At 32.9% G+C, this 115,343-nt stretch carries 105 protein-coding genes and 1 riboswitch (2 of these 106 only partly in view); of the genes, 62 read left to right on the top strand and 43 right to left on the bottom strand.

All coding sequences use genetic code 11. The features are described 5' to 3' along the window. The 5 genes from cls to KA833_RS01620 form a co-directional block, all read left to right on the top strand. Positions 1 to 253 carry the final stretch of a cardiolipin synthase gene (gene cls / locus KA833_RS01640; RefSeq protein ID WP_070037132.1) on the top strand. The gene continues 1,232 nt to the left of window position 1, outside the view, so the window shows 253 of its 1,485 coding nt (coding positions 1,233–1,485); its start codon lies off the left edge, out of view; it ends in the stop codon at positions 251 to 253. 242 nt (positions 254 to 495) lie between these two features. After that, entirely contained in the window at positions 496 to 1,818 is a 1,323-nt protein-coding gene (gene gabR, locus KA833_RS01635) for a MocR-like transcriptional regulator GabR (protein WP_245336251.1), read from the top strand. A gap of 170 nt (positions 1,819 to 1,988) precedes the next feature. Continuing rightward, positions 1,989 to 3,311 carry a 4-aminobutyrate--2-oxoglutarate transaminase gene (gene gabT / locus KA833_RS01630; protein ID WP_210128306.1) on the top strand — a complete coding sequence of 441 codons (1,323 nt, stop codon included), beginning with the start codon at positions 1,989 to 1,991 and terminating at the stop codon, positions 3,309 to 3,311. Positions 3,312 to 3,385: 74 nt separating this feature from the next. Beyond that, on the top strand, positions 3,386 to 4,765 hold the full coding sequence (locus KA833_RS01625) for an NAD-dependent succinate-semialdehyde dehydrogenase (RefSeq protein ID WP_070658041.1): 1,380 nt from the start codon (positions 3,386 to 3,388) through the stop codon (positions 4,763 to 4,765). Between the two features lie 143 nt (positions 4,766 to 4,908). After that, positions 4,909 to 6,294, top strand: coding sequence for an APC family permease (locus tag KA833_RS01620; protein WP_210128307.1), 1,386 nt, complete (start codon positions 4,909 to 4,911; stop codon positions 6,292 to 6,294). A 105-nt stretch (positions 6,295 to 6,399) separates the two neighbouring features. Here the strand turns inward: KA833_RS01620 and KA833_RS01615 are convergent, their stop codons facing one another. From KA833_RS01615 to KA833_RS01600, 4 genes are all read right to left on the bottom strand, one after another. Next, positions 6,400 to 7,407, bottom strand: a complete 1,008-nt coding sequence (locus tag KA833_RS01615) for a PTS sugar transporter subunit IIC (protein WP_210128308.1) — start codon at positions 7,405 to 7,407, stop codon at positions 6,400 to 6,402. Positions 7,408 to 7,791: 384 nt separating this feature from the next. Beyond that, a complete protein-coding gene (locus tag KA833_RS01610; RefSeq protein ID WP_046206621.1) occupies positions 7,792 to 8,682 on the bottom strand; it encodes a fructose bisphosphate aldolase in 891 nt (296 codons plus the stop codon). Positions 8,683 to 8,818: 136 nt separating this feature from the next. Further along, positions 8,819 to 9,535: a class I SAM-dependent methyltransferase gene (locus KA833_RS01605; RefSeq protein ID WP_210128309.1), complete on the bottom strand. Its 717-nt coding sequence runs from the start codon at positions 9,533 to 9,535 to the stop codon at positions 8,819 to 8,821. A 155-nt stretch (positions 9,536 to 9,690) separates the two neighbouring features. Continuing rightward, on the bottom strand, positions 9,691 to 10,146 hold the full coding sequence (locus KA833_RS01600) for a DUF805 domain-containing protein (protein WP_064209166.1): 456 nt from the start codon (positions 10,144 to 10,146) through the stop codon (positions 9,691 to 9,693). 425 nt (positions 10,147 to 10,571) lie between these two features. Between KA833_RS01600 and KA833_RS01595 the strand changes: the two genes are divergently transcribed. Then, the gene (locus tag KA833_RS01595; RefSeq protein ID WP_103161376.1) at positions 10,572 to 12,194 is read left to right on the top strand and encodes a BCCT family transporter; all 1,623 of its coding nucleotides are present in this window, start codon (positions 10,572 to 10,574) and stop codon (positions 12,192 to 12,194) included. Between the two features lie 201 nt (positions 12,195 to 12,395). Here KA833_RS01595 and cudC read toward each other — a convergent pair whose 3' ends face one another. Beyond that, positions 12,396 to 12,950, bottom strand: a complete 555-nt coding sequence (gene cudC / locus KA833_RS01590; RefSeq protein ID WP_046206624.1) for a choline uptake/conversion transcriptional regulator CudC — start codon at positions 12,948 to 12,950, stop codon at positions 12,396 to 12,398. A gap of 204 nt (positions 12,951 to 13,154) precedes the next feature. Between cudC and betB the strand changes: the two genes are divergently transcribed. After that, on the top strand, positions 13,155 to 14,648 hold the full coding sequence (gene betB, locus KA833_RS01585; RefSeq protein WP_210128310.1) for a betaine-aldehyde dehydrogenase: 1,494 nt from the start codon (positions 13,155 to 13,157) through the stop codon (positions 14,646 to 14,648). Between the two features lie 60 nt (positions 14,649 to 14,708). Next, a complete protein-coding gene (gene betA, locus KA833_RS01580) occupies positions 14,709 to 16,391 on the top strand; it encodes a choline dehydrogenase (RefSeq protein ID WP_046206626.1) in 1,683 nt (560 codons plus the stop codon). Positions 16,392 to 16,761: 370 nt separating this feature from the next. On the opposite strand, the gene KA833_RS01575 is transcribed toward betA, so the two are convergent. Then, a complete protein-coding gene (locus tag KA833_RS01575; RefSeq protein ID WP_210128311.1) occupies positions 16,762 to 18,918 on the bottom strand; it encodes a bifunctional glycosyltransferase family 2 protein/CDP-glycerol:glycerophosphate glycerophosphotransferase in 2,157 nt (718 codons plus the stop codon). Positions 18,919 to 19,307: 389 nt separating this feature from the next. Between KA833_RS01575 and KA833_RS01570 the strand changes: the two genes are divergently transcribed. Both KA833_RS01570 and KA833_RS01565 read left to right on the top strand, forming a co-directional pair. After that, positions 19,308 to 19,934 (top strand): nitroreductase family protein, encoded by a 627-nt coding sequence (locus tag KA833_RS01570; RefSeq protein WP_064209169.1) that lies wholly within the window; start codon positions 19,308 to 19,310, stop codon positions 19,932 to 19,934. A 384-nt stretch (positions 19,935 to 20,318) separates the two neighbouring features. Beyond that, positions 20,319 to 21,461, top strand: a complete 1,143-nt coding sequence (locus tag KA833_RS01565; protein ID WP_210128312.1) for a CapA family protein — start codon at positions 20,319 to 20,321, stop codon at positions 21,459 to 21,461. Between the two features lie 105 nt (positions 21,462 to 21,566). Here the strand turns inward: KA833_RS01565 and KA833_RS01560 are convergent, their stop codons facing one another. Continuing rightward, positions 21,567 to 22,505 carry a nucleoside hydrolase gene (locus tag KA833_RS01560; protein WP_046206629.1) on the bottom strand — a complete coding sequence of 313 codons (939 nt, stop codon included), beginning with the start codon at positions 22,503 to 22,505 and terminating at the stop codon, positions 21,567 to 21,569. 211 nt (positions 22,506 to 22,716) lie between these two features. Here KA833_RS01560 and KA833_RS01555 point away from each other — a divergent pair, with 211 nt between their 5' ends. From KA833_RS01555 to KA833_RS01530, 6 genes are all read left to right on the top strand, one after another. Continuing rightward, a complete protein-coding gene (locus KA833_RS01555; protein WP_046206630.1) occupies positions 22,717 to 24,129 on the top strand; it encodes an MFS transporter in 1,413 nt (470 codons plus the stop codon). Between the two features lie 345 nt (positions 24,130 to 24,474). Next, on the top strand, positions 24,475 to 25,971 hold the full coding sequence (locus KA833_RS01550) for a DUF6583 family protein (RefSeq protein WP_210128313.1): 1,497 nt from the start codon (positions 24,475 to 24,477) through the stop codon (positions 25,969 to 25,971). 19 nt (positions 25,972 to 25,990) lie between these two features. Continuing rightward, positions 25,991 to 27,157 carry an ABC transporter permease gene (locus KA833_RS01545; RefSeq protein ID WP_064209172.1) on the top strand — a complete coding sequence of 389 codons (1,167 nt, stop codon included), beginning with the start codon at positions 25,991 to 25,993 and terminating at the stop codon, positions 27,155 to 27,157. Continuing rightward, positions 27,154 to 28,077 (top strand): ABC transporter permease, encoded by a 924-nt coding sequence (locus tag KA833_RS01540; protein WP_070037162.1) that lies wholly within the window; start codon positions 27,154 to 27,156, stop codon positions 28,075 to 28,077. The genes KA833_RS01545 and KA833_RS01540 overlap by 4 nt, the downstream gene beginning before the upstream one ends. 10 nt (positions 28,078 to 28,087) lie before the next feature. Next, the gene (locus KA833_RS01535; RefSeq protein WP_210128314.1) at positions 28,088 to 28,753 is read left to right on the top strand and encodes an ABC transporter ATP-binding protein; all 666 of its coding nucleotides are present in this window, start codon (positions 28,088 to 28,090) and stop codon (positions 28,751 to 28,753) included. 205 nt (positions 28,754 to 28,958) lie between these two features. Then, complete coding sequence (locus KA833_RS01530) at positions 28,959 to 30,296, top strand: gluconate:H+ symporter (protein WP_046206635.1); 1,338 nt, start codon at positions 28,959 to 28,961, stop codon at positions 30,294 to 30,296. 181 nt (positions 30,297 to 30,477) lie between these two features. On the opposite strand, the gene KA833_RS01525 is transcribed toward KA833_RS01530, so the two are convergent. Further along, positions 30,478 to 31,227, bottom strand: coding sequence for a DeoR/GlpR family DNA-binding transcription regulator (locus KA833_RS01525; RefSeq protein WP_046206636.1), 750 nt, complete (start codon positions 31,225 to 31,227; stop codon positions 30,478 to 30,480). Positions 31,228 to 31,370: 143 nt separating this feature from the next. Between KA833_RS01525 and KA833_RS01520 the strand changes: the two genes are divergently transcribed. The 9 genes from KA833_RS01520 (at position 31,371) to argB (ending at position 41,186) form a co-directional block, all read left to right on the top strand. Then, a complete protein-coding gene (locus KA833_RS01520) occupies positions 31,371 to 32,126 on the top strand; it encodes an ABC transporter ATP-binding protein (RefSeq protein WP_046206637.1) in 756 nt (251 codons plus the stop codon). After that, entirely contained in the window at positions 32,116 to 33,735 is a 1,620-nt protein-coding gene (locus KA833_RS01515) for an ABC transporter permease subunit (protein ID WP_107360194.1), read from the top strand. The genes KA833_RS01520 and KA833_RS01515 overlap by 11 nt, the downstream gene beginning before the upstream one ends. Before the next feature lie 4 nt (positions 33,736 to 33,739). After that, the gene (locus KA833_RS01510; protein WP_210128127.1) at positions 33,740 to 34,756 is read left to right on the top strand and encodes an extracellular solute-binding protein; all 1,017 of its coding nucleotides are present in this window, start codon (positions 33,740 to 33,742) and stop codon (positions 34,754 to 34,756) included. A gap of 4 nt (positions 34,757 to 34,760) precedes the next feature. Then, positions 34,761 to 35,858: a 2-aminoethylphosphonate--pyruvate transaminase gene (phnW, locus tag KA833_RS01505; protein ID WP_046206639.1), complete on the top strand. Its 1,098-nt coding sequence runs from the start codon at positions 34,761 to 34,763 to the stop codon at positions 35,856 to 35,858. Further along, positions 35,859 to 36,641 (top strand): phosphonoacetaldehyde hydrolase, encoded by a 783-nt coding sequence (gene phnX, locus KA833_RS01500; RefSeq protein ID WP_046206640.1) that lies wholly within the window; start codon positions 35,859 to 35,861, stop codon positions 36,639 to 36,641. A gap of 245 nt (positions 36,642 to 36,886) precedes the next feature. Beyond that, a complete protein-coding gene (rocD, locus tag KA833_RS01495) occupies positions 36,887 to 38,086 on the top strand; it encodes an ornithine--oxo-acid transaminase (protein ID WP_204179930.1) in 1,200 nt (399 codons plus the stop codon). A 32-nt stretch (positions 38,087 to 38,118) separates the two neighbouring features. Then, positions 38,119 to 39,150, top strand: a complete 1,032-nt coding sequence (argC, locus tag KA833_RS01490; RefSeq protein WP_046206642.1) for an N-acetyl-gamma-glutamyl-phosphate reductase — start codon at positions 38,119 to 38,121, stop codon at positions 39,148 to 39,150. A 23-nt stretch (positions 39,151 to 39,173) separates the two neighbouring features. Beyond that, positions 39,174 to 40,412, top strand: coding sequence for a bifunctional glutamate N-acetyltransferase/amino-acid acetyltransferase ArgJ (gene argJ / locus KA833_RS01485; protein WP_046206643.1), 1,239 nt, complete (start codon positions 39,174 to 39,176; stop codon positions 40,410 to 40,412). A gap of 12 nt (positions 40,413 to 40,424) precedes the next feature. Then, entirely contained in the window at positions 40,425 to 41,186 is a 762-nt protein-coding gene (gene argB / locus KA833_RS01480; protein ID WP_046206644.1) for an acetylglutamate kinase, read from the top strand. 175 nt (positions 41,187 to 41,361) lie between these two features. On the opposite strand, the gene KA833_RS01475 is transcribed toward argB, so the two are convergent. Further along, the gene (locus KA833_RS01475) at positions 41,362 to 42,594 is read right to left on the bottom strand and encodes an ArgE/DapE family deacylase (RefSeq protein WP_070037182.1); all 1,233 of its coding nucleotides are present in this window, start codon (positions 42,592 to 42,594) and stop codon (positions 41,362 to 41,364) included. Positions 42,595 to 43,144: 550 nt separating this feature from the next. Between KA833_RS01475 and ssuE the strand changes: the two genes are divergently transcribed. Next, positions 43,145 to 43,684, top strand: coding sequence for an NADPH-dependent FMN reductase (gene ssuE / locus KA833_RS01470; protein ID WP_046206646.1), 540 nt, complete (start codon positions 43,145 to 43,147; stop codon positions 43,682 to 43,684). A 135-nt stretch (positions 43,685 to 43,819) separates the two neighbouring features. Here the strand turns inward: ssuE and KA833_RS01465 are convergent, their stop codons facing one another. Continuing rightward, positions 43,820 to 44,479, bottom strand: a complete 660-nt coding sequence (locus KA833_RS01465; protein ID WP_046206647.1) for a glyoxalase/bleomycin resistance/dioxygenase family protein — start codon at positions 44,477 to 44,479, stop codon at positions 43,820 to 43,822. Between the two features lie 320 nt (positions 44,480 to 44,799). Next, positions 44,800 to 46,389 carry an L-lactate permease gene (locus KA833_RS01460; protein ID WP_046206648.1) on the bottom strand — a complete coding sequence of 530 codons (1,590 nt, stop codon included), beginning with the start codon at positions 46,387 to 46,389 and terminating at the stop codon, positions 44,800 to 44,802. Between the two features lie 356 nt (positions 46,390 to 46,745). Here KA833_RS01460 and KA833_RS01455 point away from each other — a divergent pair, with 356 nt between their 5' ends. The 5 genes from KA833_RS01455 to KA833_RS01435 all read left to right on the top strand — a co-directional run bounded on the left by KA833_RS01455 (position 46,746) and on the right by KA833_RS01435 (position 52,707). Continuing rightward, positions 46,746 to 48,011, top strand: coding sequence for an MFS transporter (locus KA833_RS01455; RefSeq protein ID WP_046206649.1), 1,266 nt, complete (start codon positions 46,746 to 46,748; stop codon positions 48,009 to 48,011). A 581-nt stretch (positions 48,012 to 48,592) separates the two neighbouring features. Then, entirely contained in the window at positions 48,593 to 49,624 is a 1,032-nt protein-coding gene (gene argF, locus KA833_RS01450) for an ornithine carbamoyltransferase (RefSeq protein ID WP_164987244.1), read from the top strand. Between the two features lie 175 nt (positions 49,625 to 49,799). Next, the gene (locus KA833_RS01445; RefSeq protein ID WP_070037191.1) at positions 49,800 to 51,338 is read left to right on the top strand and encodes a PTS transporter subunit EIIC; all 1,539 of its coding nucleotides are present in this window, start codon (positions 49,800 to 49,802) and stop codon (positions 51,336 to 51,338) included. 69 nt (positions 51,339 to 51,407) lie between these two features. Then, positions 51,408 to 52,175 (top strand): glucosamine-6-phosphate deaminase, encoded by a 768-nt coding sequence (gene nagB, locus KA833_RS01440; RefSeq protein WP_210128129.1) that lies wholly within the window; start codon positions 51,408 to 51,410, stop codon positions 52,173 to 52,175. 400 nt (positions 52,176 to 52,575) lie between these two features. Next, complete coding sequence (locus KA833_RS01435; protein ID WP_019469020.1) at positions 52,576 to 52,707, top strand: beta-class phenol-soluble modulin; 132 nt, start codon at positions 52,576 to 52,578, stop codon at positions 52,705 to 52,707. A gap of 118 nt (positions 52,708 to 52,825) precedes the next feature. Here KA833_RS01435 and KA833_RS01430 read toward each other — a convergent pair whose 3' ends face one another. The 6 genes from KA833_RS01430 to KA833_RS01405 form a co-directional block, all read right to left on the bottom strand. After that, positions 52,826 to 54,040: a NupC/NupG family nucleoside CNT transporter gene (locus KA833_RS01430; protein WP_046206653.1), complete on the bottom strand. Its 1,215-nt coding sequence runs from the start codon at positions 54,038 to 54,040 to the stop codon at positions 52,826 to 52,828. Positions 54,041 to 54,049: 9 nt separating this feature from the next. After that, positions 54,050 to 54,961, bottom strand: coding sequence for a pseudouridine-5'-phosphate glycosidase (locus KA833_RS01425; RefSeq protein ID WP_046206654.1), 912 nt, complete (start codon positions 54,959 to 54,961; stop codon positions 54,050 to 54,052). Continuing rightward, entirely contained in the window at positions 54,945 to 56,054 is a 1,110-nt protein-coding gene (locus KA833_RS01420) for a carbohydrate kinase (RefSeq protein WP_046206655.1), read from the bottom strand. Before KA833_RS01420 ends, KA833_RS01425 begins: the two co-directional genes overlap by 17 nt. A gap of 539 nt (positions 56,055 to 56,593) precedes the next feature. Continuing rightward, positions 56,594 to 57,412 carry a hypothetical protein gene (locus tag KA833_RS01415; protein ID WP_192946017.1) on the bottom strand — a complete coding sequence of 273 codons (819 nt, stop codon included), beginning with the start codon at positions 57,410 to 57,412 and terminating at the stop codon, positions 56,594 to 56,596. A gap of 321 nt (positions 57,413 to 57,733) precedes the next feature. After that, positions 57,734 to 59,029 (bottom strand): TcaA second domain-containing protein, encoded by a 1,296-nt coding sequence (locus tag KA833_RS01410; protein WP_046206657.1) that lies wholly within the window; start codon positions 59,027 to 59,029, stop codon positions 57,734 to 57,736. Positions 59,030 to 59,043: 14 nt separating this feature from the next. Next, a complete protein-coding gene (locus KA833_RS01405) occupies positions 59,044 to 59,868 on the bottom strand; it encodes a zinc ribbon domain-containing protein (protein WP_046206658.1) in 825 nt (274 codons plus the stop codon). A gap of 283 nt (positions 59,869 to 60,151) precedes the next feature. Here KA833_RS01405 and KA833_RS01400 point away from each other — a divergent pair, with 283 nt between their 5' ends. The 5 genes from KA833_RS01400 to KA833_RS01380 all read left to right on the top strand — a co-directional run bounded on the left by KA833_RS01400 (position 60,152) and on the right by KA833_RS01380 (position 65,403). Next, positions 60,152 to 61,048, top strand: coding sequence for a DUF7916 family protein (locus KA833_RS01400; protein WP_046206659.1), 897 nt, complete (start codon positions 60,152 to 60,154; stop codon positions 61,046 to 61,048). 292 nt (positions 61,049 to 61,340) lie between these two features. Continuing rightward, on the top strand, positions 61,341 to 63,281 hold the full coding sequence (locus KA833_RS01395) for a BglG family transcription antiterminator (protein ID WP_046206660.1): 1,941 nt from the start codon (positions 61,341 to 61,343) through the stop codon (positions 63,279 to 63,281). A gap of 10 nt (positions 63,282 to 63,291) precedes the next feature. Continuing rightward, the gene (locus tag KA833_RS01390) at positions 63,292 to 63,732 is read left to right on the top strand and encodes a PTS sugar transporter subunit IIA (RefSeq protein ID WP_046206661.1); all 441 of its coding nucleotides are present in this window, start codon (positions 63,292 to 63,294) and stop codon (positions 63,730 to 63,732) included. A 5-nt stretch (positions 63,733 to 63,737) separates the two neighbouring features. Continuing rightward, entirely contained in the window at positions 63,738 to 64,022 is a 285-nt protein-coding gene (locus KA833_RS01385; RefSeq protein WP_046206662.1) for a PTS sugar transporter subunit IIB, read from the top strand. 22 nt (positions 64,023 to 64,044) lie between these two features. After that, positions 64,045 to 65,403, top strand: a complete 1,359-nt coding sequence (locus tag KA833_RS01380) for a PTS ascorbate transporter subunit IIC (RefSeq protein ID WP_046206663.1) — start codon at positions 64,045 to 64,047, stop codon at positions 65,401 to 65,403. Positions 65,404 to 65,455: 52 nt separating this feature from the next. Here KA833_RS01380 and KA833_RS01375 read toward each other — a convergent pair whose 3' ends face one another. Together KA833_RS01375 and panE are read right to left on the bottom strand one after the other, a co-directional pair. Then, on the bottom strand, positions 65,456 to 66,274 hold the full coding sequence (locus KA833_RS01375; protein WP_046206664.1) for an acyl-CoA thioesterase: 819 nt from the start codon (positions 66,272 to 66,274) through the stop codon (positions 65,456 to 65,458). Positions 66,275 to 66,317: 43 nt separating this feature from the next. Next, positions 66,318 to 67,235 (bottom strand): 2-dehydropantoate 2-reductase, encoded by a 918-nt coding sequence (gene panE / locus KA833_RS01370; RefSeq protein WP_046206665.1) that lies wholly within the window; start codon positions 67,233 to 67,235, stop codon positions 66,318 to 66,320. A 527-nt stretch (positions 67,236 to 67,762) separates the two neighbouring features. Here panE and KA833_RS01365 point away from each other — a divergent pair. Then, on the top strand, positions 67,763 to 68,614 hold the full coding sequence (locus KA833_RS01365; RefSeq protein ID WP_046206666.1) for an NAD-dependent epimerase/dehydratase family protein: 852 nt from the start codon (positions 67,763 to 67,765) through the stop codon (positions 68,612 to 68,614). Between the two features lie 378 nt (positions 68,615 to 68,992). On the opposite strand, the gene KA833_RS01360 is transcribed toward KA833_RS01365, so the two are convergent. From KA833_RS01360 to KA833_RS01350, 3 genes are all read right to left on the bottom strand, one after another. Beyond that, on the bottom strand, positions 68,993 to 70,006 hold the full coding sequence (locus KA833_RS01360; RefSeq protein WP_046206667.1) for a zinc-dependent alcohol dehydrogenase family protein: 1,014 nt from the start codon (positions 70,004 to 70,006) through the stop codon (positions 68,993 to 68,995). An 85-nt stretch (positions 70,007 to 70,091) separates the two neighbouring features. Further along, positions 70,092 to 70,394, bottom strand: a complete 303-nt coding sequence (locus KA833_RS01355; protein ID WP_046206668.1) for an ArsR/SmtB family transcription factor — start codon at positions 70,392 to 70,394, stop codon at positions 70,092 to 70,094. A 468-nt stretch (positions 70,395 to 70,862) separates the two neighbouring features. After that, complete coding sequence (locus tag KA833_RS01350; RefSeq protein WP_046206669.1) at positions 70,863 to 71,720, bottom strand: ABC transporter substrate-binding protein; 858 nt, start codon at positions 71,718 to 71,720, stop codon at positions 70,863 to 70,865. Between the two features lie 383 nt (positions 71,721 to 72,103). After that, positions 72,104 to 72,213: riboswitch (SAM riboswitch) on the top strand. A 93-nt stretch (positions 72,214 to 72,306) separates the two neighbouring features. On the opposite strand from KA833_RS01350, the gene KA833_RS01345 reads away from it, so the two are divergent. The 6 genes from KA833_RS01345 to KA833_RS01320 all read left to right on the top strand — a co-directional run bounded on the left by KA833_RS01345 (position 72,307) and on the right by KA833_RS01320 (position 80,190). Then, complete coding sequence (locus KA833_RS01345) at positions 72,307 to 73,122, top strand: MetQ/NlpA family ABC transporter substrate-binding protein (RefSeq protein ID WP_064209198.1); 816 nt, start codon at positions 72,307 to 72,309, stop codon at positions 73,120 to 73,122. 52 nt (positions 73,123 to 73,174) lie between these two features. Next, entirely contained in the window at positions 73,175 to 74,107 is a 933-nt protein-coding gene (locus KA833_RS01340) for a lactate/malate family dehydrogenase (protein ID WP_210128131.1), read from the top strand. A 237-nt stretch (positions 74,108 to 74,344) separates the two neighbouring features. Continuing rightward, positions 74,345 to 76,207, top strand: a complete 1,863-nt coding sequence (locus KA833_RS01335) for a BglG family transcription antiterminator (protein WP_210128133.1) — start codon at positions 74,345 to 74,347, stop codon at positions 76,205 to 76,207. Between the two features lie 78 nt (positions 76,208 to 76,285). Further along, a complete protein-coding gene (locus KA833_RS01330; protein WP_064209201.1) occupies positions 76,286 to 78,235 on the top strand; it encodes a PTS fructose transporter subunit IIABC in 1,950 nt (649 codons plus the stop codon). Positions 78,236 to 78,251: 16 nt separating this feature from the next. Beyond that, positions 78,252 to 79,187, top strand: coding sequence for a mannose-6-phosphate isomerase, class I (gene manA, locus KA833_RS01325; RefSeq protein WP_046206674.1), 936 nt, complete (start codon positions 78,252 to 78,254; stop codon positions 79,185 to 79,187). A gap of 106 nt (positions 79,188 to 79,293) precedes the next feature. Then, positions 79,294 to 80,190, top strand: coding sequence for an ROK family protein (locus tag KA833_RS01320; protein ID WP_064209203.1), 897 nt, complete (start codon positions 79,294 to 79,296; stop codon positions 80,188 to 80,190). Between the two features lie 100 nt (positions 80,191 to 80,290). Here the strand turns inward: KA833_RS01320 and KA833_RS01315 are convergent, their stop codons facing one another. The 5 genes from KA833_RS01315 to KA833_RS01295 form a co-directional block, all read right to left on the bottom strand. Then, a complete protein-coding gene (locus tag KA833_RS01315; protein WP_046206676.1) occupies positions 80,291 to 80,749 on the bottom strand; it encodes a threonine/serine exporter family protein in 459 nt (152 codons plus the stop codon). Positions 80,750 to 80,760: 11 nt separating this feature from the next. Then, positions 80,761 to 81,513: a threonine/serine exporter family protein gene (locus KA833_RS01310; protein ID WP_064209204.1), complete on the bottom strand. Its 753-nt coding sequence runs from the start codon at positions 81,511 to 81,513 to the stop codon at positions 80,761 to 80,763. Positions 81,514 to 81,994: 481 nt separating this feature from the next. Continuing rightward, the gene (locus tag KA833_RS01305) at positions 81,995 to 83,275 is read right to left on the bottom strand and encodes a homocysteine synthase (RefSeq protein ID WP_073344394.1); all 1,281 of its coding nucleotides are present in this window, start codon (positions 83,273 to 83,275) and stop codon (positions 81,995 to 81,997) included. A gap of 221 nt (positions 83,276 to 83,496) precedes the next feature. Next, entirely contained in the window at positions 83,497 to 84,741 is a 1,245-nt protein-coding gene (locus KA833_RS01300; RefSeq protein ID WP_046206679.1) for an MFS transporter, read from the bottom strand. Positions 84,742 to 84,841: 100 nt separating this feature from the next. Beyond that, positions 84,842 to 85,399 (bottom strand): TetR/AcrR family transcriptional regulator, encoded by a 558-nt coding sequence (locus KA833_RS01295; RefSeq protein ID WP_019468982.1) that lies wholly within the window; start codon positions 85,397 to 85,399, stop codon positions 84,842 to 84,844. Positions 85,400 to 85,570: 171 nt separating this feature from the next. On the opposite strand from KA833_RS01295, the gene KA833_RS01290 reads away from it, so the two are divergent. The 3 genes from KA833_RS01290 to KA833_RS01280 are packed head-to-tail and all read left to right on the top strand — an operon-like array spanning position 85,571 to position 88,089. After that, positions 85,571 to 86,275, top strand: coding sequence for an ABC transporter ATP-binding protein (locus KA833_RS01290; protein WP_210128135.1), 705 nt, complete (start codon positions 85,571 to 85,573; stop codon positions 86,273 to 86,275). A 2-nt stretch (positions 86,276 to 86,277) separates the two neighbouring features. Next, positions 86,278 to 87,423: an ABC transporter permease gene (locus KA833_RS01285; protein WP_210128144.1), complete on the top strand. Its 1,146-nt coding sequence runs from the start codon at positions 86,278 to 86,280 to the stop codon at positions 87,421 to 87,423. 18 nt (positions 87,424 to 87,441) lie between these two features. Continuing rightward, positions 87,442 to 88,089, top strand: a complete 648-nt coding sequence (locus KA833_RS01280) for a TetR/AcrR family transcriptional regulator (protein WP_046206683.1) — start codon at positions 87,442 to 87,444, stop codon at positions 88,087 to 88,089. A gap of 77 nt (positions 88,090 to 88,166) precedes the next feature. On the opposite strand, the gene KA833_RS01275 is transcribed toward KA833_RS01280, so the two are convergent. Continuing rightward, positions 88,167 to 88,637: a thioesterase family protein gene (locus KA833_RS01275; RefSeq protein ID WP_046206684.1), complete on the bottom strand. Its 471-nt coding sequence runs from the start codon at positions 88,635 to 88,637 to the stop codon at positions 88,167 to 88,169. 441 nt (positions 88,638 to 89,078) lie between these two features. Between KA833_RS01275 and KA833_RS01270 the strand changes: the two genes are divergently transcribed. Both KA833_RS01270 and KA833_RS01265 read left to right on the top strand, forming a co-directional pair. Then, positions 89,079 to 90,170, top strand: coding sequence for a YkvI family membrane protein (locus KA833_RS01270; RefSeq protein WP_046206685.1), 1,092 nt, complete (start codon positions 89,079 to 89,081; stop codon positions 90,168 to 90,170). A gap of 104 nt (positions 90,171 to 90,274) precedes the next feature. After that, the gene (locus tag KA833_RS01265; RefSeq protein WP_046206686.1) at positions 90,275 to 90,481 is read left to right on the top strand and encodes a hypothetical protein; all 207 of its coding nucleotides are present in this window, start codon (positions 90,275 to 90,277) and stop codon (positions 90,479 to 90,481) included. A 324-nt stretch (positions 90,482 to 90,805) separates the two neighbouring features. Here KA833_RS01265 and KA833_RS01260 read toward each other — a convergent pair whose 3' ends face one another. The 7 genes from KA833_RS01260 to KA833_RS01230 are packed head-to-tail and all read right to left on the bottom strand — an operon-like array spanning position 90,806 to position 95,863. After that, entirely contained in the window at positions 90,806 to 91,648 is an 843-nt protein-coding gene (locus KA833_RS01260; RefSeq protein ID WP_046206687.1) for an urease accessory protein UreD, read from the bottom strand. After that, positions 91,648 to 92,262 (bottom strand): urease accessory protein UreG, encoded by a 615-nt coding sequence (gene ureG / locus KA833_RS01255; RefSeq protein ID WP_046206688.1) that lies wholly within the window; start codon positions 92,260 to 92,262, stop codon positions 91,648 to 91,650. Before ureG ends, KA833_RS01260 begins: the two co-directional genes overlap by 1 nt. A 13-nt stretch (positions 92,263 to 92,275) precedes the next feature. Beyond that, on the bottom strand, positions 92,276 to 92,965 hold the full coding sequence (locus KA833_RS01250) for an urease accessory protein UreF (RefSeq protein ID WP_046206689.1): 690 nt from the start codon (positions 92,963 to 92,965) through the stop codon (positions 92,276 to 92,278). Beyond that, the gene (gene ureE / locus KA833_RS01245; RefSeq protein ID WP_046206690.1) at positions 92,958 to 93,410 is read right to left on the bottom strand and encodes an urease accessory protein UreE; all 453 of its coding nucleotides are present in this window, start codon (positions 93,408 to 93,410) and stop codon (positions 92,958 to 92,960) included. The genes KA833_RS01250 and ureE overlap by 8 nt, the downstream gene beginning before the upstream one ends. A gap of 11 nt (positions 93,411 to 93,421) precedes the next feature. Continuing rightward, positions 93,422 to 95,137: an urease subunit alpha gene (gene ureC / locus KA833_RS01240; protein WP_064209210.1), complete on the bottom strand. Its 1,716-nt coding sequence runs from the start codon at positions 95,135 to 95,137 to the stop codon at positions 93,422 to 93,424. After that, positions 95,134 to 95,547: an urease subunit beta gene (locus KA833_RS01235; protein WP_070658020.1), complete on the bottom strand. Its 414-nt coding sequence runs from the start codon at positions 95,545 to 95,547 to the stop codon at positions 95,134 to 95,136. The genes ureC and KA833_RS01235 overlap by 4 nt, the downstream gene beginning before the upstream one ends. A gap of 13 nt (positions 95,548 to 95,560) precedes the next feature. After that, positions 95,561 to 95,863: an urease subunit gamma gene (locus KA833_RS01230; protein ID WP_046206693.1), complete on the bottom strand. Its 303-nt coding sequence runs from the start codon at positions 95,861 to 95,863 to the stop codon at positions 95,561 to 95,563. A 211-nt stretch (positions 95,864 to 96,074) separates the two neighbouring features. On the opposite strand from KA833_RS01230, the gene yut reads away from it, so the two are divergent. From yut to KA833_RS01180, 10 genes are all read left to right on the top strand, one after another. Beyond that, positions 96,075 to 96,974 (top strand): urea transporter, encoded by a 900-nt coding sequence (yut, locus tag KA833_RS01225; RefSeq protein WP_070812633.1) that lies wholly within the window; start codon positions 96,075 to 96,077, stop codon positions 96,972 to 96,974. Between the two features lie 114 nt (positions 96,975 to 97,088). Beyond that, complete coding sequence (gene nikA / locus KA833_RS01220; RefSeq protein WP_070037249.1) at positions 97,089 to 98,567, top strand: nickel ABC transporter substrate-binding protein; 1,479 nt, start codon at positions 97,089 to 97,091, stop codon at positions 98,565 to 98,567. Beyond that, complete coding sequence (gene nikB / locus KA833_RS01215) at positions 98,564 to 99,544, top strand: nickel ABC transporter permease (protein ID WP_210128146.1); 981 nt, start codon at positions 98,564 to 98,566, stop codon at positions 99,542 to 99,544. The genes nikA and nikB overlap by 4 nt, the downstream gene beginning before the upstream one ends. Further along, entirely contained in the window at positions 99,541 to 100,362 is an 822-nt protein-coding gene (gene nikC / locus KA833_RS01210) for a nickel transporter permease (protein WP_046206697.1), read from the top strand. Before nikB ends, nikC begins: the two co-directional genes overlap by 4 nt. Further along, complete coding sequence (locus KA833_RS01205) at positions 100,355 to 101,140, top strand: ATP-binding cassette domain-containing protein (protein WP_210128148.1); 786 nt, start codon at positions 100,355 to 100,357, stop codon at positions 101,138 to 101,140. Before nikC ends, KA833_RS01205 begins: the two co-directional genes overlap by 8 nt. Further along, complete coding sequence (locus KA833_RS01200) at positions 101,133 to 101,825, top strand: ABC transporter ATP-binding protein (RefSeq protein WP_210128151.1); 693 nt, start codon at positions 101,133 to 101,135, stop codon at positions 101,823 to 101,825. The genes KA833_RS01205 and KA833_RS01200 overlap by 8 nt, the downstream gene beginning before the upstream one ends. A 119-nt stretch (positions 101,826 to 101,944) precedes the next feature. Further along, on the top strand, positions 101,945 to 102,859 hold the full coding sequence (locus KA833_RS01195) for an ABC transporter substrate-binding protein (protein WP_210128153.1): 915 nt from the start codon (positions 101,945 to 101,947) through the stop codon (positions 102,857 to 102,859). Positions 102,860 to 103,354: 495 nt separating this feature from the next. Then, positions 103,355 to 103,768, top strand: a complete 414-nt coding sequence (locus KA833_RS01190) for a MarR family winged helix-turn-helix transcriptional regulator (RefSeq protein ID WP_064209217.1) — start codon at positions 103,355 to 103,357, stop codon at positions 103,766 to 103,768. 139 nt (positions 103,769 to 103,907) lie between these two features. Then, positions 103,908 to 104,288: a VOC family protein gene (locus tag KA833_RS01185; RefSeq protein ID WP_064209218.1), complete on the top strand. Its 381-nt coding sequence runs from the start codon at positions 103,908 to 103,910 to the stop codon at positions 104,286 to 104,288. Between the two features lie 58 nt (positions 104,289 to 104,346). Next, positions 104,347 to 105,168: a Cof-type HAD-IIB family hydrolase gene (locus KA833_RS01180; RefSeq protein ID WP_210128155.1), complete on the top strand. Its 822-nt coding sequence runs from the start codon at positions 104,347 to 104,349 to the stop codon at positions 105,166 to 105,168. 89 nt (positions 105,169 to 105,257) lie between these two features. Here the strand turns inward: KA833_RS01180 and KA833_RS01175 are convergent, their stop codons facing one another. Continuing rightward, positions 105,258 to 105,680: a universal stress protein gene (locus KA833_RS01175; RefSeq protein WP_070037261.1), complete on the bottom strand. Its 423-nt coding sequence runs from the start codon at positions 105,678 to 105,680 to the stop codon at positions 105,258 to 105,260. A 106-nt stretch (positions 105,681 to 105,786) separates the two neighbouring features. Then, a complete protein-coding gene (locus KA833_RS01170; protein ID WP_210128157.1) occupies positions 105,787 to 106,851 on the bottom strand; it encodes a quinone-dependent dihydroorotate dehydrogenase in 1,065 nt (354 codons plus the stop codon). Between the two features lie 205 nt (positions 106,852 to 107,056). Here KA833_RS01170 and KA833_RS01165 point away from each other — a divergent pair, with 205 nt between their 5' ends. After that, positions 107,057 to 107,914 (top strand): fructosamine kinase family protein, encoded by an 858-nt coding sequence (locus tag KA833_RS01165; RefSeq protein ID WP_070658013.1) that lies wholly within the window; start codon positions 107,057 to 107,059, stop codon positions 107,912 to 107,914. A gap of 211 nt (positions 107,915 to 108,125) precedes the next feature. On the opposite strand, the gene KA833_RS01160 is transcribed toward KA833_RS01165, so the two are convergent. Together KA833_RS01160 and KA833_RS01155 are read right to left on the bottom strand one after the other, a co-directional pair. Continuing rightward, the gene (locus tag KA833_RS01160) at positions 108,126 to 108,359 is read right to left on the bottom strand and encodes a DUF896 domain-containing protein (RefSeq protein ID WP_046206707.1); all 234 of its coding nucleotides are present in this window, start codon (positions 108,357 to 108,359) and stop codon (positions 108,126 to 108,128) included. Beyond that, positions 108,343 to 109,314, bottom strand: coding sequence for an LLM class oxidoreductase (locus KA833_RS01155; protein WP_046206708.1), 972 nt, complete (start codon positions 109,312 to 109,314; stop codon positions 108,343 to 108,345). Before KA833_RS01155 ends, KA833_RS01160 begins: the two co-directional genes overlap by 17 nt. Positions 109,315 to 109,617: 303 nt before the next feature. Between KA833_RS01155 and KA833_RS01150 the strand changes: the two genes are divergently transcribed. Next, entirely contained in the window at positions 109,618 to 110,385 is a 768-nt protein-coding gene (locus KA833_RS01150; protein WP_080937841.1) for a trypsin-like serine peptidase, read from the top strand. A 124-nt stretch (positions 110,386 to 110,509) separates the two neighbouring features. Here the strand turns inward: KA833_RS01150 and KA833_RS01145 are convergent, their stop codons facing one another. Then, positions 110,510 to 111,079 carry a TetR/AcrR family transcriptional regulator gene (locus KA833_RS01145; RefSeq protein WP_103161494.1) on the bottom strand — a complete coding sequence of 190 codons (570 nt, stop codon included), beginning with the start codon at positions 111,077 to 111,079 and terminating at the stop codon, positions 110,510 to 110,512. 99 nt (positions 111,080 to 111,178) lie between these two features. Continuing rightward, a complete protein-coding gene (locus KA833_RS01140; RefSeq protein WP_210128159.1) occupies positions 111,179 to 112,135 on the bottom strand; it encodes a DMT family transporter in 957 nt (318 codons plus the stop codon). 306 nt (positions 112,136 to 112,441) lie between these two features. Between KA833_RS01140 and KA833_RS01135 the strand changes: the two genes are divergently transcribed. Then, positions 112,442 to 113,380, top strand: coding sequence for a nucleoside hydrolase (locus tag KA833_RS01135; RefSeq protein WP_064209225.1), 939 nt, complete (start codon positions 112,442 to 112,444; stop codon positions 113,378 to 113,380). A 391-nt stretch (positions 113,381 to 113,771) separates the two neighbouring features. Then, positions 113,772 to 114,329 (top strand): M23 family metallopeptidase, encoded by a 558-nt coding sequence (locus KA833_RS01130; protein ID WP_245336254.1) that lies wholly within the window; start codon positions 113,772 to 113,774, stop codon positions 114,327 to 114,329. Positions 114,330 to 114,463: 134 nt separating this feature from the next. Here KA833_RS01130 and KA833_RS01125 read toward each other — a convergent pair whose 3' ends face one another. Further along, positions 114,464 to 115,129, bottom strand: a complete 666-nt coding sequence (locus tag KA833_RS01125) for a DNA-3-methyladenine glycosylase family protein (protein WP_210128163.1) — start codon at positions 115,127 to 115,129, stop codon at positions 114,464 to 114,466. A 12-nt stretch (positions 115,130 to 115,141) separates the two neighbouring features. Continuing rightward, positions 115,142 to 115,343, bottom strand: the 3' portion of a protein-coding gene (locus KA833_RS01120) for a DUF488 domain-containing protein (protein ID WP_046206713.1). The gene runs 152 nt beyond the window's last position; the window shows 202 of its 354 coding nt (coding positions 153–354); its start codon lies beyond the right edge, outside the window; the stop codon is at positions 115,142 to 115,144.

The raw sequence follows: 115,343 nt of genomic DNA, 5'->3' as shown, positions 1-115,343 counted from the left end.
TCATTCAAAAATGATGATTATTGATGATGAAGTAGCAAGTGTAGGCTCATCAAATATGGACATACGTAGTTTTGAATTAAATTTTGAAATTAATGCATTTATGTATGATGCAAACATTGTCAAAGAACTTAAAGCAGCATTTATAGAAGATATGAAAGTATCTAAGGAATTAACAGAAGAACGCTATGAACAGCGATCAAATTGGATTAAGTTCAAACAATCGATCGCTAAATTAGCGTCACCAATTCTATAAAATATAAAGCATATTGAAGTGGCAAGTTCTAAGACTGTATGTATTTATCAATGCAACTATCGATCGTGGTGCCACTGGAGTTCCAATAACATATTATAATTTTCCAACCATAAGATTGGTCTGATGAGGACGGTGACATGGAATCAAATTTACGTTTTGATTTCTATACCGTCCTCATTTTCATTATAATGAGTGATATGAGAAAACTGGAGAACAGATGATGTGAAAAAAGGGGGGATTGAATGCAACGGGAAAGCGGTCAATTCATTTATCGTCAATTATATAGCCAATTAAAAGAAGATATTCTCGCATTCAAATATGAAAGTCATGAAAAGTTACCTTCCAAAAGAGATATGTCACAACATTTAAATATTAGTGTGAATAGTGTAAAAGCAGCATATGAACAGCTACTGGCTGAGGGATATATTTATACTGAAGAGCGGAAGGGTTATTTTATTGAGCCATTAGAAAAATTGATCATTGATCCAAATGCACAAATATCTTTGAATGTTCAAGAACAGCAAATTGAAGATGCATACGATTATTCATTTTCTCATATGAGTACCGATATATCAGCGTTTCCAGTAGAGGTATGGACTAAACTCGTTAAACGTGTATTTGAAAATTATGATCATGAATTATCTTCAATACCTCAAATTAAAGGACCAATAGAATTAAGACAATCGATTGCCAAATTAGTGTCTTATCAAAGAGGTATCCAATGTCATCCGGAACAAATTGTCATTGGATCAGGCACTAATATACTGTTAACCAAATTGATTCAATTATTACCAGATGAAATTAAGATTGCAGTGGAAAATCCAGGGTACTCAAGGTTTAGAACACTAATCCGTCAAACAACTGCACAGTTAAAACCGATTGCTTTAGACCATAAGGGGATATCTATTGAAGCAATTAAACAAGCTCAACCTGATGCTACGATAGTGACACCATCGCATCAATTTCCAATGGGAATCATCATGCCTGTGTCGCGTCGTATTGATCTTTTGAACTGGGCAAGTCAAACACAAAGTTACATCATAGAAGATGACTATGATAGTGAGTTTAAATATGAAACAGATAATATCCCCTCACTGTTTAGTTTTGATAAAAATGAACGCGTGATATACTTAGGTACATTTTCAAAAACGCTAATGCCAGGATTGCGCATGAGTTATATGATTTTGCCAATTAATTTAGTAAAACAATTTGATCACTATAATTTAAATATGATTCCTGACTTTTCAACGATTCACGCACTTACATTAAATTTAATGATCAAAGAAGGCTACTATGAAAAATATGTAAAAAAGATGCATCAAATATATGGAAAGAAACGAGAAACACTCATCACACATCTATCCAATACCTTTACAAATAATATTCGAATCAAAGATACGCGAGCAGGTTTACATTTTATTGTAGAAGTTAACACCCCCTTTTCCTACCAAGAAATTGAATCACGAGCTAAAGAAATGAAACTTGAACTTTATACACTAAATCGATTTTCTGTGAAAGCGCTTGAAAAAAATAGTTCATATAAAACACTGATTATAGGATTTTAAAAAATCAAGCAAGAGCAGATTCCTCAGGCAGTACAGAGATTAAAAGAAGTCATTTGGGAATAATCTGGTTCCATTAAATTGTCATAACTGGTACTTTACACTGTACCAATAATCCCTTAAATTTTAGAAAACTACAGGTCTTATGTAGAAGCAAAGAGGAGGGGTTATTGATGACAAATCAATTTGAAAGCTATAAGAGACAACGTGATAAGTATGTAGCACGTGGTGTTGGGAATGGTAATCTGCATGTTGCAGATCATGCACAAGGTGCTACGATCACAGATGTAGAAGGTGAACGTTTCATAGATTTTGCGGGAGCAATTGGTACATTAAACGTTGGACACACACACCCTAAGATAACCAAACATTTAAAAGAACAACTAGACAACTTTATACATCCTGGCTTCAATGTCATTATGTATAAAAGCTATCTCAACTTAGCTCAAAAATTAACAGAGATTACACCTGGTGATTTTGATAAAAAAGTGATTTTACTTAATTCAGGTGCAGAAGCTGTAGAGAATGCAGTGAAAATTGCTAGGAAACACACTGGAAGGCAATCAGTTGTTTCCTTTGTAAGAGGTTTTCATGGACGTACAAATTTAACAATGTCTATGACAAGTAAAGTAAGGCCTTATAAACTTGGATTTGGCCCATTTGCACCAGAGGTTTACCAAGCGCCATACCCTAATATTTCAGAAAAATCCGAATACTTATCTGAAGCAGCCTATATTGATCAAATGATTGATAAGTTACATGATTTTTTCATAGAGACTGTAGATCCTAGTGAAGTAGCTTGTATCGTGATGGAACCAGTCCAAGGAGAAGGCGGATTTATTATTCCGGATAAAAAATTCGTGAAAGCAGTTAAAAAAATATGTGAAGCGCATGACATTATTTTTGTAGCAGATGAAATTCAAACAGGTTTTGCACGAACAGGTAAAACATTTGCGATTGAACATTTTGATATAGAACCCGATTTAATAACTGTGTCTAAATCATTGGCTGCAGGATTTCCATTAAGCGGTGTAGTTGGAAAAGCGGAAATTATAGACAGTGCATCTCCTGGAGAACTAGGTGGCACATATGCTGGAAATCCCTTAGCTTGTGAAGCTGCTTTAAAAGTCATTGAAATCATTGAAGAAGAAGACTTAAACAAAAAAGCAGAACAAATTGGAAAACAACTTGAAAGTTTTTTATATCGCAGTGCAGAACAATATTCATTTATCACAAACATTCGTAGACTTGGTGCTATGGTTGCCTGTGAAATCATCGATGATCAAACCGGTCAGCCCAATAAAGCATTGACTGGAAAAATTATTCAAACAGCGAATGCAAATGGTTTGTTATTATTATCTGCTGGTATTAAAGGTAATGTTTTACGATTCTTAACACCGCTTGTTATTACAGACGATGAATTACAACAAGGATTAGAAATATTGTCTGAAACATTTGAAAAAGTGAGTATAGGGGAAGCACATCTGGACGCTTAAAATTTTATTTTTAAATAACGGGTATAGTTAAGTCATACCTCATAACAAAAATAAATGTAAAGGAGAGAACAATAATGAGTCAATTAGAAGTTTATAATCCTTCTACCAATGAAATTATAGAACGTTTAAACTACACAAGTCATGATGAAATCCATTCACAAATTGAACGTGCACGTACAGCATTTGAAGAATGGAAATTAGTTGATGCACACGAACGTTCAGCAAAGTTATATCAATGGGGGAAACTCATTGATGAACATCAGGATGAACTGGCGAAGCTTATTACACTTGAAGGTGGAAAACCTTTAGCAGAAGCTAAAGGGGAAGTCATATATGCGAATGCTTATGTAAAATGGTATGCGGAAGAGGCTAAGAGAGTATATGGACGTACGATACCTGCCAATACGTCATCTAAGAAAATAGTGATTGATAAATTTCCGGTAGGTGTAGTAGGGGCGATAACACCTTGGAATTTCCCGGCAGCGATGATAACGCGTAAAATGGCGCCTGCATTAGCTGCTGGATGCACAATCATTTGTAAACCTGCTGTCAAAACACCTTTAACAACCATTAAACTAGTTGCACTAGCACATGAAGCCGGCATACCCAAAGATGCGATATCCTATATTATTGCGTCTGGTAAAGATGCAGGTGATATCTTCACCACACATAAACTGATTAATAAAGTGACATTTACTGGATCGACTGCTGTTGGAAAATCACTGATTGAACAGTCAGCGCAAAGTGTGAAAAATGTAACGATGGAGCTAGGTGGTTTAGCCCCTTTAATTGTGCATAAAGATGCTGATATTGAAGCAGCTGTAGAAGGTACGATTGCTTCTAAGTTTAGAAATGCAGGGCAAACATGTATCTGCGCGAATCGTATTTTTGTACATCGAGATATTGCTGATCAATACACAAACCGTTTGATTGAGAAAGTCAACGAACTTTCTGTTGGTGATGGTCTGCAAAAGGATGTAAACATAGGACCACTTATTGATAAAGCTGCAGTTGAAAAAGTGATGACACATATTACAGATGCACAAGCTAAAGGTGGGAAATTATCACGGTCAGTAGATGAAATACAAGCGTTAAAAGGAAATTTCCTAAAACCAGTGGTTATCTCTAATGTGAATTTAGATATGAAAGTAATGCATGAAGAAACTTTCGGTCCAGTTGCACCGGTTATGGTTTATGAAGATTTAGATGAAGCAATAAAAATGGCAAACGATACAGAATTTGGCTTAGCTTCTTACTTCTTCACAAATGATTATCGTACAGGATTAAAACTTTATAATGAGTTAGAATATGGTGTTGTTGGGTGGAATGATGGTGGTCCTTCAGCTGCTCATGCACCATTTGGTGGTTTGAAAGAAAGTGGTTATGGCAGAGAAGGTGGCACTGAAGGTATAGAGCCATACTTAGAAACAAAATATTTATCCATAGGTATTTAAAGTGCCAGTTAGAAAGCACTGGTTGTAAATAAAGCAAAACGTATGAATCTAAACGAACAAGAAAGTGATGATTAGATTGAAACTAATATAGAAAATTTAAGCTCATTCACTTTTAATTCAATGAATGTTATGGGGTATGTAAAATGAAATCTCAATTTAATAAGACGATGAATATTGTTGATGTCTTATTTCTGGCAATCGGCGCAATGCTTGGATGGGGCTGGGTCGTATTATCAGGAGAATGGGTATCAACAGCTGGTTTTGTAGGAAGTGTTGTGGCATTTTTACTCGGTGGATTTTTAGTCATTGTCATCGGACTTACATATGCAGAATTAGCTGCAGCAATTCCAGAAACTGGCGGCGGTTTTGTATTTGTTAAAAAAGCTTTTTCACCAGGCGTTGCCTTTATATCAGGTTGGTCCGTATTATTTGGCTATGTTTCAGTTATTACATTTGAAGCGGTCGCATTGCCCACAGTGATCGACTATGTTATTCCATTTCAACATCAAGGATTGATGTGGAATATCGCGGGGTGGGATGTATACTTCACATGGGTTATCATTGGCTCAATTGGAAGTGTCATTTTAACTTCACTTAATTATTTTGGTGTAAAGCCTGCAGCAATCATGCAAACAGTTTTCACAATTTTTATTGTAGGCGTTGGCTTATTACTTGTATTTGGTGCAGGATTTAATGGTAATTTCAACAATTTACAGCCATTTGAAAATGGTATTGGTGGAACGATGTCTGTATTAATGATGATTCCATTTCTGTTTGTGGGCTTTGATGTCATCCCACAAATTGCAGAAGAAGTTAAAGCACCTGCGAAAAAAATTGGCGGTATTTTAATATTATCAATTATCGCTTCTGTGATTTTTTATCTGCTCATTGTATTTGGTGTAGCAACAGGTTTATCACCTAAAGCTCTAAGCAACAGTAATTTGGCGACAGCAGATGCAATGGCTAACTTATTTGGTCATAGTGGATTTGGCGTCTTGCTCGTATTAGGTGGCGTAGCTGGTATTATTACAAGTTGGAATGCTTTTATTATTGGTGGTAGTAGAATTCTGTATGCTATGGCGAAAAATCACATGATTCCTAAATGGTTTGCATTTATTCATCCTAAATATAAGACACCTACACATGGTATTTTGTTTCTTGGTATCTTAGCGTTTGTTGCACCACTTTTAGGTAGAGCAGCACTTGTATGGATTGTTAATGCTGGTGGTATTGGTGTGGTATTAGGGTATTTACTTGTAGCGATTTCTTTTATGAAGTTACGCAAAGTGCAACCTGATTTAGCTAGACCCTATCGTATAAAGAATGGAAAACTCGTTGGTAGTATTGCTATTGTTTTAAGCGTTTTGTTTATAGTCATTTATTTACCAGGTATGCCATCATCGTTAGCATGGCCTTCCGAATGGCTTATCGTATTGACTTGGTATGCAATCGCAGCAATTTTATATGTAACACAAACAAGAAAAGCTACTGCAAATGTCCCTGTAAACGCACGTGTGGATAAAGAGTAGAGTGAGATTGAAAATATATTTATCATTACATTGATTTAGAGGAACATAAATAAATCCTGGGACGTGTAAATTGTCTCAGGATTTGTTTTATATTGTATGTCGTTGCTATTTTGCAATGTGAATCAGTTGGTCACCAGGACGTATCCATTGTTTTTTAAAACAAATTCTATAAAGAAAGAAACTGATAATGGCTGGCAATAAAATGTGGAAAGTAAGAATTAAGGACCAAGTCTGTATAGAGCCACCCATTGTATTGATAGTCATAATTTGACCGATGAAGCCGCTTGTGCCCATACCAGCACCTGCAGCATTATTTGTCATAGGGAAGCATGTTGTCATAATAGGTGCAACAATAGCGCTTGTAAGAGTAGGTGGTAGTAAAATCATTGGATGTTTAATGATATTTGGGACTTGCAACATACTTGTACCAATACCTACAGAAAGCACACCACCCCAACCATTATCTTTATAGCCAGTAACTGCAAAACCAACCATTTGTGATGCACAACCAATTGTTGCTGCGCCTGCAGCGAGGCCATTCAAATCTAACATCAACGCTAAAGCTGCACTTGAGATCGGTGCAGTTAAAGCTAAACCAAAGATAACAGAGACTAAGATACCCATGATGAATGGTTGTTGATCCGTGGATGCAATGATAATTTTGCCTAAGCCTGTCATAAATTGATTTAATGCTGGTCCAAAAGCCTTTGCAATAAAACCACCAATTAATATCGTTAGTAGTGGAGATAAAATGATGTCGATTTTTGTTTTGCCAGCATATAATCTACTCAGTTCAACAACGGTGACTGTAGCGATATAAGCGCCCACTGGACCACCATCAAAAGTTGTATAACCTAATGTACCTACGATAACACTAGAAAATGTAACGAGTGGTTTTGCGCCTAAACCGTAAGCTATCGCCACACCAATAGCGGCACCAGTCATGGACATTGCTACTTGACCGATTGCTGATAAAAATGTCAGATTTAATTGTGGTAATAATGTTTGTTCTCCAAGCGTTTCTAAAATCAATCCGATAATCAAAGAGCCAAATAACCCTAAAGCCATATAACTTAGCGCTTCAATGATCCATCTATGTAGATAATTTTTCATACTTCCTCCCCTTAAAACCATTGATAATTAGCAAATTAATATAATTATATAGTTTGTCGTGGTTTATAGCTAGTCTATTTAAGGATTTCTTAAAAACTTACATTAAACATGCTTGCTGAAAAATATTGAAAACATTAAGGAATAGTCTCAGTGAGCACATGTTATTTCAAATGCAGTATTCGATTTTTTATGATAAAAAAATGCGTTAGTTAGATTGAGTATAGCAAGATAAGTAATATTGACTGAGGTGTGTAAGACGTTATTACAAATTGCATTTAAACATTGTTATATAAAAACACACCCTGACATTAAAGATCAGGGTGTGTGTTAAGCTTTATTTTTGCCATGTTTCCTGGGAAATATAAAGCTATTGCTGAATGGTTATTAAGCTTTGTTTACTGATGCATCATAGATAGAATCGATTGTATCTGCTAAAATTTTATCAAATTCTTCATCTGATTGATTGACATTTAAGTCATTGATTAATGCACGAGAGAAACTAGCAATTAAGTCTTTGTTTTGTTTTAAAACTTCGTTAGCATGTTCTCTACTATAACCACCGGATAAAGCAACGACACGAACCACATTAGGGTGTGCGATTAATTCTTGATATTGGTTAGCTTTAGTTGGGATTGTTAATTTTAACATTACGAGTTCATCGTCATTTAATTTATTTAGCTCAGCTAATATTGCACTTGATAAGTATGATTCAATCTCTGCTTTGTTATCAGCATTGATATTTACCTCTGGTTCGATAATTGGGACCAATCCAGCAGAGATGATTTGTTTTCCAATTTCGAATTGTTGTTGTACAACTTGGTCAATACCAGTTTTATTAAATTCTAAAATATTAGAACGCATTTTTGTACCGAAAATTTTATGATCATTTGCACGGTTTAATAATTTATCTAAATCTGGAATTGGCTTCATTAATTGCACGCCGTTTTGTTCTTCAGCTAAGCCTTTATCAACTTTTAAGAAAGGAACGACACCTTTATCAGCTAAATAGTCACCAGTATGTTTACCTTCTACCTCACGGTCCATCGTTTGTTCGAAAAGAATTGCACCAATGATTTTATCTGAACTGAATGCAGGTGATGAAACAATTCGTGTACGCATATCATGTACAAGTTTAAACATTTCATCTTCACTGTTATATTGATCTTCAGTTACACCATAGTCACTTAATGCTTTAGGTGTACTGCCACCACTTTGGTCTAATGCAGCAATGAATCCTTTGCCGTTTTTCACTTTATCAAATTGTTCTTTATTCATTCTTACCACTCCTTTTGCTTTTATTCATATATAGTATGATAAAAATTAGGTGTCAACGCAAGTTGTAGGCTCTATGTGAAACGAATTATTCATATTTTAATATGGTTAGCAATGTTGTATGTTTCATAATCATTTATTACTTCGTTAATGCTATTAAAAATATAGGTGTTGGATTATAAAATTCATCATGTGATTGATAAATGCGTTTATGAATGGTCGTATCTACATGGATGGGTTTCGTATTTATTTGCTTAAGGATATTTAAATCGTATTGAGGGCGGTCGTAGTGATTAATTGAAATACTTTGCTTTATATTTTCACTCTCTGCTAACATCGTGTCTCCTAAAGTATGATGCGCGTGGTGATTAGGTATATCACTATAATCTGTAAAAGCATCGTTGCCATAATCTCCATCGATATTAATGAGTGTAGCATTTGGTTTTAAAACGCGTAACCATTCTTGGTAGGCAGCTTTTGTATCTGGTAATAACCATGTAACATTTCTAGAAATGACTAGGTCAAAATACGCATCGTCAAAATGTAAATGTTCAGCATCCATGACTTGAAAGTTGACATTTATATTAAAACGTAATGCATTTTGCTTAGCAGATTGAATCATTTCAGGGGAAAGGTCAATACCAGTAACTTGTGCACCTTGTTGTTGACATAGAATTGCTAGAAAACCTGCGCCTGTGCCAATGTCTAAGATTTTTATACCGGGTTCGATTGTTATAATTTGGTTTATTTCAGATAGCCATCTTTCTGCGTGCACACTTTTAAGTTCTGCTTGCTTGTCTTTGCTAAAAGAAGTCGCACGCTTATTCCAATAATTAATGATTTTATTTTTGTTCATGTTAAATACCTCATTTATTATAAATACATTATATATGAATTATAAGCTATTTTAGTTAAAAAGTATGGGATTAATAGTTTTGCAAAAAGAAAAACGGGACAGGAATCGCTTGTAAAGCATGATTTCTGTCCCGTTCTTTATGTGCGTTTTTCTAATTACTTACGTGGTAATCCGTATTGATTAACTACTTTATCACTATCGGTAATCATGTAAAAGAAAGCGACAATATTTAAAATGAAGAAAATAATGCTACTAATGCCGAAAATAACTGCTAAAATATTGAAAAATAAGCCGTCACCAGATGGGATAAATGAGGCAATTAAAAATAACACGGAAAAGACGCCAAATATAATTGGAAAAGTCATCGTCCGACCAATATCATGCATGCGTCTTGTAGCCACTGAAAAATCAGGAATAAAGATAATAATTGTAAATAAAGCGCTAATTGCGTCACTTATCGACGTTGGTATTTTGAAAATATAGTCTAATAGTATAGCCAATAGAATAGTGATTAATATATTGACTAAAAATGGAAACCACAATTCTTTTCTTCTAGCACGCCCTTTAAAATCAAGCGCATTTTTCCAATACAATTTATAATAATGCCACATGATATAAACTCCCTTTGTTAAATATTGAGAATTACCAATATTATTTTTTAAAAAATAAAGTATATTGAAACTTAATTGTGTGTTGAATTTACTATAGAAAAAGGAAAATAGCAACTGTTCGAAAAAATATAAAAATAATATTAATACATAAATAACGCATAATAATACAAAAAGAAAGTTTGTTCCGTTCGTTAATTTCGTTAAATTTAAACTTAACACTGTGATTGTAACGATTTTAGAGACTGTGACTAATAGAAATATTATATATTTATTCATCTTTTGTGTTTGTGTTTTTTGAATGCAATTTGCATTATTATTAAAAGTTCGTTAGGCTCATGTTTGTAATTTAATAAATGGTTTTGCTAAAAAATTATAGTGATTAGCAAATTTTTTACATATTTTACTAACAATAAGGGGTGTCTATTGTGAAAAAAGAAAGAGTAAAAGTAATGGATTGGACGACCTTTATAGGGTCTTCATTGATATTACTGATTGCAGTTATTCCGATGATGGTTTTTCCTAAGGCCAGTCAGGACATAATTACGCATTTAAATGAGGTCGTGTCGAGTACACTCGGCTCAATATATTTATTGATTGGACTTGCAACGTTAATATTTGTACTTTATATCGCATTTGGTAAATATGGTAATGTGACGCTTGGTAAAGCGACAGACAAGCCTGAATTTAATAATTTTAGTTGGGCAGCTATGTTATTTTGTGCCGGAATTGCTTCAGATATTTTATATTGGGGCGTTATTGAATGGGCATTCTATTATCAAGATCCTCCACATGGCGGTAAAGGAATGACGGATAGTGCATTGAATTACGCTACTATGTATGGCATGTTCCATTGGGGACCAATTGCTTGGGCCACATTTGTATTGCCAGCACTAGCAATTGGTTATCTTGTTTTTATTAAGAAAAAACCAGTTTATAAAATTAGTCAAACAATGCGTCCGATTTTAAGAAGTCAGACAGATGGTATTATAGGAAAAATAGTTGATATTCTATTTATTTTTGGTCTGCTTGGTGGCGCAGCTACTTCATTAGCACTGGGTGTGCCAATGATTTCTGCAGGCATAGAAAAATTAACAGGTATTGGAGACAGTATGTTGATGCGTAGCATTATTCTCTTCACAATTACAGCTGTCTTCGCATATAGTTCTTATTCTGGTTTGAAAAAAGGAATTAAAGTTTTAAGTGATGCGAATGTTATTTTATCTTTTGTATTACTAGGATTTGTATTTATTGTTGGACCGACTGTATTTATTATGGAAACGTCCATCACTGGTATGGGTAACATGATTAAAAATTTCTTCCAAATGGCTACATGGATTGAACCATTTGGCGGTATAGGTGGTCGTAAAGAAACGAATTTCCCACAACAATGGACGATTTTCTATTGGTCATGGTGGATTGTATATGCGCCATTTATAGGATTGTTTATTGCGCGTATTTCTAAAGGCCGTACACTTAAAGAAATTGTGCTTGGAACAATTGTTTATGGGACGTTAGGATGTGCACTGTTCTTTGGTATTTTTGGAAACTATGCAGTTTATTTACAAATCACTGGTTCATTCGATGTGATCCATTTCTTAAATACGCATGGTACAGAGGCTACTATTATAGAAGTTATGCATCAATTACCATTCCCTAATTTAATCATTGTACTATTCTTGTTATCTGCATTCTTATTCTTAGCGACTACATTTGATTCAGGTTCATATATCTTGGCTGCAGCTTCTCAAAAGAAAGTTATCGGCGAGCCATTAAAAGCAAATAGATTGTACTGGGCTTTTGCATTATGTCTATTACCATTTGGATTGATGTTAGTAGGTGGTGAACGAGCGTTAGAAGTTTTGAAAACAGCTTCTTTATTAGCTAGTGTCCCGCTGTTGGCTATATTTGTCATGATGATGATTTCATTCTTAAGGACATTGTCCGAAGATAGATTGAAACTAGAAGATAGAGCCGAAAAATATAGGGAAGTAGAAAGACGTTCGTTACGTATAACACAAGTAAGAGAACGGAAAGAAAATGATAAGTAATATAAAACAAGCGCACCACTATCTTATTTTACGGTGAGATAGTGGTGCGCTTATTTTGTATAGAGACAGTGATTCGGATTACTTTGTAAAACGAGTAGCATGTATAGTATTCAATCACTATGAACACATACTTAAAGCTGAGACATTATAAACTGTCTCAGCTTTTTAACTAAAAATGTTAAAAGCAAGCTTCCAACATAACTATGACTCTTTTTTTTCTGGAATTGGGAAATATTTAAATATTTCACCAGATTCTAATGCATTGCTTAAATTATCTAACCATTCATAATAAGGTAAAGTATCTAATAATTGTTGTTTAACTTCCTCTGCTTCAGATTTTGTAGCTTCATCTGCTTTGCTGTTATCAATAATCTTATCAAGGATGGCTACTGCATCATGAACACCTTCTGAATTAATAACAATTTCACGACGCCATTTGCGTGAAAAGAAATTACTAAAGAAATTAAAGAAATCTTTTTCAGCGACAAAATGTTGTTTTCTACTTCCCCTTGTGAATTGTTGCTTAACAATATCAAATTCTTGCAATCTTTTAACACCAGCACTCATGCTGGGTTTGCTCATTTGTAATTGTTCTCTCATTTCATCAAGTGTCATACTGTCTTCAAAGAGCATTGTTCCAAATAAGTTTCCTACACTTCTATTGATGCCGTACAAATCCATGGTTTCGCCAATAGCATTAATAACGATATCCTTAGCTTCCTCTAATTGATAATCAGGGTTGGTCGAATGTACCAATTGTCCACCTCCGTTCAAGTCCTTATAGAGTTAAGTGAAAAATAAATAGTGAGTTTCTATAGTTTACCTTCCATATAAAAAAGATGCATGCATAAACCCCTATCATATTTAAACACATTTGACACTTTTTCAACTACTATGATAACATAAAGTTCATAAAATTCGTTAAATAAAAATTTAACAAACTTAACGGAGGTAATTTTAATGGAACTTGTAGATCATTTATCTCGTCTTCAATATATAGATGGAGAATGGGTGGAAAGCTCAAATAAGCAAACGAGAGAGATTATTAATCCATATAATCAAGCAGTTATTCTTGAAGTAGCAGAAGGAACTGCAGAAGATAGTGAACGTGCAATTTTAGCAGCAAGACGCGCTTTTGAAGCAGGAACATGGGCTAATGAAACAAGTGAAAATAGAGGTAAGAAAGTTAGAGCAATAGCTAATATGATTGAAAAACATCGTGAAGAATTAGCGAAACTTGAAACGTTAGATACAGGTAAGACATTAGAAGAGTCTTATGCTGATATGGACGATATTGCAAATGTATTTAACTTTTTCGCTGGGTTAGCAGATAAAGATGGGGGAGAAATTATTGATTCTCCTATTCCGAATACAGAAAGTAAAGTCGTTAAAGAACCAGTTGGTGTAGTAACACAAATCACACCTTGGAATTATCCTTTACTTCAAGCATCTTGGAAAATTGCGCCAGCATTAGCGACTGGTTGTTCTTTAGTAATGAAACCAAGTGAAATTACACCATTAACAACAATCCGTGTGTTTGAATTGATGGAAGAAGTTGGCTTCCCTAAAGGTGTCATTAACCTAGTATTAGGTAAAGGTTCTGAAGTTGGAGAACCACTATCAGCACATAAAGATGTCGATTTAGTTTCATTTACAGGCGGCATTCAAACAGGTAAACATATCATGAAACAAGCGGCAGATCATGTAACAAATGTTGCTTTAGAACTCGGTGGTAAAAACCCTAATATTATATTCGAAGATGCAGACTTTGAACTTGCAGTTGATCAAGCGCTAAATGGTGGCTTTTTCCATGCAGGTCAAGTATGTTCAGCTGGTGCAAGAATCATAGTAGATAACAAAATAAAAAAACAATTTGAACAAGCGTTAATTGAAAGAATTAAAAATATTAAATTGGGTGACGGCTTTAACCCAGAAACTGAAATGGGTCCAGTAATCTCTGCAGAACATAGAGAAAAAATAGAGAAATATATAGAAATAGCTAAATCAGAAAATGCCACTATTGCTATCGGCGGTAAACGCCCAGAACGTGAGGACTTACAAGACGGCTTATTCTTTGAACCAACAGTGATTACTGATTGTGATACTTCAATGCGTATCGTTCAAGAAGAAGTGTTTGGACCTGTAGTAACAATCGAAGGTTTTGATACAGAATCGCAGGCAATCACACTAGCTAACGATTCTATTTATGGACTAGCTGGCGGTGTATTTACTAACGATGTTGGTAAAGCAGAACGTGTCGTTAATCAATTAAGAATGGGCACAGTTTGGATTAACGATTTCCATCCATATTTTGCGCAAGCACCATGGGGCGGATATAAACAGTCAGGTATTGGTAGAGAACTTGGAAAAGAAGGTCTAGCAGAGTACCAAGTTGAGAAACATATCCTTCGTAACACAAATCCAGAGCCTGTAAATTGGTTCGGTAAAGCGTAACGTTAATCACAAAATTTACGATGAAGCTTATAAATATGTATATCAGGAGGCTATATAAAAATGAGAGAAGCATATGATTATATTATTATCGGAGGCGGTAGTGCCGGATCAGTATTAGGTGCGAGAATTAGTGAAGATGTATCTAATAACGTACTTGTACTTGAGGCAGGACGTAGTGACTATCCTTGGGATTTATTAATCCAAATGCCAGCTGCTTTAATGTATCCAGCAGGTAATAAACTGTATGATTGGATTTATGAAACTAACGAAGAACCACATATGGACGGTAGAAAAGTAGGTCATGCCCGTGGTAAAGTGCTTGGTGGTTCAAGTTCTATTAACGGCATGATTTATCAAAGAGGTAACCCAATGGACTATGAAAAATGGGCAAAACCTGAAGGCATGGATAATTGGGATTTTGCACATTGTTTACCATACTTTAAACGTTTAGAAACAACATTTGGTTCAAGTAAAGATGATCCATACCGTGGCCATCATGGTCCGATTAAATTAAGAAGAGGCCCTGCATCGAATCCATTATTCCAAGCGTTTTTTAATGCAGGTGTAGAAGCGGGCTATAACAAAACACCAGATGTTAATGGTTTCCGACAAGAAGGATTTGGTCCTTTTGATAGCCAAGTTCATAATGGTCGTCGTGTTTCAGCTTCAAGAGCATATTTACATCCAGCAATGAAACGTAAAAATTTAGACGTACAAACACGTGCTTTTGTTACTAAACTAAATTTTGAAGGAAATAAAGTAACTGGTGTTACATTTAAGAAAAATGGTAAAGAACATACAGTTCATGCTAAAGAAGTCATTTTATCAGGTGGTGCGATAAATTCACCACAATTATTACAATTATCTGGTATTGGTGATTCAGAACATTTACGTTCTGTAGGTATCGAGCCACGTTTACACTTACCAGGTGTAGGCGAAAACTTTGAAGACCATTTAGAGGTATATGTGCAACATGCATGTAAACAACCTGTATCAATGCAACCAAGTTTGAATAAATTGAAAATGCCATTTATTGGTTTGCAATGGATATTAGGTCGTAAAGGTGCTGCAGCATCCAATCATTTTGAAGGTGGCGGCTTTGTTCGTTCTAACAATGAAGTAGATTATCCAAACCTAATGTTCCACTTCTTACCGATTGCAGTAAGATACGATGGTACTAAAGCGCCAACTGCACATGGTTATCAAGTTCACGTTGGTCCAATGTACTCTAATTCACGTGGCCACTTGAAGATTAAATCTAAGGATCCATTTGAAAAACCGGATTTCGTCTTCAATTATTTGTCTACTGAAGAAGATAAACGTGAGTGGGTAGAAGCAATTAAAGTAGCTAGAAATATCTTGTCTCAAAAAGCTTTAGATCCATTCAATGGTGGAGAGATTTCACCAGGACCTGAGGTTCAAACAGATGAAGAAATTATCGAATGGGTAAAACGTGACGGAGAAACAGCATTACATCCATCTTGTAGTTGTAGAATGGGACCAAAATCTGATGAAATGTCAGTAGTAGATCCTGAGACATTTAAAGTACATGGTATGGAAAATTTACGTGTCGTAGATGCTTCAGTTATGCCACGTACGACAAATGGTAATATCCATTCTCCAGTATTGATGATAGCTGAAAGAGCTGCTGATGTAATTAGAGGTAAAAAACCATTAGAACCTGAATATATTGATTTTTATCGTCATGGTGTACATGATAAAGACGCAGGTACAGTAAAATAAAGTACATGCTATTAATATATAAGAACCTCCTATTTTCATTCGTAATAAATGAAAACGGGAGGTTTATTTTAATGGATTGAAACCATTGGTTATGAAATAACAACCTCTTTAATTTATGAAGCTGAATACGCTAAGTTGAAGGTGTGTTTCCTTTAAACTATAGTACTTCAGTGACAGTGATTTAAGAACGTATTTTTCTCCAAGTATAGTCTGCGTGCAAGACTACTAGTTTAAACTACTTACACATATTGTACTTCAGTGGATCAAAGATGTAAGATTTTAAAAATAATAGCGCGCTAATCCATCATGGATTAGCGCGCTTGTTTGTACACAGCCATATATAAGCTATGCGCATGATATCTTTTAATATTTATTGATTTTTGGTAATTAAATCAGCGATTGCTTTAGCAGCATTACCATTTTCAATTGAGCAAAAATCATTGTAAAATTTATCAATTTTAGGTTTATAATCAGTTTCAATTTGATTTAAATGTTGTAAATCTTCAGCTAGTTGATATGCATCTTGATAAATAGGTCCTGGTAAATCTTTGTGATAGTCTAAATAGAAGCCTCTTAAATCTTTAGCATATTTATCTAGATCATAAGCAAAGAAAATTTGAGGTCTTTTTAATACGCCATAGTCAAACATTACAGAAGAATAATCTGTGATTAAGCAATCAGAAATGAGATATAATTCTGAGATGTCACTATAGTTTGATACATCGATTGCAAAATCTTCATAACCTCTTAAGTCTAATGCGTTAGCAATAAGATAATGCATTCTTAATAGAATAACATAGTCATCACCAATTTTTTGCTGTAAATTATTTAAATCGATTTTTAAGTCGAATAAATATTTTCCTTTTTTGACAAATTCATCATCACGCCAAGTTGGTGCATACATAATTACTTTTTTGTCTTTAGGTAAATTTAAGTTTTCTTTAATTTCTTGAATGTAAGCTTGATCATTAGCACGATTAACTAAGACATCATTTCTAGGATAACCAATTTCAAGTATTTTCTCTGGTGGCATCCAAAAAGCTGTTTCAAATATCTTAGATGAATAAGCATTTGGAGAGACAAGGTAATCCCATCTGCTTGTTTCTTCTTTGAAATTACGCTTATAGTTATCAGTTGTTGTTCCAGGCATACGGATGACTTTCATATCATTTGCTAAGCGTTTTAAAGGCGTGCCGTGCCAAGTTTGAATATAAACTTGGTTAGCTTTTTTATTTAGGTATAATGGGAGTCTTGCATTTGTTACCCAGTATTTTGCACTAGCGTAAGCTTCATAGTATGCGTTAGAACCCTTTTTAACTTTTTTGGCAGGTCCTGGTAAATAGACTTGATCAGGTTTTCTGAATACCCAAATAAATTCATAGTTTGGATGGTATTTCATCATATACTCATAGATATACTTTGGACTGTCACTATAATTTTTACCACCAAAAGCTTCGAAAACGATTGTATTCGGCTTAACTTTGTTTTCGCTATCTGTAAGTTGATATAATGAACGGTTTTTATTTTTTCGACGTAAAACAACATTTTTAGCTAAGCGTGCACGCTTTCTAAATCGATTTACTTTAAATGCCGGCTTTTTCTTATTAAACATAAGCATTAATGATTCTAAAATAAATAATGGTTTCTCGCTTTTGAATATTGTAGTCATTAACTGTCTTGTGACTTTTGGTAAAAGCTCACTATTTGATTTATATCTTTCAGGTGTTTTTCTTAATGATGGCTCAAACGAATCTCTATATAAATTTTTCATCTTAGTTTTAATGAATTTTTTGTTTTCTTTTAAAGGCGCACGTTTTACAGCGTCTGAAAAACTATAAACGTAGTCATTAAAAATAATATTGAAATCTTGAGTTGACAACGTCGGTTTTTCAAACGGATCATAAATTTCTCCTTTAATATAGAAAGGGAATCTACTGATTCTTACAAAACCGTTTGAATATTTAATGAATTCTAAGACGAAAGACCAGTCGATAAAGATATCTAAATCTTCATTGAATTTAATATTATGTCCACGCATAATTGCTGTTTTAAAAACGATATTACAAACAGAATGTTTACGTAGAAATTGATTTGATTTTGTTTTAGTGTTTAAATATTGCACTTTCACTAAATTTTGATCGACGTATTGTGGCACATCTAAAGTGAAAGAATGAATAGGTGCAATTAAAGCATCGTATTGATTTAAATGTTTCATATAGAAAGCTAACGCATAAGACGCAAGATAATCATCAGAATCTATAAATATAAAATAAGGTGATGTTACTGAATCTAGCGCAATATTTCTTGCATAAGCATGTCCGAAATTTTGAGTTAAATCAATTTCTTTAATTGAGATGTTCCAATCTTTGAATGTTTCAGTTGCAATAGCTTTTGAACTATCAGTTGAACCATCGTTCACTAATATTAATTCAAAATCTTGGAACCTTTGATTTTTTAAACTGTTTAAGCAATTTTCAATATAATCTTCGGAGTTGTAATAAGTTACAATTACTGATACAGATTTCATTATTTTACCTCTTTTTCCATTAACTCTATTTATTATTTGAATAGCATACTTGTGCTGATAATATTCAAAATAATAGGGTGTTTTTTTAAAATAACTTCACCGTTTAGGAGTTAAAACGGATTTATTTATTTTACTACAATATAAATATATATTCAAAACATCAACTATTGTTTATTTTCAATTACACTTTTATAAAAATTATTGAAATAAACGTTTTACTTAAATCTTAATTATTTTGATAAATTAATAACTTCATTATAGGGAATTCTAGAGGCAAAATAAAATATTTCCAAACTAGAAATCATTAAATATTTAAACAGATGATTTGTAAAATATAACAAATTGCGTATAATTTGATTTTGTAAAAAAAGATTAAGGAGAATTTTGGAATGAAGAATAATGATTTTGAAGATGTTGTGTTAAATAGGAAATCTGTAAAAGTGTTTGATGAACAAGTTAAAATTCCTAGGACTGAAATGGATGAGATGATACAAAAAGCAACAAAAGCGCCATCGTCTGTGAATATGCAACCGTGGAGATTTTTAGTGGTTGAAAGTGAAGCAGGAAAAGAAAAATTGAAGCCACTTGTTCGTTTTAATACCCGTCAAAATGATACATCCGCAGCTATGGTTATTATATTTGGCGATATGCAAAATTATGAATATGGAGAAGACATCTATCATAATGCAGTTTTAAATGGTTATATGCCTGAAGAAGTAAAGGTTGAAATGTTAGGCAAAATATTGCCTTTATATAAAAGTTTAAATCGTGCAGAAATGAATGATATTATTAAAATTGATAGTAGCTTAGCAGCAATGCAATTTATGCTCGTTGCTAGGTCTTATGGTTATGATACAAATCCTATTGGTGGTTTTGAAAAAGATCAAATTGCTGAAGCATTTGATTTAGATCCAGAACGCTTTGAACCAGTAATGATTGTTGCTATAGGAAAAGCTAAAAATCCGGGTCATGACTCTTATAGATTGTCAGCGGAGACTGTTACAAAATATGTTTAAAATTTATAATTTTAAGGAAGCTAAGTTAAATAGTATTAACGACTTGAATATTAAATGGCTGAAGAATGTTAATAATTTATCGTTAGCTAGCTATGAATGTCATTTCTAAGATAACTAAAATGATAAATTAGCAAAAAGCAATAAATGCTTGAACATAAAAAGTTGATACTCAAAAATAAGCAGGTGAATCTAAATAAGGTTTGCGTGCTTATTTTTATAGTATTTATTACATAACCAAAAAGTACATTTCTATAAATATGTGTAATAAAAGCTTAACTTTTTGAACTTTATTATGTTATAAATAGTTTATAAATGTAGGAAACGGTAGGATTCGTAATTAAAAAAACAAGCTAACAATTTATATTGTATAGTAGAGGTGTTTGTGTGTTGAAATATAAAATTTTACTTCCTTTATTGTTTTTGTGTTTTATCATAGTTGGTGCATGTTGCTTATTAAATATTAAGCATTTGAGTCAGAACGTTTCATTTTATGCGGTGGGGGATAATTTAATTCATCCAGCAGTTTATCATGATGCTTCAGTGAATAACGGAAGTTTTGATTTTAAACCAATGTATAGTCATTTGAAAAAAGATATTGAAGCTTCGGATATAGCTTATATAAATCAAGAATCTCCCATTGGTGGAGATAGCAAAGGATTGTCTGGGTTTAAGCGCTTTAATACGCCAGAAGCTATAGCAAAAGATTTATCTGACTCAGGGTTCAATTTAGTGAACGGTGCTAATAATCATGCATTAGATCAAGGGACGAGTGGACTTATGAATGAAATTGCACTTTGGAAGCAATTTGATGATATTGAATATTTTGGAACATATAATTCACAAAACAATAGAGATACAGTTCAAATTATGAATAAAAACGATATTAATATAGCTTTATTGAGTTATACATATGGCACGAATGGTATTCGATCGGATAAACCATATTACATAAATTACTTTGATGAAAAGCAAATAAAAAGAGACGTGGCTAAGGCAAAAAAACAAAGTGATGTTGTTATCGTTTCAGCACATTGGGGTAATGAAGGTAAACATAAACCAAATAAAACACAACAGAAATATGCGAAAGTGTTTGCTGATGCTGGGGTAGATGTAGTGATTGGAACGCATCCCCATGTCATTCAACCTGTGAAGTGGATTAAGGGTGAAGATAATCATAAAACATTAGTGGCTTATTCCCTGGGAAATTTTTTGAATGGTCAAAAAACAGGTGATGAAAACAATGTACTGGGAGGTAATTTAGCGTTCGATATTGAAAAAACACCGAAGCAAACTAAAATCAAGCAAGTCAGATGGAAATCACTAGTAACACATTATGAGCTGGAACCGACTTTATATAGCAATAAGGAACAAAATTTTAAAATGTATCCTTTAAATCAATATAATAATGAGTTAGCACGTAAGCATGGTTTAAATCAAAAAAATCAAGGTAATGTTAACGTGGAACGTTTAGAGGAAATCACTAAAGCAAACATTGATTCTGAATTTGTGACTAACGAAAGTTTCTGATTATTATTTATTTATAAAATGAATATGCTTATTTAATAGCATAAAAAGAAGAAGCGTAATCAATTCACATGTTTTGATTGTGCTTCTTCTTTGAGTTATGTGTATTTATTTTACTTGCTTAGCTAAACTTGTAATGTAATTAAAAAAGCTATCATGTTCAACATGATGTACCACAGAAACTAACCGGCCATTTGCTTCATCGATATATGTACATCCTTGACTAGGACCATTAACATGAACAGAAGTTTTTACATCGTGTTGTTTTACTAAGTCTGGTTTACCGACATAAGCAGTTGTTAAAACATCCCATAAGAAATATGTAGAATTTGTTTGGAAATGTGTGAGCGGTGGCACAGCAGCATAACTTACACCTAAAAAATCAACACCAGTATAAGCGCGTTCGTTGGCCCACATTTGTCTAATGTCCCAAGTCATAGGTACTTGATTCGTACTTTCTAAAGCGACCATATCAATCTTTAGTTCTGTATCAAAAATGGTTTTAACAGCTTCAGGGTCCCAAAATGCATTCCATTCAGCTGTGCCGTCATGTTCGGGTTCTTCTACATTCCCTTTTTCTAAAAATGTGCCTCCCATCCATACTAACCGTTCAATATTATTTACGAGTTTTGGTTCAACGGAGATAGCTTTAGCTAGATCCGTAAGCGGCCCAGTAAATAATAATGTAACTTTTTCATCGCTCGCGTTTACTTTTTCGATAATATCTTCATATGCCTCATGTGTTAATATTTTAGAATGTTGCGAAGTAGGCTCATTCAGTATAGGTAATGCATCCATAAAGAAAGCATGCATACGCCAATCTTTTGGGAAAGGATTTTTGCCGCGTGCTTTTGATGCTGCTACATGGACAGGCGTTAATGAAAAACGATTTATTATTTTTTGTGATGCACTCACAGCTGGTTCTATGTAACTGTCAGCACCGATTGCACTGACACCAATCAAATCGACTTCTTCCATTTGAAGTAATAAGAAAAGTGAGATTAAATCATCTACACCACCATCATGATTAAAATAAACTTTTTTCATAAATATAATCCTCCGAATTCAATGATTTTAAATCATTATACCAAACTCAGTTATTAGTATAAGCAATTTAAACAAAAGTTCATAAATCTTTAGCACGTGATATTAAAAGCCACAGGGTGGGAAAATTCTGAAAATAAAAAATGTAAGTGTTTATATATATGCGTAAAGGTTATGTTATATCTATGGAAGTAAATAAGGGGTGTTTTTATTTGTGAAGTTTAAAAAAGAAAAAGTGAATCATGTAGATTCAAATCAAGCTAAAAAAGGTGTAGTAGCAACGGGGATAGGTAATGCAATCGAATGGTTTGATTTTGGATTGTATGCACAATTAGCAGTAGTGATCAGTGCGAATTTTTTCGGTAATTTGCCACAAGAAATGCAAATTGTGTCAACCTTTGCAGTTTTTGCTTTTGCATTTATTGTAAGACCAATTGGAGGAATATTTTTCAGTCATTTGGGAGATAAATATGGTAGAAAAATAGTTTTATCTACTACCATTTTATTGATGGCTGCCTCTACATTAATGCTCGGTTTGTTACCAACGCAGGAACAAATTGGTATTTGGGCACCCATACTATTATTAGTAGTTCGAATGATTCAATCATTCTCCACTGGTGGGGAGTATGCAGGAGCGATGACTTATATTGCTGAGACATCTCCAGATAAAACACGAGGTAAATTAGGCAGTGGACTAGAAATAGGAACACTTGCAGGAAATATATTAGCTGCAATACTTGCTGGTACAATGTATAGTTTGTTGAATGACCAGCAAATGGCTGAATGGGGTTGGAGAATTCCATTTATTATAGCAGCGCCATTAGGTATTGTTGGTATTATACTTCGTTCGAGTCTTGATGAAAGTCCAGCTTATGAGTCCACATTAGAAGAACAAAAAGAATTAGAATATTCATATTTAGATATTTTTAAATATTATTGGAAAGACGTTGTAGTTTGTTTTACAGGCGTAGCTTTCTTGAATGTAGCCAATTACATGGTATTGTCATATATGCCTTCGTTCTTGAATACGACGATTAATTTAGGTGGGACAATGGGTTCAATATTAAGTACAATCACTATGTTGCTCATGATTCCAGCTGTATTTTTCTTTGGGTGGTATAGTGATAAAATTGGAAATAAACGTACGATTATATTTGGTTTAGCAGGTTTCAGCTTATTCTCAGTGTTAGCATTTTGGTTAATGAGCATACCGATGTTGCCTTTAGTTATCTTAGGTTTATTTATCATTGCATTATTTATGTCAACATTTGAAGGTGTTATGCCTTCAGTGTTACCAAGTATGTTCCACACTAAAGTCAGATTGCGTACGCTATCGCTTGTATATAATATAGGTGCTGCTATTTTTGGTGGTTTAACACCATTTATCCTTTCTACACTTGTAGAAACAACTGGCCAACAAATTGCACCTTCCTATTATTTGATGTTTATAAATATTGTTGGCTTAATAATCTTTGTAACAATGTTCAAATCAACATCTAATAAATCTTTAAGAGGATCATATCCAAATGTAGAATCCCAAGAAGATTACGAAGATGTGATTCAAAATCCAAAAGATGCATTGTGGTGGGAAAAAGAAGTTAAACACGAAAAACGTAGCACAACATAGCATGATTGAAATCACAGTTTTTTAACAAAATATTTTAGAATTTTGGTTTTAAGATTGAGCCTCAAAAGGTTGCTAATAAAAGTAATCTTTTGGGGCTCATTTTATATTCGTATTGAATTTCATTGATAATAATTATTTTACAAATTAAGAGGAAATATAAAGGTGACTACATATGTATTGAGTGCACAATTGATTGGATGTAATGATATATTACAAATATTAAAAATGTTTGATAATTAATTTAAATAACAAGTGAAAAATAAAAGAAAAATCAAATAAATAAATTAATATTAAGTCTTTTATGGTATTATTAAAACAATCAAACTTAATGGGAGGTTGAGGGGTATGTCTAAAACAGTAAAAATAATTGTCGCAGTTGTGATTGGTGTGCTTTTAATTGCCGGTATTGGGGGAGCTGCTTATTACTTTTTTATCAAAAACACACCTAAAAACACATATTTATTGAGCGAAAAGGAAACAGCTAATCAATTTCAAGAATATGCTAAAGATCGATTTGAAAATGAATTTAAATTTCAAGATAAGATGAAAGATGAATCATATCTGATCAATTTAAAAGGAGACGCCGATGTGCCTAAAAATTTATTAGAATCATCAGGTGTTCCTAAATCTGTCGCAGATGCTTCTGAAGTGGGATTGACAGTGGGACACAATCCTAAAAAAGAAAAATCAATTTTGGCTTTAAACCCAACGATAGCAGATAATGAAATCGGTAAGTTTCAATGGGCTGCAGACAAAGACAATCAATATTATGCATCACCATTATTTAACGATGTTTATAAAGCTAAAAATGATGAACTTGTAGATGCTTTTGAAAAAATAACTGGAGATACATCAAGTACTACAGGTAAAGAGAATGTAGTGACAAATGATACATTAAACTTAAATTCATTATTATCGGGGTCACAAATTTCACAAAAAGATATAGAAAAAATAAGTAGTAAATATACAGATGTAATCATTGATAAATTAGACAAAGATAATTTTGAAAAAGAAAATGCTACGATTGATGTAGATGGCGATGAACAAGATGTTAAGAAAGTAACATTGAAACTTAGCAAAGGCGAAACAAAAGCGATTGTGAAATCAGTTTTGGAAAAAGCTAAGAAGGATAAAGATATTAAAAAAATAGCCGAAGATCAATTCAAAGCAGAGGATTATGAAGATAAAATTGATGAAGCGATACAAGAAGTGAAAGATAAAGATAAAAATGATTTTCCAAGTATTAAATCTGTAATTTGGGAAGAAGATAATTTAATTTTAAAACGTGAATTAACTGCTAAAGATAAAAATGATTCAGAAGTAAAATTATCAGGAACGAATCAAATTGATGAAGATAAACTAGCAGTGAATTATAAAATTGCTGCAGATGATACTGAGTTATCATTAAAAGGTAAATCTACAAAAGACGATGATAAGTATAAAGACAATTATACAATTGGGGCTAATGAGCGTTACAAAAAATCTACGATTAAGTTATCAAACAATGAGACTCAAGATGGTGACAAACGTACAGACAAAGGTAAAGTGAGCGTTGATGCAAATTATCGCAAAACTGAATTTGAATATAATAATCATTTAGAAACCGATGTGAAGAATAATACGCAAAAGCAAGATTTTAAATTGACTACAGATATTCGATATCAACCAGTAACATTTAATATCAAAGGTGAAACAAAACTTAAAGATGATATTAAATTCGAAAAATCAGGTGCCAAAGATTTAAATGGATTGTCCGATGATGATTTGAAAAAATTACAAAAGGAAATTTCTAAAAAAACAGAAGGTATCATTAAAGATTTAGCAAAAGATTTTAAAAAATAACTAAAAGGAGAGTGGTAAAATGAAAACATTACAATTGTTTCGCATTTACCACTCTTTTTTATTAAAAAAATGGTATTTACTACTATATTTATTGATTATAGTTATAGGGTTGTTTACTACTTTAATAGTGATTCAACAATTAAATCAAGATAATGAGAAATTTAGAATTGGTGTTGTGGATAAAGATCGATCTCCAGAGACGCAAATCATATTGAAATCACTAGGTGATGGTGCGAATTTGGGGAAAGATATTAGCATAAAAAAATATGACCAAAAAGTAGCTGAAAAAAAGTTAGAGAATAAAGCATTAGAGGGTTATTACGTGTTTGAAAAAGGTATGACACAGGATTTTTATAAAAATGGAAGTTTGCCTATTTCAGTACATACATATGATCAACAGTCTACCAAAAGTTTAGTCATTAATCAGTTAACAGACTCAGTATATCAAAGGCTTATGTTATCGATGGGTGGAGGTCTAGCCTATACAACGTTGTCCTCACATAATGATAAAGATCATACATTAATGCTGCTAACGGATTTATTGTTTACAGGACTAAATCGTGCTGGCGCATTTGAATATGAACCTATACATATATATGACAGTGCAAGTTATTATGTAATTACAACGTATTTAACATCTATTTATATTTTTGCTTTGTCAATATTTACTATTTTGAAAATGAATCAAACGACTGCATTGTGGTCAAGATTAAGCATGCACCATTTTTCTTTTGAAAAATTAACACTGATAAGGAGTTTATTTACACTTTTTTATACAGGATTATGGACGATTTTTGGTGTGCTTTGGTTGATTAAATCCTTGCCAAATCAGTTTGAAAGCTATAATTGGTTAACGATTGTAATTCAACTGAGCTATTATGTCTTGATGATTATCATTTGGTTAACCATTATTGATTTAATTGCTTTTAAATGGATGAACTATGTACTGAAAAGTATATTGAGTATATTGATTGTTCTATTGTCAGGGATGACGATACCAACCATTTATTTTAAACATTCTATATTAGGGATGGTTGATTACTTACCATTTAGTTTTGTAACAAATCAAATGCTGGAAATTGTATTGAATAATTATATTTTAGATGTACCAATAACTTTTTATAGCAGTTTATTTATATCAATTTTCATCTTAGTCTTGATATTGATTGGGAGGTATCGCTTATGATTCAACCCTATTTCTTCATAATTATAAAAAAACAGTGGAAACAACATTTAGCCTTTATGTGTATCTTATTATTCTCTTTAATTGCTATTTGGGGGATATATAAAACACTAAATAAATCATTTCAAATTCCTGTAGCAATACAAGATTTAGATCAATCTGCAGCGTCTAAAAATTTAATCAAAAACATCACAAGTAACGAATTCATTACTCAAATAAAAGTGCCAACTGAAGAAACGTATTTGGATGAATATATAGAAAGAAAAGAAGCGGTAGTAAGTTTACAAATACCTAAAAATTACAGTCAAAAGTTGCATGATAATCGTTTAAAAGAAACAATTTTATTATATGGAAGAGATGATTTTATTGGTGATATTACCTTAGAAATCATAAGCATGTCATTATATGAACAACAGATACCTAATATCGTTAAAAGTCATTTAGATGATAATGGTGATCGTACATCTTTGAACACAGTAAATAAAATATTGAATGATAAGACACCTCAATCTCAAATTGTACATTATTTTGTAAAGTCACATTCAGATACTTCTATTTCATTGAGTGTTGTTTTTGCGATATTGTTGAGTATGAGCAGTGTGCAAATTATTTTGCACCAAAGATTAAAACAGAATGGGCCTTTGAGAAGAATTTTTTTAGTTCAATATAGTCAGGTGAAATTGTATCTTACTTACATACTGATACATACGATGCTATTGTTAATGATATTAATCATAAGTGCATTATTGTTTCATCAATCGTTAACATGGATATTTTATTTGAAATCACTGTTTATCATTGTATTATTTGAAGCCGGTGTTGCTTTTTTATTATTTAAAATTAATACACTTAGTCATAGGTTATTTATGACGTTTATATATGCGCTTGTCATGAGCGTGATTTATATCCTTATACAAATTTAGGAGGGATGGGATGATAACTTTAAAACATGTGCAGAAACGATATCATAATAAAACAATTTTTCAATCTCTGAATATGACTTTTGAAAACCAACAATTAACTGTGCTATTAGGTGAAAATGGTGCTGGAAAGTCGACACTATTAAGAATGATTGCAGGGTTAGAACAACCTAATCAAGGTGAAATTACGTACTTTGGAAAAAAATTGTCTAAAAAACAATTACAAGCAATGATTGGATATGTACCACAAGATATTGCATTATTTGAGCATATGACTGTTGCTGAAAACGTTAATTGTTTTAAAGCATTATGTAAACATCCAATATCTGATGCGTTAATTACAAAATACATGGAACAATTAAACATCAAAGATTTAGATGTTACTGTTTCTCGTCTATCTGGGGGGACGAAGCGTAAAGTGAATGTATTAATAGGTTTACTGAATCATCCACGAGTTCTGATACTAGATGAACCAACGGTAGGCATAGATTTAAAATCAAGGTTTGATATCCATCACTTACTCAATCAAATGAAGCGAAATTGTTTGATCATATTGACAACACATCATTTAGATGAGGTAGAGGCATTGGCTGATTGTATTAAAGTCATAGGCGTCGATCCGTTTTATAAAAAAGTATTATCAGACAAACAATGGCAATTTGAGCGTTATCATAATTAACTTTAAATTTCTAAATCATTTGTTTACTTATATTTAAAAAAGTACTTACAAAGTGAATGTCAATCATTTATTTTGTCTGTGCTTTTTTATTTTTAAGAAATCTTAAAACCACAAAATAACAACGTTGTTATTAAAGGCAAAAAGGTGTATAATGTTAGTTTGTGAATTCGCTTTCATAAAATCGATTTTGACTGGGGGACTTAAATTGTCATTTGTGAGTGAAAATTTACCGATAATATCACTTATTATTGGCGTAGCATTGCTATTATTTTTAAATATTAAATTAAAGATTAACAGTATTTTTTCTTTGATTTTTGCAGCTATTGCTGTTGGCTTACTGAACGGTATGAAGCCAATGGTAATCTTAGATACAATTAAAGATGGATTAGGTTCAACGTTAGGTAGTCTTGCACTAATTATAGGATTTGGTGCAATTTTAGGTAAGTTAATGGTTGATTTTGGAGCAGCTCAACGAATAGCTACCACGCTAATTGATAAATTCGGTGCAAAGCATGTGCATTGGGCATTGATTATTATTGGTGCTGTCTTTGGTATTTCTGTATTTTACGAAGTGGCTTTTATGATTTTAGCGCCTTTAGTAATTAGTATTGCTATAGAAGCTAAAACACCATTTATGAAATTGGCTATTACTATGGTAGCTGCAACAACACTATCTCATAGTTTATTTCCACCTCAGGCAGGTCCGACTGCATTGGTAGACGCCTATCATGCTGATATGGGGATGGTATATATCTTGGGAATCATCGTCTTTATACCTGGTGTAATGATTGCTGGTATCCTTTTACCGAAAGTTATGAAAAATTTGAATTACCCTGTGCCACCGTTGTTGCAGAAAAATAAAACGTTTAGTGAAAGAGAAATGCCTAATTTTGGGATGAGTTTATTAATACCACTCATTCCTGCGATTTTAATTTCACTTTCAACAATATTAAGTATGTTTCTAACGAAAGACACTTTATGGCATGAAATTGTATCATTTTTTGGGAGTGCAGAAATTAGTCTTATAATCGCAATTCTTACTTCAATTATTGTCTTTGGATTGAGAAAAGGTAAAAAGATGGATGAGTTGATGAAATCTTTCGAAAGTGGCTTGAAAGGTGTGGCAACGATTATATTTATCGTAGGTGCTGGTGGTGCATTTAAAGAAATTATTTTAAAAGCAAATGTAGGCGATTATATTGCGGGAATTATGCAAAATACAAATATTTCACCCCTAATCATGGCGTGGTTAATTACAGCACTTATACGTATTGCTACAGGACAAGGGGTGGTGTCAGCAATAACTGCAGCTGGAATTGTAGGGCCTTTAATTCCTACATTTAATGTTAATCCAGTATTGATGGTTCTAGCAACTGCTGCTGGTAGTAATACAATTACACATGTGAATGACGCATCATTTTGGTTATTTAAAGAATATTTTAATATAACGATTAAAGATACATTTAAAACCTGGGGTCTTTTGTTATTTACATCTTCTATTGTTGGTTTGGTTATTGTATTAATCATGGATCTGTTTATGTAAAGTAACGATAGTATGAGCGGAATGAAAAATCATTAAAAATCTGATTTTTGTTCCGCTCTATACATATGGATTATTGGCTATTTGATGTAAGAATGCTCCCATTCTTAAAAAGGTGGTATCAATTAAGGTGGGATTGAAGGAACGAAGACGTGAGTACATACTTAAATAAATTGCGAAATCATCAAAGGATTTTGATTTTATTATTATAAAGGCTAGCTGTCTTTGATTCTAAATATTTATCACTTATTAAGAAATCTAAACTAGAGATATCACAAATTTTTACAGTAACTACTTTATCTATTTTTGTACTATCTGCTGTTAAATAAGTATATTTAGAAATGTCTAAAATTTTTCTGCGTGTTTCAACTTCTTCTAAATTAAAGTCAGTAACGCCTTTGTCTAACGAGATACCACTGCAACAAATAAATGCTTTGTCGATGTTTAATTGATCAAAGTTAAATAAAAAATCAAAGCTAGTGATAGAATGTTCAGACTGACGTACCTTCCCACCAATACTTATAATTGTGTGACCTTGATTTAAAGCTTGTAACATAACTGGTATAGAGTTGGTAATAATCGTTAAATTTTTTACCTCATTTAAGTGTTTGGCGATTTGTAATGTAGTAGATCCGCTATCCAAAAATATGCAATCACCATCAGAAATTTCTGCAATTGCTTTTAAAGCAATTGCATTTTTTTTATCAATATTTAAATCTAAGCGTTGTTCAATAATAGATTCTCCATTTGAAACATGTTTCAGACGAATACCACCATATTCTTTAGTGATTAAATCATCTTTGACTAATTGTTGAACATCTCTGCGTAATGTTTCCATAGAAATTTGTAATGCATCTTTAAGTGATTTTAATTTTAAAAACTCTCTTTTTTCAAGTAAATCAAGGATTTTTCTTCTTCTTTCTGTAGGTAACAATGAACTTTTCCTCCTGTATATTCATAATATGGTAAAAAGTTTGTAATAACATTGTCAAAAGTTAATCGTATTTTACGATTAATTAACGATGAATTAATAAATATGTCCTATACTTTTAGTATAACAAATAGGAGGTGTCAGTAGTGCTGAAATTGTTAAATGTTAGTAAGAGCTATGATAATCATAGCGTTCTTAAAGATATTAATTTATCTATTGAAAAGGGAGAAATCGTTAGTTTATTAGGCCCAAGTGGGTGTGGTAAAACGACGCTATTAAATATGATTTTGGGATTAACGGAAGTAACTGAAGGAAAAGTGTTGTATAACGATACGGAAATACAAAACAAACCCATGAATAAAAGGAATTTTAATATTGTTTTCCAAGATTTTTGCTTATTTCCTCATTTAAATGCCTATGAAAATATCATTTATGGGTTAAAAAATATAAAAAAGAATGTCCACGATAAAAAAGTAACTGATTTAATTGAATTATTGGATTTAAGGCCACATTTGAACAAAAAAGTACATGAATTATCGGGTGGTCAAAAACAGCGTGTCTCTATCGCACGTACGATTGTTATGGAACCAGAAATTTTATTAATGGATGAACCTTTAAGTGCATTAGATAGTGTAATAAAAGAATCTATTAAAGATATGATTCAAAGAATTGCTAAAACACTTTCGCTTACTACAATTATTGTTACACATGATCCTGAAGAAGCATTAACAATAGCAGATAAAGTGGTAGTAATTGAAAATGGTGAAGTTGCTCAATTTGGTACACCTAACGAGATCATTAACCATCCCAAAAGTGCATTTGTTGAAAAATTTATTTTAAAACAATTAAAAGTTAAAAGAGACCATATTTACCGATTATTTGGTGATCGTCATGGTGCATAAGTTATGGTCACAACGTATGATTTTTATTTTAATTTTGCTATTTTTTATTGCTTTTTTAATATTACCAATTGTTTTCTTATTAGGCCGTTCGTTTTTTTTAGATGGTGCATTGACGCTATATCATTATAAAGATATTTTAACGAATCCAGAAATAACAAACGCACTATTTAACAGCTTAAAGGTATCATCGACTGCAGCGATGGTGACGACGATTCTTGCATTTTTTATGTCTTACACGTTACATATGACACGTGCTTCAACATGGACGCATTCATATATAAAAAATATGACTTTATTGCCAATGTTTGTACCTACCATTACATATGGTTTTATTTTGATGTATCTATTTGGGAACGAAGGAATATTATCCAATATATTAAGCGAGTTACCATTTACAATTTATGGTAAAAATGGATTGTTTATTGGTTATATTATTTATACATTGCCCGCCGCTTATCTTATTATTTCTAATGCGTTTAATTATATTGATCATCGATTTTATTATATTTCATCACTAATGAAAGATGGTAAAATGAGAAGATTTTATCACACTTTGTTAAGACCATTATTTATACCAATCGGCAACGCATTTATTTTATCGTTCATTTTAAGTTTTACTGATTTTGGGATACCCGCTTCAATTGGTGCAGATTATAATGTGATTTCTATAACTTTGTATCAAATGATATTAGGTTCTATTCCTAAGTTTGCAGAAGGTGCGGTGATAGCTATGCTCATGCTTATCCCTGCAATCATTGGTTTTATATTTCTGACTATTATTGAAAAATGGAATGTGCAACAACGAGCGATAAGTCATAAAAATTTACCTTTAAGAAAGTGGCATGACCGATTTGTTAATGTATGTGCCATAACCATAGCAACAGTTATTTTGTTGATATTTTTAGTGATGTTTATTGTACCTTTTACGCAAGACTATCCTTATCAACTAGATTTTACATTGACACATATCATCAGTGTCATTAATGATGAAATATTATTAGATGTCTATATACAATCATTGTTTGTAGCTATTGCGACTGCTTTTTTTGGCACCCTCATCAGTTTTGCTTCTGCGTTGATAACAGTTAGAACTAAAGTGAAGGGTAAGCAATCTTTAAACATCATATCGCTAATAACGAACACCGTACCAGGTATGATATTAGGACTTTCTTACTTATTATTATTTCAAAACAGTTCTATTAAGGGGACGTTTTTGATTGTGATTATTAGTATTATCGTGCACTACTTTACGACACCTTATGTGATGGCAAAAGGGGCATTGGAAAAGTTGGACCAATCTTGGGATGTTACGAGTTCGCTTTTGCAAGACCAATGGTATGAGACGATATTTAAAATCATATTACCTAATATGAAAACCACAATTATTGAAATGATGAATTATTATTTTATTAATGCGATGGTAACGATTAGTGGTGTTATATTTTTAGTTTCGACTTCAACGCAACTGGTATCTACCGAAATAAATCAATTACAACACTTTAACCGATTTACTGACATATTTATTTTATCCATTTTAATACTTATCACAAATGTTTGTATACGAAGTATCAGTAGTTGTTGGTTGAAATATAGAGAAAGGAGAGGATGAACGAATGAAAATTAAGTGGCAAATAAGCGTCCTTATATTCGTTGCAATCGTTCTTTTATATTTTTCTATTGTTGGGTTTGGTTCGTCTACTAAGAAAGTCGTTATTTCAACGAATGCAGATGAGGAAGCGATTGCTGTTATGAAAAAAGCATTAGATGATCATGGTTTTAAAGGAGAATATATTGTTCAGCCCCAATCAACTTCTGAATTAGGCGGGAAAATGATGGCAGAAGGTAAAAATATTGAAGCTGATGTTATTACACAAGCAACCTATTATTTAGAAAGTGCACAAAAAGAAAATAATATGTTTGCTAATATCGAAAATACTAATAAAAGTACCAAAGATGCTTATCCTGATTATATAACGCCGCTATTAGGTAATATGGGGTCATTGTTTGTTAATAAAAAAGCATTAAAAGAACAAGGATTGGAAATGCCAAAATCTATTGAATCTCTAACGAAAAATCAATATAAAGACCAAGTGGCAATGCCCAATGTTATTGATTCTTCTACAGGATGGTTAGTGATTCAAAGCATACTTAATGAGTATGGAGAGAAGGAAGGTCAAAAAATATTAACTCAATTATTAAAAAATATTGGTCCTCATTTAGAAAGTTCCGGGTCTGGACCGCTTAAAAAAGTTGAGTCTGGTGAAGCAGCTATTGGTATCGGTTTACGTTCACAAGCCATTGATGCAGAAATGAAAGGGAAGCCAATTCATTATATTGATCCAAAAGAAGGCAACTTTTCATTAGTAGAAGCTGCCGCTGTTGTCAAAAAGGGTGGAGCAAAACAACAGAAAGCTGAAAAAATGGTGCAAGTGATTCAAAAATATGGGCGCAAAGATTTATTACAACAGTATCCAGTGCCACTTTATAAGGGAGAAAAAGTGGACAAACAACAACGACCGACTTATCCCAAAAAATGGAAAGGTAGGCTAAATGTAGATTTATTAGAATCGCATCAAAAAATATTCCAAGAAGCAAAAAAGCAAGCGCAACAGAGTAAAAATAAGGAGTGATTAAATGGAACAACTAAAATTATTAACACCAGGACCACTGACTACTACACATACAGTAAAAGAAACAATGATACTAGACCGATGTACATGGGATGATGATTATAAAAAACTTACTCAAAGTATCCGACAACGTTTGCTTGAAATTGCTAAAGTGAATGCTGAAAATTATACAACTATTTTGCAACAAGGAAGTGGGAGTTTTGTTGTAGAAAGTGTCATCCAAACGGCTATATCATCAACAGATCATGTGCTGATTATTAGTAATGGTGCTTATGGCAAACGGATGATTGATATGGCTTATGTCGCAGGTAAAAAATTAACAGAATTAAACATTTCGTTTGACGTCATACCATCGTTAGCGAAAATACAGCAAGTGTTAGAAGAAAATCCGACAATAACTCATATTGCTTTTGTGCATTGCGAAACGACTACCGGTATTTTAAATCCTATAGAATCCATTTGCACATTGGCAAAAAAATTTAACAAAAAGATTATTGTAGATGCCATGAGTAGCTTCGGTGGTGTACCGATTGAGGTTGAAAAGTTGCAAATAGACTTTTTAGTTAGTAGTGCCAACAAATGTATACAAGGTGTACCTGGTTTTGGATTTGTCATTGCCAAAAAAGAAAGTTTGGAAAAAACAAAGGGGAATGCAAGAAGTGTGTCACTTGATTTGTATGATCAATGGATTGTAATGAAAGATAGTGGAAAATGGCGTTTTACATCTCCAACTCATGTAGTTGCCGCTTTTCATCAAGCGATTTTAGAGCTAGAAAATGAAGGTGGCGTTGAAGCACGCTATGAGAGGTATTTAACGAATAATCAATATATTATTCAATCTATGCAACAGTTAGGCTTTAAGCCTTATATCGATGACGAATACCAGTCACCGATTATTACTACTTTTTTATATCCAGATACGAATTTTGAATTTGATGATTTTTATCAATATATGAAAAAAAATAACTTTGTTTTATATCCTGGGAAATTGATGGATGTACCATCATTTAGGGTTGGTAATATAGGTGATTTATATCGACAAGATTTTGAGGTAATGATTCAACATATTAAAAATTTTAATGCGCAAAGGAGTATCAAATAAATGACTAAAATAAAAGGTATAATTATGGATTGGGCAGGTACTACGATAGATTTTGGCTGTTTTGCACCAGTTAATGTCTTTGTGGATATATTCAAAGATGAAGGTATTAAAGTTACAATTGAAGAAGCTAGAGAACCTATGGGGATGTTAAAACGTGATCACATCAAAGCAATGGCTGAAATGCCACGAATCAAAAAGGAGTGGCAAAATCAATTTGGAAAAGTACCAACAGAAGAAGATATTGATCGTTTATATGCTCAATTTGAAAAAATGCTAATGAAGAATCTGAAATCATTTACAGATCCATTGCCCAATGTTGTCACTACGATTCAAAATTTACAAGATGATGGATACCTTATTGGTTCTACTACAGGTTACACTAAAGCAATGATGGAAATTGTTATACCTGAAGCGGCACAAAAGGACTATAAACCCAATAGCATCGTTACTGCAGAACAAGTGAGTGGTTACGGAAGACCTTATCCATACATGATTTTTGAGAATATGAAACACCTCAAACTAACCTCTGTTAAAGAGGTAGTGAAAGTCGGCGATACAATAGCTGATATTCGAGAAGCCAATAACGCTGGTGTGATAGCTGTGGGGATTGTTAAAGGAAGTTCTATAGTTGGATTGAATGAACAACAATGGGATGCATTAACAAATAATGAACGAGAGGTTTATATTGAAAAAGCGACAAACATATTTAAGCAAAATAACGCTGATTATATCCTTGAAGATATAACACAATTACCACAATTGTTAAAACGACTGAATGTATAATTTGAATGGTAGGTACGGATATTATCTTAAATATTAAATGATGATATGCAAATTGTATACAATGATTTATGTGCATCTATTGAAATTTTTATAATTTTGATAGATGCTTTTTGCTTATTTTAAAGCCTTTTTAAATATTTTTATAAAAAAATATTTAAATAAACCTTTGACTTATTATATTTAAAAGTGTAATATTCATGAATATTAATACAAATAATAGAATAATAATAAGGTTGGTGTATTTAATGAATACGTTATTCGAATTAACAGATCAATATAGTTCAAATAATTACAGTCCCTTGAAATTAGCATTAACAAAAGGTAAAGGTGCTCATGTATGGGATGTTGAAGGTAAGCGTTATATTGATTGTATAGCTGGCTTTTCAGTGGTCAATCAAGGACATTGTCATCCGAAAATTATTGAAGCATTTCAAGCGCAAAGCGAGCAAATAACTATGGTATCGCGTGCCTTATATAGTGATAACTTGGGACAATGGGAAGAAAAAATTTGTAAATTAGCAAATAAAGACAAAGTGCTACCCATGAATACTGGTACTGAAGCTGTGGAAACAGCAATTAAAGTTGCACGTAAATGGGGCGCTGATGTCAAAGGTATTAAAGAAAATGAAAGTGAAATCATTGCTATGAATGGTAACTTTCACGGTCGTACGTTAGGGTCTTTATCTTTATCTGCACAAGATAGTTACAAAAAAGGATTTGGTCCATTGTTAGAAAATATTAATTATATAGAATTTGGAGATATTGAACATTTAAAACGGTTGATTAATGACAATACATCGGCCATCATTTTAGAGCCAATACAAGGTGAAGGTGGCGTGAATATCCCTCCAGACTATTTTATTCAAGAAGTACGTCATTTATGTAATCAACATAATATTTTATTCATTGCTGATGAAATCCAGGTTGGACTAGGTAGGACAGGCAAGATGTTTGCTATGGAATGGGAGGGCGTAGAGCCTGATATTTATTTACTAGGCAAATCATTGGGGGGTGGACTTTACCCTATTTCAGCTATCTTAGCAAATGAAACAATCATGAATGTTTTAACACCAGGCACGCATGGTTCTACATTTGGTGGTAATCCACTTGCTTGTGCAGTATCGATAGCAGCCATAGATGTTTTATTAGATGAAAATTTAATTGAACATTCAGCTGAGTTAGGCCAAACACTGTTGAATCAATTACAACTTATCGATAGTCCAATTATTGATGATGTCAGAGGGAGAGGGTTATTTATTGGTATTGAATTAACAGAACAAGCACAGCCATATTGTTTAGAAATGATAGAAAAAGGCGTGTTGTGTAAGGAAACACAGGGCAATGTTATTAGAATTGCACCACCGTTAGTCATTAATGAAAATGAGATTAATCAAATTGCTGATGTGATTAAAGAAGTACTTGAAAAAAATAAAAAAGCACATTAAAAATTCCGAATATTCAGAAAGGAATGAGGAAGATGATTACAGTTGGAATAGTAGGTGGAAGTGGTTATGGTGCTGTAGAACTTATACGTTTATTACAACATCATCCTAACGTCATAATTAAATATGTATTTTCGCATTCTAAGATTGATGAACCAATCAGTAAAACATTTCCACATTTAAACCATATCGCACTTAATTATACTGAATTAAATGAACAAGCGACGTCATGTGATGTTATATTTTTTGCAACACCTTCAAATGTCAGCAAACATTTAGTGCCAAATTTAATTAATAATGGTGTTAAAGTGATTGATTTATCAGGAGATTTTAGACTGACAGATAGAAACCTATATCAAACATATTATGGTGAAGCAGCAGCAGAACAAGATTTTTTAGATTCGGCCCTTTATAGTATTGCGGAGTGGAGTGAAATAGATTCACAACGCACAAAGTTGATAGCGAATCCTGGTTGTTTTCCCACTTCTATTTTATTGGCGTTACACCCTCTGATTTCTCAAAATGCAATCGATGTTCATTCAATTATTATTGATTCAAAAACAGGTGTTTCAGGAGCAGGACGTGCATTAGCACAACACCTCCATTACGCTGAAATGAATGAAAATTTTAGTGCCTATGCAATTGGAAACCATAAACATAAACCAGAGATAGAACAATATGTATCTAATATTGCTGGGACAAAGTGCGATGTGATGTTCACACCACATTTAATACCGATGACAAGAGGTATTTTATCTACAATTTATGTGAAGTTAAACGAGTATATGACAGCAGAGCATTTACATGATATTTATAAAAATAATTATGAACAGAAACCATTTATAAGAATTAGAGACTTGGGAGAATACCCCAAAACAAAAGAAGTGTATGGTAGTAATTTTTGCGATATAGGTCTGTATGTAGATGAAAAAAATCAAAGGGCTATTATCGTATCAGTTATAGATAACTTAGTTAAAGGTGCGAGTGGTCAAGCAATCCAAAATTTAAATTTACTTTATGACTTAGACGAGACAACTGGTCTGAATCAGCTACCAATTTATCCTTAATGAAATGCGAAAGGAGAGATGAGATGAAAGATATTGAAACGATAGATACATTCAATCAAATCACTGTAGATATCAATGGTGACGTTGGATCGCCATTGGGGTATATGGCTGGTGGATTTCATGCTGGCCTAAGAAGAAAGAAAAAAGACTTTGGATGGATTTACTCTACGACAAAAGCGACTGCAGCAGGTGTATATACGCTTAATCGTTTTAAAGCAGCACCACTTAAAGTAACTGAAGATAGTATCAACATCGATCAAACATTGCAGGCAATTGTAGTTAATTCAGCAAATGCGAATTCATGTACTGGAGATAGAGGTATACAAGATGCGAAAGATACACAAAGTTGGGTGGCTGAACGATTAAACATAGAACCACATCATGTTGGTATTGCTTCGACAGGTGTTATTGGCTCATTTTTGCCTATGGATAAAATGAAACGTGGCGTCGATCATGTTTTACACGATGCGTTTAACCAGAGTGACTATTTTAATCAATCGATTTTAACGACAGATACGACAACGAAACATGTGTCTGTAAAAGTAAATATAGACAACCAAATAGTGACAATAGGTGGTACAGCAAAAGGCTCTGGGATGATACATCCCAATATGGCAACCATGCTTGGTTTTATAACGACAGATGCAAAAGTTGGTAGTGAGCCATTGAATGAATGTTTAAAACAAATTACAGATCACTCATTTAATATGATAACCGTAGATGGTGACTCTAGCACGAATGACATGGTTCTATGTATGGCAAATGGTCAAGTTAATCATCATTGGCTAGATGAAAATCATCCTGAATGGCAAAAATTTGTTTACGCCATCAATTATGTTGCACGTTATTTGGCTCAGTCGATTGCAAAAGACGGCGAAGGTGCGACTAAATTGGTGACAGCTAGAGTTAAAGGGGCAATAGATATCCATGAGGCAAGAAAAATGGCGAAAAGTATTGTTTCATCCAATTTAGTTAAAACAGCAATTCATGGTGAAGATGCAAATTTTGGAAGAATTGTAACAGCGATGGGTTACGCATCAAAACATATAAATCCTCATGCGACAAACGTATCATTATGCCAAGTTGATGTGGTTAAAGCAGGCATGTCAGTGGCATTTGATGAAGCTTATTTAAAAAAACAATTGGAAGCAGACAATATCATTATAGAAGCTACTGTAGGTGATGGAGATGGGGAAGCTACCGCTTATGGCTGCGACTTATCATATGAATACGTGCGCATAAATGCGTCGTATAGAACTTAAGAGGTGTTTGATATGGATTACATTGTAATTAAAATAGGCGGGAGCACTTTAACGAATATGCATGATTCGATAATTGAAGATATTGTTGCATTAAAAAAGCAAGGTTATAAACCATTAATCGTCCACGGAGGTGGGCCTTTTATAAATCAATCTTTGGAATTACAAGAAGTAGCAACAGAATTTAAAGATGGTTTGAGAGTTACTACCCATGAAGTACTTTCTGTTACGACTCAAACATTAATTGGACAAGTGAATCCTAGTTTAGTCAATAAAATCAATCAATTTGGTATTCAAAGTATTGGCATGAATGGCATAGATGCGCAATTATTTGATATTAAACCATTAGATTTAAAATATGGTTTTGTTGGCGAACCTATTCATATAGATACAAGCGTTATCGCGACTTTAACACAATCTTTTCTACCAGTCATCGCATCTATAGGTGTAAATCAAATGACGCACCAGGTATATAATATTAATGCCGATACGCTAGCGTATAAAATTGCGCAAGCTTTACATGCACCAATTTATTTATTAAGCGACATTCCGGGTGTTTTAATCAATGAAAAAGTACAACCGTCATTAAATGCGAAAAACATCGAAACATATATTGAACAAAAATTAATATATGGTGGTATGATACCTAAAGTCCAAGATGCTGTTAAAGCAATAGAAAAGGGATGTCAAAAAGTAGTTATTGCAGCAGGAAATGAAGCGCACATTATTCAAAAATTGCAACATGGTCACAATGTAGGTACTACAATTTGCAAGTAGCAATGTACAAAAGCGTAAATAACAAATTTTTAAATGTGTTGTTTTGTTCCACTATTGTCAGGACAAGGTTTTAACAGTATGTACACACGTTTACCTTATCACGATGTTATAAAAAAAAGCTCAGAACATAGTGTGTCTGAGCTTTTTTAAATGGCTGAAGTTAATTTAATTAAAACTAAAGCTTTTTAGAATAAGTTGTTAAAAGTTCACTGTAAAAATCAATGAATTTTAAATACATGTCTTTTTCTACACATTCATCAATTTGATGTGGTTTAATACCTGGACCAAATACTAAGAATGGGAAAGTTTCATCTTTATTTTTTAATAAGTTTGAAGCATCAGTAACGCCACCGATTGGAGAAGCGATAAAGTCCTTGTCAAATAGAGATTGAGCTATGTTCTGAGCAGTATTAATTAAGCTGTTATCACCAGTAGTGAGTACTGGATCTAGGTCTAAGTATAGGTCGCTTGATAAATTTGCACCTTTATCATTATGGTTTTGAATTGTGTTTGAGAATAACGTTTTTACTTGTTCATTATCATATTCTGGAATTGTACGAATATTAAAATCTGCATCTGCCTCTTCAGGAACAGAGTTCACCTGTACCCCACCGTTAATTAATGTATTGCTAATAACTAAACCTTGAAGTGCAGATTCTACGTCTTCAAGTGCTGTTGTTGCAGGCAATGATGGCTTAATTCTTTCAATGAATTTTGTGAAATCTAGCGCTTTTCCCTGAACTTCTTTTGAAATTTTAGCATAGGCGTCATCAATATCTTGTATAAATGAGATTAATGGTTTTATGGCATTAGTGCCCATTACTGGCATAGAGCTATGTGCTGATTTACCGTAGGAAGTAATACGATAATCCATTGAACCTTTATGTGCATACACCATGATATCTTGGCAAGGTTCTGCTATAAGTAATGCATCAACGTCATCCATATAACCCTGTTCGTACAAAGTTTGAGAACCAAGTTGCTCCATTTCCTCACCACTAGTTGCTAAAAATCTAATACGACCATGTTGCAGTGCTTGAGAAGATTTAATATCAATAAGTGCAATTGCTAACGCAGCAAGTCCTGACTTCATATCTGCTGCGCCACGACCATATAAAAATCCATCATCCTCAGTAAGCGAAAATGGATCGTATGTCCATTGAGATTTATTACCAGCAGAAACAACGTCCATATGACCTGAAATACCGATTACCGGCTTGCCTTCACCGATTTCAGCAATGAGGTTAGCACGTCTTTCATCAATTTTTTGAATTTTTGATTCAATTCCGTAGTTAGAAAATAGTTTCTGTAAATAATTACAAACTTCAAGCTCATTATCATTTACTGTTTCAATCGCTACAATATCTGATAAGATTTGTACTTTTTCTTTATTAGAAAATGTACTCATTGTGTATCACTCCTTTGTATGTCTAAATTAAGTATACATCTAGAAAAAAAGGTTTTTAAAGCGAAACGATTTTTAAAAAAAGAATATAATAAAATTATTTATATTGTAAAGTTTTTTAGAGTTGAAACAAAAAACTGATTTTGTACTATTACACTCAACCCTGTATGATGTTTAGAATTAATAATGTGTTAAGAAATTAAAAAAATGCATCAACAGGCGAATTAAAGGTCATAGCTTTTGAAGCAATAACATAAGTGATAAGTTATCAATGGGTTTAGATAATAATCAATATAAAGTGCTAAATGACAATATAATTATTTCCAAGGAAATGCCTAATCAATGTCATAAATTTAATATATAAACTTATTGATACAATAATAATTGCGGTAATTCAAATCATTTCCTATGATTTTACCTATATTTGATGATACGCTAAAGAAGTGGAATTTGTTTCCAATGGATTCTATTTTTTCATATATTTATTAATAGATAAGCGTGTAAATGTCGAAGGTATATATGAAAAATTTTATATAGAAAGGGGATTATCATTTTGGCAAAAGTAGCAATTATTGCTGGAGGCAATAAACTAAAATCAAGACTCACAGGTATTATAGATTACGCGGAATCGTATTTGAATGCTGAGGGCATCGAGACAAATGTCATCCACGTACATCAATTAGATGCTGAGGCTTTAATTACTGCAGATTTTTCTAATGAATCGATAAATGCTACGCATAAAACGATTGAAGATGCGGATGGTGTTATTATAGTATCTCCAGTATTTAAAGCTGCCTACTCAGGTATCGTGAAAACGTATTTAGACTTGTTACCACGAGGGGCATTTACAGGTAAAACGGTACTACCATTAGCCTTAGGAGGCACGTTTGCACATGTGCTAGCAATCCAATATAGTCTTGATCCAGTTATTAAAGAACTAGGTGCAGATACTATTCATAAAGGCAGATTTATATTAGATAAGCACATCACACAAAATGAAGATGGTAGTTATGGTTATGACCAAGAAGCGAAAGATGGTTTAAATAAAACTTTAAAGAAATTTGTCAGTGACAAGTCACAAGTTAAAGAGTAAATTTGATTGTAAAACTGTTAAAATCAAAATATACGATAAACTTAGAATATGACGTTATAAGACGGTATTAATAAAAAATGAGCACACAGTATCAAAACTTGCTAAATTGATATTGTGTGCTCATTATTTTTAGATTTAAAGTTTATTTAAGTGCCATTGAGATTGGTTATCCATGCTTAACTTAAATTCATTTGTTTGAATGCACATGGGATGGGATTCGGAAAACTGGTCAGAGAACAGCCATTTATTATCTTCCGGTGTCAGTAAAATAAAACTGTCATCATAATGATCGCCGATAAAGTTTAAATCATGTGGTGCAAAGGGTTGCTTTTCATATGTATTTAAATGAAATTTCGACAATGCTTCAAAGACTTCCTTCGTTTCATTACATACGAATCCAATCTCACTAATTCTTGAAAATTCAGGTTCATCAGTTATATTAGAAATGCGTGCAATGAGTTCCACGACGTTTCCTGAAGGATCTTGAAAGTAAAATGAATGTGCAACAAAAGATTCGAAATACGTCGTATGCTGACCATCCTCCATCAATAGAAATAAAATATTTTGATAATGTTGTTTCATGTCGTTGAAATGGTTGTATGGAATGTCAATCGCAAAATGATAAAATGGTTGGACATCGTCGTTTGCTTGTTGAAAACACAGATGCGTCTCTCCAATTTTAACTGTAAAAGCCTCTTGGCCAATCATCCAAACTGGACATTCTAAAATTTCTTCATAAAATTGGAATGTCTTTTCAAATTCTGAAGTGAATAATTTAATGTTTTCAATTTTCATAAACAAACCCCACCTAATCCTCATGTTTATCATATAAATATAAGAAATAATTTACTTGTACTTTATCAAAATAATAATCAATATGATAATAATAAGAATTTTATATGAAATAATACGCATTAAGTAACAATATGTTCTATTTAAAATAGTTATATAGCGTTGGTGATTTATAAAACTTCATAAAAAGGCTGAGACAATTCAATTTGTCTCAGCTTTTTTTCTTATCGCCGTGCGATGAAGAAGTAATTTTAAATCAATTAAATATGAATATCTCACTTCATTTTTAAGTTCAAGATATTTGTATCTCAGACTTGCATAGACTAAGCGAAAAATAATGAGATAATATACGCGCTAATCCCAACTAGAATACAATACAGAAGTGCAGGGCCTAATGTTTTTCTTATGACACTACCTTCTTTACCAGGCATATTAACTACCGCACAAACTGCGACCACATTATGCACACAGATCATGTTACCGGCAGCTGCACCAATGATTTGTGCAGCTAATACAATAAATGGATCTGCACCAATAGAGTTAGCAATGTTTAATTGAATAGGTGAGAAAGTCAATGTTGATACAGTAGCACTACCTGTAATAAACGAACCTAAAGCACCTAAGAATGGTGCAACGAATAGCCATACAGGACCTAAAGTATTAGCCATATTTTTGGCGATATATTCTGGCATACTTATTAAATCATGCGCATTGATACCTGAGTTGATAAAAACATGCACCATTGCGAGTGTGGCAATTAGTGTAATACCAGTAATTTTTATTGTTGATAAGGATGTGATACTTGCATTACCTAAATCCTTAATAGATTTTCTTTGAATTATAATGGCGAAAATTGCTGATAATAATAAAATTGTCCCAGGTGAATAAAGAAATTGCCATTCAGATGATATTTCAGAGAAATTTAAAATATTATTCCAAGAAAAATCAAGAACATGTGTGGTGAAATATTCAACACTTGGAACCGTTCTCGTTAATAAAAGTAAGATAACAACCATTACATAAGGTGCCCAAGCAGTTAGTAAACTCATAGAATGTTCTGTACTATCTGCCTCGTATGTTTTATCTAAGCCATCTGTCCACACTGTTTTAGGTAACAACCAACCCTTACTTGCAGTTAAGACGGCAACTACTAAACCAGTTAATGAGCCTAATATAGCAACAAATTCTGCGCCGAAAACATGTGCATATACAAAGGCAGATACTGCATATACAATTCCTATTAATGCTAGCCATGGTAGCATTTCAATAATAGATTTTAACTTTTTATTTTTCCCAAAGAAAATAATCATCGTAGAGATAACGATGATAGGTATGAAAATACCACTCAATAAATCTAATATAGTTATTTGCTCAGCTGTCGAATGGAAAAAGGATTGATTTGCTTCTTTTAAAGTACTTAATCCAACAATAACTGGCGTGCCCACTGCTCCGAAAGACACTGCAATACTATCGGCAATTAAAGCTGTAACAACAGCTATCATAGGTCTAAAACCTAAAGCAACTAGTAAAGGTGCTGTAACCATTGCTGGTGTACCAAATCCTGAAGCGCCTTCAATAAGTGAACCAAATAAGAAAGCGACAATGATGACTTGGACACGCATATCTGGTGAAATTTTCTTAAATCCTGCATTGATACGGTTTACTGCACCCGTTTGGCGTAATGTATTAAGTAACACGAGCGCACCGAATAAAATATAAAGTATCGTTAATGTTTTGTGCGTACCTTGAAGTATTGAAGCTATAACGACATTACCTTGCATCCCCCATACAAAAATCCCTAAAACTGTTACAACGATAGCGCTAATAATCATCCCTTTTAAAGCTGACATACGTAAGAGTACAAGAAATAAAAAAGGTACGATTACTGCACTGAAAGCGACTAATAACATCATTTTATATAAAACTCCCTCATAAAAATTTAATAATCATCTAGTCATATGATGTTTAAATAACTCTCATTGTAAACGTTTACAAATAAATTTTCAATCATGTATAAAAAATGAATTTTTCATATAAACAATTTAAATCGTATACAAATATTTTTCGTTGATTTTAATAAGCTGTATTTTCGGTTTTACTTATTTATATCTTAAAACGAAAATAAATGAAAATAAATTTGCGTTATTAGAAAAAATATAATAATATAATGATAATATTTGAAAGCGTTTACAAAAGTGATTGCAAAAATTGCAAGAAAATATTTAAATTAATCTTAATATCAACGATTGATTTATAAGGGGTGCGTAATATGAGTGATAAATTAACTAAAATGGGAATGCCTTCAACGTTATTTTGGGGATATGTTGGTGTATTAATATTTATGATGGGAGACGGTTTAGAGCTAGCATGGATTAGTCCTTATTTACATGATCATGGTCTATCCGTGCAACAAACTGCGATTTTGACCACTTGCTATGGTGTAACGATAGCTATTGGTTCTTGGTTATCAGGTGTCTTGGTAGAAATTATCGGTCCAAGAAAAGTGATGCTGTTAGGAACAGGGTTATATATCATCGGTCATGCAATATTTGTTGGTTTGGCAATCCCAACGATGAACTATAATATCATGATTCCGTCATATGCAATAAGAGGGTTTGGCTACCCTTTGTTTGCTTATTCTTTTTTGGTTTGGGTTGCTTATCGTTCTCCGCAAAAGCGTTTAGGTGCTGCAGTAGGATGGTTTTGGTTTGTGTTTACAGGAGGGCTTAGTGTCCTAGGATCATTTTATTCTTCTTTTGCGATTCAACTATTTGGACACTTCTTTACATTGTGGACAGCGATTATTTGGGTGTTAATAGGAACATTTTTAGCAGTATTTGTAAATAGAGACCAGTTTATGATTGAAGAAAAAGGGCACGGATTTAAAGAACACTTTAGTGAGGTACTTGCAGGTATAACGATACTAAAAAGGGAACCGCGTGTGGCAGTGGCCTGTGTTGTTAGAATCATAAACCAGGCGGCACAATATGCTTTTCCATTATTTCTGCCGATTTATTTAGCTTCCAAAGGTATTGCTACTACAACTTGGTTAAATATTTGGGGAACAATTTTTATTGCTAATATTATATTCAATCTAATATTTGGTGCGTTGAGCGATAAAATTGGCTGGAAAAATACGATTTCTTATATTGGTGGTGTTGGATGTGCGATATTTACGTTAGGACTATATTTTGTGCCAGAGTTATTTACAGGTAATGTTTTTATTGTGGGTACGGTAGGATTTCTATGGGGGATGTGTTTAGCAGGCTTTGTCCCTATTTCTGCACTTGTCCCTTCTTTAGTTCATGATGGTGATAAAGGACCAGCAATGGCAATATTAAATTTAGGCGCTGGTCTTTGTGTATTTGCAGGACCAGGGTTAGTGGCATTGTTTTATGATAGTATTGGTGTTAAAGGCATGATGTACTTAATATTTGGATTATATGTTGCTAGTGCAATTATGACACGTTTCTTAAAGACACCTGAGGAAAGGGAACGTAGAAAGTCTAAAAATTTTGCATCATACAGTAAATAATCTATTATAGTAGCTATAAAAAAGTTAGGATATGGCTTAATGGATGATTTTTTAATAGCTTCAGCTAACGATTAATAAATAATAGTAAACGGGCGAACAGTTTCAAAATGAGGGGTTTTGATATTGTTTGCCCGTTTTTGTATTCATTTTAAGGGATGATTATGCAATGATTTTGAGATGACGTGGGATAAATATAATTATTTTTCTTGGAAACCACCTGAAACAAAATGAGCAGCAATTTGCTTAATAGTGGCAAATAGTAAATCTAACATGTATGTTCACCTCCATGAGCTAGTGGTTACATGTTCAATTTACTATATATTATTAAAATATTGTGTAGGAAAGCACAACTTAGTTAAATCATTGCCACGGTGTTTATTGTCAGACATCTTACTTGCTTGACTGTTGCAAATAAGATCGTGATTGTATGGAAATATACATTTAGCGTAGGTTATACTTCAAAACTAGTAAAATAATTAAACGATTTAAAAATATACAATAAATAGTATATTTATACTTGAAAATAACTCTATTTAAGTTTAATATGTATATAAATCTTATAAATATATTGGAGTGATGAAATTGGGGCGTACACAACAGATTTAAAAAAACTAGCATTGTTAAAAGGTAAGAGCTTTTTGAAAACGAGTGACTTTACTGCAGATGAACTAGTCACTTTGATTGACTTTACCGGAGAATTAAAAGAAAAGAAAAAGCGAGGCATTCCTCACCCTTATCTTAAAGGTAAGAATATTGCTTTATTATTTGAAAAACCATCTACAAGAACACGTTCAGCATTCAGTGTAGCAGCAAACGATTTAGGTGCCTTTCCAGATTATTTTGGTCAAGGTGAAATTCATCTAGGTGTCAAAGAATCGACAGAAGATACAGCAAAAGTATTAGGGAGTATGTATGATGGTATTGAATTTAGAGGTTTTTATCAAAAAGATGTGGAAAGTATAGCGCAACATGCCGAAGTTCCAGTATGGAATGGTTTAACAAACGAATGGCATCCTACTCAAATGATTGCAGATTTTTATACTTTAAAAGAACACCTAGGCACATTACAAGGCAAAACATTGACTTATGTTGGTGATGCAAGAAATAACGTAGCACATGATTTATTGGTTACCGGCGCAATATTAGGTATGAATATTCATATTGCAGCCCCTCAATCGCTACAGCCTGATCAAGATATTCAGCAACTTGCTAAAAATTATGCAACACAATCGCACAGTAATATTTTAATCACAGATAATATTCAACAAGCAGTTTATAAAGCAGATGCAATATATACAGATGTCTGGTTTTCAATGGGAGAAGATGAATCAGTTCAAACACAACGTATTGAAAAATTACTTCCATATCAAATTAATGAAGCTATGCTTGTCAATACAATGAATCCAGATGTTATTGTATTACATTGTTTGCCCGCCTTCCATGATGTGCATACAAAGGTGGGACAACAAATCTATAAGACTCATGGTTTAACTGAAATGGAGATAACAGATGATGTATTTAAAGGTGAACATGCTGTTATATTTGAGCAAGCGGAAAATAGATTACATTCAATTAAAGCAATTATGGCAGGAACATTAGGGGATATTTTTTAACACATATCTTAATTGAATAAATAAAGAAACTCACAAAGTAACGTGCTTTGTGAGTTTTTTTCATTAAAAAAGAAGACATATATCACCATTATGAAAAAGTTTTTCATAATGGTATTTTATATTGATTAATATTTTCTTTGATTGTATATTTATGATAATTAGGAGGTTAATGACTATGAGTAAATTGTTTGAAAAGGCACAACAATTTGGTAAATCATTTATGTTACCTATCGCTATATTACCGGCAGCTGGATTGTTGTTGGGAATCGGTGGCGCATTAAGTAATCCAAATACAATCAAAGCATATCCCGTGTTGGATATTAACTTATTGCAAAATATATTTGTTCTTATGTCATCAGCTGGTAATATTGTATTTCAAAATTTACCAGTAATTTTTGCCATAGGTGTTGCAATTGGATTAGCTAGAAGTGATAAAGGTACTGCAGGATTAGCAGCAATGTTAGGATTCCTTATTATGAATGCTTCGATGAATGGATTGCTAATCATTACAGATACGTTAGCAAAAGGCAATTTAGCAGAAGAAGGACAAAGTATGGTTCTAGGAATTCAAACAGTAGAAACGGGCGTGTTTGGTGGGATTATCACAGGAGTTATGACGGCGCTTTTACATAATAAATATCACAAGATTTCTCTTCCATCATATTTAGGATTTTTTGGAGGATCTCGTTTTGTTCCAATTATTACAGCAATCTCTGCAATCATACTCGGGGTTATCATGTTCTTTATTTGGCCAACAGTACAGGGGTGGATATTTGGTGTAGGAGGTATCGTAGATAAAACTGGTGTCATTGGTACTTTTTTCTTTGGATTTATATTAAGGCTATTGGGGCCATTTGGTTTACATCACATTTTCTATTTACCGTTTTGGCAAACTGCATTAGGTGGCTCGTTAGAAGTTAAGGGTCATCTTGTTCAAGGCACTCAAAATATTTTCTTTGCTCAACTTGGTGATCCAGACGTAACGAAATACTATTCAGGTGTTTCGCGTTATATGTCAGGTCGTTTTATTACAATGATGTTTGGACTATGTGGTGCAGCTTTAGCAATTTATCATACTGCGAAACCGCAACATAAAAAAGTCGTGGGTGGGCTAATGCTATCTGCAGCATTAACTTCATTTTTAACAGGTATTACAGAGCCGTTAGAGTTCAGTTTTTTATTTGTTGCACCAATTTTATATGTGATACATGCATTTTTAGATGGTTTAGCGTTTATGATGGCAGACGTATTTAATATTACGATAGGTCAAACATTCAGTGGTGGCTTTATAGACTTTTTATTATTCGGCGTTTTGCAAGGTAATGCTAAGACGAACTTTTTATGGGTAATACCGATTGGCATCGTTTGGTTTATTTTATATTATATTATTTTCAGATTTTTAATTAACAAATTCAACTTTAAAACACCTGGTAGAGAAGCGGAAACAACTACAGAAACTGTTGAAACGACAGAACGTGCTAAAACAATTATCGAGGGTTTAGGTGGTAAAGAAAATATAGAAATTGTCGATTGTTGTGCTACAAGGCTAAGAGTGACATTAAAGTCAGACGCTCCAGTCAATAAGCAACTGCTGAATTCTACCGAAGCTAGAGGTATCATCCAAAAAGGTAATGGTGTACAAATTGTTTATGGACCACATGTCACAACGATAAAAAATGAAGTAGAAGAGTTACTAGACAGTGAACAAGCGTAATTTATAAAATATTCAATTTATCATTAAACAGAGGTAATATACAGAAATTAGAAAGTGATTGGTGAGTATATGTATATTTTAAATTTAGAGAATAGACAACTTGCAAGTCAATATGTTGCGACTGAACTGTTAAAGCAAATAAAAATGAAACCGGATTCAGTATTGGGTCTTGCTACAGGAAATACTATGACAGATGTTTACAAGTATTTAAAAACATTGATTAATCATAATCATTTGCAACTAGATCAAATAGTGACATTTAATTTGGATGAATATGTGGGTTTAAGCGCAGACAATGAACAAAGTTATCACGCATATATGTATCGACAGTTATTTAAACATCATCAAACGTGGCATAAAGAAAATATATTTATACCACAAGGAGATACCAATAATTTAGAACAAGAATGCTTAATGTATGAACAATATTTAAAAGATAAAGGACCTACAGATATACAAATTTTAGGTATAGGTGAAAACGGCCATATAGGATTTAATGAGCCTGGTTCGTCGTTTGAAAGTATTACAAGAGTTGTAGATTTATCTTCTTCAACGATGAAAGCAAATAGTCGTTATTTTGATTCAATAGACGATGTTCCTAAGCAAGCAATTTCTATGGGACTGGCATCTATTATGCGTGCGAAACGTATTATTTTGTTAGCGATGGGTAGAAATAAAAAAGAAGTCGTCTCACAATTAATAGAGGGAGAAATTTCCGAAACGTTACCTGCATCTATATTACATCAACATCCTCATGTTGAAGTAATTGTAGATAATGAAATATTCGACACATTAGATCAAGATAAAGTTCAGCGATTAGAAAGGCATTTGTCATAAAGATATTTGAATACGTTGTATTTTGGCGAGACGCTTGAGGTAACAGGACAAGCTGAAGACTATAGGATGAAGTCGTCCCTTAAGAAAGCGAACCAACAATACGAAGTATTGAATAAAAAGGAAGCACTCAGATGAATTGAATTAAATCATCTGAGTGCTTCCTTTTTAGGATTTATGTCCCAGACGCATTATTTCTGTCATTATAAAAATAATATAAAACTTTATCATTGAATGACAACTAGGAAACATTAATTGTAAAAATTAAGTATTGTAATAACACTTAGGCACAAAAACATACAAATTAGGAAATATTTACAACAATATTAATATTTATTATTATAATTTAGTTAAAGGTAATCAACCTTTAACAAATCATATATTGAGAAATGAGGTGTGTTAAATGTCTGATTTCGTAAACGCAATCAGTGAAGCTGTAAAAGCAGGTTTAAGTGCTGACTGGGTAACAATGGGAACTAGCATTGCTGACGCATTAGCTAAAGGCGCTGACTTCATCTTAGGTTTCTTTAACTAATAAATAATGTAAGAGGCTGAGACAAATTGAATTGTCTCAGCCTTTTATTATTCAATGCTAGCTATAGATTACAATATCATTTAAAGTTATTTGGATTTATGTAGTCATTTTTAAAAAACTATAATACTAAGCCAACGATTGATGCTGAAATAATTGAAGCAAGTGTTGAACCTAGTAGCAAGCGTAGGGCAAACGAAGCCACCTTATTGCCTTGTACATCACTAAATCCTTTGATAGCACCAACGATAATGCCTACAGTACCAAAATTAGCAAAACTAACGAGATATACAGAAATGATACCTTGTGTACGTAGTGTTAAATCTCCAGCTAATTTTTGATAGTCTAACATAGCAACAAATTCGTTAGTGATTAATTTAGTTGCCATGAGTGATCCAGCTTGAACTGCTTCGTTCCAAGGTACACCTATGATGAAAGCAATCGGTGCAAAAATAAAACCGATTAATTGTTTGAAATCTAAACCGACAAAATTAAATAATACTGTGACTGCTTCCATCAAAGAGATGAATGCAAGGAGCATAATGGCGACACTTACGGCAATTTTAAAGCCGTCCGTAGCACTATCGCCAATCATTTGGAAAAATGGAACATTTTTCGACTTTGTTTCATCACTATTTGAATTGCTTTTAGCTGTGGATGAATTGGAAATTTCCACGTCACTATCATCTGATTGATATGGATTGATGACACTTGCGATAATTAAAGCACTGAAAATATTGAGCATAACGGCAGTAACTACATATTTAGGTTCGATCATTTGCATATAAGAACCTAACATAGCCATACTAACAGCACTCATACCAGAAGTAGTAATCGTATATAATTTCTCTTTAGATAATTTAGGAATCATTTCTTTAATAGTTAAATAAACTTCTGGCTGTCCTAACATAGAAGTTGAGATAGCAAAGTAACTTTCGAGACGACCCATACGTGTGATTTTATTGATAATAATACCAACATATTTAATGATAAACGGAAGAATTTTAAAATAGTTTAACACACCGATTAATACAGAGATAAATACTAAAGGTAGTAAAACGGTAATAAAAAACGTTGAAGCACCTTTGTTTTGTAAACCACCAAAAACAAACTCGATACCAGCTTTACTAATATTGATTAATTCTTCAAAAAATGAACCTAATGTGGTTAATATCGTTAAACCAATAGTCGTATTCATCATGAATACTACAATGATGATTTGAACGATTAACATAATGACTGGTTTTTTGAAATCAATCGCCTTTCTGTTATAGCTAAATAAAAAAGCGATGAATAATGCAAAAAATATACCAGTAACGGCAAATATGATTGACATAAGTATCACCTACAATGTATTGAAAGCAACTGCAATTTTTGCGCCAAGTACCGCATTGTTCTCAACTAGTTTGATATTTGTATTTAAACTCTTGCCTTCAGATTTTTCGACAATTTTACCAAGTAAAAATGGCGTAGAATCTTTTCCATTAATACCTTGCGTTTCTGCTTCTTTAACTGCTTCTTCAATAATACCGTCAATATATGATTTAGGTAATTCATGTTCTTTAGGAACTGGGTTAGCGATAACAACGCCACCTTCAATATTCAAATCATTTTTAACTTTACAAATATGTGCGATATCATCTGGAGTTTCAGAAAAACTGTTTAGTTTAATACCGCTTTGTCGTGTGAAAAATGCTGGTAATTCATCTGTTTGGTAACCTATTACGGGTACGCCTTTTGTTTCAAGATATTCCATTGTTTTTGGTAAGTCTAGTATAGATTTAGCGCCAGCACATATTACTGTTACATTTGTTTTACCTAACTCTTCTAAGTCCGCTGAGATATCCATTGTGTTTTCGGCACCTTTATGTACACCACCAATACCACCAGTTACAAAGAATTGAATTTCTGCTAATTCTGCACTCATCATTGTTGATGCAACTGTAGTTGCACCAATCTGTTTAGTAGCGATTACTTCTGCAAAATCACGACGTGAAACTTTTGCGACATTATCACTTTTAGCGAGTAATTCTAGTTCATCATTTTCCAGTCCAATTTTGATTTTTCCATCAATTAATGCAATGGTTGCTGGAATTGCACCATAATCACGTATGATATTTTCAACAGCCGTAGCCATTTGCACATTTTGTGGGTAAGGCATACCATGTGAAATGATTGTTGATTCTAGTGCTACGATGGGTTTTTTATCTGCTTTAGCTTGTGCTACTTCTTTAGAAAATTCAATATATTGCTTCATTTTTATAGTCCTCCAAATCTCTAAATAATTGTTTCTTATCTAAGTTTTGCCTCACGGTGTATTCAGTTTCAATTGTTTTTCGAGCATTCATCATGCCTGTTGTCAGTATGCTTTCAGTGTCTAGTTCATTTAACCAACTAAAAATGACTGCACTAGAGAAAGCATCACCAGCTCCTGTTACGTCTACGACATGTTGTGAAGGTATCACAGGTTTAATTACTTCTTCGTTACTATTTCTAAAAATAAGTTCTTTTACACCATTTGTAATCACAACATTTGAAACGCCTAACTTATTCCATTTTTGTGCAGCTATACGCAAATCATCAGTGTTTTGTATAGTCATATTTAAATAAGTTTCGGTTTCATCTCTATTAATAATAAGCCAATCGATAGCATGTAATGAATCAGGCATGTTTTTCATTTTTGGAGATGAAACGGGAATAACTATTAATTTAATGCTATGCTTTTCTGAATAAGCACATAAAAAATCCATTGCACTTTTTGAAATGTTGAGGTCTGCGATGATACATTTTGCTTTTATTAATAAATGTGTACGTTTAATTAAAAATTCTGGAGTAATATAATCATAGACCTCCATATCTGCTAAACCGTATTCCATATTACCGTCGTTATTGATTAATGCTGTATAGGAACCAGTGTTTGCGTTTTCTATTTGTTGAACGTGGTCTAAGTTCATGAATGGGGTTGATAATTTATAAATCATATCCCATTCGCTGTCATTACCACTCACAGATAAAAATGCAACTGTTTCGCCCATACGCCCTAAATTCTCTGCTATATTGCGTGCAACCCCACCTATAGATCTCGTTGAAGTAACAGGATTAGACGTTTCTAATTGTAAATCGTTATGAACATAAAATTTTCTGTCTAAGTTCGCAGCACCAATGCAGACAATTGGATAATCTTCATTTAAAACATACGCTTTCCCTAAAACATATTCTTTGCGGATAAGTCCAGATATAATATTTGCAACTGCTGGCCGAGATAATCCAATAGACTGTGCTAATTCTTGTTGTGAAATGAATGGATTTTCTTGAATACGCTTTAAAACTTCCTGTTCATTTTTATTCATATGGCAACCTCCTTTATGCAAAATTAAACTTAAGTTTACAAATTAAACATTTGTTTAAGTTGATAAGATAATAGCACGAATATTCTGAAATGTATACGCTTACATAAAATAGTTCGTAAAATTGTAAAATCTATATATTCACGAAACAGAAATTTATATATGCTATATGTCGCTAAAAATCAAGGGTTTTATGGCGTTTGATCATTTGTGGAATTTATTAAAATGCTTTGTATGAAAAAATTTTAAATTAATATTTGAAGTTCAATAAGTTAATGTTTAAATTTTTGAAAATATAATTCAAAATATTAATGAAATAGAAAAGAAGTGTAGTTGTTTTTCAAGTAGGCATATATCCAATAATTTTGTAACAACGAAACAGCTAGGAAAATAAACGAGTACTCACTTATATAAACATATCAGACAGTAGGTAAGCTTAAATAAAAAAACTGCCGACAAGGTGCGTCCTTAGTCGACAGTTATTATTTAGCGAATACAATCTATATCTCGTATTTTTAAAAGCATATATTTATTTTTTTGCGTTAACTTTCAACATCTTCATTATTTGTTTGTTCATCTTTACTAAACAACGAAGAAAATTTCGATTTTATATCATCTAGTTTGCTATTTACTTTATCTAATTCTTCTTGCATTTTATCAGTATTACCATTATCTTTTTCGTTTTTTGCCTGTTTTAAATCATCTACTGTAGTTTGGTATTTATCAGCTAACTTATTTGTTTTATTAGAATCAGCTTCTTGTTTTAGGCTATTAATTTTATCTTGTAATGCTTGTAATTTAGAATCTGTTGCTTCATTAGAATTTGAAATATCTGACTTTAACGATTGAATATCATCTTTGACTTGATTGTTCTGACGTTCGAAATTGACATTATCACCTTGCGTATCATTCGATTGATTTTGATTGGCAGTGGATTGTTCACTTGTTTCATTACCAGTTTGTTGATTATCATTGTTATTATTCATAAAAGTACTAACTGCAAAAATGACAATGATGACTAATAAAGCCACCATACCTAAACCAAGCCAAAATTGTTTGCGCTTTGATTTTTTATTTTCTTCTAATAACTGCAACTCTCGTTCACGATCTCGCTGATTGTAGCTTGTTTCAGACTTGTAATCATTGTACTTATGGTCATTATAAGATTCACTGTTTTTCACAGTACGACGATAAGGATTGTATAAGATCTTTCCGTAGATATCTTGTTGTTGTTGGTCATTCACAGTGTGAATATTTAAATCAGTATTAACGTTTCCATATTTGTCTAGCGCAATAATTTTTCCATCATCTTCAATTTTTAAAATTTTAGGATAATCATTGAAAGAGTTGTTGTTAGTCATTTTTTCACCTTCAATTGTATTTAGATATTAAGTGCTTACTTTTAAATTACCCAACTCTGGTAGTATAAACATTGCTTGTTTTAATAATCTTAAGTATATATTACTAACTTCTCATTAATAAAACATCATCATTTAGACTGAACTAATGTATTTGGTGTAATGTTAGTTTGCTTTAACAAAGATAAAAATAAAAGGGGCGGGACAGAAATCTTTTTTAAAATATCAGATTTCTATCTCACTCCCTTGTATAGTGTGTTTAAGTATTAATGCAATGTTATTGACTTTTACAAGTAGCATGTTGTATTTACTACTTGTAGTTTATTAGTATCCTGAATCTACTTCTTCACCGTCTTCGTCATATTCAGTTACGTAACCATCCTCATCAATTTTATAAGAACCTGCTAGGTCTCCGTCTTTATCTGTGAAAGAGAATCCCCAACCGTCTCCAGTTTTTTCTGGTTCTTTATAAGTATAATTATCTGTATCCAAAGTCCTACCTTCATAAGATTCGACTTTATCAATAACATTATCACGCGTTACTTTTTCGTCAGAACTGGCGTTACTACTATCGTCGTCATCAGAATCTGCTTCTTTTTCGATCATTTTGTCTTCATAATCGCTTATTGCATCATCGTCAAATGATAAAGATACGTCTATTTCATCTTCATCATCTTTAGGACTAGAAACATTTTCTACACTTGATTTGAATTGTTTGCCTTCAACTTCAGTTGTAGCATAGACTTCGATTTTTTCATCTGGTGCATAAGGACCGTAAGTGACAGATTCATATTCGTCAAAATCTGATTGTTCATCCCCATTAATATAAAGTTTAAGAGAATCAGAATCTGCATAAGTTGAATCAATACTAACTGTAAAACGTTTTTGTTTGAATTGTAAATCTGCACTGTTACTTTCAGACATATCGATATGAATAACGCCGTCGAATTTTTTATTATCAACCTTTTGTGTTGCTTTTAAATCATATATGCCAACTGGAAAATCATCGAGTGTCTTCGTCTTACCTTGTTTTAATTTAACTTGGGTTGTTTTGTCATTAAGTTTGTAAGATAGCGTTGTGTCTTCTTCTGAGGTAATCGAAACAGGCTCCTTACTAACATTAAAAATGTAATTTTTGAATATGCCCCATTTTTTTCCATCTTCGGTAATATTAATTAAAGCAGTGTCACCAACAGTGACAGCATGTTCATTTGATTTATTTTCTTTAATATTTTTTGCACTACTTTGAAGTTCATCAGCAACACGATCTATGCTATCAGTTTCGTCAATATATTTATAAATAGCTTTAGCTTCATCTTTAGAAATAGCTTCACCATTTGCTTTTAAATGGTTGGCTAGGCGATCTGTATCTTTGTTTTTTAAATCTTTAGAAATGGTTTCTGCCTGTTTTGTAGGTGATAGTTGCGCGTCAATTATTTTATAAGTAACAAACAAAGCAATAATAATGACTAATATCACTGCAATAATGATAAATATAGGTAATTTTGATTTACGATTAGGTGGTTGATGCGTTGTTCGTTGTTGAACAGGCGTACCACATTGAGTACAAACGCGTTGACCAGGCTTGATTTCAGCACCACAATTACTACAATACTTCATTTGAAATATCCTCCTTAATAACCTGTATTAAAAAATGAACTTAAATCACTTAATGTATTAGAAACAGTACTTTCCACTATAATACGTAAAATGATTCCTAAAATGATGATATAGATAAATATAGAATAAATGACAGGCATACGTATAAGTTGATTGTGGCTGTATTTCGTAATTAAATATATTGGTGCAATGAGTGTAAATAATATAGCAATAATGATAAGGAATACTGCAAAACTTGGAACATGAATTGCTAAAAATAATAAACCAAACAAAAGTGTAATAACAGAAAGGGTGTTGACTAAAACGAAATCTGAAAATACTTTATGTAACGTCGAATTAATATTTAATATTTTTATTAGTGCAAAAGTGATACCAAATAGTACTGTAATTGCTATTAATAAGAAAAGTGAAATGTTAAACACAACGCTTGCTTTACTTGTCATGAAATATGCAACTTCTGCAGGTATCAATATCGTTAGTAATATAATGGATAAAAGTAATCCTGCTACGATTAAACTGAAAAGTGTTTTGTAAGAAAAAAAGTGAGGACTCACAAGTTCTTTATCAGGATGTCTGAAAGCAGTTGAAAAGAACGTTTTAGCTTCATTGAAAATATCTGAAGTATGCTTTGAAAACTGCTCATTTTTATGATTAGACTGTGTTGAATCTTGTGTTGATATTTGTGTTGCATTAGATTCCGTTGAATTATGTTCGGATGCATGGTTCGGTTTGTTTTTAGTTTCGTTTGTTGTATTTGTTTGATGAGATAATTTTGTACCACACTCTCCACAAAATAAATCTGATGCTTCAATAGGATTTCCGCATTTTGGACACTGCATAAAGCTTCCCCCTTGTAATATGTATATTAAAATATAATATTATCACATTTATATTTGTGTTACACTACTATTTTGAAAATTAACTAAATTTAAATTCAAAAAAATGTAAATGCATATAGTAGTAGATTTTATTTAAAAAATAATAATAATAAGTAGAGGCTGTGTATAATGAAATATAGGGGGATTCAGTGACGTCGTTACGGAAGAAAGAACATCATTACTATATCATGTAGTTATAATAAATAGATGACAGCTAAAGTATATATTAAGGAGTGGAATACAAATGGTTAAGCGAATACTGAGTAACAATGCTTCAGAACTACTAGCAATGTCAGGTGAAGAATTAAAACAGAGCATTAAGGCGAGTGCTGGGCGTGTAGTTTTATCTGAAAATATAGTTACAGAAACGCCTGTCGTGCCAGATATTACCAATGCTGAAATAGCGCGTGCGTTTGGTGCTGATTTGATTTTATTAAATGGCTTTGATGCGTTTCATCCAAAAGTAAAAAATATAGATGAACACGAACAGGTTATAGAAACATTAAAACGACTCGTGGGTAGACCCATTGGTGTGAACTTAGAACCTGTTGATGACGGAACAAATATGTATGAGCAACACTTAGAAATTGCAGAAGGACGTCAAGCAAGTCCTGAAACGGTTCAAGTACTTGAAGCATTAGGGGTGGATTTTATATGTATGACTGGAAATCCTGCAACTGGTGTATCTAATAAGAAAATAGTTGAAGCAATCCAAAATACAAGAAATCATTTTTCAGGTTTGATTATCGCTGGGAAAATGCATAGTTCAGGTGTAGATGAGCCTGTGATTACCAGGGCATATGTAAAGCAATTTATTGAAGCGGGTGCTGATATTATACTAGTACCTGCTGTGGGTACAGTGCCAGGTTTCGATGAAGCGCAACTTAAAGACATTGTCAAAGAAGTTCATCGTGAAGGGGGACTTGTCATGTCAGCAATTGGTACGAGTCAAGAGAGCGCTGATCCGAGCACTATTAGAGATTTTGCCATTCGAAATAAAATATGTGGTGTGGATATTCAACACATTGGTGATGGGAGTTATTGTGGTTTAGCTCCTGTGGAAAATATATTTGAATTGAGTAAGGCGTTGCGTGGAGAGAGACACACGATATCGATGATTGCACGTTCCATAAATCGCTAATAAAAACGCCATGCATAAATCCATGGTTACAAATATTCATTGGCTTATTTTAGTTTGATTAAATACATTAAAAATTATAGGTATGGAGAAGAGGATGCAACACATTAATGTTGGATTCTCTTTTTAATATTTTATTGAAGTATTTATATAAAATTATAATTAAATAAATTATAATTTTAAAAAGTGATCGTTTATGATAGATGTGCAACTTTTCGGATTATGAGACGAAAGAGATTACACATCTAAAAATGAAAGTAAGCGGTTACAATATAAATATAAGGAGGTTGCTCATGTGTTAAGCAAGAGACAGCATCATATCTTAACATTCTTACTTGAACGTGAATCCTTTATAACTATTCATCACTTAGCTAACCAATTCAATGTTTCAGAAAGGACGATACAGTACGATTTAGAATATATAGAAAGTATGGCAAAACAATTGGATTTAACGATTTTTAGAAATAAAAATGCAGGTATAAAGATTGAATCTAAAAAACCTTTGGATGATATTGTTCCTCAATATATAGCGACTTCAATACATTATTCTAAAGAAGAAAGAATTCGATATATCATATTAAAGCTATTTGAATCTAATACACCAACATCTTCTAACACGTTGGCCGATATGGTTTCTGTGACACGTAGAACGATCGTTGAAGATCTGAAAAATGTACAGACTTGGTTATCTTCTTATAATTTGAATTTAAAATATATTAAAAACAAGGGATTTATCATACAAGGTGAAGAAACAGATTATCGAAAAGCATATGCGACACGTGTCCATGAATATTTTCAAAACCATACACATCAAATAGGGCATAAGCTATTTTCGAATAAAGCATTGGAAACGATTCGATTAACTGTAGTGTCAGTATTATTTGAAGCGGATTATCAGTTAGTCCAAAGTGCAATTGATGGTCTGATTTATCATATTTTAATTGCAATACACCGAACGAAAGAAAAGTTTGTTTTTGAAATACCAGATATGGAATATAACAAATTAGCGGAAACAGACCAATTTCGCGTGGCATTACTTATAAAGGCATCTTTGGAAGAAAAACTCGATATACAATTCCCTAAAAGCGAAGCAGGCTTTATTACATTACATTTGCTAGGGGCTAAAACTTCAGAGATGAATCAAAAAAACGAAACAATAGATGATTTAGAAATTCTAACCGAACAATTGATAGAACGCATGAGTGGTGACTTAGGCATAGATTTAATTAACGATACTAAATTATTAAATGGCTTAATTGTTCATTTAAGACCAGCAATTCACCGGTTGAAGTTCGATATGACGCATAATAATCCTCTGACAGATGAAATATTTCAACAGTACCATCACATCGTAGAAAGATTACGCAATCATATTTGGGGCGTGGAAGAGAATTATCGTATTTGCTTTGACAAAGATGAACTTGCATACATTACGTTACATTTTGCTTCAGCAATTGAACGTATTTCAGCAATTACTACAAATGCTCTAAAAGTAGTTTTACTGTGCGGCTCAGGCATCGGTACTTCACAATTATTGAGAAGTAGAATTCGACATATTTATCCTGAACTTGAAATTGTAGATGCTTATTCAATCTACGAAATTGATGAGACGTTATTAAAGCATGAAGGCGTTGACTATATCATATCAACGGTACCGTTTGAACATGCTTCAATACCTATACTCAATGTTTCTCCATTTTTAGATAAAAATGACCGTCAACAAATTAACACAATTATTAATAAATCAAGAGAACAATATGTGTATGATATCAAAGGACTAGGGCCTACTCTAAAAGAAGTCTTACCAAAAAATAGAATTTTAACACAACAACCTTCGCTTTGTAGAAATGATGCAATTAGGCAAAGTATTGAAACTTTGATTGATACTCAAATTGTTGATTGTATTTATGCCGATGAAATCATTGAACAATTAAATGCATTTGGACCATATATGGTTATCAGTCCGCACATTGCTTTAATTCATGCTAAACCAACACATGTTAAAGGGACAGTAGGTTTTAGTTTGACACACTATCAAAAAGGTGTTCGCTTTGGACATGAACAATATGATCCTGTATATATCATTGTGACGTTAGCAACCGCTCAGCCGCAAATTCATTTAAATGCATTGAGACAACTTAGTGAACTGATTATGAATGATAAAACTAGAAATATATTACTTTCAGGAAATATTGAAGCAATTATGCACTGCATAAATGAAGTGAGTCAACATTAAGGAGGGGAAAATGACTTTGGAAATTTTATCATCAGATAAAGTGCAAGTACTTGAACAGGTTAAAAGTTGGCGTGAAGCAATTAGTATAGCTGCAAATCCTTTGAAAGAACAAGGCTATTTTCAGCAAGATTACATTGATGACATGATTCATAGTGTAGAAAAATTAGGCCCTTATATAGTTATTGCTCCAGAAATAGCGATTGCACATGCTCGACCGAATAATAATGTAAAAAAGATAGGTCTAAGTTTGTTAAAACTAAATCAGCACATTAACTTTTCAGAAGAAGGGCACTATGCTTCATTGGTTTTTGTATTAAGTGCTATAGATAATGAAGGACACTTAGAAGTATTGAGAAATTTAGCTATAACTTTAGGCAATCAACAGACAGTAGAACATTTATTAAATGCACAAACATCAAGTGAAATTATAAATATATTTAAAGGAGAATGAGGACAATGAAAATTTTAGTAGTATGTGGTCACGGATTAGGAAGTAGTTTTATGGTTGAAATGAATGCACAAGAAGCACTTAAAAATTTAAATGCACCATCAGACATAAAGGTTGAACATAGTGATGTTATGAGCGCGAGCCCTGATATGGCAGATTTATTTATTTGTGGGAGAGATTTAGAAGAAAACACAAAAAATTTAGGTGATGTCATTGTGTTAGATAATATATTAGATAAAGAAGAATTACAGCAAAAACTAGATGAAAAATTAAAAGATTTAAACGTACTTTAATCATTAATAAGGAGGTGGGACGATGAAGCCAATTCTTGATTTTATCGTCGATATTTTGAGTCAACCTGCGATATTAGTTGCCCTAATCGCATTGATTGGATTAATTGTTCAGAAAAAGTCAGCAACTGATATTACTTCAGGTACGATAAAAACAATTTTAGGATTTTTAGTCTTAAGTGCGGGTGCTAATGTAGTAACGCAATCATTAGAACCATTTGGTAAAATTTTCCAACATGCATTTGGTGTGCAGGGGGTTGTGCCTAATAATGAAGCGATCATATCAATTGCACTGGAACAATATGGTACGACTGCAGCGTTAATCATGGTGTTTGGCATGCTAGTGAATATCATTATTGCACGTATAACTAATTTGAAATATATTTTCTTAACTGGCCACCATACATTTTATATGGCCGCATTTTTAGCGATATTATTGTCAGTTGGTCATGTGACAGGTACGTTAACAGTGATTATTGGGGCGATTATTTTAGGTTTGATTATGGCAATATTACCAGCTTTAGCACAGCCTACAATGAAAAAGATCACTGGAAACGATCAAGTTGCTTTGGGTCATTTTGGTACATTGAGTTATTGGGCTGCTGGAGAAATTGGGAAATTATTTAAAAGTAAATCAAAATCGACTGAAGATATCAATTTTCCTAAAGGGTTAAGTTTTTTAAGAGAAAGTACGATCAGTATTTCTTTAACAATGACATTGCTTTATTTTGTAGCATCATTGTTTGCTACACCTACTTTCGTACATTCAGAAATCAGCGATGGGCAAAACTTTATTGTATTTTCACTTATTCAGGGCGTTACATTTGCAGCAGGTGTATTTATTATTTTAACTGGGGTTCGCTTAATTCTTGCAGAAATAGTGCCTGCATTTAAAGGTATATCTGAAAAATTGGTTCCCAATACGAAACCTGCGTTAGACTGTCCGATAGTCTTCCCTTATGCACAAAATGCAGTGTTAATCGGTTTCTTTGTCAGCTTTATTGTAGGTGTGATTGGGATGTTCATTTTATTCTTATTCGGTGGTGTCGTGATACTTCCAGGTGTGGTTGCACACTTCTTCTTGGGCGCTACGGCAGGTGTCTTTGGTAATGCACGCGGAGGTATTAGAGGTGCGGTAGCTGGCTCAGCTTTAAATGGCTTATTAATCACGTTCCTACCATTATTATTCTTGCCATTTTTAGGGGATTTAGGTGGTGCTGCTACTACGTTCTCAGATACAGATTTCTTAGTAGTGGGTGTCGTGCTTGGTAATGTAGCAAAATATTTGGGCATCATTGGTATTGTTGGCTTAATTGTTGTTGTCGCTGTAGTGTCAATTTTATTACAAAAACGTTCGAACCAAAAAGCGATGAAAGAACAGTAATCATAAAAATCCTAGGCTATGTAAAATCATAAACCTAGGATTTTGTGTTGTTTTATTCTTTATAGTAAACAAGTTGTGTTGTCGTAGCTAATAACGATCCATCAGCACTCCAAATTTCGCCGGTTTGGTCATAAAAACCGTTATTAAAATTTTGTGCCCGTGTATGTCCTAATACATGATGATTATTGTGTTTTTCTAATGTTTCCGTGTCAGAATGAAAGTAAACAGTAAGAGAAACTGTACCTATTGGAACAACTTTTTCACGACGGACATATATTCTTGGGAAAAAGGCGTCACACATTGAAGCAAGTGATAAATAATCTAGTGGTCTATTTGGCTTGTCTTTCATCCATTGTAATGTAACTGAATCTGCATGATTTGATTTTGTGTAAGCTCTAGGTGCACCTTTTACTATTTTAATATCATAATGATTTACCCAGGGTGGGACTTCAGTTAATGATAAACTGTCTACACGTTCTGCATCTGGCACTTCTGGCTTGATTAATTCGGTTGAAGACCATGTATCTCTTTTCTTTGCGGTAACTGCAGTCGCTGTGATAACTATTTCATGATGTTGGCACAGTTCAACATACCAATGTTGTGTAGAACGATTGGTTCTTGTAGGATTTGCCTTAATAATAAATGAGCCGTCTTTGACAGGTGCTGCGTAATTAACAGTAAATGAAACTGGGCTACCAAGAAAGTCAGGATGTTCTATAATTGCTCGTAATAATGTTGATGCAATCACACCACCAAAAGGGCCAACCATATTGGCATAATCGTCAGAAGTATGTCCATGATAAACGCCAATTTCTTGTTGTTTTAGGCTTGTTGCGATATCAAAAGGGTGTGCGTACGTATTTAAGCTCATTGATCTGCCTCCTTATAATTTTTAGCTAAGTTTTAAGAAGATTTTATTGAAGCATTTCTTTATAAACTTTGTGATTTTGATATGAAGCATAAAGCAATGGTGCGTTTAGTTGATGTTCTTCGGCTAAATTCAGTAAATAGCCTTGTAAGTGATCGGCTTCGATATTTAAGCCTTTTTCCATATCACGTTGCATTGATGTTTTGAAATGATATGAGAGCTTAGTAAGTCCTTTCATATACTGATCAACTATTGTATCGTCAATGGGCACTTGGTGACTTCTCATAATGGATGAAACTTCTTCATATAATGATTTGATAAAATCAGTGCCACCTTCACTATCACGTATTGGCCCGATTGGTGCATGCATCATCGTAGTTACACTTGATAATACTGTAATCATTAGATATTTTTGCCACATACCACGCATGATATCTGAAGTTAATATAAATTCAGATTTTGTATTAGCGAAAGTATCTTCTATTAATTTAGCTCTATCACTATTCGTACCATTTAATTCTCCAAAGAAAAGTTTATCGAAATCACTAGTTTGTACGACTTCACCAGTGGCATTCAATGAGGTTTCAATGATGCAATATCCACCCATGACTTTATTTTCACCAAAAACAGCTTGTAATTTTTGAATATGTGCAACACCGTTCAACAATGGGATAATCACTGTGTGGTCCCCAACAAATGGTTTCAAGTCATCGATTGCTTGCTCAAGGTGATAGGATTTTGAAGATAGTAAAATTACATCAAATGGTTCTGCTTTGTCTTCTTTAGTAATCAATTGAGGGGTAAAACTATAATCACCGTTCTCACTATGGATGACTAAGCCGTTCCTTTCCAAATAAGATTTCCTTTTCGGTCTTACTAAAAAAGTGACATTTTTATGATTTTCTACTAAACGACCACCAAAATAGCCTCCAATTCCACCTGCTCCTAAGACTAAAATACGCATCTTAAACACTCCTTAATCTATGTAATGATTCATATTGTTATATATATATACCACTAAAAGTTCAAAGTTACGCATTGGAAATGAACAGAAAATTTAAAGGCATGCTCATTGCATAATATACAATAAATTTTAAATATCAAAGAACATCCTTCATATTTGAGAAATGAGACTTAATAATCTAAGCCAAAATATAAAAACATTAAATTTTTGATGATTATGTAATGGATTGGCCGAGTAGTTGCAAAAGCAAGTGATATATAACGTAATTCATTGTTTATTGTTAAATTACGCTGTGGGTATATTTAATAAATGAAGCATGGAGTGAAAGTGGTGATTACTATATAGCAATTATTTGAAATGTAGAACCATGCTCATATCATTATTTTGATATTTATAATGAACATGACCTTTAAGATGTTACATAAGCTTTTGAAGGTCACGTGTATTATCATCTTTGAAAGTAGTATAAAATTTAGACAAGAAAAATAAAAATGATTATAAAATGTGAATCATGAAGGAGGATGATTATGACGAAAGTATTTGTAACTGGTGCTACAGGTCTTATTGGCACGAAACTGACAAAGCGTTTACTTGAAGAAGGCTATGAAGTAGCTGGATTAACAACATCTAAAAAGGGTGAGGAGAAACTAGTTAATGCAGGTATTCAAGCATATATCGGTAATATTTTAGAATACGAAACGATAGAACGCAGTATTGGTGATTTCAAACCAGACATTATCATGAATGAAATTACTGATTTAAAGCAGGTTGATATGTCAGCTAACACAAAAGTTAGAATTGAAGGTACAAAAAATCTTGTTGATGCAGCAATTCAGCACGGCGTGGAACATATCCAATCACAAAGCATTGCTTTCGCATATGAAGGCGGTAATGGGTTGGCAACTGAGGATACGGCTTTAGATTACGAATCTAGTGGAGATCGTAAAATTACAGTAGATGGCGTTGATGGATTAGAAAAAGAAACAGCTCGAATAAAAAATTATGTTATTTTGCGTTATGGGTTATTATATGGTCCAGGTACTTGGTATGGTAAAGACGGCATGATTTATAATCAATTTATGAATAATGAAATTTCAATCACAGATGGTGTTCAATCATTTATTCATATAGATGATGCAATTGAAACAGCAATTCAGGCTTTAAACTTTGACTCGGGTATTTATAATGTAGCAGATGATGATCCTGTAAAAGGCAATGTTTGGGCTGACTGGTATGCAAACTTATTAAATGTAACACCCTACATTAATATAAAAGCTGCAGCACCCTATGAACGCGGTGTAAGTAATGAAAAGTTTAAAAGGCAAGGTGGTAAATTAACTTATAAAACATGGAAAGTTGGAATGAATCCAATAAACTAGATTTAGAAATTTATTAGAAAGTGGCATAAACATTGATGCGAGATATTATTAATGTATGTTTTTTATGTAAAAAAGCCTTAACAGCATTATCGTTAAGGCTTTCTTAGATTTTTAATTAATTACATAATATTCAATAAAGCATAGTATTATGGTGTATATTAGTGGAGATAAAAATGTCTTTGAAATCAAAATAATAATGTTATTTACAATTTATACATCTGAATGATAAAGCGAAACCGCCTATATTACCAATGGTGGACAATATGCCGTTATTGAGGATAGCTTTACATTGTGCATTATTTACGAATGTCAACACAGCACATCTAAAAGAACCCGAAGCTTACTCTAGTAAGTTTCGGGTTTAGTGTTTCAATGGCCCTACTTATGAAAATCTATAACAATCTTACCAAATGCACCTTTCATCTGATGCTCATATGCTTCTTTTGCTTGATCAAATGAATACACATTGTCAATTATTGGGTCAATATTTAGTTTATCTAAAGCTTTAGTAAAATCTTCAAAAGCTCTATGATGTCCTACATTAATACCTTGAATTTTGGCTTGTTTAGCAAGTAATGAAAATAAATTTACCTCTGCTTCCATATTTTCTAGAAAACCAATAACATAAATATTTCCTTGGAATGCTAAAGCTTCTATAGATTTTGCAATACTTGAGCCACCGACTACCTCGACAATATGTTCGACGCCTTTACCGTTTGTTAATTTTTGTACTTCTTTTTCCCAATCAGGGTGGGTTTTGTAGTTGATTACCTTAGAGGCACCCAGTTCTTTTGCTTTTTCTAGTTTCTCGTCACTACTACTTGTTGCAATAACCTCTGCACCTAATGCTGATGCAATTTGAATTGCAAATATAGACACGCCACCAGTACCTTGTACTAATACGCGATCGCCCGCTTTAATATTGCCATATTCAACTAAAGAGAACCAGACAACAAATGCTGCTACGGGTAATGTAGATGCCTGATTATCTGTATAAGTTTCAGGAGATAAAACAGTAGCACTTTCATTTAATACCATATATTCTGAAAGTCCGCCATTAACTGTAGCACCCAATGCATATAGTTGCTCATCACCTTTTGGCTTACCTTCTAACCAAGTTGTGAACATGTGAGATGTAACTCGATCCCCAATTTTAAACTTAGTAACATTAGAACCTATTTCTACAACTTCACCTGAAGCATCTGAGACAGGGACGAAGGGGAACTTGAGTAACTCTGGTGTATATACACCTTCGACAATAGCAGTGTCTCGATAATTAAGTGACACAGAATTTACTTTCACTAAAATTTGATTCTCATTAATTTTAGGTTTATCTACCTCGACTTGCTTTAAATTATCTAAACCGAAATTTTCTAAATGCCATGCTTTCACTATTAAAACTCCTTTTTAAAGTTATGATGGAAAATGAATCGTTATATCGCTAAATGACGATGTGTAAGAATAAAAAAGAACTAACTTATAGTTCTTTTTCAATCACTTTCCCTATATTTTTTATGGCTTTTTCATCCCTTTTATAATACGTCCATTTACCTAAACGTTTATAATTTACAAGGCCTGCTTTACTTAATATAGACAAGTGTTGTGATGCAGTAGATTGTGTCATGTCTAACTTTTCTTTAATTTGACTCACACAAACGCCTACATCTACTAAATCAATACCCTCTTGATAACCGAAATTACTTTTAGGATCTTTTAACCAATGCAAAATTTGTAATCTAGTAGGGCTTGCCAATGCTTTAAAAACTTCTAAATTTTCCATATCATTATATTACATCGTTATATTTCGATATGTCAATATATTATTACAATTTTCAACTCAATAATCGTTTTGATTGTATGAATGGTGAAACAGCTGAAACGCCGCATGCTATAGTTATATTTTACATTTCAGTATCTCTTGTATTTGAGAAAAGAATGATAAATTGGACCGATGATAGATTTTGATATTATGTAATGAAACAAGTGTAGTGTTTTAAGTTAATTTTAGATATAGTTTTCAGGTATAAGTATTAGTAATTCAACAATTTGGAAATGGTTTTTATTCGGTCGACTATTGTTGTTCAAATATAATACTAAGATGCTGAGGCAAATGATGAATTGCCTAGCATCTTGTAATCTTTTGAGTTCAAATATTATCTTAAATAACTAACTATTTTTATAATTAATATCATCATTTATAACTAATTTTAAAAAACGAGTAAACTGATAATACAATTATAAAGATACGTTATTCTTTAAGATTAGCTAAAGTTTTTGCAATATCTTCAGAGGCAAATAAGCCACGCAGTTTTGACCATTCATCTCTATTTACGAAATGAACATTATTATTTTTTACAGCATCAAGTTGGTCCCATTGATTACTGTTTTGTAATTTGTTTAAATCTTCATCATTATTTTCATCAATCATTATAATTAATCTTTCTGGATTAACCTCAACAAGCTGTTCATATGACATTTCTAAATAATTTGATTCTCTGTATGCAGGTAGTTTATCCGCAATGTTTTCACTAAGTGCATTATTGAAACCTAATTTACTTAGAAGTTCACCTACATACGTTTTGTTAGAATGTGCAGTTATACCTTGTTCAGAAACTACAGCCGCCAATGTTTCTTTGTTTTTATCTATATCAATTTGCTTGTTGAAATCATTGATTAATTCATTGTGTTTGTCTAAGCGCTCTTTAGCCTCTTTAGATTTATTAACTGCTGTACCAATACGTTGGAATATTTCTAAAGTTTCTTGATAGCCAGCATCAAAACTTCTAAATAAAATAGTAGGTGCAATCTCACTTAATTCATTATATATATCTTGATGACGATCAACATCTCCAATGATAAGTTGCGGAGAGGCAGAACGAATTGATTCAAAATCTGGATCAATACGAGTGCCAACAGATCTATATTTACCAACTGCTTCTTTAATTGGTGATATTAAATTTGTGCTATCATTATCATCAGCAATGCCTTTAACATCTATATTTAAAGCAACGAATGCATCAACAAAAGAAAATTCTAAAGCTACTGCTGAATGAATATCTTCTGGTAAATCAGTCGTTCCTAAATCATGTTTAAATTCAAAAGTCATTGTATTACCTCCTAATAGATAGTACAGTATTAATATTCCACTTAACTGTTATACAAAACGTAATAGAAATCTATATTTTCAAATGCCAACAATGATTATAAACGAATGTTTTATATTTTAGAAAACCCACACAATATTGGTGGTTTCATATACGGACATCATTATGTTTATTTGAAAATAGAAGTAAAACCATTATGTAAACTAACAAATTAAATAATTAAGATGTGAGTGCATTGCCGGTTCATAGTGTAAATATATTCGTTTCACATGGAACAATTTTATTAACATTAGATTAATCAATAATTAATTAGAATTTTCTAAAATTTATTGACTATACATGAGTGGAATGCTAGGATTAATACAACTCAAATACATAGGATTGACTCTTATTTAGAGAGGTGGAGGGATGTGCCCGATGAAACCCGGCAACCATCGTTAAACGAAATGGTGCTAATTCACAGAAAGTAATCTTGATTACTTTCAAAGATAAGAGAAGGTGGATACTTTCTCTTTATTACAATAAGAGAAAGTATTTTTTTACATAATGAGTGAATTTTATTTTCAGACAAGGTTAAGGAGAGATGTTATGAAAAAGTTGATTAGTTTAACAATTTTAGTATGTTTTGCTGCAATACTCGTAGCTTGTGGTTCGTCCAAAGATAAAGAAAATAAAAAAATCACGATTGCTACATCACCAGCACCTCATGGCGAAGTTTTAAAACATGCGAAAGATGAAATGAAGAAAAAGGGGTATGATTTAGAAATCAAAGTTGTTAATGACTACAAAGTACCTAATAAACTTTTAGACAAAGGTGATGTTGATGCAAACTTCTTTCAACATGTACCTTATTTAAAGGCTGAAAGAGATGACCATAATTATAATATTGAGGAAGTAGGAAAAGTATTTACGACACCAATGGGCGTATACAGTAAAAAATATAAAGACATCAAAGACATTCCTAAAGGCTCTACAATCTACGTTTCCAATAATCCAGCTGAAGAAGGGCGTTTCTTATCATTTTTCGTAGATAAAGGATTAATAAAAATTAAAAAAGGTGTCAAAATTGAAGATGCCAAATTTGAAGATATCGTGGAAAATAAAAAGAATCTCAAATTTAACAATAAGCAGGGTGCAGAATTTTTACCTAAAACATATAAAAGTAAAGAAGGCGCAGCTGTCATCATGAATTCTAATTATGCGATAGATAATGGTTTGACGCCACACAAAGATGCTATTGCAATAGAAGGTAAATCATCACCATTTGCTAACATTATTGCAGTTCAAAAAGGCCATAAAGATGATGAAAAGTATCAAACTCTATTAAAAGTTTTACAATCTGAAGATATGAAAAAGTTCATAAAAAAAGAATATAATGAAGATGTTATACCGTATGAAAAATAAAAACATTAATTTATGATATAGGTTTTAACAAACAGAGGAGGTATGGTTACACATGTCTAAGTTAGGAATTGTCGGACTTGGTAGAGTGGGCAGCCAAGTATTGACAGACGTTCAATATTTGAATTTATTTTCAGAAATTGTATTAATTGATAGCAAAGAAGAAATTGCAAGCGGTGAGGCGCTTGATCATAATCATTCGCAAGGATTGTTTAATACAAGTCATGTGCGAATTAAAGCTGGCGCATATCAAGATTTAGCTGATGCAGATTTTATAGTAATTGCCGCAAGTATACAAACGGATAAAAACGATGGTGATCGTACACTATTGGCACAAGATAATCATGATATTATAAAAAATGTTATGAAACAAATTGCTGAAGTAACGCAAGAAGCTATTATTATTTTAATTTCTAACCCAGTGGATTCGATGGTATATTTTGCTAATCAAGTCAATTATCCAACTCATAAAATCGTTGGAACGGGTACAGCATTGGAAAGCTCAAGGTTCAAAACCATTATCGCTCAGCATTACCAAATTGATCCTAAAAATGTTGAAGCTTTTGTTATTGGTGAACATGGTCAGTATGCAGTGCCTGTATGGAGCAAAGTGCGCATTCATGGTATGGAACTATCAGAGTATGAAGCTTTAAGTCAATCACCAGTAATTGATAAAGCACATATTACATCAATTATCAATGAAGTATCAATGGATGTTTTTTATCAAAAAGGGTGGACCAATGCAGCGATTTCCAGGGTGACTACTACATTGATACAAGCGATTGCTTTGAATCAACGCACAATTATGCCACTAACATCAATCAGTCAGGAATACGGGCTAGATGACGGGGCGTATAGTTTGCCGACATTAATTGATCAGCATGGTATTGTACAAAGATATCCTATCACATTGGATGAACAAGAAGAACAGCAGCTCGTTGAAGCATATCAATATATCAGACAAACAATTCATATAGCACAAAATTAAGTTCATTTAATATAGAGTGAGAAACATAAGTATCACATAGCATAAAAAATGGCGATTTCTAGATTTTATATAGAAATTGCCACTTTTTTATTTTGTACTCATATTTTTGTTTCATCATTATGTCAGAAGTATCATAGTGTGACTGCTTGCTTTAATATGAAGGTATGGCTACAATGTATTTAAATATTAATATTGAATTTAATAAAAAATTAAACGATTAGAAAGCGCGGTGCAATCATGTTGATAAGACATGCTAAACTCATTAGGTTATTGTTGAACAACAGTAATCATTACCTAAGCGCAGATGAAATAGCTAATTATTTAAGTGTTTCCAATAGAACAGTGAGAAATGATATACAATACATTAATGGTGAAATTATAAATCGCTTGATTACAAGTGTTAAAGGGAAAGGATATAAACTCAATCATGACCATTATGATGAGACAGAATTAGAGACATTGATACATTCGTATTTAACAAAAGAAAATGAAAAGTTAATGAAAATTGGATATGAATTATTAATGTATCAGAAACCCACTACCATTGATCAAATAGAATCAGCATTTATGGTAACGAAAGCAGAAGCTAATGATTATATAAATAGAATAAAGGCTTGGTGTGCATCATTTGATATTAACGTTGAGGTCATTAAGAAAAAAGGTGTTACCATAACTGGTAATGAAATGAATATAAGGAATGCGATATTACATTTAAATCAATTGTCTAATAATGAAAAGACAGTAGAGGGTTTGATACTTAATGAAATACCTCAAGCGCACATCAAAACCATATGTCATATTATTAAAAACAGATTAGCACAACATTATATTTTTACTTCTGATATGCGTATTCAACAATTACTCATTCATTTAGTCATTATTATAAAAAGGGAAAAGATAAGTGAAGATTCATGGGTGATAAATGAAGAGGCTGAAGAAATAGCGATGCAGTGTATAGAAGATATCAACCATAAATTAGCTTATGGATTATCGAAAGATACAGCTAAGTTATTTTCTTTTTTCATTAGTTATTACTTTAATAAATATGATTTGGGTATAGAAACCTTTTTTGTTGAAAGCTATGTAGCGCGCATGATTCATCAAATGGAAAAAATAGTTGGTATCAATTTTACCCAAGACAATATTTTACGTGAAAACATTCAAGTACATTTTAGCAGAGCGTATTTGCGTATCGCTAAAAATGTATATATCAATAATCCATTAACGGATGAAATCAAAAAATACTATCCTTTTGTTTTTAATGCATTGTATGAAACTGTAAAATACTTGGCTAAAGATTCAAATTTAAGCTTAGTAGAAGATGAAATTGCTTTTTTAGCATTACATTTTCAATCATCTATTGATCGTAATAAAAAAGACGAAGTTAACATTGTGATAACCTGTTATTATGGTTTAGGAATATCTAGTTTGTTGGAAGTGAAAATTGCGAATCTAGATAGTCATATAAATATTGTTGATACTTTAAAATTAGAGAGACTGTCTCATTACAATTTTTCAAATGTTGATATGTTGATTACCACGCATCCCATTGACACTGCTGATTTACCAAATACATTACACGTGATAGAGGTATCCCCTTTGCTTTCGGATAATGATATAAATCACATTAAATCATTTATCAATAATAAAAGAAACCCTGTGTTGAAACAGGATGAAATATCTGCAATTCAATTTGATGTTCAAACGATGACAGATGAGGAAACTGCAACCCATGTTTTTGAAAACGCACAGTCAATGCTGATGAAACAACATGCTATTACGGAAAGTTATATGAAGAGTGCATTGGAACGTGAAAAATTTGCTTCAACATATATAGGGAATGGTATTAGTATGCCACATGGTGATCCTGCGAAAGTGTTGCGTTCACATGTTATTATATTTAAATGCCCTCATGGCTTACTATGGAAACAAAATAAAGTTAAATTAGTGTTCTTTTTAGCCATCGCAAATTCTGATACCTCAGCAATGAAGAAAATCATACATGTGATAGCTGGATTAAACGAGTATGATGTCGATCAACTTATGACTATGGATGCACAACATCTAAAACAGTATATGATTAAACTAATCAAAACATAATTGCCGTTGATAACGGCAATTATGTTTTTTTATCAATATTAGAAAGCGTTTACAATTGAATGTGAGGAGGATGAAATGATGAAAATATTAGCGATTACATCGTGCCCAAATGGTATAGCGCATACATATATGGCACAAGAAAAGTTAGAACAAGCTGCTCAAGAAATGGGCGTCAATATAAAAGTAGAAACTCAAGGTGGTGTAGGGGCAGAAAATGTTTTAACATCAAAAGAAATTAAAGAAGCGGATGGCATTATCATTGCAGCCGATAGACAAGTAGATTTGTCACGTTTTGATGGGAAATTAATTATAAATGAAAGTGTTCGTGAAGGCATTCATAAACCAAAAGAATTAATTCAACGTATCATTGATAAAGACGGACATATTCATCATGATCGTAATGGGGATACGAATCAAAAAGATGATGATCAAGAGCAAAAAAGTGGGATGCAAATGGTCTATCAACATTTAATGAATGGTGTATCATTTATGGTACCTTTCATTGTAGTTGGTGGATTATTGATGGCTATTGCTCTAACTTTAGGTGGTGAGGCTTCATCAAAAGGTTTAGTTATACCAGAAGATTCTTTTTGGAAATCAATTGAAAATATTGGTTCTCTAGCATTTAGTTTTATGGTTCCAATATTGGCTGGGTATATTGCAGTGAGTATTGCAGATAAACCTGGTTTGGTACCTGGTATGATTGGAGGCGCAATCGCAGCTGACGGTAGCTTTTATGGTAGTGATGCAGGCGCTGGGTTTTTAGGTGGTATTGTTGCAGGATTTATCGCAGGTTATATTGCAAAATGGATAAAAAATATTAAAGTACCTAAAGCGATGGCACCTATTATGCCAATCATTATTATTCCAATCATCTCTTCATTGCTTGTAGGATTAATTTTTATCTTCTTGATTGGCGCACCAATTGCGAGTATTTTTGAAGGTTTAACAACTTGGTTAAAGAGTATGCAAGGGACAAATATTATTATTTTAGCATTAATAGTTGGCGCTATGATTGCTTTTGATATGGGTGGACCAGTAAACAAAGTAGCATTTTTATTTGGTTCAGCATTAATCGCGGAGGGTAACTATGCTGTTATGGGAATGGTTGCAGTTGCAGTATGTACACCTCCTATTGGTTTAGGATTGGCTACATTTATCAATAAACGTAAGTTTAATAAAGGTGAAATTGAAATGGGCAAAGCATCATTTACCATGGGATTGTTCGGTATTACGGAAGGTGCTATACCATTTGCTGCACAAGATCCGTTTAGAATTATACCATCTAATATGATTGGTGCGATGGTAGCTGCCGTTATTGCTGCAATTGGTGGTGTAGGTGACAGAGTTGCACACGGAGGCCCAATAGTTGCAGTGCTAGGCGGAATTGATCAAATATTGTGGTTTTTTATTGCAGTAATCATTGGTAGTATCGTTACAATGAGTGTGGTTTTAATTTTAAGAAGACAAACGCCATCACTTGCAGTTGATACGAATAATATTGAAATGGGTATGGATCAATCAGAAAATGAGATAGAAACAGAAAAAAATAGTGTTTCAACGATGGATAATCAAGCATTAGAAGAACAAAGTGTATTTAGTGAACAAGTTATTCATATTTCAAAACAAACTTTATCTAGAGATGAAGCAATAGATCAGTTAATAGAAAATTTAAATGAACAAGGGTATATTACAGATCAATCACAATTAAAATCCGATGTCTTAAAGAGAGAGATGGAATCAACGACAGCGATTGGAATGAACGTAGCCATTCCTCATGCAAAATCGGATGCGGTTAAAGCACCTATCGTAGCAGTCATGAATAATAAGCACGGCGTGAAATGGGAAAGTTTAGATGGAACGTTACCTCAATTGATATTCTTAATTACTGTACCAAGTGATAGCAGTGACACACATCTCAAATTATTACAAAGATTATCAAGAACATTGATGGATGATGAAACTAGGCAAAATTTAATAAATGCAACAAATAGTAAGCAGATTTATAATATATTAAAAGATATTTAAATGGAGGTATCATGCAATGCCATTATTTTTAAAACCTGTATTTCAAGAACGGATATGGGGTGGAACAGCTCTAAAAACATTTAATTATGATATTCCAAGTGATTATACAGGAGAATGTTGGGCGATTTCGGCGCATCCAAATGGTACAAATACAATAGAAAATGGAAGGCATCAAGGTAAAACTTTAGAAGAAGTGTGGAATGAGGATAAAGCACTTTTTGGTGTTTCAGGTGATGTTAAATTTCCATTGCTAACTAAAATTTTAGATGCAAAAGATAAATTATCAGTACAAGTCCATCCAGATAATGACTATGCCCAAAAGTATGAGGGTGAATACGGTAAAACAGAGTGTTGGTATATATTAGACGCACAAGAAGATGCTGAAATTATTTACGGTGTAAACGCTGAAAATCAAGATGAACTGAATGATATGATAGATCAACAACAATTTGATAAGTTATTTCATAAAGTTAAAGTGAAGGCGGGAGATTTTTTCTATGTGCCTGCTGGTACAGTACATGCTATCGGAGAAGGTATTTTAATATTAGAAACACAACAATCTTCCGATACAACATACAGAATCTATGATTATGAGCGCACTGACAACAAAGGTAACCAACGTGAACTACATTTAGCGCAGAGTAAAGCTGTGATTAATCTTGCTGCGACTTCGCCCAATACAACACCCAAACACGAGGTGAGACAAGGGCAAACATATACGCAATTTGTTTCAAATGATTTCTTCACGGTCGAACGCTGGATGATCAATGGTGCATTAAATTATGAAAAACCAAGCGCATATTGTCTTGTATCCATAGTTGAGGGTAATGGTAATGTAGAAACGAATGATGAAGTTTATAAAATAGAAAAAGGAATACATTTTATATTAACGACAGAAGATAAAAACATAGCATTTAACGGTGATATGACAATGATTATAAGTTATGTATAATGTTTAAGAGGTGAGGGCATGGATTTACGTTAAGGCAGATTCATTTAACCTACACCTCTTTTTATCCAAAATTGAAGTAATAATATGAGTGATGAGGTGTATGGATATGCTTAAAATTTGCGCAGATATAGGTGGCACGAAAACCATTGTAGGGGTTATAGACCAAGACTTATCAGTGATTGACAGTCAAAAATTCGAGACGGATGTAGATCACCCGGAAGCAGAATTTACAAAAATTATTAATATAGCAAATGAATTCAGCAAAAAATATAATAATGTAGCGCAAAGTACATTGAATATCGCGATGCCAGGACCTTGTGATTATACTGAAGGATTGTTTTTGAATCCTCCTAATTTACAGAAATATGTAGGCTTTAATGCTGGTGATTTTATAAAGGCGCAAAGTGCATTTCAACCACATTTTGTAAATGATACTGATGCAGCGATATTAGCGGAATATCAATATTTAAATTCAGATGTAGAAGATGTCATATACTTAACAATTAGCACAGGTATTGGTATGGCATATATAAGAAATGGTCAACTCGTTACTGGCATTGATGGTAATTTTGGAGAAATTGGTCATACTATCATAAAAAATAATAGCGATTATCAATGTCCGGTGTGTCACCAATTTGGATGTGTTGAAAATGAACTGTCAGGTTTAGCGATCAGTCGTAAAGCGAGTGATATTTTACAAAAAGTGGTGAGTACTAGAGAAGCAATCGACATCTACATGAATAATGACAATGAAAATATCAGTCGTATGATGAATGAAGTAGTGTTACTAACACAACAACTATGTACGAATTTATTTAATATCTTTAATGTATATCATATTATTCTTGGTGGTGGTGTTACACAAAGTGCATTACCATATAAAGCAAACATTGAAGCGTATGCGCAAAAGCACCATTTGATTCAAAACAAACCATTTCATATTAAAGTAAGTAATTTGGCAGAAAATGTGCTTACTGGTCTTTATTATGTAAATGAACAATAAAAACAGTTTGCACATTCATAAAGATAGCGAGCATCTGAAATGATTTAATGGAAATTTCAGATGCTCGCTATTTTTTGATGTCTAAAATGCTTAAGTTGATTTATAGTCTGTTGCGCTTAATCAAAATATATTTTCTTATGTTTAATGTTTTAGATAGTTGGTCAGAAAGTAATAATCCTAATGCAATTGAACCTGCAATTAAAATCGCTCGTATAAAGGTATTGGTTGCATCTGTGAAATTTAAAGTCACCAATTGCTGTGTCGCTCTAAAAGCAATACTACCTGGGACAAGTGGAATGATGCCAGGAATCATAAAAAGTACAACGGGCGCTTTGAAAATACGACTCATAATATGGGCAAGCAAACCTAATGTTAAACTACCAAGTAAGCTAGAATATATACTATCCATTTCAAATGATTGTTCTAAAATGTAGCTGACAAAATAGCCCATTGAGCCAGCAAACCCAGCTGGAAAAAATAATTTTTTAGGGGCATCGTAAATCACATTAAAAAAGTATGATGCGCTAAAGCTACATAAAAAAGTAAATAAAATTGTCATTATGTGACCTCCTAAAAAATTAAGTAAGCAATCGCAATACCTGAGCCAATTGCGAAGGCAATGACGAGTGCTTCTAAAAATTTTGCTGTAAACATTAACATGTGTCTACTAAATAAATCTTGTATCGCAGTCGTTATTAGTACACCAGGTACAATTGGCATAACGGAGGCAATCATAGCTGGTCCGAAAGATTGATTGACTTGAAACAGTTCTGAACCAAATATAACGGTCGTACCCAAGATAAATGAACCTACAAATTCAGGTATAAACATGGTGAGTGATTTACTTTGCATATACTCAACGATTAAAAATCCTATAGCACCAGCAATAATTGTAGTAATTGCATCAGACCAAGTACCGCCTTGTAAGTATAAAAAACTTAACGATATAATACCTGCCGCAATCACTTTTTTCCATAGTGGAATACTTAAATTGGATCTATCAATATTTTTCAGCGCTTCAAAAGCTTCTTCTATAGCAAGTTGATTGTCTGTAAGTTTACGGGAAATATTATTGACTTGAAATATTTTAAGTAAATTAGTACTGTTTTTATCAATACGCAAAATTCGAGTATCGTGTTCTTCACTTAATGAAAAATTGATAAATACATTAATGACATATCCTTGGCTATTATAATAACCCATACAAATGGCGATTCGTCTCATTGTATCTTCAACACGAGAAACCTCAGCGCCAGATGACAATAAAATTTTACCAGCAAGTAATATCACATTCATCGTAACTTTATCTTTGTAGTTATCCAAAAGCGTACCTCCGACTTGATAAATAATTATCATTATTATCCCAATATTATTATGTAATTTCAAAGAGAATTTACTAAATGTAAAAAGCATAAACAATATGCATTGCTGACGTTAGCCTTCGGGTTGTCTGCGGTTACGTTGCGAGGTGTCTTAAGTAATGATTAGACGTTATCGTTTCAGCAAAATGAAATTTAAAGGTTTTAAAAAGTTAAATCAATAAAATTCAAGTATAAAAACATGTCTTATTTTTATCGATGCGACGTCTACATAGACAATTAGATATTATATTGCTGATAAAAGTTAATTGTTTCAGCCTTTAACATTTAATTAGCAATTAAAGTCCCACTTCTCAAATGTTTTGAGTCAGTGGGACTTAATGTAAGCTTGTTCGCTCAAGTTTTAGCCATTCTATTGCAGACCGTCATAATCATTTTGAATGAATTAGATTTTTATCAAATGACTTAAAGACATGCAGACGTTTTTATAATATTTGTAAGCCTTGTTCAAGATCTGAAATAATATCATCAATATTTTCAGTACCAATTGATAATCTTACTAATTCTGGTAAGACACCAGATGATTTTTGTTCTTCAGGTGAAAGTTGTAAATGAGTCGTACTAGCAGGATGAATAACTAATGATTTTGAATCGCCTACATTTGCTAAATGTGAAAATAAATTTAAAGATTCAACAAATTTGGCAATATCTTCAACTGAGCCATCCACACCAAAGGTTAAAATTGCGCCTTGGCCATTAGGTAAATATTTTTTAGCAAGATTATGATAGTCATTACTTTCTAAGCCAGGGTAATTCACCCAAGAAACTTTAGGGTGTTCTTCTAGAAACTGTGCGACTTTAAGTGCATTTTCTGAATGACGTTCTAAACGAAGATGTAATGTTTCTAGGCCAATTAGAAATTCATGTACATTAAATGGTGAAACAGCAGAACCAAGATCACGTAATAATTGTACGCGTGCTTTTGTAATATAAGCAGCTTCGCCTACATCATTTGCATATGAAACACCATGATAACTTGGATCTGGTTCGACTAAACCAGGGAATTTTCCATTATCCCAATTGAATTTACCACTATCGACGATGATGCCACCAATGGAAGTGCCATGGCCTCCTATAAATTTTGTGGCTGAGTGTATCACAATATCAGCGCCATACTCAAATGGGCGTAATAAATACGGAGTTGGGAAAGTGTTATCAACAATTAAAGGTATCTCGTGGTCATGCGCAATATGAGCAACTTTTTCAATATCTAAGACGTCTATTCTAGGATTACCAATTGTTTCGGCATAAACTGCTTTGGTTTTATCCGTTAAGGCTGCTTTGAAATTTTCGGGATTACTTGGATCCACAAAGTGTACTTTAATACCTAGTTTTTTGAAAGTGACATTAAATAAGTTGTAGGTACCACCATAAAGATTTGAAGATGCTACAATTTCATCACCGCTTTCAACAATATTTAATAAAGCTAAGTGAATTGCAGCTTGTCCAGAAGATGTGGCTAGGGCACCGACACCACCTTCAAGTGCAGCAATGCGTTCTTCAAAAACGTTTTGTGTAGGATTCATAATTCTGGTGTAAATGTTTCCGGGTTCTTCTAGTGAAAAAAGTTTTCTTGCGTGTTCTGTATCATCGAACACGTAACTTGAGGTCTGATAAATCGGTACTGCTCGTGATTTTGAGAATGCGTCTACCTCTTGACCCGCATGAATCGATAAAGTATCTAAATGCCAATGATTTTGAGACATACATTGTCCCTCCTATATATTTGAATTTTCTGATAATTATTACTATACAAGAGCACTTTTTTATTTTCAAGTATCCTTACTAAGAAAGTAAGGATTAATTTTATGTTTATAAAAATAATATGTCCCCACGAATATTAATATGTAACAATATTCATGGGGAACTTTATAGGCAAAATCTGTTCATTCGATTAGAATCATTATTTCCTAGGCAATTTTATATATTAGTAATGTTGATCATGCGCATATTGATCGTGTGTATCATCCATATTTTCATGATTTAAAACTTCAGCGTTTTGCTGTTGTAGCTGACTGTAATCTCCTTCTGGTAATTTGCTCTCGAGAGCTTCAACTTTAGGATAAATAAATAGGGGAATAAAACCAATTAAACCGTATATCATAAATGTAAACATAAAATTAAACGTATCTATAAATAATCCTGCAAAAGTAGATCCAATCACTTGTCCAATAGCCAACATTAAGAAGGGTATGCCTATACCTAAAGAGGCATTTTTAACAAATATTTTAATTCCCCAAACTAAAAGTACGCCAGTTAAGAATATATAACTCATACCAAATAGTGCAGCAGATACAAAGGGAATAATCCAAATTTTGGGTGTGAAAGCAAGGGCGATTGTTGCGATGGCAAGTGCTATAACACCTAAATTAAATGCATAACGAAGTCCGCGTTTATCAATAATTGCACCTGATATGCCACCTATCATGCCGAATAATCCTATCAAAATCCAAAAGAGTGAAAGTGCAATATCAGAATAATTACCAGTATTTTGAACAAATGATTTGGAAAATGTCCAAAAGGTTGCAGTAGATACACCTAATAATATAGAAGCAGTCGTGATACGTGTACTAGCTGAAATATCACGAATGTTAAATGAACCTGTATGAATTTTAATATTTTGCTTTAATGATGGAATGATGAGATAGTTCCAAAGTAAAACGATAAGTGCCAATATCGCATAGATAAAATAAGTTTGTCGCCAATCTATAAAAGTGAACATGGCTGTTATACCCGTAAACATAAGGCCAATACTTGTGCCAGAATTAATCCAAGTATTTGCTTTTCCTTGTTCATGCACTTTAATCCATAAAGAAATGGTGTAGCCATATGGAGGTGAAATGAGTCCAGTACTCGCACCGGCAAAGATGACACCGATAGATAAAACGATTGCGCTTGTTGAAATGCCTATCCCTAATAAACCTATTAGTACAGAGATTCCTGCTAATATAATCATACGTTTAGGGCCAATTTTATCAGTTTGTAATGTTGAAAAGATAATTGTAAAACAATAGGATAAATAAAATAATGAGGAAATAATCCCTGATTGTGATGCAGATAAATGTAAATCAGTGGTTACTTCAGGTAAAAACAAACCAAAACTAAAACGTCCTAAACCATAGGTTGTTGCTATCATAGCTATACCAGGAAATACAAGTTTAGAAAATTTCACTATAAATTTCTCCTTTAGTAGATAGAATGTTCATTCTATTTTAATTTTAAAAAAATACGAGATGAGTATATAAAGTAAGATGCTCATGCTCGTTTAAGAATTAAATTTCTTTGTGTGCTTCGTTAAGTAGTAAATCAGCCATAGTTATGGCGTGCGATGTAGCTTTTTTTGAACCTAGTAATGCTGTCATTGAGGTTGTTCCTTCAAGTAATAGTGTGAATTGAATTGCCAAATCCAATCCATTGACGATACCAGCATTATTTGCCAATTGCTCTAAGTAATTTAACAACTTTTGTTTATGTCCTCTAGCAATATTTTCAATTTCGTTATCTGTATTCGCATAATCTTCGATAGCCCTCATAAACATATCACCCTTATAAGAATGATCATTAAGCCACTGACAATGTGCTTTGACTGCAGAAATAAAAGGTTGGTGTGGTTGTTTTTCAACATAAGTGTCTAAATAATGCCAATATCTAGATTCACGTTGTTTTAACACCGCCTCAACTAAATTGTCTTTAGATTCAAAATGATTATATAAAGTCATCGTAGCTACATTGGCTTCTTGTATAATTTGCTTTAAGCCGATACCACGAAACCCATATTCATAAAATAACCTTTCAGCAGTTGATAATATATCTTGTCGCTTTTGTGACAATCGTCTCACACTTTCTTCTTAGTAGAATGACCGTTCTATTTAAAGTTAACAGCTAAATAGCAAAATGTCAAAGTAATATCAACATATTATGACTTTGACATTTTATATTTAGAAGTGTAATATAACAATAAAGTGAGTGTATACTCACTATTTGTGAAGTGGGGTGTAGAAATGATTGAAGTGAATAATTTAAGTAAATCTTTTAGTAATAAACAAGTATTAGAAGATATAAATGTTGCTTTTGAAAAAGGTGAAATCGTTGGATTAATTGGTCCGTCTGGAACTGGAAAAACAACGCTAATCCAATGCATGTTAGGAATGGAACGTATTGATGTAGGTTGGGTAACGATAAATGGAGTTGAAATGCCCAATAGAAAAATTTTAGGTGACATTGGATATATGGCTCAAAGTGATGCACTATACACAGATTTGACGGGGAGAGAAAACCTAGAATTTTTTGGAAGTATATATATAAAAAAAAGAAAAGACATCAAAAAACGCGTGGAAATTTGTAGTGATATGGTAAAACTTCAAGAAGCATTAGATAAAAAGGTATCTACCTATTCTGGTGGCATGAAACGTAGGTTGTCTTTGGCTATTAGTTTTCTACAAAATCCACAAATATTGATACTAGATGAACCAACTGTTGGAATTGATCCTAAACTTAGACAAGCGGTATGGAGGGATTTGGATGCAGCCAAAAAAGAAGGGAAAAGTATTCTAGTCACAACTCACGTATTAGATGAAGCAACACGTTGTGACAGACTATTACTTATGAATCATGGTGAAATTATTGCAATAGGATCACCACAAGATATTAAAACGCAATATCAAGCTGAATCAATTGAAGATGTGTTTTTGAAAATGGAGGACTAAATATGAATGCATTTTATATTACTAAACGAATTTTCAAACAAACAATCAGAGACATACGTACGTTAATGTTATTACTAGTAGCACCTTTGCTAATATTAACATTACTGTATTATATATTTACAGTTTCAGATAACTCGAATGGTGTGAAAGTAGGCGTTCATGATATTCCTGCATCACTGAAAGATGAATTACAGTCACAAGATATTACGATAGAAAATTTTAAGGACCATAAAAATATAGATGATAAAATAAAAGAAGATCAATTGACTGGTTTTATGTATATGCAAAATAATGAGTTAGAAGTCACTTTTGCTAATGACAATCCAACTGATAAGGGCATCATGGCTTCTACAAACCAAAAATGGTTAACCAATCATAATATGACTCAAATGAAAGAAAATACAGAATCATTAAAAAAGGCACTTGAGGAAGTTCAATCGCAAATGCCTGATAATGCTAATTCAGGTCAAAGTATGACAGATAATCAGCAAAATATCAGCAAGCCAACAAAAGTTAATACACATTATTTTTATGGGGATAAAGATGCTACATATTTTGATACAATTAATCCCATTTTAATAGGATTTTTCGTATTCTTCTTCACTTTTTTAATTTCTGGCATCGGTTTATTAAAAGAGAGAACTTCAGGGACGTTGGAACGGTTGTTGTCTTCACCAATTAAGCGCAGTCATATTATTTATGGTTATATAATGGGTTATGGTATTTTTAGCGTGATACAAACCTTTGTAGTAGTTATATATGCCATATATGTGTTAAATATAGCTGTTGCAGGTTCGATTTGGCTTGTCTTAGCTACAACGGTATTAACGGCCCTCGTAGCTTTAACTTTCGGTATACTGCTGTCTACTTTTGCATCATCAGAATTTCAAATGATCCAATTTATACCACTTGTAATTGTACCGCAAGTGCTATTTGCAGGATTAATACCAATATCGTCGATGAATATGGGGTTGCAATACTTTGCACATTTGATGCCACTATTCTATACGGGGCAAGCTATGCAAGATGTCATGATTAAAGGATTTGGTATACAAGATATTTATATCAATTTATTTATATTATTTGGTATTTTTGTAGTACTCTTGATATTGAATATTTTAGGCATGAAGCGTTATAGAAAAGTTTAAATATAGGTGGTATCAAAAATGAATCGAAATATTAAAGATATTGTGGAAGAAATTGTACCTAAGTTAGAACATTTAACTGAAAAGCAACGTTCAGTGATTGAAAGTGCCCTCGTACTCTTTAGTGAAAAAGGCTATAATCAAACAAGTACAAGTGATATTGCGAAGCGGGCAGGTGTTGCTGAAGGTACAGTATACAAACAGTTTAAAAATAAAGAAGCATTGCTATATGCAGGTTTAGTGCCTATCATAAAAGATAATATAGCGCCAACTGTAGCAGAAGAATTCTTAAGTGAATTGAATCGTGCAAGCAACTTGGAAATATTTATAAATACATTTGTGGACAATCGTTCTCAATTTATTTATGAAAATAGAATGCTGATAAAGATATTCTTTAATGAGGCTATGACAAGTAAAACATTTCAATCAGTTTTATTAGAAATATTTAATAAGCGTTTAGTTGCTCATTTAAAGCCGATAATCAATAAGATGATACGTTGTGGTGAAATGCGAGATGTCGAAGCGGAGTTTTTTGTACGTAGTTTAATTGCTCAAACAATCAATTTAAATATAAGTTGTTTAATTGATTTGAATTATCAATGTGACGAAGCGTATGAAAAACATTTACTTTATACAAAAGAAAGTCTTTACTACATGTTTAAAGCCTAACAATATAATAGCTTATTTAAAATAAAGAAAGTAGAACAGAAATGGAAGTTAGCATCTCTGTTCTACTTTTCTTTTTTTTATTTTCTAGGTATACCAATAACGTGTCCTAGTTGTGATGGCGGATTAAACGGCGTTTGCATATTAAAAGCTGCTTGTATTTTCTCTAGTATAGGTTGAGGGAACGCCATGCTCCGACGTGTAACTTTACTAACACCTATCATGATAACTTCATATGTAGCAATACGCTCATCATTGTCATTATACATTGTCAGGAATAAATGTACTCTTTTCGCATCATAATCATAAATATGTACTTTAACATAAAAGGCATCATCTAACACAAGTTCTTTTAAAAATGAAATATGTGCCTCCAAACTAAAAATGGTAATTTCATGTGTTTGTCGATAAGAAACATATAAGTCGACTGATTCAAAAAAGCCAACGACAACATCACTGAAAATGGAATAATATTGTGCATCATGCATATGGTTATTATTATCTATCCAAGATGGTTGCACGGTGTTTTTATAAATGTATTCCTCTGCCACAAAATCACTCCTCGAGTAAAAATTAATAGTAACCTATATTATTGTAACAACATTAAACAGTTTAAGTTAGTATTTTGATTGAATCTAAGCATAATTCAGCATTAATTATTAAAAATGCGAGCATTGATAAACAAATGTAAGTAAGTTATTATAAAAAATGTAAACGCTTGCATTTTGAATGTTTTAAGTTTATATCAGTATTTATAAATTTAAAATAAAAGATATAAAAATTTTGAATTTAAACAGAAATCGGTAGGTAACAAAGGTTTGGGTGACTAGGAAAAACGGGTACAGACTTAAGGTTCTGTGAAAACCACAAACATATTTTAAGCTCGTTCATCCTATATCAAGATCAAAGATGCAAGCGAGCAAAGTAGTGTTATAGACATTTGTAAATGTTTATAAATGAACTTTAATGTAACTTTAACGAAGGGGATTTATATGAAAAGGATATTTTTAATAGGTAGTGCATTCATTGGTATCATCGTGGGTGCAGGGTTTGCCTCAGGTCAAGAAATACTACAGTATTTTACTAGCTTTGGAACGTTAGGTATACTCGCGGGAATTGTTTCTACCGTGTTATTCGCTTACGTAGGTATGATGTTAGTTTGGCTAGGTAGTATATTTAAAGCTGAAGGACATAACGACGTGATACATAAATTGACTGGTGGTACAATGTTTGGCAAAGTGATTGCATGGTTAGTAGACATTGTGCTCATTATTGCCTTATTTGGATTTGGTGTCGTTATGCTTGCAGGTGGAGGTTCGAATTTTGAACAACAATTTGGCATACCAGCTGTGTACGGAACCGCTCTTATGGTTATCTTAGTACTTGTATTTGGAATGTTACGTGTGGATAACGTTGTAAAAGTGATTGGTAACATTACGCCGCTATTGATTATCTGTATTGTTATCGTTGCGATATATTGTTTATTTACGATGTCAGGTTCATTTAGTGAATTGGATACATTGGCTAAAAGTCATACCTCAGCTGTCCCACATTGGTTTATCGCAGGTGTGAATTATGTCTCACTTAATGTAGGATTAGGTGCATCAATGTCAATTGTCATGGGAGGAAATGAGAAAAATAGTAAAATAGCGGCATGGGGCGGTTTAGTTGGCGGTATAGTATTAGGTTTAATGATTATGATTAGCCATTTGGCAATTTTTTCTAAGATTGAAACAGTTGGTCACTTGCCGTTACCAATGTTAGGATTAGTCAATGATATTTCACCTATATTAGGCGTATTCATGTCAATCGTTATTTATTTAATGATTTTTAACACATGCCTAGGTATGTTTTACTCATTAGCTACACGTTTCACTGAAATTGAAACGAAACAATTTAAAATATTTTATACGATATTCACTTTAATCGGTTTTGCAATTAGTTTTGCAGGTTTTACAGATTTAATGACATTTTTCTATCCAGTAATTGGTTATATGGGAATCATTATTATAATCGTATTAATTTATGCACCATTTAAGGTGAGACGAATAAAAAAACAAGGTAAATCATTGCAAGATTTGTAAAATATCATATGAAAATAGGTATATATTTTTATAGTGTAAATGTTAAGCTAGCAGGTACGTATAAGAAATGATAACTATTGAAATCCGAAAGGAGCCAATCGCAAATGGTTTATGTGGCATTGTTGTTACTGATAATAGCGATTATATTATTGATTTATTCTATTGCACTGCTGATGGGGAAAGATGGATCATTATTTAGCTTGTTTACACATGAAGAAAAATCATTAAAAAAAGGACAAAAGCTAGCGATTTACATTGCGACAATTATATTGTTAGTAATTAGTATTGTATGGTTGCTAAATATAGTTTAAATGAATGGTAAAAAAGCTATTTAAGCATTACGTGTTGATAAGCTATCACAAATAGCTGACTCAAACACAAAATTTTAGATGTGCAATAGAGGAGGCTGGAACGGAGCACTTTGTCTCAGCCTCTGATTGTTAAATTAGCAGAAACTGACTGGCTCTGATGATATAAATGATAGCCTCAGTCAGGCACGGTCAAAATCAATATGTTGTATAAAAAGAGAACTAATCCATCTTTTGTATGGATTAGTTCTCTTTTGTATAAGTTAATTTGTAAGTCTTATTATTTTTGACGTGAAGGTGGTTGTTTGATATTTGGCACAATGAAAATTAATATTTTCTTAAGAAATTGACTTCTCTATCAAAGATTTGATGTACAACATACGTTTGAACTGCATTTAAAATGCGCTCAATAATTTGTGTTTTATTTGATAGAATTCGAATACTGAAACCATGTGTTGGCAGTTGCGTAATGCCAAAACGGCAATTATATACTTTTTGATAATGCTTGATGTGATCATATACATCATCAATAAAGGATTGATTTACTTCAGGATGTATGAAATAACATGAGCCTAAATGTGTATAGTCTTCCATATATCCTAGGCCATCAACCTTATTTTTAGTTGGATCAAGTAACAAATTATCAAAAGTTACGAGTTCATTATCAACATAAATTTCATTAAGCAGATGCATATATGTGTATGTGAAGGCTTTGTCTTCTTTTGAATAACCAGGTGTCAGTATATCTGTATAGAACAGTGAACCGCTAGCACTTAAATTAAACGTATTTTGTTGGAAAAATTTGGCGTTTTCAAATGCAATTATAGGATCGCCGACATATTCAATATAACCATTATCTTTAATGGTAAAATTTTGATATTGTTCGACATGATCATTTAATGTTTTATAAATTTTTGTCGCACCTTGTGAAGTTAGCGTCACATGTGCATTTTCTTCTGCTGTAAAATCCATCTTGTAACGGTCACCATCTAAATAACCACCGCCTACATTTACAATATAAAATGTAGGTATATCTGAGCCGTTTAAGTAGACTGGGCGTATGACTTTTAATGCTTTTTCAAAAAAGATATTACGCGCTACAGATTTTCTACCATTATTAAAAATGGTTAAATCTAATATGCCAGTCCATTTTTGTTGTGCATCGGCCATTAAGCTAAACCTTTAAGAAAGACGTCTTGATCTATCCATTCGATAACCTTATCTAAGCCTTCATCTGTTTTAAGATTAGTAAATGCAAATGGTCTTTTGCCTCGGAATGTTTCTGTATCTTCGGCCATACGTTCTAATGAAGCACCAACATATGGAGCTAAATCGGTTTTGTTAATTACAAAGAAATCAGATTTAATCATGCCTTGTCCGCCTTTACGAGGAATTTTTTCCCCTTGGGCAACGTCGATAATATAAATAGAAAAATCGACTAACTCTGGGCTGAAGGTCGCAGCAAGGTTGTCACCGCCAGATTCGATAAAGATTAAATCGATATCGTCATTGCGCTCTTTTAATTCATCGATTGCAGCAAAGTTCATTGAAGCATCTTCACGAATTGCTGTATGTGGGCAGCCGCCTGTTTCGACACCGATAATGCGGTCTGCAGGTAACACACCGGAATTAACTAAAATCTTTTCATCTTCTTTTGTATAAATATCGTTAGTAATGACTCCGATACTAAATTCTTTAGATAATTGTTTTACTAATTTTTCGATAAGTTGTGTTTTCCCTGCACCTACAGGGCCACCGACACCTATCTTAACTGTCTCTGTCATTTTAAATGCCCTCCTAAGATATAAATATTCTTACGTTTACGTTTTCATGTTCCATCTGGTTGATTTCTAATCCGGGTGCAGTGATACCTAGTTGTGATTCATCTAATGTCATAATATGATTTCTCGTATTTTTCATAAAGGGAATCATATCATGCACGATTCTTTGACCAGCAGTTTGTCCTAAAGGAATTGCACGAACGGCGTTTTGTGTTAAACTCGAAACATTTTGGTATAAATAGTAATCGATAATCATTTCAATATCGACACCCAAATGGTGACCGAGCATCGTAAAACAAATCGCAGGATGCAATTTTGCATTTTTATTTTTGTTTTGCGTTTGATACCACTTTAACCATTCACTATCGTAAAGTTCTGCTGCTAATTTGACCATGCGGTTACCCATTTGTTTTGAACCTTGTCTGGTTTCTTTAGGTAGGTTTTGTACAAAAAGTATTTTATCTAAATACAAGATTTTTTCTGTGTTCTGATGATTGAGTGCATCATAGACAAGACGCATCGTTAAACCATCAGCAAACGAAAGTTGTTCATTTAAGAATAATTCAAGCCATTGTTTAAATGATGCTTCGTCATGAACAATATCTCTTTGGATATATGTCTCAAGTCCGAATGAGTGACTGAAAGCACCTGTTGGAAATTGAGAATCACAAAATTGAAAAAGGCGCAAATGTGCATGATCAATCATGTGAATGACCTATATGTCTGAATGCTTGATTTACTTTTCTATCTTCGTGGCTATAGGGTATGCCTAATTCTTTCAGTAAATCCTCTACAAGATAGTCATATTGTACAAGCATCTCTGTTTCTGTGAATTGTGCTGGCAAATGTCGATTACCTAATTGATGTGCGATGTCACCCATTTCTTGTAATGTGCGTGGCTTGATAACTAATAAATCTTCCGAATTAACGTCTACAATAATCATATTTGTATCGTCTTGATATAAAATATCACCATATTGTAAATCGATTGGCTGTTTTAAACGAATACCAATTTCATTACCATGATCTGTTGTAACGCGTTGAATACGTTTCACTAAGTCAGAATTTTCAAGGTAAACTTTTTCAACATGTTTGTTTTTTTCATTTTGCGTAAGATTTGCAATATTACCTTTAATTTCTTCGATGATCATACTTTATCCTCCTAAAATAAGAAATAACGTTGTGTTAGTGGCAATTCAGTAGCTGGTTCACTTGTTATTTTCTCGCCATCGACAAATACTTCATAAGTTTGTGGATCCACATCTAGTTTAGGTGTAGCGTTATTATTTTTCATATCTGCTTTAGATAAATTACGAATGTTTTTAACTGGTCTTAATTTACGTTTTAAGCCTAAACTTTTACCAATATCATTTTCGTAAGCTGTAGACGAAACGAAAGTGATGGCAGTACTTTGCATATTACCACCTAATTGGCCGTACATATTACGGTATTTGAGCGGTTCAGAAATTGGAATAGAACCATTAGCATCACCGTTGATTGCTGTACTAATCATACCACCCTTAAGTACTACTTCAGGTTTAACACCGAAGAACGCTGGGTCCCACATCACAATATCTGCGAGTTTACCTTCATCAATAGACCCAACATATTCTGAAATACCATGCGTGATTGCAGGATTAATTGTGTACTTCGCAATATAACGTTTGATTCGATTATTATCGTTATATTCACCGTCTCCTTCAAGTGCGCCACGCTGTTCTTTCATGCGATGAGCCACTTGCCATGTACGTGTAATTACTTCACCCACACGTCCCATAGCTTGAGAGTCTGAACTAACCATACTAAATACCCCTAAGTCTTGTAATACGTCTTCTGCGGCAATCGTTTCTTTACGAATACGTGAGTCAGCAAAAGCGACATCTTCAGGGATGGAAGCGTTAAGATGGTGTGTGATCATAACCATGTCTAAATGTTCATCAATGGTATTGTGTGTGTAAGGCAACGTAGGGTTAGTGGATGATGGTAAAATATTTGAGTATGAAGCTGACTTAATCAAGTCAGGTGCGTGCCCGCCACCAGCGCCTTCTGTATGGTACATGTGTAACACACGGTCTTTAACTGCAGCCATTGTTTCTTCCATAAAGCCGGCTTCATTTAAAGTATCTGCGTGTAAGGCTACTTGAATGTCATAGTCGTCTGCGACTTGTAGAGCATGATCTAAGGCAGATGGTGTTGCACCCCAGTCTTCATGGACTTTAAGGCCAATGGCACCCGCATGTATTTGTTCTACGAGAGCCGTATGATTAACGGCTTGTCCTTTGCCAGTAAAGCCAACGTTTAATGGAATTTGTTCTGCCGCTTCTAACATGCGATGAATATACCAAGGACCTGGTGTAACGGTTGTTGCTTTTGAGCCTTCAGAAGCACCTGTACCTCCGCCAATCAATGTCGTTGTACCACTTTCTAGTGCAACGAGTGATTGTTCTGGGTTAATGAAGTGGACGTGTGTATCAAGTGCACCCGCAGTTATGATTTTACCTTCTGCAGCAATAACATCAGTTGTTGCTCCAATAACAATATCAACATTATCCATAATATCAGGGTTGCCTGCTTTACCAATTTTCATAATATACCCATTTTTCACACCGATATCTGCTTTGATTACTTTGTCATAATCTAAGATTAACGCATTAGTAATCACTAAATCTGCAACTTTTTTATCGTCTCTTGTTACGTTAGGGTTTTGAGCCATACCGTCTCGGATGGACTTACCGCCACCGAAAGTAGCTTCGTCACCATAAGTAGCAAAATCTTTTTCGACTTTGGCGAATAAATTTGTATCACCGAGTCTAACTGAATCACCAATCGTTGGGCCATAAAGACTTGTATATTGAGATTGCGTCATTTTAAAACTCATTTTTTATACCCACTTTCTTTATTAGCATTATCTTCAGATAAATTAGCTTCATCGATAATTTCTGAGTCTTTAGTATAATCATCAGGTTTAACTACACGGGTTTCGTCTATCGGACCATTTACTTTGCCATGGAAACCATAAATATTACGTTTTCCTTTATATTCTACTAATTGAATTTCTTTTTCATCACCTGGCTCAAAACGAACTGCAGCACCTGCGGGTATATCTAAACGTTTGCCATATGCGTGTTCACGATTGAAATCTAAAGCAGGATTCACTTCGTAAAAGTGAAAGTGAGAACCAACTTGTATAGGTCGATCACCTGTGTTTTTTACTGTGATGACTGTGGCATGAAGCCCTTTGTTAACATCGATTTCTGTACGCTTAACAATAATTTCACCTGGTTTCATCAAGTATCCTCCTTTAGACTATCGGATGATGGACAGTAATTAATTTTGTACCATCAGGGAATGTTGCTTCAATTTCTAAATCAGTTAACATATCTGCAACACCTTCCATGACATCATCTTCACTTAATATTTGTTTTCCATAACTCATGAGTTCTGCGACTGATTTCCCATCGCGTGCGCCTTCTAATAATTCAAAACTAATGATAGCAGCTGCTTCAGGATAGTTTAATTTTAATCCTCTTTGTTGACGTCTACGTGCTAAATCGGATGCAATGACTAACATTAATTTATCTTGCTCACGTTGTGTAAAATGCACGTTGTTCACTCCCTTTCCGAAACTGTTGAAAACAACACTTATGTATAAGTGTCTACATTTTTATAATAAAGGGTTGCTAGGCTAACTACAAGAATTACACATTAGTGAAAAATGCAAAAATAACAAATTCAGTAAAATTTGAAAGACTTTTAATTATAGGTTGTATGATATAAGATAAAGAACGTAAATTTTATAGAAATCAGGTGACATTGTGAATGCGATTCAAATATTATTAAAAAATATCGCGCAGGTTTTGTTGTTGAACAATGCATGGACAGGTTTATTTATCTTAATAGGCCTATTTGTAGGTAGTTGGAAAGTCGGTTTAATGGCACTTATTGCTAGTTTAATATCGTTATTATTAGCTAAATATACGAATTATTCAGAGGAAGAGATTAATAGTGGTTTAGCAGGGTTCAATCCAGTATTGACAGCAATTGCATTAACGTTATTTTTAGTACCTGAATGGTACAGCCTATTGATCGTCTTAGTTGCAATAGTCATAACAATGCCATTAGGATCTGCATTCAGGGAATTTTTCAAACCTTTTGGTGTACCAATGTTAACGATGCCATATGTGTTTGTAAGCTGGGTCGTTTTATTGATGTCTTTCCAATTCAAATTTGTAAATGCAGATGTAAAGATATTGCCTAACACAGTCAAAGAAATTACATTTTCGGGACATCAAATCGATTTTATCAGTGCCTTTTTATCAGGTTTTAGTGAAGTTTTTTTATTGAAAAGCGTTTTGGCAGGTACATTCATTTTAATTGGAATTTTTATTGCTTCCAGAAAAGCAGGATGCTACGCAATGATTGCTAATGTTATTGGCTTTGCAGCAGTTACAATACTCGGTGCAAATCATGATCAGATTAATGACGGTTTATTTGGTTATAATGTCATTCTTACAGTTTTAGCGTTAGGCGTGGCATTTAAAACTAGAATTCCAAGGTATATGAGTATTGTACTGGGTGTTTTACTAACAGTGGTTATACATGCAGGCATGATTACATTACTAACACCATTTGGCTTACCTGTCTTTACCTTACCGTTTATTATTGCTACATGGATTATGTTATTCGCAGGTAATAGTATGCGTGTACAAAAATAAGTAACCACTGAGGCATGCGGTTTAATTAAATGTACAAACTAAGTATAATGAAAGAGGATGAACTTTGATTATGCGTTTATTATTTAATAAAAATTGTTGAAAAGAGGTATATTTATGAAAAAAATCATCACAGTATTAGCTTCTGCAGCAGTGATTTTGGCTGGTTGTAGTGGCTCTAACAGCGAGTCTAAAGGCAAAACTTTAGATGTAGAGTTACCTTTGAAAACGACATCTATCGCACCATATGAAACGGATGTGCCTGTGAAAATAGGTGCTGCAGAATCATTATTTAAAGCGACATCTGATGGCAAAGTTCAAAAGTTGTTAGTTAAATCTTATGATCAAACATCACCGACTCAATTAGATTTAACATTAAAAGATAATATTAAATTCCAAAACGGTAAAAAGGTGACAGGCGAAGCGGTTAAAGCTAGTTTGGAGGAAAGTATTCAAAAAAGTGATTTAGTCAAAGGTTCACTACCAATCAAAGATATCAAAGTGAATGGACAAAAGTTGCAAATCACAACTAAATCCGCATATCCTGAGCTCATTTCAGAATTAGCTAGCCCATTCTCAGCTATTTATGATACTAAAGCTAAAGGAGATATCAATAAAACCCCTGTAGGCACTGGTCCATATCAAATCAAAGATTATAAACAATCACAGAAAATTCAATTGGACCGAAATAAAGATTATTGGCAAGGCAAACCTAAACTAGACCACGTCAATGTTACATATCAAGAAGACGGCAATGCCCGCACGAGTGATTTAGACTCTGGAAAAGCAGATGTCATTACAGATGTACCAGTTGAAAAAGTTAAATCATTAAAAGAGAGTGATAAGACAAAAATTTCATCTGTCTCTGGTTTTAGAACTGGATTATTATTATATAATCACACGAGTGACAAAATGACAAAGCAGGTTCGTGAAGCCTTAGATAAAGTCATTGATCGCAAGCGTATTACAGATAATGTTTCAAAAGGTTATGCAACACCAGCAACTGGACCGTTCAACAATAAACTCGACTTTATAGAAAATAAAGATGTGCAAAAACAAGATATTGCGCAAGCTAAGAAAATAATGAAAGATGCTGGATACAGTGAAGCACACCCATTAAAGCTGACGATATCTACGTATAATGGTCGTCCCGAATTACCTAAAATTGCACAAGTGATTCAGTCAGATGCTAAAAAGGCAAATATTGATATCAAATTACGCAATGTGGATGACATACAGGGGTATTTAAAAGATAAAGAACAATGGGATGCCTCACTTTACAGCTTCGGTACAATCCCTAGAGGAGATACAGGTTATTTCTTTAACCAAGCTTATAAACCAAAAGGTGCAATTAATGCAGGGGGTTATGATAATCATAAGGTCGCAGCATTAATAGATGAGTTAAATAAAACAGTGGATAAAGAAGAACGAAATCGCATTACCAATCAAATCATTGATATTACAAATGATGACATCGCAAACAGTTATATTTCTTACAATGACAATATCGTTGGAATGAATAAGGATGTAGAAAATTTAACTTCAACACCAGAAGGTATTTACCTTATTGATTATAAGGTTGATAAAAAAGAATGATATTAAAACAGATACTTTCTAGAATTGGACAAATGATCATTGTATTGTTTGTCCTTTCTACTATTACTTTTATATTAATGAAACTTACACCCGGAGACCCAGTTGACAAGGTTTTGCACTTAGATGTAGCGAATGTTTCGAGTGATCAAATTGAAGCTACGAAAGAGCGATTAGGGCTTAATCAATCCCCGGTAATGCAATATTTTCAATGGTTAGGTCAAATAATACAATTGAACTTTGGTACCAGTTATCAAACTGGTGAACCTGTGATTAAGGAATTGATTTTCTATACACCTCCAACCTTAACGATTGCAATATTAACGATAGTTATCGTATTTCTAGTTGCCATTCCTTTGGGTATGTTAGCAGCTAAGCGTTATCATACTTGGATAGATACATGGATAAGAATACTGACTTCATTTACAGTAAGTGTGCCTTCCTTCTTTTTAGGAACGATATTAATTTATATATTTGCACAACGATTAAATATACTTCCTTCATCAGGTTTAGATTCCATTGCTGGTTATATATTACCTGTCATTGCATTGAGTGTTGGAATGAGTGCATATTATGTAAGATTGATGCGTTCGACTTTAGTTGAATTGTATCAATCTAAAGAAGTTGAAGCGGCTAGATTAAGAGGGATGTCAGAACAATATATATTATGGAAAGATTTATTTAAGCCAGCTATTATTCCCGTGATTACTGTATTAGGAATGTCTGTTGGGAGTTTAATTGGTGGTACGGTAGTGATTGAAAATTTATTTGGTATACCGGGCCTAGGTCACTTTCTTGTGGATAGTATTAGAGCGAGGGACTATCCGGTAGTACAAGGTGCCGTTATCATGATTGGATGCTTTGTGGTGTTAGCCAATACGATTAGTGATTTGTTACTTTTATGGATCGATCCTAAACGTCGTTTTAATAAAATCAATGATAAATTAAAACGCCACGGTCAGGATGGTGATATGGAATGAAAGACATGAATAAAAGCAGTTTTATCTTTTACGTGTTTGGTATATACGTATTGTTGCTCATCATTGCTCAATTTTTTATTTCAACAGATAGTGCTTTGGAGGTACATTTGAATCATACACTAGAGCTTCCTAGTAGTTCACATTGGCTAGGTACAGATGATTATGGTCGCGATTTACTAGCAAGAGTAATCATAGGTGCTAGATATACATTAATCATCAGTTTAATCACATTGTTAATTACTGTAATAATCGGTGTACCATTGGGGCTTTTAGCAGGTTATAAAAAAGGCTTTGTTGATACTGTAATTATGCGTGTTATTGACATAGGATTAAGTATTCCAGAGTTTGTGTTAATGATTGCTATGGCAAGTTTCTTTAAACCTAGTATTTGGAATTTAGTGATAGCAATTACGATTATAAAATGGATGACATACACGCGACTGACACGTTCGATTGTAAGTAGTGAAATAGGGAAACCATATATTCAAATGGCTAAACTATTTAATGTACCAACACATCGTATTATTATTAAACATTTTTTCCCACAAGTGATGCCATCTGTGATTGTTTTAATGACCGTAGACTTTGGGAAGATTATACTTTATATTTCTTCACTCTCATTTCTAGGTTTAGGTGCACAACCACCTTCACCAGAGTGGGGGGCAATGTTAAATGCAGGTAGAGATTATATCAGTTCATATCCTTTACTATTGATTGTACCAGCATTTCTAATCACATTAACTATTTTATTGTTTAATTTAACTGGTGATGCATTGAGAGATAAACTTTTAAAAAGAAAGCGTGATGTAGATGGCTAATAGTAACCTTTTAGCAATAGCGAACTTAACCATCACAGATAACAGCGGACAAAGACTTGTAGATCAACTTGATTTAGCATTACGAAAAAGTAAAGTGAATATTTTGGTGGGTGAAAGCGGTTCTGGAAAAAGTTTAACTGCAAAAGCACTTGTGCAACAAGTTCCTAATATGCTAACCACACATTTTGATTCACTAGTTTACAAAGGGCAATCCATCACAGGTGTGCGTAACTTACTAGGAAAAGAAATTGGATTTATATCTCAGGATTATACACATAGTTTTAATGATCATACAAAATTAGGTAAGCAATTACTTGCGATTTATAAAATGCATTATAAGGTAGACAAAACAACGGCTAAAAAGTTTGTAAAACAAGCACTTAAATGGGTGGATTTAGATCCAGAAACAGTGATGCCGCGTTATAGATTTAACTTGTCAGGAGGTCAACTTGCAAGGGTGCAAATCGCCAGTGTTTTAATGTTAAAGCCAAGTGTTATTATCGCTGATGAACCTACAGCATCATTAGATGCAATCACTGGCTATAATGTGATGCATTTAATCAAGCACTTAGCGGAAGTCCATAAGGTGACTTTATTGATGATTACACATAATCTATCTCATGTGCTCGATTTTAGTGACTGGATTAGTGTTATTCAACATGGTAAGGTCATAGACTTTAACCATGTACAAGCATTTAAAGAGGGGAATGTAAAACCATATAGTCTTAAATTATTTGATGCGCGTAGTCAGTTAAGGAAGGATGGCATAAATGATTAAGTTGAAACAGGTTAACTTTGCTTATAAAAATGCGCCCATTTTAAAAAATATTAACTTAACTATATCTCCAAATGAAAAACTAGGTATTGTTGGTGAAAGCGGTTCTGGTAAGACGACCTTGGCTCATATCATGCTAGGATTATTAACTGATTACCAAGGTTATTATTCAACACAAGGATTAAGTATGCTTCCAATATTCCAACATGCATATGACAGCTTTAATCCCAAATTCAAAATACAAACCGCGCTTGAAGAGCCATTACGATATTACAAAGGTTCACAATCAACATCAGATATTCGCTCAAATCTTAAATATTTAATGTCATACATGCAGTTAGAAGAAGCATTATTACAAAAATTTCCAGACGAGTTAAGTGGTGGTCAGTTACAACGATTTAACACCATACGCACATTAATGCTAGAACCTGATATGTTAATCTGTGATGAAATAACAGCGAGCTTAGATGTCATCGCTGAACAAAGAATGATAAAAGTTTTGAAAGATTACTGTGATCAAACAAACAAAGGCATCATTTTGATTTCTCATGATATCGCATTTTTAAATCAATTTGTTGAGCGTATTGTTGTTATGAAAGATGGAGAAATTGTCGATGATTTTATGATTACTAATTTATTTTCTGAAGATCGCCATCATTATACGAAAGCGCTACTTTCTCTATATTAAGCTGAGCAATAATTAAAGTACAATCAACAAATTTTTGTGGTTTGCTCAATATAAATGAAGTATAATATATAATTAAGCTCAGTTTAAATTGTAATTATATGAAAAGGGGATATTTATAAATGAAAAAATTATTATTACCATTACTTGCACTTATTTTGGTATTAGCAGCATGTGGTAATCAATCAGATAATGAATCATCAAAAAGTAAGAAAGAAACAAAGACGTATGTTCAAGATTCAGGGGATAAAGTGAAAATTCCTAAAAAACCTAAACGCATTGTCGTACTGGGGGCTACTTATGCAGGTGGCTTAAAACAACTTGATGGGAACATAGTAGGTGTAGCTAACATCGTGGATGATAGCAAAGTGTTAAAAGATAAATTTAAAGATGTCAAAAAAGTAGATGCAGAGAATGTGGAAAGTGTCGCAAAATTAAAACCAGATTTAATTATTACTTATAATACAGATAAAAATTTAAAAAAATTAAATAAAGTTGCTCCTACAATTGCTTTTGATTATTTGAAACATGATTACAAAGAGCAACATCAAGAATTAGGGAAAATTATAGGTAAGGAAAAACAAGCGAATGCATGGATTGATAAATGGGATAAAAAAACAAAAAATGATGGTAAAACAATAAAAGAAGCTATTGGTGAAAACACAACAGTTTCAATTATTAAAGATTTTGATAAAAAAGTGTATGCACTCGGTAAGACATACGGTCATGGTAGTGAAGTGTTGTATGATGCATTTGGCTTGAAAATGCCAGAAAATGTTGAAAAAGCTACTAAGAAAAATGATTTAGCTGATATATCTGAAGAGGAAATTCCAGATATGGCGGGTGATTACGTGGTTACACCTGTCGCTAAAGGAACTAAATTATCTTTTGAAAATAAAGATTTATGGAAAAGTACCGAGGCTGTCAAAAATGGACATACAATTAAAGTAGACGAGGGTATTTATTGGCTAAATGATCCTTACTCTTTAGAATATGAACGTAAAGATTTGAAAGATCAATTATTGAAAAGGCAATAAATATAAATCGGATTAATTTTATAAATTAAAACCATTTTAGTTACTATTAACAGTTTAAACACTAATAGAATTGAACTTATTTTATTAGTAGTTGTTGTTAGTACACTAAAATGGTTTTTGTATTATGCTCAATGATAAATAATGTCATAATTATATAGGGTTGATGAAAGCATATATAATTTTTAAAATGTTTTAAATTGAATGTAGGCAAATGGTTTAGAAAATAACAAAATGATTAGCTGTATATAGTAAGGGATGTGAGTATCTAGTCTTTAACTCGATATTTTTATCCTTTAAACTAGAAAGAAAATGCTAAAATGTTGAGTATATTGAATGATATAGATTGCCAAATTTATTGTTGAAGCCAAGTATTTATATAGGTAGTGTTAGACAAAACCCAGAAGCTAGAATTAATATTTTTTGTACAACATCATCTAAAAATTAATTAATGAACTAAAGAAACTTTCAAATGTATGGTTAGTGGGGAGATATATCATGAAAAAAGAACAAAAAGTGGATAACTGGATTAAAATGACGAAATATATACATTATATTGAAGCGATGATCGAGAGGAAATTGAAAGAACAATACCATCTAAGTATTAAAGAGTTTTATGTATTATATGAAATTTATAAGTCAAAAAATAAAAAATACAAGATCAATGATTTGATAAAAGTGGTTGATTTAAGTCAAAGTGCGATGTCTAGACTTATTGTAAGGATGGAAAATACAGAGACTGCGCTTGTATATAGACAAGAGTGTGTAGAAGATCAACGAGCCATGTATATTTACTTAACTAGTAATGGAGAAAAAGTAACCCAAAAAGCACTTCATACTTACGACCAATTATTAAAGCAAGTGAATTTAAAGAGTATTAGAACACTAGCAAAAATGGATGATAGTGATTAATGTTTGTCATATGAAATAAAAATTTTAAAACTTTACACTATTGAAATGTAAAAATGATTAAGTCATGCGTTCTAATGTATTTTATGTTTTACTATAAGTGTGTAATACATTGAAAAATTTGAAAAGGGAGAGAATGCTGATGGAAATTAACGCTGCATGGCTCAATTTACCAGTACAAGATTTGGAAGCAAGTGAAAAATTTTATGATACGATTGGGTTTACAATCAAAAAACATAAAGACATGATGAATAAAATGCGAGGTATTCAAACGAAAGATGGCCAAATCATTATGCTGATAGAAAAAGAACAATTTGAAAATGTTTCTAGACTTTCATCTATAGGTAGTAATGAAGCATTAGTATCACTTTCAGTTTCAACAAAACCTGAAGTTGATACGTTGGTTTCATTGGTTGAACAGGCAGGTGGAAAAGTACTCGAAACAGGCACAGAACATGAAGGGTATTATGGTGCGTTATTTAGTGATATAGATGGCCATTTGTTCAATGTTATTGTAATGTAATGACTTACAAGACAATCTCATCTTTGAATGATTTGTACAGGAATGGAAGGTGTAACATTTGATAAAAGCAATAGCGGTAGATAAAGATGGTACTTTTTTTAAATCTGATAATACCTTTGATGAAGCTTATTTCAATAAAATTTTTAAGAGCATGATGGACAGGGATATGAAATTTATCATTGCTAGTGGAAACCAATATGCGCAATTGCGTTCGTTTTTTCCTGACAAAGATCAGCAGATAGCATATATAGCCGAAAATGGTGCAGTGACGTATCAAAATAACAAGTTAGAAGCGGCTGAATATTTTGATCAACAATTGGTTTTTGACGTTTTGAATTTGATCATTAATCATTATCATATTGAAGATATTGTGTTAAGTGGAGTTAAAACGGCTTATGTATTAGAAAGTGTGAGTAACGACTTTTTATCATTTTTATATAAATATTATTTTAATATAACAAAAGTTACAGACTATAACACAATTAATCAAGATAAATTTGTTAAAATTGCGCTTAGAATTAAAGACCCACAATTTTTAGATGAAGTGATGAGAGGCTTGACTGAACAATACGGAGAAGAAATAAAGCCAGTAACGAGTGGAAATGATAGTCTAGATTTAATATTACCTAAAGTGAATAAAGGTGTGGCGATTAAAACACTTTTAGATAAATGGAAGATTGAACCTCATGAATTGATGGCTTTTGGAGATGCAAATAATGATATAGAAATGTTAGCTATGACGCCAAATAGTTATGCAATGGCTGAATGTAGTCCAGAAGTGGCTGAAGTCGCAAATTACAAAGCACCATCTAATGATGAATCAGGTGTGTTGCAAGTCATTGAACGATATTTAAAACAAGCTAACAATATGACAAACTAAAACAACGACAAAAAACTCATTATTCCATTACGACATATCCTTACGAGAGATTTGTTAACAGAATAATGAGTTTTATTAATGGTGTAACATTATTTTATAATAAGTACAGGAATATTTGCGCTATTAGCGATTTTATGAGTAACATTACCTAGTACATTTTTTATGTCTGGTTTGGCACGTTTATTACTCATAACGACGATATCATAGTTGTTTTCTTCGATTTCATTTAATATTTCTTGTTTAATGTAGCCAGAACGAAACTTCACTTGGATTTTTAAGCCGAGTGATTCTAGTTTTTCTACAAAAGGTGATATCTCTTTGCCTTTTTCTTCAGCTAATTCTTCAAAATGTTTGCCATCATAGCGAACTGAGGTTTGTAAATCACCTTCAGGTATCACGTTGAAAATAGTGATTTTTGCATTATCAACACCAGTAGTTAAATTTTGTAATTCTTGAGGAACATTATTAAAAGAATTATCAAAGTCATATGCTAATAATATATTTTTATACATTTTAGCGCCTCCTTCAGTAATTATTTACCCTATATAATAAAAAATTATCATAATTTCACTATTAATATTTTACAATAAATAATTCGATTAGAAAAACTAAAATATTTTACACATCTAATCCTATGATATCACTGACATGATTGTATCCATTGTTTTGCAAATATTGTACGAGTTGTTTGTTCATCTTTTTAGTTAATCCGGGGCCTTCAAATACGAGAGAACTATAAATTTGCACCAATGATGCACCATGACGTAACATTTTGATGACATCATTCACTGTGAAAATACCGCCCGTACCAATGATTAAAAACTGCCTCTGCGTTTCCCTATATGCTTGTGCAATAAGTTTTAAATTACGTTCGAATAAAGGTTTACCACTTAACCCACCAGTTTCTTTTTGATTAATGGAGTGTAACTGTTCGCGTTTTTGCGTAGTGTTAGCTAAAATGATGCCATCAAACGTTTGTGTGATGGGTTTAAGCATTTGTGATAAACCTTCTGGACTAAGATCAGATGTTAATTTAATAAAAATAGGTACATCTAGTTCATGCTGGATTTTGTAATTTTGTATAGCAGAACATAATTGAGAAAATTCATTTTTATCATGAAAACTTTGCAAGTTTTCCGTGTTAGGCGAACTGATATTAACAGTGAAAAATGTAACGTCATTTTTAAATGTGTCGATGACTTTTATATAATCTTGATAACGTGATTCATATGGTGTTGTTTTATTTACACCTACATTTATACCAATAGGTGTATGGTAACTAAATTTTCTTAAGTTGCTCAATGCTTTGTTCATACCTAAATTGTTGAATCCCATACGATTGATCAGAGCATGGTCCTCTACTAAACGATACATGCGTGGTTTAGCATTGCCAGGTTGTGGTTTAGGTGTTATTCCACCTAATTCTAAAGCACCAAAACCTACTTTATCTAATGCTTTAGGAACTTCACAAGATTTATCAAATCCTGCAGCTAATCCAATTGGATTTTCAAAATGTATCCCTTTCATATTTTGCGATAATATCGGATGTTGATAATGAAATAATTTTTCAAGTATCGGCAACAATTTAGTATGCTTTTGTGGGATTTTAAGAGCATTTATCGTCATGCCATGTGCCTTTTCAGGGTTTAATTGAAATAATATAGGTTTAATTAACTTGTACATGTTGTCATCGCTCCATTTGTTTAAATTAGTAGTAGATGAAATGATTTGTCTTTAATAGACTAGCATTTTAGCATTCATATGCCTAGTGTAAATAAGTAATGTTAATACAACCTTCAAATTATCGGGGAAGACATTGATTTTGATTAAATTTTATATTAAACGGTAATAGTATAATTGTGTGATGGAATGATGGAGGGATAATATTATGAAAACACAATGGCAATCACAACTACCATTAGACAACATACGGTCTATCGTACCAGTAAGTGGTGGAGACGTTAACGAAGCATATAGAGTAGAAACATCTCAATCACCATATTTTTTATTAGTACAGCGTCAGAGAAGTAAAGATTTTTTTGCTGCAGAAGTCGCTGGGCTCAATTTGTTTGAGAAATCTGGCATCACTGCGCCAATCGTTATTGATAGTGGTGAAATCGATGGTGATGCCTATCTGTTGCTAAGCTTTTTAAATGAAGGAACACAAGGAAGCCAAGCCGAGCTTGGAGCCTTGGTGGCTAAAATGCATCAACAACAGCAGCCAGATGGTAAGTTTGGCTTTGATTTACCATATGAAGGTGGTGATGTATCGTTTAATAATAATTGGTCAGACAGTTGGATGACTATATTTGTTGAACGACGTTTAGATCATTTAAAAGATAGATTGGTAGATCAAGGTCTATGGATAGAGGATGATGTAAAAACTTATCATAAAGTGAGAGAAAAAATTGTAAGTTCATTAAGGGATCATACGAGTAAACCATCATTATTGCACGGTGATTTATGGGGTGGTAACTATATGTTCTTAGAAAATGGCCAACCTGCATTGTTTGATCCGGCGCCACTATATGGTGATAGAGAGTTTGATTTAGGTATAACCACTGTGTTCGGTGGTTTTACTCAAACTTTTTATGATGCTTATAATAAGCATTATCCTTTAAGTAAAGGTGCGAATCAGCGATTAGAATTTTATCGTTTATATTTATTAATGGTGCATTTATTAAAATTTGGAAGTATGTATGCAGGCAGTGTAGATCGCTCCATGGAAAACATATTAAATGGTTAAACATGATAAAGATGATTTTCTATTGTTATAAAGTGATGTGGCACATTGTATTCACGATGAATATACAATTTTTAAAAATGAAATAGACGGTAATAGTCATTTAGAATGATGAGATATAAAATTAAATATGATGAACTGAATCATTAGTATATTTCAATCTAATTGATATAAAGAAAACCCGTTAAGCATTTGCTGCTTGACGGGTTTCTTATTAATCTAAATTTAGCGTGCCCATTTCTTCACGCAATTTATAAACTTTATCAGGCGTAACATCTTCACCTAAAGGATCCACAACTTTTAAAGTAGAAAATGTGTTAACGACTTGGCCACGAATCATTTGAAGATATTCTTGTCTTAATACTTGCTGTTCTTGTTTTTCTTCTACAGTCAAAGGCTGTACTTTTTCTTTATTTGCTAATTGGTTAATTCTATCTAGTAGTTTCATAAATTTTGTCCTCCTGTAAATGTCGAGGTGGAAAGTGTGGGATTATTTCATTGCCGACCTCTGTTAATATATCTTTATAAGTTCTGTCGTTGGTTATAAACTGCAACATGATATGATTGGTTCCGATGCGTTCGTACGCTTTTAGGATGTTTAACAAAGTGTTTCTTCCTAAGCGATAACCACCTTTAACTGGTTTTACAAGTTCATTTGGATTCGCTGATAAATCAATGACTAAAGGATGCATAAATGGTTTGAATGTTTCATTTTGATGCCATTGCTGTAATAATGCCTTTTGTTGTTGGAATGGTTGAGGATAAAATAGCCACCCATCCAAATGCGTTTTTAACCAATCTATATGCTGTTTGGCGTATCCTGTTGCGAAAATTGGAATATGCTTATGCTTTGGTAATACTTGTAGGCCAGAATCTTCATACAGTTCAAATAAATGATTTGACGTTTGTGGTGATGATGATTGCCATAGTTCTTTTAAAGATGATACAGCTGATTGAAAATGTTGACTTAGCTCATTCGGATTGATTTTAAAAGTTGGAAATTCAAATTGCCGATCTCCAGTAGCAATCCCTAATAATAATCGCTCGTTTGATATTAAATCAAGAGAAGCAGATGCTTTAGCTATATGCACAGGATGACGTAATGTTGCAACAATACTAGATGTTCCGAGAGCGATTTTGGATGTGTTGGCAGCGATAAAAGTTAAAAATACAAACGGATCGTAGTTTGTCGTTACATTACCAAGATGCGGACTATATAAAGGACTATCTCGCACAAATAAGCTTGTGAATCCAAGTCTTTCAGCATATTGAACTAATGCTATTTGTTGATCAAACGGCAATGCGATATTTTCAGAATCGTCAAAGGGTAACATTAATCCTAAGGTTAAATGTTCCTGTTGAAAAGTTCGTTTGAAACCATTGTGTGTTTGAATTGTTGTCACGTCTATCCCTCCTCTTCAATCATATTAAACAACGATTGTAAACTAAGGAACATCTGTTGTTTAGATTGATTATATGTCACGACTTATTATAATGCAAACAACATGTTTATAGATTCATTGTATAAACAACAACGTGAGCAATATGTTGTTTAAGTTATTTAGTTAATGTCCCAATGATTGTTGAATTTGTGAATGAATATTAACGATTTATAAAATCATAATGAAACATTAATGATCATTGATTAAAATCTTAAAATTCTGTAAATTTAAAAAGTAATATCTTTTAAATAGGAGGTACTTTTGTTGAAAAATATTTTAGTTAGCATCGTTATAGGTGTTCTATTATTTTTATCAAGCGCTATCAATGATGAGACACAAGCACAAACGCAAAATGGAACTTTGCCAGATTCACAACAGAGTAATGAACACAACCAAATAGGTACTGCCACGCCAAGGGTAATGCTACCAGGTGAAAATAGACATCAAATTAAAAATACTCGAACGAGTCATTACCAATCAATTGGCTACATAGAAAAAGGAGAAATGATTGCTACCGGTGTGGTTATTGGTAAAAATACAGTGCTGACGAATAAACATGTAGCGGATAACAATAATGCAAATCTGTCGTTTGCGCCCGCTGCTGAAAATGAAAATAGTTTTCCGTACGGTACTTTTAAGGCAAAAGAAGTGATAGCATATCCTGGTGATGCTGACTTAGTAGTTATTCATTTTAATAAAAACAGTGAAGGACAATCGGTTGGTGATGTTGTGACACCTGCCACTATTGGAGAATCTACCACTGTGTCGAGCAATGAGCCAATAACAGTTACTGGTTATCCAGGTGACAAACCTTTAGCAACGATGTGGGAAAGTTCCGGTAAAGTCAAAAGTAATAATGATAACATATTGACGTATAGTGCTAGCACATTTGGTGGGAATTCAGGCTCACCTGTCTTTAATGATAATAATGAACTAATCGGCCTACATTACGGAGGAGTGGAAGGAGAAAGCAATAATGCAGTGGCGATAACAGGTGAAGTATTAGAATTTATCAAGAAACACAATGTTTAAACAATTGTTGTACTCAAATATATTATCCACCTCGTGAAATAAAGTTATGATAACTGATGGTTTAACGAGGGGGTGATTGTTTACAGAACAACTATTTTCATTGTCTAAACTCATTGTATGTGAATTATTTTTGTTTTGAAAGTTGTGATGTAATGAAGGGTAATGACTTGTTGATATACGTTTCAGCAGGCAATTTACTTGAATGAAACCAATGTTTGGCAATGCCGTATAACCCCCATGAAAGAAAACGTGCACTTGTAGCAAGCGTTTCTCTATCTATATCTTTGTGTTCATCAGACATTAATTTTAAAAAAATATCTTCTAATTCTTCTTTAATTCTTTTTTCGACAATTTCACCATATGCTTCACTGTTTAGACGGCACTCTTCGTGCGTATCTTGAATATAGCTAGTGATTGTAATAAAACATTGACACAATGCATTTTCATTTAATTCTGCAACCATACTGAGTGATTGATTTAAATTTTTTAAGATTGTTTCAGACAATGTATAATCCATAATGTCATATTTATCGTAAAAATGAGCATAAAAAGTAGCGCGATTGACAGTAGCACGTTCGGTGATATCTTTAACTGTAATCGATACTAACTTTTTTTCTTTTGCAATTTCACGAAAAGCATCCATTAATAATTTCTTTGTTCTTATAATACGGGGATCTATATGAGTATGATTCAATTGATTACACCTCTATATTTGTTATTAGCATCAGACAAATTATCTTGCTTTACGCACAAGTTGTCAATAAACATAACTGACTATAACATTATTTTATTTCTATTTTCGATTATTTATTTTACTATTTAAAAAACAATAGATAATGATACCAAATGTGATGATCATAATACCAACGATACTCAATATATTTGGTAACGCTAAACCTAAAAGTAACATTTCACCAATTAATGTAAAAACGATTTCCATCGCTTGTGTTGCTTCAACTGCAGCTAACTTAGTTTGATTGTGTTTTACCATATTTGTAGCATAGAAGAATAATGTTGTTGCGATAATACCAGAGAAAATTGCAACTAAGAAAGTTTGCATGATTTGATTTGAAGATGGCGGTCCTTGCCTAGCCAATCCAATGAGAAAGATGAGCAACCATAATGGTAAGGTGACTAAGGTCATACCATAAATCCGTTCAATCGTATTTAAGTCATTGCCAACAAGCACCATCATTTTACGATTGCCTAATGGATAACAAAATGCCGCAACGATTAACGGTAAAACCGATAATAAAAATATATGCAAGTCTATATTTGAAATGTGTGGTATTTGTACAATAATAACACCTAGAATCATAATGCTCGATGTAATTAACGGGCGCCATGCGATTCGTTCTCGCACTTTAATTGTAGCTGTATCTTGTTGTATGTATGTGTAGAAAAAAGGAGCAGTGAGAAGGCCGCAAATAATAGTTAATTGCCATGTTGCAGAAATAAGCCAGCCCGGGCTATAATTTGATACAAAAGTTATAGGCACATAGAAAAAGACAAAGGCAAGAGAACTCCACAATAGCCACGCGAAAAAATGTTGTTTAATATGCAACAGAACAACATGATGGCGGGTTTTATGCTTCCCAATAACCATTATTAATAAAAACGGAAACATAAAAATAAAACGTAGTGACGCACTAAAAAGCCAACTTCCGCCGTCGTTAGACATTGCATGGTTTAATATGAATGTAATAGAAAAAAAGAAAGCAGCTAATATACCAATTAAAATTGCTCGCATTTAAGACCACCTCAAGTTGTTTAATGATACTAACTTACCAGTTTTTTTAATTACAGCAAACATAATTCGTACAAATAAGATGATATTTTATAAAAATAAGTGAATTTTCGGAAAAATAAAAAGCGGATGCAATGGAAAAGTAGTATGATAGATTTAACAGTAGTATAAAAAGACAGAGCAATATAAATGAAAGCATGTTGTTGCGATTTAGGTAGTTGTGTTTAATAATAAAATATTAACTTCAAAATGATACTTAGATAAAGTTAGTACAATTTATATTTATATAAGAAGATTGGAGTGTGTTAAATGACTAAAAAAATAATCATGGATTGTGACCCAGGTCATGATGATGCGATAGCATTGATTCTTGCAGGTGCGAAACATAGCACGCTTGATATACTAGCAGTGACCACTGTAGCTGGAAATCAAGCAGTTGAAAAAAACACCAAAAATGCACTTAATGTATTAGAAGTTATGGGAAGACGAGATATCGAAGTATCAGTAGGTGCTTCACGTCCGCTCATAAAACCTGCTTCGTTTGCTTCTGAAATTCACGGAGATTCTGGATTAGATGGACCTAAATTACCAGAAGTACCATCGTTGAAACCAACACAATATCACGCTGCAGATGTAATCATTAAAACATTGAAACAAAGCTCTGACCCTGTAACAATTGTAGCAACGGGGCCGCTTACTAACGTTGCTACCGCATTAATTAAAGATCCTAGTATTGCTCAATACATTGATTCTATTACTATCATGGGGGGCGGTACTTTCGGAAATTGGACACCTACTGCTGAATTTAATATCTGGGTAGATGCAGAAGCTGCTACACGTGTATTTGAAAGTGGTATTAACATTAATGTTTTTGGGCTAGACGTGACACATCAAGTTTTAGCAACAGATGAAGTTATTCAAAGATTTAGTGCTATTGATAATAAAATATCCAAATTTGTTGTTGAACTACTAAAATTTTTCAAATCTACGTATAAAACGCATTTTAATATGGATGGCGGTCCTATTCATGATGCGTGTACAATTTTATACTTATTGCAGCCAGACTTATTTACCATGCAACAGACACATATCGACATAGAACATCAAAGTTCACTCACTTACGGTACAATGTCAGTCGACTTAAATAATGTTACAAACAAAGAAAAAAATGCATATTTTGCTACATCAGTAGATGTTGAACGCGTTTGGACTTTGATGGAACATATGTTAGAAAGTTATAATGTGTAATTTAAATGAATAGGTATTGCTTCATAAATTTTGAAGATATTAATATACATCACTTGTAAGAACGTGCGCGTTAGCATTTCTTAAATTTTATTAAAATAATAGAAAAGCATAGAGCTTAAATATTTGTCACTGAAAATAAACGTCGGTTTCTAGTAAAATAAATTAGAAATTGACGTTTATTTTACATTAATGGTATCAAGAGATTTTCATATCTGAATTCAATGGATATATGTTTACTAAAAGTGTTTTGATATTTTTGTGCCATTCATTTAGTACGAAAGTATGAGAAGATTTTAAGTTGAATAATTAGCAAAATATAGATGAAAGCATTTATTATGATATTAATATCATAATTTAAAAGGTGAATCAGATAGTGAAAAATACATTTAAAATGATAATATTATTAATTATTGTGTTAGTGCCGTTAATACTATTATTAACAAATATAGATACGGTACAACGATATATAAGAGAAAATTTAGTGCAACAAAATGATGGAAATAAAGATGAAAAAGAAACAGATAGAAGTATTTTTAATATTAGTAGAGAGACAGAATCTTTTGGTGATTATGAATATAATGACTTTGATGGTAAACACTATGGCATCGACTATGGTATAGCTAAAAACACACCAGTAACTGCCGCAACAGATGGTAAGGTAACTAGAACTTTTGAAAATGAGTTAGGTGGTAAGGTAGTGCAAATTAGGGAAGAAAATGGTGTATACCATCAATGGTATATGCATTTAAATGAATTTAAAGTGGAACCTGGAGACAAAGTTGAAGCTGGAAAAATCATCGCACTTTCTGGTAATACTGGTTCTCAAACTTCAGGACCGCATCTACATTTCCAAAGAATGAAAGGTGGCGTTGGCAACGATTATGCGGAAAACCCAAGAAAATTTATAGAATCATTGCCAAAAGGTGAAAAAAGTTTGTATAAGCAATAAATGTCTAGAAAATATTTTAGCCTATCACAGCACAATTTACCAAATAATGTAATGATAACAATGTGGTAGAACAAAATTANNTAATTTTGTTCTACCACATTGAAGGCATAGTTAGGAACTATAAAATTAACTTATTAAGAAGTTGATTTATCTATAACTGAGTCAATAGAATCGTAATTTAATAAATTTCGATGAATTGCTTCCCACAAGTAAAATGCTCCATATGAAGCATATGGATGCCATTGTTTTGCACAGAGAGTGAGCTGTTTTTTTCTTTCTGCGGTTGAGGTTTGATATAGCCATTGTGCAGCTCTCTGTAAACCTACATCAAAAATGGGCAATATATTTTTGCGTTTTAATGTAAAAATTAAAAATATTTCTGATGTCCAACGACCAATCCCTTTGACCTGTGTTAAAACTTGTTTTACAGTTTTATCATCTAATTCATGTAAATTAGCAAAATCCAATTTATTTTGTTCTATATATGCAAGCAAATTTTGAATATAGTTGATTTTAGTTTTTGAAAGACCAATATGTTTCATTTGTGTTTCCTTCAAACTTAAAATCGATTCAAGGGTCCATTGATTGTGTATAGCATCTGAAAATTTTTGGAAAATTGCTGAAGCGGCAGTATTGGTAATTTGCTGTCCAATGATAGAACGAATTAACGATTTTAGCGGATTGGTACGTAGTGTTATTTCTATGTTGCCAATTTGCTTTATAAGTTTTGCAAGTGTCTCATCTTGATTCATAAGTGTTTGTACAGCCGGATCATTTATATCAATTTGCCACTGAGTCATCGTACTCACACCTTATTGTAATAATTGTTGCAACACAATTGCTTGGTTATGTTGCTCATCTTTTGCACCATATAGCAAAATGACATCTTGCTTACTGTTAGCAATAATATCTTGCAATTCATTAAAAGCTTCTTGTTGTTCCTCATTTTCACGTAATTCTTTCTCGTATTTTTCTTTAAATGCAGCATAAAGTTGAGGATCGTGATTAAACCAT

The sequence above is a fragment of the Staphylococcus sp. GDY8P67P genome (genome assembly GCF_017892545.1).
In the GTDB taxonomy this organism is placed as follows: Bacteria; Bacillota; Bacilli; order Staphylococcales; family Staphylococcaceae; genus Staphylococcus; species Staphylococcus ureilyticus.
Note: the sequence above shows the minus strand (reverse complement) of the source record. Positions and strands in the feature narration are given on the sequence as shown.

Coding starts and splice junctions, on each gene's coding strand:
- gabR (WP_245336251.1), top strand. CDS start 496: ATGCAACGGGAAAGCGGTCAATTCATTTATCGTCAATTATATAGCCAA.
- gabT (WP_210128306.1), top strand. CDS start 1,989: ATGACAAATCAATTTGAAAGCTATAAGAGACAACGTGATAAGTATGTA.
- KA833_RS01625 (WP_070658041.1), top strand. CDS start 3,386: ATGAGTCAATTAGAAGTTTATAATCCTTCTACCAATGAAATTATAGAA.
- KA833_RS01620 (WP_210128307.1), top strand. CDS start 4,909: ATGAAATCTCAATTTAATAAGACGATGAATATTGTTGATGTCTTATTT.
- KA833_RS01615 (WP_210128308.1), bottom strand. CDS start 7,407: ATGAAAAATTATCTACATAGATGGATCATTGAAGCGCTAAGTTATATG.
- KA833_RS01610 (WP_046206621.1), bottom strand. CDS start 8,682: ATGAATAAAGAACAATTTGATAAAGTGAAAAACGGCAAAGGATTCATT.
- KA833_RS01605 (WP_210128309.1), bottom strand. CDS start 9,535: ATGAACAAAAATAAAATCATTAATTATTGGAATAAGCGTGCGACTTCT.
- KA833_RS01600 (WP_064209166.1), bottom strand. CDS start 10,146: ATGTGGCATTATTATAAATTGTATTGGAAAAATGCGCTTGATTTTAAA.
- betB (WP_210128310.1), top strand. CDS start 13,155: ATGGAACTTGTAGATCATTTATCTCGTCTTCAATATATAGATGGAGAA.
- betA (WP_046206626.1), top strand. CDS start 14,709: ATGAGAGAAGCATATGATTATATTATTATCGGAGGCGGTAGTGCCGGA.
- KA833_RS01575 (WP_210128311.1), bottom strand. CDS start 18,918: ATGAAATCTGTATCAGTAATTGTAACTTATTACAACTCCGAAGATTAT.
- KA833_RS01570 (WP_064209169.1), top strand. CDS start 19,308: ATGAAGAATAATGATTTTGAAGATGTTGTGTTAAATAGGAAATCTGTA.
- KA833_RS01560 (WP_046206629.1), bottom strand. CDS start 22,505: ATGAAAAAAGTTTATTTTAATCATGATGGTGGTGTAGATGATTTAATC.
- KA833_RS01550 (WP_210128313.1), top strand. CDS start 24,475: ATGTCTAAAACAGTAAAAATAATTGTCGCAGTTGTGATTGGTGTGCTT.
- KA833_RS01545 (WP_064209172.1), top strand. CDS start 25,991: ATGAAAACATTACAATTGTTTCGCATTTACCACTCTTTTTTATTAAAA.
- KA833_RS01540 (WP_070037162.1), top strand. CDS start 27,154: ATGATTCAACCCTATTTCTTCATAATTATAAAAAAACAGTGGAAACAA.
- KA833_RS01535 (WP_210128314.1), top strand. CDS start 28,088: ATGATAACTTTAAAACATGTGCAGAAACGATATCATAATAAAACAATT.
- KA833_RS01515 (WP_107360194.1), top strand. CDS start 32,116: ATGGTGCATAAGTTATGGTCACAACGTATGATTTTTATTTTAATTTTG.
- KA833_RS01510 (WP_210128127.1), top strand. CDS start 33,740: ATGAAAATTAAGTGGCAAATAAGCGTCCTTATATTCGTTGCAATCGTT.
- phnW (WP_046206639.1), top strand. CDS start 34,761: ATGGAACAACTAAAATTATTAACACCAGGACCACTGACTACTACACAT.
- phnX (WP_046206640.1), top strand. CDS start 35,859: ATGACTAAAATAAAAGGTATAATTATGGATTGGGCAGGTACTACGATA.
- rocD (WP_204179930.1), top strand. CDS start 36,887: ATGAATACGTTATTCGAATTAACAGATCAATATAGTTCAAATAATTAC.
- argC (WP_046206642.1), top strand. CDS start 38,119: ATGATTACAGTTGGAATAGTAGGTGGAAGTGGTTATGGTGCTGTAGAA.
- argJ (WP_046206643.1), top strand. CDS start 39,174: ATGAAAGATATTGAAACGATAGATACATTCAATCAAATCACTGTAGAT.
- argB (WP_046206644.1), top strand. CDS start 40,425: ATGGATTACATTGTAATTAAAATAGGCGGGAGCACTTTAACGAATATG.
- KA833_RS01475 (WP_070037182.1), bottom strand. CDS start 42,594: ATGAGTACATTTTCTAATAAAGAAAAAGTACAAATCTTATCAGATATT.
- KA833_RS01465 (WP_046206647.1), bottom strand. CDS start 44,479: ATGAAAATTGAAAACATTAAATTATTCACTTCAGAATTTGAAAAGACA.
- KA833_RS01460 (WP_046206648.1), bottom strand. CDS start 46,389: ATGATGTTATTAGTCGCTTTCAGTGCAGTAATCGTACCTTTTTTATTT.
- KA833_RS01455 (WP_046206649.1), top strand. CDS start 46,746: ATGAGTGATAAATTAACTAAAATGGGAATGCCTTCAACGTTATTTTGG.
- KA833_RS01445 (WP_070037191.1), top strand. CDS start 49,800: ATGAGTAAATTGTTTGAAAAGGCACAACAATTTGGTAAATCATTTATG.
- nagB (WP_210128129.1), top strand. CDS start 51,408: ATGTATATTTTAAATTTAGAGAATAGACAACTTGCAAGTCAATATGTT.
- KA833_RS01435 (WP_019469020.1), top strand. CDS start 52,576: ATGTCTGATTTCGTAAACGCAATCAGTGAAGCTGTAAAAGCAGGTTTA.
- KA833_RS01430 (WP_046206653.1), bottom strand. CDS start 54,040: ATGTCAATCATATTTGCCGTTACTGGTATATTTTTTGCATTATTCATC.
- KA833_RS01425 (WP_046206654.1), bottom strand. CDS start 54,961: ATGAAGCAATATATTGAATTTTCTAAAGAAGTAGCACAAGCTAAAGCA.
- KA833_RS01420 (WP_046206655.1), bottom strand. CDS start 56,054: ATGAATAAAAATGAACAGGAAGTTTTAAAGCGTATTCAAGAAAATCCA.
- KA833_RS01415 (WP_192946017.1), bottom strand. CDS start 57,412: ATGACTAACAACAACTCTTTCAATGATTATCCTAAAATTTTAAAAATT.
- KA833_RS01410 (WP_046206657.1), bottom strand. CDS start 59,029: ATGAAGTATTGTAGTAATTGTGGTGCTGAAATCAAGCCTGGTCAACGC.
- KA833_RS01405 (WP_046206658.1), bottom strand. CDS start 59,868: ATGCAGTGTCCAAAATGCGGAAATCCTATTGAAGCATCAGATTTATTT.
- KA833_RS01400 (WP_046206659.1), top strand. CDS start 60,152: ATGGTTAAGCGAATACTGAGTAACAATGCTTCAGAACTACTAGCAATG.
- KA833_RS01390 (WP_046206661.1), top strand. CDS start 63,292: ATGACTTTGGAAATTTTATCATCAGATAAAGTGCAAGTACTTGAACAG.
- KA833_RS01385 (WP_046206662.1), top strand. CDS start 63,738: ATGAAAATTTTAGTAGTATGTGGTCACGGATTAGGAAGTAGTTTTATG.
- KA833_RS01380 (WP_046206663.1), top strand. CDS start 64,045: ATGAAGCCAATTCTTGATTTTATCGTCGATATTTTGAGTCAACCTGCG.
- KA833_RS01375 (WP_046206664.1), bottom strand. CDS start 66,274: ATGAGCTTAAATACGTACGCACACCCTTTTGATATCGCAACAAGCCTA.
- panE (WP_046206665.1), bottom strand. CDS start 67,235: ATGCGTATTTTAGTCTTAGGAGCAGGTGGAATTGGAGGCTATTTTGGT.
- KA833_RS01365 (WP_046206666.1), top strand. CDS start 67,763: ATGACGAAAGTATTTGTAACTGGTGCTACAGGTCTTATTGGCACGAAA.
- KA833_RS01355 (WP_046206668.1), bottom strand. CDS start 70,394: ATGGAAAATTTAGAAGTTTTTAAAGCATTGGCAAGCCCTACTAGATTA.
- KA833_RS01350 (WP_046206669.1), bottom strand. CDS start 71,720: ATGACTTTTGAATTTAAACATGATTTAGGAACGACTGATTTACCAGAA.
- KA833_RS01345 (WP_064209198.1), top strand. CDS start 72,307: ATGAAAAAGTTGATTAGTTTAACAATTTTAGTATGTTTTGCTGCAATA.
- KA833_RS01340 (WP_210128131.1), top strand. CDS start 73,175: ATGTCTAAGTTAGGAATTGTCGGACTTGGTAGAGTGGGCAGCCAAGTA.
- KA833_RS01335 (WP_210128133.1), top strand. CDS start 74,345: ATGTTGATAAGACATGCTAAACTCATTAGGTTATTGTTGAACAACAGT.
- KA833_RS01330 (WP_064209201.1), top strand. CDS start 76,286: ATGAAAATATTAGCGATTACATCGTGCCCAAATGGTATAGCGCATACA.
- manA (WP_046206674.1), top strand. CDS start 78,252: ATGCCATTATTTTTAAAACCTGTATTTCAAGAACGGATATGGGGTGGA.
- KA833_RS01320 (WP_064209203.1), top strand. CDS start 79,294: ATGCTTAAAATTTGCGCAGATATAGGTGGCACGAAAACCATTGTAGGG.
- KA833_RS01315 (WP_046206676.1), bottom strand. CDS start 80,749: ATGACAATTTTATTTACTTTTTTATGTAGCTTTAGCGCATCATACTTT.
- KA833_RS01305 (WP_073344394.1), bottom strand. CDS start 83,275: ATGTCTCAAAATCATTGGCATTTAGATACTTTATCGATTCATGCGGGT.
- KA833_RS01290 (WP_210128135.1), top strand. CDS start 85,571: ATGATTGAAGTGAATAATTTAAGTAAATCTTTTAGTAATAAACAAGTA.
- KA833_RS01285 (WP_210128144.1), top strand. CDS start 86,278: ATGAATGCATTTTATATTACTAAACGAATTTTCAAACAAACAATCAGA.
- KA833_RS01280 (WP_046206683.1), top strand. CDS start 87,442: ATGAATCGAAATATTAAAGATATTGTGGAAGAAATTGTACCTAAGTTA.
- KA833_RS01270 (WP_046206685.1), top strand. CDS start 89,079: ATGAAAAGGATATTTTTAATAGGTAGTGCATTCATTGGTATCATCGTG.
- KA833_RS01265 (WP_046206686.1), top strand. CDS start 90,275: ATGGTTTATGTGGCATTGTTGTTACTGATAATAGCGATTATATTATTG.
- KA833_RS01260 (WP_046206687.1), bottom strand. CDS start 91,648: ATGGCCGATGCACAACAAAAATGGACTGGCATATTAGATTTAACCATT.
- ureG (WP_046206688.1), bottom strand. CDS start 92,262: ATGACAGAGACAGTTAAGATAGGTGTCGGTGGCCCTGTAGGTGCAGGG.
- KA833_RS01250 (WP_046206689.1), bottom strand. CDS start 92,965: ATGATTGATCATGCACATTTGCGCCTTTTTCAATTTTGTGATTCTCAA.
- ureE (WP_046206690.1), bottom strand. CDS start 93,410: ATGATCATCGAAGAAATTAAAGGTAATATTGCAAATCTTACGCAAAAT.
- ureC (WP_064209210.1), bottom strand. CDS start 95,137: ATGAGTTTTAAAATGACGCAATCTCAATATACAAGTCTTTATGGCCCA.
- KA833_RS01235 (WP_070658020.1), bottom strand. CDS start 95,547: ATGAAACCAGGTGAAATTATTGTTAAGCGTACAGAAATCGATGTTAAC.
- nikA (WP_070037249.1), top strand. CDS start 97,089: ATGAAAAAAATCATCACAGTATTAGCTTCTGCAGCAGTGATTTTGGCT.
- nikB (WP_210128146.1), top strand. CDS start 98,564: ATGATATTAAAACAGATACTTTCTAGAATTGGACAAATGATCATTGTA.
- nikC (WP_046206697.1), top strand. CDS start 99,541: ATGAAAGACATGAATAAAAGCAGTTTTATCTTTTACGTGTTTGGTATA.
- KA833_RS01205 (WP_210128148.1), top strand. CDS start 100,355: ATGGCTAATAGTAACCTTTTAGCAATAGCGAACTTAACCATCACAGAT.
- KA833_RS01200 (WP_210128151.1), top strand. CDS start 101,133: ATGATTAAGTTGAAACAGGTTAACTTTGCTTATAAAAATGCGCCCATT.
- KA833_RS01195 (WP_210128153.1), top strand. CDS start 101,945: ATGAAAAAATTATTATTACCATTACTTGCACTTATTTTGGTATTAGCA.
- KA833_RS01190 (WP_064209217.1), top strand. CDS start 103,355: ATGAAAAAAGAACAAAAAGTGGATAACTGGATTAAAATGACGAAATAT.
- KA833_RS01185 (WP_064209218.1), top strand. CDS start 103,908: ATGGAAATTAACGCTGCATGGCTCAATTTACCAGTACAAGATTTGGAA.
- KA833_RS01175 (WP_070037261.1), bottom strand. CDS start 105,680: ATGTATAAAAATATATTATTAGCATATGACTTTGATAATTCTTTTAAT.
- KA833_RS01170 (WP_210128157.1), bottom strand. CDS start 106,851: ATGTACAAGTTAATTAAACCTATATTATTTCAATTAAACCCTGAAAAG.
- KA833_RS01165 (WP_070658013.1), top strand. CDS start 107,057: ATGAAAACACAATGGCAATCACAACTACCATTAGACAACATACGGTCT.
- KA833_RS01160 (WP_046206707.1), bottom strand. CDS start 108,359: ATGAAACTACTAGATAGAATTAACCAATTAGCAAATAAAGAAAAAGTA.
- KA833_RS01140 (WP_210128159.1), bottom strand. CDS start 112,135: ATGCGAGCAATTTTAATTGGTATATTAGCTGCTTTCTTTTTTTCTATT.
- KA833_RS01135 (WP_064209225.1), top strand. CDS start 112,442: ATGACTAAAAAAATAATCATGGATTGTGACCCAGGTCATGATGATGCG.
- KA833_RS01130 (WP_245336254.1), top strand. CDS start 113,772: ATGATAATATTATTAATTATTGTGTTAGTGCCGTTAATACTATTATTA.
- KA833_RS01125 (WP_210128163.1), bottom strand. CDS start 115,129: ATGACTCAGTGGCAAATTGATATAAATGATCCGGCTGTACAAACACTT.